This is a genomic window from Microbacterium sp. NPDC057741, from assembly GCF_042798735.1.
Lineage (GTDB): Bacteria > Actinomycetota > Actinomycetes > Actinomycetales > Microbacteriaceae > Microbacterium.
In genome coordinates, this window is the sequence record NZ_JBHVJW010000003.1 from 54176 (window position 1) to 166446 (window position 112271).

A 112271-nucleotide genomic window follows, 5' to 3' on the forward strand; every position below is an offset into this window, starting at 1 on the left:
GCGAGCACCGGCAGCAGCTTGCCGAAGTCGATGCCGCCGGCCGTCTTGGCCGAGGCGTTCAGCGCCTGCGCGACATCCGACTCCTTGTCGCCGAAGACGTGCTTGACGATCTTGCCGCCGTCGGCCTCGTCGATGTCGTCGACCGAGGATGCACCGGAGAAGCCCTCGTGCCGGCTCAGCGCGCTCTCGATCGCAGCGGAACCCTCATCGCTCTCGGCGTTCTTCGCGAGCCCGCCGAGCAGGGCGGCGCCGCCCTCCTTGACCGCCTGCGTCGCCACTTCCGGGCTGACGCCGAACTTCTTGGCGATGTCGTCGATCGGCACCTGCGTGAGGATGTCGTTGATGTCCATTTCCTGCTCCCCTTGCGGGACGGTCGCCCGCATCACCGCTCACAGTAGTGCGGATGACCGGCATCCGTCGCCTAAAATCGATCCATGCGCGCCGCTGAGATCCAGGACGACCTTTCAGAGATCCTCGTCACCGAGGAGCAGATCCGAGCGAAGCTCGACGAGCTGGCGGCACGCGTCGCCACCGACTACGCGGGCAAGGACCTGCTGCTCGTCGGCGTTCTCAAGGGCGCCTTCGTCGTGATGGCCGACTTCGCACGCGCCCTGCCGATGCATGCGCCGATCGACTTCATGGCGGTGTCGAGCTACGGCGCCAGCACCAAGTCCAGCGGCGTGGTGCAGATCCGCAAGGACCTCGACACCGACCTGCACGGCAAGCACGTGCTCATCGTCGAGGACATCATCGACTCCGGCCTGACGCTCAGCTGGCTGCTGGAGAACTTCGAGTCCCGCGGCGCGGAGTCGATCGAGGTGCTCGCGCTGCTGCGCAAGCCTGAGGCCGCGAAGGTGCAGATCGACTGCAAGTACGTCGGCTTCGACATCCCGACCGAGTTCGTGGTGGGCTACGGACTCGACTACGCCGAGCGCTACCGCAACCTGCGTGACGTCGCGGTGCTCGCGCCGCACGTGTACAGCTGACCCTTCGTCTCGCTCCGCTCGCTCAGGGGCCGGATACGCCCACGGCGAATCCCAGCGGAAGCCACAGCTTCGGGCGGTACGCTGATCGGATCATGGATGTCAAGAAGGTCTCCCGGAACCCGCTGATCTACGTGGCGCTGATCGGCCTGCTGCTGTTCGGCGGCTTCCTGCTCATCTCGAACCTCAGCGCACCGCAGACGATCACCACGGCAGAGGGTCTGAAGCTGCTCGACGGCACCACCGTCACCAAGGTCGTCACCACCGACGGCGACCAGCGTGTCGACATGGAGCTGTCCAAGCCCTTCAAGGACGCCACGTCCGTGCAGTTCTACTACACGCAGGCGCGCGCTGACGAGATCGTGACCGCGGTGAACGCGGCCGATCCGAAGGACGGCTTCAACGACGTCGTGCCGCAGCCCAGCTGGTTCAGCGGCTTCCTCTCGATCTTCCTGCCGATGATCATCCTCGGCCTGCTGTTCTGGTGGCTGCTGTCCTCCATGCAGGGCGGCGGCAGCAAGGTCATGCAGTTCGGCAAGTCCAAGGCCAAGCTGGTCAACAAGGAGAGCCCGACCGTCACCTTCGCCGACGTCGCCGGCGCGGACGAGGCCATCGAGGAGCTCCAGGAGATCAAGGAGTTCCTGCAGGACCCGGCCAAGTTCCAGGCGATCGGCGCCCGCATCCCGAAGGGCGTGCTGCTGTACGGCCCTCCCGGAACCGGTAAGACCCTGCTCGCCCGCGCCGTCGCCGGTGAGGCGGGCGCGCCGTTCTACTCGATCTCGGGTTCGGACTTCGTCGAGATGTTCGTCGGCGTCGGTGCCTCCCGCGTCCGTGACCTGTTCAACCAGGCCAAGGAGAACGCCCCCGCGATCATCTTCATCGACGAGATCGACGCCGTCGGCCGGCACCGCGGTGCGGGCCTCGGCGGCGGCAACGACGAGCGCGAGCAGACCCTGAACCAGATGCTCGTCGAGATGGACGGCTTCGACCCGAACGCGAACGTCATCGTGATCGCGGCGACCAACCGTCCCGACATCCTCGACCCCGCCCTGCTGCGCCCCGGGCGCTTCGACCGCCAGATCGGCGTCGACGCGCCCGACCTGAAGGGCCGTCAGCGCATCCTCGAGGTTCACGCGAAGGGCAAGCCGCTGTCGAAGAGCGTCGACCTCGAGGTCGTCGCCCGCAAGACCCCCGGTTTCACCGGTGCAGACCTGGCCAACGTGCTGAACGAGGCCGCGCTGCTCACCGCCCGCTCGAACGCGCAGCTGATCGACAACCGCGCCCTCGACGAGGCCATCGACCGCGTGATCGCCGGCCCGCAGCGCCGCACCCGCGTCATGAAGGACAAGGAGAAGCTCATCACCGCATACCACGAGGGCGGCCACGCCCTCGCCGCGGCGGCGATGAACCACACCGACCCGGTCACGAAGATCACGATCCTGCCCCGCGGCAAGGCCCTCGGCTACACGATGGTGCTTCCCCTCGAGGACAAGTACTCGGTCACCCGCAACGAGCTGCAGGACCAGCTGACCTACGCCATGGGCGGCCGCGTCGCGGAGGAGCTCGTCTTCCACGACCCCACCACCGGCGCCTCGAACGACATCGAGAAGGCGACCAGCATCGCCCGCAAGATGGTCATCGAGTACGGCATGACCACAGAGCTCGGCCCGGTCAAGCTCGGCACCGAGGGCGGCGAGCCCTTCGCCGGCCGTGACATGGGTCGCGGCCGCGAGTACTCCGAGTCGGTCGCCGAGCGCGTCGACGTCGAGGTGCGCGCGCTCATCGAGCAGGCCCACAACGAGGCCTACCAGGTGATCAGCGACAACCGCGACATCCTGGACCGACTCGCGCTGGCGCTGCTCGAGGAGGAGACCCTCGACCACAACCAGATCGCCGAGATCTTCACCGAGGTGCGCAAGCTGCCGGAGCGTCCGCTGTGGCTCTCCAGCGACGAGCGCCCGGTCTCGGCTCTGCCCCCGATCGACGTGCCGAAGCGCTCTGAGGTCGGCATTGCCGCGCAGACCGCCGCTCCCGCCGAGACGACGCGGCAGCAGCCGCAGGCGGGACACACCCGCCCCGCGACGGCCTGACGTGACCGTCGACAAGGCTCGCGTCGAACGGCTCACCCGCGAGCTGCTCGAGGCGATCGGTGAGGACCCTGATCGGCCGGGGCTGAAGCAGACCCCGGCGCGCATGGCCGAGCTCTACGCGGAGTACTTCTCCGGCGTCCACGAGGATCCGGCCGCGCCGCTCGCGCACACGATCAGCGTGACGAGGGGCCCGGCCCCGGAGACACTGCCGTCGGGGGCGGTGCTGCTGCGCGGCATCCGGTTCCGCTCGGTGTGCGAGCACCACCTGCTGCCGTTCGCCGGGCACGCGCACATCGCGTACCTGCCGGGGGAGCAGGTGGTCGGGCTCGGCGCCCTGGTGAAGGTCGTCGAGATCCTCTCCGCGCGCCCGCAGGTGCAGGAGCGGCTCGGTGAGCAGATCGCCGACACGATCGCCGAGCACCTCGACGCCCGAGGCGTGCTCGTCGTGATGGACGCCACGCACGGCTGCGTCACCATGCGAGGCGGGCGCCAGCCGGAGGCATCCACGCTGACCATCGCCGCCCGCGGTGCGTACACCGACCCGGTCGCGCGGACCGAGCTGATCACGTTGATCGGCGCAGGGCCCGGGCCCACGGAGTGGAGCGCGGGATGATCGGGATCTGGGGCATCCTCAACATCACGCCCGATTCGTTCAGCGACGGCGGGCGACACATGGACCCCGAGAAGGCGCTCGCGCACGCGCACCGGATGCGCGCCGAGGGCGCGAACGTCATCGACGTCGGCGGCGAGTCCACCCGGCCCGGCGCTGCGCGGGTACCCGTGGCCGAGGAGCAGGCCCGGGTGCTGCCGATCATCGCGGCGCTGGCGGATGTCGGCATCCCGGTCTCGATCGACACCCTGAACTCCGAGACGGCTGTGGCCGCCGTGCGGGCGGGCGCGCGGATCGTGAATGACGTCTCCGGCGGTCTCGCCGACGAGCGGATGCTGGCAGCCGTCGCGCCCACCGGCGCCGACATCGCCATCGGGCACTGGCGCGGACCGTCCTCGGACATGTACGCGCGCGCCCAGTACACGCGCGCCGCGCGCGAGGTGGCAGGGGAGCTGCGCGAGCGGATCGCCGCGGCGGCGGCCGCCGGGATCGCTCCGTCGCGGGTGATCGTCGACCCGGGCATCGGGTTCGCGAAGAGCGGGGAGCAGAACTGGGAGGTGCTGCGCGGACTCGACGAGATCGCCGCGCTCGGCTCCCGGGTGCTGATCGGCACGTCGCGGAAGCGGTTCCTCGCCGAGACGCTCGACGGCGAACCCGACCAGCAGCGTCGCGACCTTGCCACTGCGGTCACCAGCGCGCTCGCCGCGCGCGCCGGGGCCTGGGCGGTGCGCGTGCACGACGTCGCCGCGACGCGCGATGCTCTCGCGGTGGTCGGCGCCTGGGACGGCGAGCCCTCGGGGCGCTGAGTGTCCTTCGTCACTTCGTCTCGCTTCGCTCGCTCAGTAGGCGCTCGTCGCTGCGCTCCTCGCTCAGGAGCCGGAGGCAGGTGGCAGCCCCCCGGGTCCTGAGCGCCCTTCGTCACGTCGCTGCGCTCCTCGCTCAGGAGCCGCGGCCCTTCGTCACGAAGGGCGTCTGTCGCAGGACCGCCGTAGGCTGGGGGGCGTGGACTTCATGGATCAGATCACGCTGACCGGGCTGACGGTGTTCGGGCATCACGGTGTCTTCGAGCACGAGCGCAGGGACGGCCAGGAGTTCACGATCGACCTCACCCTGCACCTGTCGCTGCGGGATGCCGCGGCATCCGACGACGTGACCGACACGGTGCACTACGGCGAGCTCGCCGAGAAGGTCGCCGCGATCGTCGCCGGTGAGCCGGTGAACCTCATCGAGACCCTCGCGGATCGCATCGCCGGCGCCGCGCTCGACGATGAGCGGGTGCAGGTCGTGCAGGTCACCGTGCACAAGCCGCACGCACCGATCCCGCTGAACTTCGCCGACGTGTCGGTCTCGGTCACACGGGGGAGGGTACAGGCGTGAAGCATCCTCGTCCCGACCGCACCCTGACGCAGTTCTCGGGCTTCCCCGACCCGCGGCCCGGCCGTGAGGCCGAGGTCGCCGTGGTCGCACTCGGTTCGAACCTCGGCGACCGCGGCGAGACGCTGGAGCGGGCGGCCGAGCGGCTGCGTCGCCTGCCGCTGGTCGAAGAGGTGCGGATGTCGGCGCCGATCGAGACCGTCGCCGTGCACCTGGACGGTCCTGATCCGGATGCTCCGCGTTATCTGAACGCGGTCGCCCTGGTGACCACGCGCCTCGCCCCCGAGGTGCTGCTCGGCATGCTCCACGCCGTCGAGGAGGAGCAGGGCCGGGTGCGCCGGGAGCGCTGGGGCGACCGGACCCTCGACCTGGACCTGGTCGCCTACGGCTCGTTCGCGAGCGACGAACCGCACCTGCTGGTGCCGCACCCGCGTGCGGCGGAGCGGCTCTTCGTGCTGGAGCCGTGGCTGTCGCTCGATCCGGATGCCGTGCTCCCCGGTCATGGACGGGTCGCCGATCTGGTCGCGGCGCTGCGCGCGGGAGACGATGTCTCCGGAGACGCGGGGGCCGCGCGGTGAAGCGCACCTCGCCCGGTGTGCTGGCCGTGCTCGCGCTGCTCGGCGCGGCCGTCGGTTTCGCCGTCGACCACTTCCTCACCGTCTCCGGGCACGCGACCTTCACGCCGTCGATCTTCCTGCCCGTGCTGCTGGTCGTGCTCGCCGTCGTGGTGGTGCTGCTCGCGCTTCCCGTGCGGCGCAGCGTGCGCGGCGGCACGCGCATCGACCCGTTCCGAGCGCTGCGCGCCGCGACCCTCGCGCGGGCATCCAGCCTGCTCGGCGCGATCCTGCTCGGCTTCGGAGCCGGGCTCGGCGCCTACCTCTGGTCGCGTCCCGTCGCTCCGCCGGTAGGGTCGACTGTGGCGACGATCGCCGTGGTGGTCGGATCGATCGTGCTGATCGCCGCCGCACTGCTCGCTGAACAGTTCTGCACACTGCCGAAGGACCCCGATGACCGAGAGCCAGACGACCCCGCCGAGTGACCAGAACGGGCCGGGCGACCCCGTCACGCCGGTGACTCCGCCTGCACCGCCGGTGCAGCCGCCGGCCCCGGCAGCCGTCCCCGCAGGCTGGGATGCCGCGCAGTCACCGTCAGCGACCGGCTCGGCGGCGTCCGGCCCGCCGCATGACCCGGCCGTGCCGTCCGAGGTCGTGCCGCCGACGCCGATCGTCTCGGCGGCATCCGAGCCGGTGCCCCCGGCAGCCGACCCGGTGCTCCCGGCATCCGCTCCGCTGCCTCCGGCCTCCGTCGTCCCGCCGACTCCCGTCGCCGCACCGGATCCGGTCGTCGCACCGACCACGGCCGCGGCGAACCCGGTCTCGGCGCCCGCTGTGCTCGACGAGGGCAACTACGAGGCACTGCGCACACCGCGCTCCGAGGGCGCGCTCGCCCTGGACGGCACCTGGCATCAGATCTCTCAGCGCTACGTCGCCTCGCAGATGGTGCAGAACACGCTGTTCATCGTGCTGCTGGCAGCTGCGGCCGCAGTGCTCTCCTTCGGATTCGAGCAGACCTGGGCCTGGATCCCCGCCGGTGTCCTCATCGTGATCACCTTGGTGACGATGATCATCCTGCCCCGCCAGGCCAAGGCGATCGGCTACATGCTGCGCTCCGACGACATCGTGTTCCGCCGCGGCATCCTGTGGCAGCGCATGGTCGCCGTGCCCTACGGTCGTCTGCAGCTCGTCGACATCACGCACGGCCCGCTGGATCGCGCCTTCGGCGTGGCACAGCTGAAGATGGTCACCGCCGCGGCGACGACCGGTGTGCAGATCCCCGGCCTCAACCAGCCCGCAGCCGAAGCACTGCGCGACACCCTGATCCAGGTCGCCGAGACCCGCCGGACCGGACTGTGAGCGCACCCGTCCCGCCGCCCGCACAGGGCCCCGCACCGACGGTGCTCGCCCACGGCGGCGCATCGACCCTCGCCGACGGCGAGTGGCACCGCATGCATCCGCTCACCCCGCTGCTCAAGGGCGGGCTGGTGCTCATCATCGCCGCGGGTCTGATCATCTCGAACATGCGCGACCGGGTGATCAACTGGATGGTCGGAATCTTCGCCCCCGAAGAGGCGATCGGCGACATCCCGGACGGCGACCCTGTCGACTGGGTGCTCGCCCACGACCTCGCTTTGGTCGCGCTGCTGGGCGTGCTCGCGCTGCTGATCGTCGTCATCGTGATCTTCTGGGTGATCTGGCGCTTCCACCAGTTCCGCATCACCGGATCGCACGTCGAGGTGCGCAAGGGCATCGTGTTCCGCTCACAGCGCCGCGCGCCGCTGGACCGCGTGCAGGGTGTCAACCTCACCCGGCCGTTCGTCGCCCGCCTGATCGGGCTGGCCAAGGTCGAGGTCGTCGGTGCAGGGACGGACGCGAACGTCGAGCTCGAGTACCTCGCCACGGCGAAGGCCGAGTCGGTGCGTGCCGACATCCTGCGCCTGGCATCCGGGGCGCGCTCCGCGCGTCTCGCCGCCGTCGCGGGCACCGCTCCCGCCGCACCCGCCGCGCCGAGCACGATGCGTCAGCAGTTCGTCGGCTCTGTCAACTCCGGCGTGAACGACCTGATCGCGGGCGTCGACCTCGCGGATGTCGCGCCCGAGAGCGTCGTGAGGATCCCGACCGGACGCCTGATCGGCTCGCACGTGCTCAACGGCATCGTCTGGCTGATCGGCTTCGGCCTGATGTTCCTGGTCGCGATGGCGTCAGTCATCATCTCGTCGATCGCCGACGGTGAACCGATCCGCAGCGTCGTGGTGCTCGGTATCGGGCTGGGTATCGGCATCCCGATGATCATCGCCGTCGTGGGTATCGCCTGGACGCAGATCTCCCGGTCGCTGCGCTACTCGATCGCGCCGACCGAGAACGGCATCCGCCTCACCTTCGGTCTGCTCACCACCGTCACCGAGACGCTGCCGCCGGGGCGCATCTTCGCCGTGGAGGTCGTGCAGCCGCTGCTCTGGCGACCGTTCGGCTGGTGGTCGGTGCGCATCAACCGGATGTCGGGCAAGAGCGCCTCGGCGCAGCAGTCCAGCACCGCGCAGCAGTTCAACATCGTGCTGCCGGTCGGCAAGCGCGCGGACGTCGAGCGGGTGCTCGCGCTGGTGCTGCCGGATGCTCCGCCCTCGGTCATCCCGCTGATCTGGGAGCACGGCGTGCTCGGCCCCGTCGCCGGCGACCCGTACCGCACCACTGCCCGTCGCGCGCGCTGGACGCACCCGTTCAGCTGGAAGCGCCAGGGCTACGCGGTCAGCGACTTCGCGCTGATGATGCGTCGCGGAGTGATGTGGCGCAAGCTCGCCGTGTTCCCGCTGGCCAGGATGCAGGGGATCGCCGTGCACCAGGGGCCGCTCGCCCGCGCGCAGCGCGTCGGCGGCGCTCAGGTGCACACGGTCACCGGCCCGGTCTCCGGACGCCTGTCGGGACTGGAGCGCGACGACACGATGAGGCTCGTGGAGGACGTCGCTGTGGCCGCCGTGGCCGCGGCCTCCCGCGACACCTCGCACCGCTGGGCGGAGACCGCGGGCTGACCGTCTGACGCCCTTCGTTCCCCCCGCGGGTCCTGAGCGAGCGGAGCGAGACGAAGGGCGCGTGGGGCTGCGGGGTGGGGAGGCGTCCTTCGTCTCGCTCGTTCCTCGCTCGCTCAGGATCCGGCTGTTGGACTCGTCAGTCGGGTCCTGAGCGAGCGGAGCGAGACGAAGGACGCTCGCTCAGGATCCGGCTCTTGGACTGGTCAGTCGGGTCCTGAGCGAGCGGAGCGAGACGAAGGGCGCTCGTTCAGGATCCGGCTCTTGGACTGGTCAGTCGGCCCCTGAGCGAGCGGAGCGAGACGAAGGGCGCTCGTTCAGGATCCGGCTCTTGGACTCGTCAGTCGGGTCCTGAGCGAGCGGAGCGAGACGAAGGACGCTCGCTCAGGAGTCCAGCACGACCCGGTGGTGATCGGTGACGCGGGGCGACTCGTCGCGCGGCTTGAAGCCGGTCTCATCGGCGACCCGCACATCGATCGACTGCACGATCGGGTCGTGCAGGCCGACCAGTCGGACATCGCACACCAGTGCGCCGGTGCGGCAGGGCACGGTCCAGCGCAGCGCCGAGGCGTCGGTCGCCGCGACCACGCGCGACTCGAACGGCGCGGCATCCTCCAGCGGATCGCCGGTCTCTTCAAGAGCCGCGAGCAGTCGCCGCGTGCGCACCTCGGGCGGCACATCGCGGAGCACGTTGCGCGCGAGCGGGCCGGCCTGATCCCAGGCATCCGTGCGTCCCGCGCGCAGCAGATCGTCGATGCGGCGCGCGGCGGCGATCGTCTGCGGCCAGGGGCGCACCACAGCGGCGGGGGCGTCGACCAGGCCCAGCACGTCGTGCAGGACTCCACCGGCCACCCGTCCCGCGCCGAACTGGTCGGAGTTGCCGAACACCACCACGCCGATCCCGGTGGCCGGGTGCCAGCGCATGTGGGACGAGAATCCGGGCAGGCCGCCGGCGTGCTGCACGATCCGGCCGAACCGGCGCTCGTGCTCCACCACCAGGCCGTACCCGTATCCGGCGCCGTCGAGCTCGCCGCCCGCGAACTGACTGATCACGGGGGCGATCAACGTGTGCGCGACCTGCAGCTCGCGCCGCGACGCGGCGGAGAGCACGGCGTCCGACGCATCCGGATCGAACGCCGAGCCGAGGAACTCCATCCACACGGCGATGTCCGAGACCGTGCTGAACAGGCTGCCGATGCAGCCCAGCGCGCCGGTGCCGACGTAGGGCTCCGGCGCGAAGGTGTCGCCGTCGTCGAAGGTGCGGAAGCCTCGCGCGAGGTCGGCTCCGGCGGCATACAGCTCGGCGGATGCCCGGGTGTCGGCGAGCCCCAGCGGGGCGAGCATCCGCTCCCTGATGACGTCCTCGACGGGGCGTCCGGTGACCGCCTCGACCGCGCGGCCGACCAGCGACTGGCCGACGTTGGAGTACTGGTACTCGGTCCCAGGCAGAGCCGACAGCGTGAGGCCCTCGTCGACGAGCGCGCCGACGAACTCCCGCGATTCGCCGAGGTGCTCGTCACCCCAGGCGTTGTCCTCCGCCAGCCCCGAGCGGTTGCTGAGCAGCGTGTCGAGCGTGATCCGCACCGGACGGCCGTCGTACCGAGCCGCGGCGACCTCGGGCACGTACTGCTCGATCGGCGCGTGCAGGTCGAGCAGGCCCTCGTCGCGCAGCGACAGCGCAGTCGCGGCCAAGAAACTCTTCGACATCGACGCGATCCGGAACACCGTGCCCGGCCCGGTCGCCGCGCCGTCGCGGCGCGGCTCGCCGTGCGCGTGCACCGCCACGACCTCGCCGTGCAGGGTCACCGCGGCGACGGATGCCGGAGAGCGGCGCAGCGTCGCGGCATCCAGCCTCTCGGCCATGGCGGCGTGCGCCTGCGCGGCCAGCTGCTCTCGCGTGATGTCCGCCGACATCACGCGCTCGCGCCGGCGTCGGTGACGTCCGCGTCGGCTGCGGCGGCGCCCGGCTTCGCGTCGACTGCGGCATCCGCGCCGGAGTGTGCCGCGTCCTCACCCGGGCCGGCCGCCTCCGCGTCGACGCCCGCAGCGTCCGAACCGGAACCCACGACTTCGCGCGCGCTCGCCGCGCGCACCTCGGCGGCGAAGGCCGCGGCCATCGCCCGGCTCGCGCGGGTGTTGGTCTCGTCCACGGCACGTGCCTCGGCGAGCAGCTCCGCGACCGGTCGGTCGCCCTCCGCGCGAGTGGTCGGCTCCTGCCAGCGGTTGAGATCCTCCGCGCCCACCTCGGGGTGGAACTGCAGTCCGCGCACGTGCGCGCCGAGCCGGAAGGCCTGGTTCTCGATCGCCGCGCTCGACGCGAGTAGCACCGCGTCCGGCGGCAGCGCCGTGATCATGTCCTGGTGGTTCTCGATCATGTGCGCGGCATCCTCGAGCGCCGAGAGCAGCGCGTCCGACGACCCGTGCTCCGAGGGCGTGATCAGGGTCGCGCCGCGCTCCTTCGGTCCGAACGACGCGCGCACCTCGCCACCCGCGACGTGCGCGAGCAGCTGGCCGCCCAGGCAGATGCCGAGCGTGGGCAGGTCGGCGTCGATCGCCTCGCGGGCGAGCACGCGCTCCTGCGCCAGCCAGGGGGCACGGTCGTCGTCATCGGGCATCAGCCCTCCGCCGAGCATGACCAGCCCCGCGTACCCGCTGAGGTCGGCGGGCAGGCCGTCGGAGCCGAGTACGGCATCGACCGCGAGCCCCTCCTCCTCGAGCCAGTGGCCGAGTCGTCGCGGGCCGGAGGTCTCGGCGTTCACCACGACCAGCACCCGCGGCGCCGGCGTGGGCGACTGCGCCTCGGTGCGCTGCGCGAGATCGACCGACGGGGCGACCGATACCGGCTCTCCGGCCGTGCCGGCCAGGAACGCCGTGTGATCGGCATCCGATGCCTCCAGCACGCGCAGCACATTGCCGTGCGCGACGGCCTCGAGGTCGTCCTGCGACCAGCCGCGGGTGCGCAGCTCCTCGAGCAGATCCTGGTAGCGCGAGACATCGTCGAGGCCGGTCGGCATCGATCCGGTGCCGTCGTAGTCGGCGCCGAGCCCGACCGCCTGCACGCCCGCGACGTCGCGGATGTGCTCGATGTGATCCGCGACATCCGCGATCCCGACGAACGGCGGCTCGCCGTGCTCGCCGGCCAGCACCCACTCGCGCCGGGCCTGCGAGACGAACGAGGGCACGAAGGCGACCATCACGACGCCGCCCTGGGCCCCGATCGCGGCCAGCACGTCATCCGGCACGTTGCGCGGGTGATCGCACAGCGCAAGTGCGCAGGAGTGGGTCACCACGACCGGACGAGTGGTCACGGCGAGCGCGTCGCGCATCGTGGTCGGAGCCACGTGCGCGAGGTCCACCAGCATGCCGATCCGGTTCATCTCGCGCACCACGTCGCGGCCGAAGTCGGTGAGCCCGCCGTGCTGCGGTTCATCGGTCGCCGAGTCGGCCCAGGCGATCGTGTGCGACCAGGTGAGCGTCATGTACCGGGCACCGAGGCGCGCGTACTGCCGCAGCACAGCGAGCGAGCCGTCGATCTGGGCACCGCCCTCGACGCCGATCAGCGAGGCGATGCGGCCCTCGGCCATCGCCGTCCGCACATCAGCGGCGGTGCGCGCGGCCGTGAGGCGGTCGGGGTGGGCCGCGACCAGCCGCTGCACGAAGTCGATCTGCTCAAGGGTCGCGGTGACCTGCTCGGCGCCGACGAGCGCCGGATCCACCCACACCGACCAGAACTGCCCGGCGACCCCGCCGGCCGCCAGTCGCGGCAGGTCGGTGTGCAGCGAGGGCACCGGGGCGTCCAGCCCCGCGGTCGTCGACCCGAAGCGCTCGCGGCGCTCCCAGGCGAGATCGTTGTGGCCGTCGATGACGGGGATCATCCGTCGCTCCTGTCCGTGTCGAAGCTGCGCGAGGTGTTCTGCACGACCCACTCCAGGTCGACCTCATGGCCGATCCCCGGGGCGGTGGGCACGGTCACCCGCCCCTCGTGCGCTGAGATCGCGGGGGTCACCACGTCGCGGGCGAAGTACTTGTCCGAGCCTGACACATCGGAGGGCAGGGTGAAGTTCGGCAGCGACGAAATCGCGACGTTGGCCGCCCTGCCCACCCCGAACTCGTGCATGCCTCCGCACCACACCGGCACCCCGGCATCCGCCGCCAGGTCGTGCGCGGCGCGCGCCACCGACAGCCCGCCCATCCGCGAGACCTTGATGTTCAGGATGCGGCCGGCGTCCAGCGCGAGCATGGTGCGCAGATCGCCGAGGTCGACGACCGACTCGTCGAGGCAGATCGGCGTGGCGATGCTCCGCTGCAGCCGGGCGTGCGCGACGAAGTCGCGCGGCGCGTAGGGCTGCTCGATCATGGTCAGCTGCGCGTCGTCGAGGGCACGGAACACCGCCGTGGACTCGTCGTCGTCGGGATACGCCCCGTTCGCGTCGACGTGCAGGTCGAGCTGCGGATGCACGGCCCGCACGGCCCGCACGGGCTCCACGTCCCAGCCCGGAGCGATCTTCAGCTTGACCCTCCCGTACCCGGCATCCAGCTGTCGCTGCACCTGCGCGAGCAGATCGTCGATGCTCGGCTCGATGCCGAGCGACACCCCGGCGACCACCTCGGTGCGGGTGCCGCCGAGCGCGGCGGCGAGCGACAGGTGCTGCGCGCGGGCGTGCAGATCCCAGCCCGCGGCCGAGAACCCGGCCTTCGCGAACTCGTGCCCGCGCACCCGTCGCCAGCTCTTCTCGAGCTCCTCAGGCGTCTCCCACTCGGTGCCGAGCGCGGCAGGGACCAGGTGTCGCAGCGCGATCGTCCACGCCGTCTCGGTGGTCTCGGAGCCGTAGAACGGGTCGGCAGGGGAGGCGATCTCGCCCCAGCCGACACGACCCTCGGCATCCGTCGCCTCGATCAGGATGTGGTCGAGGCCGGTCTTCCGGTGCGAGCTGGTCTGGAACCCGTGCACGAGCGGGAGCGAGACCTCGAAGAGGCGCAGTCGATCGATCCTCATCCCTGCGGCTCCGCTCCTGTCGCCGGGCCCGCGAGCGGACCGGGGTGGTACAGGCTCAGGTCGCTGCCGAATCTGTCGCGCACGGTCAATCGCCGGCGCGCGCCCTTGGCGCTGGCCGTGGTCAGCGTGGACAGCAGGTGGCAGACCGCGGCGACCGACGTGGGGGAATCGGCGTAGGACGCCGACCCGGTGTGCACCCGGATCAGCGCAGAAGCGATGGATGCCAGTGGCGCGTCCTCGCTGTCGGTGATGACCACCAGCTGCCCGCCGGCCTCGCGGAACAGCTCGCCGAAGCGCACGGTGTCCTCCCGGTAGCGGCGCATCGAGAACACCACGAGCACATCGCTGGCGCGCACATCGGTGAGCACGGTCAGCGGGGTGAGCGCGCGTCCGTCGACGAGGAACACGTTCGAGAGCGTGGCCGAGAGATCGGCGCCGAGCAGTTCGGCGTACGCGGCCGCCTTGCCCTGCCCGCCGATGTACCGGCGCCGCGCACCGAGGATCAGCGTCGCCGCGCGGGGCACGTCGCCGGTGCGCGAGAGCTCGTCGAAGGTCTGCGCCAGCGAGCGGGTCTCCGCCTCGATCACGCGCGCCTGCAGCGCCTCGGCCGAGACGTTGGTGCGGATGCGCTCGCCGTAGCGCTCCTCGGGTGAGACGAGCGTCCGGTCGTGGGCGTCCTCGTCTTGCGGGTGCTGGGCGGGGCGATGCTGAACGCTCACTCTTCCTCCTCGTCGAGGCGGCGCACCGCGAGGTGCGCGGCGGTCCTGTCGTCGATTCTCGTGCACGCGACCAGCACGCGACCGTCTGTGACGATCTCGCGGAGGCCTGCGCGCACCGTGCCGCACACGGCGGCGTCTCCCGGCTCCGCCGGGACCGGCAGCCAGACCGCGCCGTCTCCGGCCGAGACCTGCCGACCCCAGTCGTCGGGCGTGAAGGTCGGCGGATGCAGCGCGCGTTCGGCGGCGTAGGGGTCGTGGTGCCGATCCAGCGCCCACTCGACGACGATGCGATCCGTGCCGGGGCGACCGTAGTAGTCGTCCTCGTAGCCGATGCCCTCGGCGCCGAGCGCGCTGAAGTTGAAGTGCGCGTTGCGGGCCAGCGAGGGGTCGAAGGTCCATCGCATCCGCCGCTGACCCCAGCCGAGGGCGACGTCGCGCTGTGCGTTCTTGAGCAGCCGCCCGACCCCGGAGCCCTGGTGCGCGGGGTCGACCACGGCGGCCTGCGAGTAGTGGAACTCGGAGCCTTCGCGGTCGCGGCCGGCGAAGCCGTAGGCGAATCCGATCAGCTCGCCCTCCTCGGTGCGGGCGCCGATCGCCGAGCCGCCGTTGCGCACGAGGGCGCTCAGCAGGTTGGTGTTCAGGTGCAGATCGGGGGTGTCGTAGTCGAAGACGCGCGCGTAGAGCTCTGCGGCGGCGTGCAGCTCAGGATGGCTGCGCAGCGTCGAGCAGTGATACCGTCGCCCCGGTGCGTCGTGCATGATACGTATCCTATATTCCGCTGGATGCTGGTCCGAAGGTCGAAGATATCGGAGGATCATGGGGGAATCAATCATCCGATATGTTTCATAACACCCAACGAAGGGGGCGATCGTGACGGAACCCGAAGCGGACCGCGTGCTGGCAAGGCTGCACCGGCTGGTCGAGATCGAGTCCCCTTCCTCCGACGTCGACGCGGCCCGCGAGATCACCGACCTGCTCGCGCAGTGGTGGACGGATGCCGGTGCCTCGGTGCGCCTGGTCGAGAGCGACAGCGGTCCCCATCTCGTTGCCGAGGTGCGCGGCGAGGGTGCGCCGCTGCTGCTGGTCGGGCACACCGACACCGTCTGGCCGCGAGGCACTCTTGCGGGTGAGGTGCCCTGGATCGCGGACGGCGACGTGGTCCGCGGCCCCGGCGTCTACGACATGAAGAGCGGTCTGGTCGCGATGATCGCCGCCGTGGAACGGCTGCGTGGTCGACGCCACCGGGCCGTGCGAGCGATCCTGGTCAGCGATGAGGAGATCGGCTCGCCGCACTCGCAGGACCTGCTGCGCGCGTGCGCGGCGGGCGTGGCGGGCGCGATCGGCTTCGAGTCGCCGCATCCCGACGGCGCGATGAAGGTCGGCCGGCGCGGCAGCACCCGGCTGCGCGTGCAGGTGCGCGGCCGCGCCGCGCACGCCGCGCTCGATCCGGATGCCGGGATCTCGGCGATCGACGAGCTCGTAGACCAACTCGTGGCGATCCGGTCCGTCGTGGCCGATCCCGCGCTGGAGTCGGAGGTGCTCTGCAACGTCGGGACGCTCAGCGGCGGCGGACGGGCGAACGTCGTGCCGGCCGAGGCCGCGGCCGAGATCGGGCTTCGGTTCCTGGACGGCGCCACCGAGGACCGGGTGCTCGGGGCGCTGCGCGCGCTCGCCCCGGAGCGTGCGGGTGCCGTCGTCGAGACCGTCGTGCTCAGCCATCGCCCGGCGTGGAGTCCCTCCGCGGCCGACGAGGGCCTGCTCGCGCTGGTCGCCGAGGCCGGTCGCCGGATCGGTCAGTCCGTCGACGGCCGGCCCGCCGACGGAGCGGGCGACGCGAACCTGCTGGGCAGCCTCGGCATCCCGACGATCGACGGCTTCGGACCGCGCGGCGGCGGAGCCCACGCCGTCGGCGAGCACGCCTCGCTGTCGTCGCTGGCCTCCCGCATCGACCTGCTCGAGGCCGTGCTCGCGGCCGTCTGACCGCCGGCTACCAGGCGCCGTCGCCCGCAGCATCCGGCAGCTCCTGCCCGCGCGGCACGACCAGGTACACCGTGCGGCGGCTGCGCGACCAGGTGGTGTCGAAGGCCGCACGCGGATAGGTGCGCAGACCCTCGGGCCCGCCGGGGCTGGCCGGGTCGGCGACCAGGACGTCACCCTCCGGAGTGAACCCGCGGATCACGACGAGATGGCCGGTGGGCGCCTCGTAGTCGGCGCCGGGCAGTTCGGCACGGTCGGCGAACCGGATCGAGGAGACCACCGGGATGCCGGCATCCGTCAGCGTCCTCGCATCGCGCAGCGACGGCAACCGGGTGACCACTGCATCGAAGCCGAGGCTGCCGGCGAGCGCGGTGTTGAACGACCAGTTGCCGGTGCCCGTGTAGACGGTGTCGTACACCGCGCGGGCCACCCACGGCACGTGCGGGTCGGCGCCGTCCGGGGCATCCGCCGGCGCCTCAGGCAGATCGGCGCCCCAGGCGGTGAGCACCATCGTGAGCGAGGTGGGGGAGCACCACACCGGGCCACCGCCGCCCAGGTCGTCACGCTTCGGATATGCGCGCTGCGAGAGCGGACGCAGTACGGCCGCCGCGCCGACCGCGCCCGCGGAGGAGTCGTCCTCGAGCGGGCCGGCGTCGGCCGGTGCGGTGAAGCTCACTGCGGCAAGGCGAAGACGCGATGGTCCCTCGGGTCGCCCGTCGAGGGTGATGCGCAGCTGAGCGGCGTCGAACAGATGCCCCGGTGCCGCCTTCAGTACGTCGGTGTCCACGAACGGCGCGGCATCCGCAGCATCCGACGTGCCGTCCACGGCCTGTTCGGGACTGCGGCGCGCGCCCGGCTCGCCCCACTCGGCGAGGTGGAGCCACTCCGACCAGGTAGCGTCGACATCACGTGCACGTATCTCGACGTGCGCCGTGACCCCGGCATCCGCGTTCCAGGACGCGATCGCCTGATCCGCGGCGAAGCCGGGCTCCAGCGCCGCGGACGTCCACGTGCGCCCCTCCCAGCCGACCTGAGGATCGGCGCGCAGGAGGCGCGTGCGCCACCTCGGCGTCGTGACTGGGACGGCGGACGTGGTCGGAGTCGGCACGGGGGCTCCCTAAAAGTTAGGACCGATGATCTGTAACGGATCATCGGTCGCTCGGCGGTGTGATGTCAAGGCTGTGCACCCTGTGCGGGTCGCGGGATCACAACCGTCCGGAAACCTGTTTCCCCAGGGCATGACACGTGTCGTAGGCTGTAGGCGCGTCAATGCAGCCGCCGAGAAACTGATCGCGATAAGTCGAGGATGACAGCGCGAAACTCCCTTCGATGGCAACGATCTGGTACGAATCTGTTGACCAGACGCGCGACGTGCGGTTCGATAACTGAATCCCCAGGGGGCCGCCTCCCCACGGCTCCGCACCGAAAGAAGGACCCTGATGCGAACTCGTCACAGCAAATATCTGATCCGCGCCTTGTGCGTGGCGGCGGCCGCCGCGATGGTCGTCGCCCCCGCAACGGTCGCGAACGCCGCCAGCCCCACCGGCATCCACGCCGCGGACTCCTCGGCGCCGCCCTCGAGCAAATCCGATGCGAAGACGCTCCGGATCGCCACCTCGGGCTTCGTGGACTCGTTCAACCCGTTCACGTCGATCTACCTGACGCCCACGAACATCCTGCGCTACACCTACGAGTTCCTCGTGCAGAACTCCCAGGAGGACGGGTCGCCCACCACGGGCCTCGCCGAGAAGTGGGAACCGACCGAGGGCGGAACCGTCTGGACCTTCACCCTGCAGGACGGCCTGAAGTGGTCCGACGGTGAGCCGATCACGTCGGCCGACGTCGCCTACACCTACCAGTCGATGATCGACGACCCGGCGATGGGCGTCGCCAACGGCGGCCTTCTCGCCAACGTCTCCTCCATCGAGACGCCGGACGACAAGACCGTCGTGCTGAACATGAAGGAGCCGCAGGCGTCGAACCCCGGCGTCGAGATCCCGGTCGTGCCCAAGCACGTGTGGGAGAAGATCGACAACCCCGCCGAGTACGCGAACGACAAGGACGTCGTCGGCTCCGGTCCGTTCCTGCTGGAGAGCTACAAGGCGAACCAGTCCATCGTGCTGAAGGCGAACAAGGAGTTCTGGAAGGGCGCTCCGAAGATCGACAAGATCCAGTACATCTACTACACCAACTCCGACGCCCAGGTGCAGGCGCTGCGCTCCGGCGACGTCGACATGGTCACGGGTCTCACCTCGACCCAGTTCGAGGCGCTCGACGGTGTGAAGGGCATCACCACGCACTCCGGCCAGGGTCGCCGCTACACGGCGCTCAGCTTCAACGTCGGCGCGAAGACCCAGGACGGCACCCCCTACGGCAACGGCAACCCCGCCCTGCAGGACGAGGCCGTCCGTCAGGCGATCCGACTCGGCACCGACACCAAGACGCTGCTCGACAAGGTGCTCGGCGGCTACGGCGTCGAGGCCACCAGCTTCATCCCGGCCTCGTACCCGAAGTGGGCGCTGCCGGCCGATGACAAGGCCATCATGAAGTTCGACCCCGACGCGGCGAAGCAGAAGCTCGAGGAGGCCGGCTGGAAGGCCGGCGCCGACGGCATCCGCGAGAAGGACGGGAAGAAGCTCCAGCTGCGGATGTTCGTGGACTCGAGCGCCCCGCTCGAGCAGTCCACGGCCGAGTACTTCGTCCCGTGGATGAAGGACATCGGGATCGCGATCAAGGTGGAGTCGTCGGACACCGACACGATCTCGGCCGAGACCACCAAGGGCAACTACGACATGTACGTCAGCGGCTGGAGCCAGGGCGCCGACCCCGACTACCAGCTGGGCATCAACACCTGCTCCGGCCTGGCGACCAAGACCGACGGCACCGGCGGCACGTCGCAGGACGGCTGGTGCGATCCGGAGTTCGACAAGCTCTACAACGAGCAGCACACCGAGCTCGACGAGAGCAAGCGCGAGGACATCGTGCGTCAGATGCTCGAGATGAATTACACCGCGACCCCGCAGATCGCGATCTGGTACGCCAACAGCCTCGAGGCGTACCGCTCCGACCGGTTCCAGGACTTCTCGTACATGCCGAAGAAGGACGGCATCATCGCCAACCAGTCCGGCTACTGGGGCTACCTCACCGTGCGTGCGGCCGGAGACGAGTCCGCGGCCACGGACAGCGGGTCGAACGTCGGGCTGATCGTCACGGGAGTGGTGATCGCCGTCATCGTGATCGGCGGCATCGTCTTCTTCATGATGCGACGCCGGAACAGCGCCGACGTCGAATGACACCCTGACCAGGATGGCGGGGGCCTGACCGGGCCCCCGCCATCTCGGCGACAGCAGAAGGAGACGCAGATGTCGAATGCGGTGCCGGCCACAGAGGCCGTCATCCTGGAGGAGCAGGGCGAGACGCCGCCGCGCGGCGTCCCCGCGCTGAAATACGCGCTCACCAAGATCGGCGGCGCGCTGATCAGCCTGGCGATGGTCATCCTGCTGGGATTCTTCGCCTTCAAGATCCTCCCCGGCGATCCCGTGGCATCGATCGCCAAGGATCGCATCATGACGCCGGAGCAGATGGCCGAGCTGCGCCGCCAGATGGGGCTGGACCAGCCGCTCTGGCAGCAGTTCGTCAGCTACCTCGGCAACGTGTTCACACTGAACTTCGGTGAGAGCTACGTGTACAAGCAGTCGGTCTCGTCGCTGATCGGCGAGTACTTCTGGAACACGATCCTGCTCACCGGCACCGCCGCGATCATCGCGATCACGCTCGGTCTCTGGCTCGGCCAGAAGGCCGGATGGCTGCACGGTTCCAGGTTCGACAAGATGACCACCGGCACCTCCCTGGTGCTGTGGTCGGTGCCGACCTTCTGGCTCGGCCTGCTGCTGCTGATGATCTTCGGCGGCACGCTGCACTGGTTCCCCACCGGCGGCATGACCTCGCCGAACCCGCCGGACGACGTGATCGGCCAGATCCTGGACGTGATCTCGCACATGGTGCTGCCCGTGATCACCATGGTCGCGGTCGTGTACGCCCAGTACGTGCTCGTGATGCGGGCATCCGTCATGGAGGAGAAGAGCGCCGACTACCTGGTCACCGCACGGGCGAAGGGCCTGCGCGACGACCTGGTGCGCAGCCGGCACGCGGTGCCGAACGCGCTGCTGCCCGCGGTCACGCTGGTGTTCATGCATCTCGGCGGACTGATCGCCGGTGCTGTCACCGTCGAGACGGTGTTCTCCTGGCCGGGGCTGGGCAAGCTCACCTTCGAGGCGATCCAGGGCCCTGACCTGCCTCTGCTGCAGGGCACCTTCGTCGTCTTCTCGGCGATCATCATCGTGATGAACCTCATCGCCGACTTCATCTACCGTGTGCTCGACCCGAGAGTGAGGCACGCATGAGCGCTCAGACCGCCACCATCGCGCGCTCGCCGCGCAGCATGGCATGGGCGCGCCGCCGCAAGGCGTTCGGCGCCTTCTGCCGCGAGTTCGCCCGCAGCCGCACCGGCATGGCCGGCCTGATCTTCCTCGTCGTCGTGATCGTGGTCGCCATCCTCGCGCCGCTGCTCGCCCCGGCATGGATGCTGGATGCCACGAAGCTGATCGACGCACCGCGCTTCGCGCCGCCGTCGTGGGAGCATCCGCTGGGCACCGACCACCTGGGTCGTGAGATCTGGGTGCGGATGGTGTGGGGCGCGCAGGTCTCGCTGATCGTCGGCTTCGCGGCCACCGCCGTGTCGATGCTCATCGGCACGATCGTCGGCATCGGCGCCGGCCACTTCACCGGCTGGACCGGCGGGCTGCTGATGCGCATCATCGACTTCTTCCTGGTGCTCCCGTCGCTGATCCTCGCGATCGTGCTCTCCTCGGTGCTGTCCCGGGGCGTCTGGACGATCGTCATCGCGATCGGTCTCACCTCCTGGGCGGGCACTGCCCGCGTGGTCCGCTCGCAGACCCTGTCGGTCGAGTCACGCGACTACATCGAGCGCTCCCGGGTGCTCGGCGCGGGCCACTGGCACATCATCGTCAAGCACCTGCTGCCCGGCGTGCTGCCGCTCGTGCTCGCCAACACCACGCTCACCGTCGGATCGGCGATCATCGCCGAGTCGACGCTGTCATTCCTCGGCCTCGGCGACACCACCATGCAGTCCTGGGGATCGGTGCTGAAGAACTCGATGGACTACTCCGCGGCGACGGCCGGCTACTGGTGGTACGTGCTGGTGCCCGGTGTCGCGATCGTGCTGGTGGTGCTGGCGTTCACGCTGGTCGGCCGTGCCGTGGAGAACATCATCAACCCGACCCTGAGGAGCCGTTGAGATGCCGGATCTGACCTTCGACGACGTCTCGATCACCTACCGCACGTCGGGCCGCGGCGGCCGTGGCGAGGTGCACGCGGTGAAGAACATCTCGCTGAAGCTGCCCGCGGGCGGCACCCTCGGGGTGGCGGGCGAGTCCGGCTCGGGCAAGTCCACGCTCGCGATGAGCGTGCTGCGGCTGCTGCCCGCCAACGCGAAGCTGACCGGCCGCGTGCTCGTCGGCGACACGGATGTGACCGAGCTGAGCTTCGGCGCGCTGCGCGCGCTGCGCTGGGCCGACGCCTCGATCATCTTCCAGGGCGCGATGCACTCCCTGAACCCGGTGCGCACCGTGGGCCAGCAGATCATGGAGGCCCTCGAGCTGCACGTCACGGATGCCTGGCGCACCGAGAAGGAGCGGAAGGCGCGCGTCGCCGAGCTGCTGCGCGTGGTCGACCTCGCTCCGCAGAAGATCGACGCCTACCCGCACGAGATGTCGGGCGGGCAGAAGCAGCGCGTGATGATCGCGATGGCGCTGGCCTGTGAGCCCGACATCATCATCGCCGACGAGCCGACCACGGCCCTCGACGTGATCGTGCAGAAGCAGATCCTCGAGATGATCAGCGCGCTGGTCACCGACCGCGGCATCTCGATGCTGATGATCAGTCACGACCTGTCGGTGCTCGCGACCGCCTGCGACCGGATCGCTGTCATGCGCGACGGCGAGCTGGTCGAGGTGGGGGAGTCGCTGCGGGTGTGCCTGCAACCGGAGCACCCGTACACGAAGCAGCTCGCCGACGCGTTCCCGACCATCGGAGATCCGGCATCCCGCCTGAACCCGGTGACACGGCGCGAGCGCCCGGCGGATGCGGGCGAGAAGCGGGGCCTGACCGACGAAGTGCTGCTGCAGGCGAAGGGGCTGAACGTCACCTTCCACGGTCGCGGCGAGGCGCTGCGCGCGGTGAAGAACGTCGATCTCGAGGTGCGCCGCGGTGAGATTCTCGCTCTGGTCGGCCAGTCCGGCTCGGGCAAGACCACCCTGGCGCGCACCCTCGTCGGGCTTCAGCACGCGGACGAGCCCTCGTCGGTGCGGTTCCGCGGGCAGGATCTGCCGCGCGGCGGCAAGGCGCTGCGGGCGTTCCGCAGCGAGGTGCAGATGGTGCTGCAGGACCCCACCGCGGCGCTGAACCCGAAGCTGAGCATCTACGAATCCGTCGCCGAGGGGCTGCGCGTGCAGCGCTACCCCGGTGACGAGGCCGAGCGGGTAGCGCAGAGCCTGACGGATGCCGAGCTGACGCCGCCGGAGCGGTTCATGACCGCGATCCCCCAGGAGCTGTCCGGTGGGCAGCGCCAGCGCGCAGTGATCGCCGGGGCGCTCGCGCTCGGCCCGCAGCTGCTGGTGGCCGACGAGCCCGTCGCCTCTCTGGACGCCTCGGTGCGCGGCGAGATCCTCGCCCTGCTGCTCTCCCTGCGCGATCGGCTGGGTCTGAGCGCCCTGGTGATCACACACGATCTCGGGCTGGCGTGGAACATCGCCGACACCGTGGCGGTGATGCTGGAGGGCGAGATCGTGGAGTACGGCACCACCGAGCAGGTGCTGCTGGATCCGCAGCACGACTACACCAAGCGCCTGCTCGCCGCGGCGCCGACGATCGAGCGGACCGGAGCGTGAGCGGGACCGCCGTGGCCGTGGACCGGCACGCCTACCTGACCGAGGCTCCGCTGCGGCCGGGAGACCGGATGCACTTCATCACACCCTCCGGTCTCGGCGACGCCGAGAGCCTGGAGCGCGCGGTCGGGTACTACCGCGACTGGGGGCTCGAGGTCACCGTCGGCGAGCACGTGCTGCATCCGCATCCGCGGGCGAAGTACCTCGCAGGACCGGATGCCGGACGCCGCGACGACCTCGTGGACGCCTGGCTCGATCCCGACACCGCCGCCGTCGTGTGCGTGCGCGGCGGCTACGGTGCGATGCGTCTGCTGGACGGGATCGACTGGGACCTGATGCGCGGAGCGGCGCTGCGCCGTGACGGCCGGCCGAAGCTGCTCACCGGATCATCCGACATCACCGCGTTGCACGAGGCGTTCCGCGTGCACCTCGATGTGCCGACGCTGTTCTGCCCGATGCCGGGCAATGACGTGTTCCGCGACTCCGAGATCGTTCGCGACGACGTGCACCGCTGGCTGTTCGAGCCGTGGGGAGGGCGTTCGATCGTGGGACCCGCGGCGGAGGTGCTCGTGGCGGGAAGCGCGGCGGGCCGGTTCACCGGTGGCAACCTGGCGCTGCTCGCCGGTGCACTCGGGGCGCCCGAAGCGGCCGTGACGCCGGACGGCATCCTCTTCCTCGAGGACATCGACGAGGATCTGTACCGGCTGGACGGCTTCCTGCTGGCTCTGCTGCGCGCAGGGCGCATCGACGCCGCATCCGGCATCGTGCTCGGCTCGTGGCACAACTGCGCGGTGCGTGACGGGGTGGCCGACCTCGACGGGGTTCGCGCCCTCATGACGGAGTACTTCGCCGAGCTCGGCAAGCCGGTGCTCTGGGAGCAGGGCTTCGGGCACGACCCGAACGCGCTGAGCCTGCCGCTGAACGTGGACGGTGCGCTTGAGGCCGGGGAATCCGGCATCCGGCTGGTCGTCGGAGAGGAACTGCGATGACGATCGAACTGCCGGAGCTGGATGAGCGGGTCACCTGGTCGATCCGCGTCGTGGATGCCGGAACCGGCGCCGTGCTCGCCGAGCACACGCCCGACCAGCAGTGCGAGACCGCGAGCATCGGCAAGATCTTCCTGTTGATCGAGGTGGCGCGGCGGCTCGCCGATGGCTCGCTGACGGCGGATCAGATCGTGCCGATCCCCGCGGAGCACGTGGTCGAGGACTCCGGACTGCTGTACCGGATGCGGGATCAGGCGCTGTCCGTGCACGATGCCGCTCTGTTCGTCGGCGCGTTCAGCGACAACCTCGCCACCAACGCACTGATCGCGCTGTGCGGGCTGGAGGAGGTGCGCGCGGTCGCGCCGTCGCTCGGGTACACCGACACGGCCCTGCACGACTACATCCGCTCGGAGCGCACGCCGGATCTGCCGTGGACGCCGTCGTTCGGCACCGGCGCCGAGCTCGCCGACGTGATGCGCAGGCTGGGCGCGGGCGAGGTGGTCTCGCCCGCGGTGAGCGCGCAGGTGCTGACCTGGCTCGCCGCGAACGCCGACACCTCGATGGTGGCGGACTCCCTGCTGCTCGATCCGCTGGCGCACGTCGAGCCCGAGTACCAGGACATGGTGCTGCGTCACAAGACCGGCAGCACGTCGTTCGCACGCATCGACACCGGGCACCTCTCCGGCCCCGCCGCAACCGTCGCGTATGCGGTGGCAGCGAACTGGAAGGGCAGCACGGAGGATCTGCGCGCCCCGGTGATCGACGCGATGCGCGCGATCGGCGAGCAGCTGCGGGCACACGTCACCGGCCTCGCGCGCGACGACGCCGCGCTCTGAGCCGTGACTCACGGCGTTAGCATCGACGGATGACTCGGAACGGACGACTCGGCGTCGGCATCATCGGCGCGGGGCGGGTGGGGCCGGTGATCGGTGCCGCGCTCGCCGGAGCAGGACACGCGATCACGGGGATCACCTCGGGTTCGGACGACGACCGCGCGGCGGCCGTGCTGCCCGGGGCGGAAGTGCTCGATGCAACCGAGGTCGTCAGGCGCAGCGAGCTGGTCGTGCTGGCTGTGCCGCACGACCAGTTGCCGGGCCTCGTCGCGGGGCTCGCCGGGACCGGGGGCTGGCAGATGGGTCAGCTCGTGCTGCACACCGATCCCGAGTACGGCATCGAGGTACTGCGGCCGGCCGCCGAGCGAGGCGCGATCCCGCTGGCCGTGCATCCGGCGATCTCGTTCACCGGCACCACCGTCGATCTGCGTCAGCTGCAGGCGTCGTACGCGGCGGTCACCGCACCCGCGGCGGTGCTGCCGATCGCGCAGGCACTGGCGGTGGAGCTCGGCTGCGAGCCGGTCGTCGTCGCCGAAGAGGATCGTGCGGCATACGCCGAGGCGATCGCCACGGCATCCGAGTTCTCCCGCTCGATCGTCGGACAGGCCACTGGTCTGCTGCGCGGCATCGGGGTGGAGAATCCCGGCGGCTACCTCTCGGCGCTGGTGCAGTCCACGGTGGAGCGCGCTCTTCGCGAGGCATCCGATCCCGCGCCGGACCTCAGGGACGTCTGATGGAGATCACCCACCTCGAACCCGTCTCGGGCCTCGCCTGGAGCGTGTTCCGCGGTGGGCGCGAGGACGTCCTGCGCGCTCTCGGCCGCGAGCACGCCGATGCGATCCGCGCGTTCCGCGATCTGCCGGGCGGGAGCTGGGAGGCGCAGATGCACCGAGCGGACGGCGTCGCCGCCGCGCGGCTCGACGCCGTCATCGCCTCGACGCGACGGCTGCTGCCTCTCGAATCGCAGGAGCTCGCGTGGATCGCCGAGGGAGCGGGGATGCCGGAGCGGGATGTGTGGGCACGGAACCTGCGCGGCGACCTGGGCAGTGACGGCACGGGATGCAGCGATGTCGCGCTGACCACGGATGCCGGTGTGCTGATGGGACACAACGAGGACGGCGACGGCGAGCTGCACGAGGAGATCCGGCTGGTCACGCTCGACATCGAGGGGGATCCCGCGGTCACCGCCGTCTGGTACCCGGGCATGCTGCCCTCGAACGCGTTCGTCACGACCTCGGCCGGCCTCGCGTTCGGCATGGACCATGTTCCCGTCGCAGTGGCGAACACGGACGGCGCCGGGCGGCACTTCGTCGCCCGGCACGCGCAGCGCCAGCACGACGGAGGCGCGGCGCGCGCCGCGCTGTCCGGTGTGCCGTGCGCCGGCGGGTTCGCGTTCGATGTCGCGGACGCCGGCGGGCGGGCCGACCTGATCGAGAATGCTGCGGGGCGCACCGCGAAGACGTCGGGCGCATATCGGCACACGAACCACCTGCGTCTCGTGGACGGCACCGAGGACGGCCTCGCCGTCCCCGCCGACGACGAATGGCTGCAGGAGAGCAGGAACCGGCTCGGCGTGCTGAACGGATGCGGGGCACCGGAGACGGCACATGACGTGTTCGCGGCGTTGCGGACCCCCGGCGTGCTGGGTCGGTCCGATGACATGTGGACCTTCGTCACGGCCGTGGTCGACACCGCCGCTGACGAGATCCTTCTCGCCGGGAGCGGAGCGCCCTGGCGCGGCCGATGGAGCGCATTCGCGCGAGGGGAGCGTGTGTCGCTGTGACGATCGGATTCGACGAGCTGGAGCAGGAGTTCCCGGGGCTGACAGTGTCGGCGCTCGCCGCGGACGTCGACACAGGAGCAGAGGTGTTCCGCCACCATCCCGATCGGGTGCTCGACACGGCGAGCGTGGGCAAGATCTTCCTGCTTCATCGCCTGCTGTCGGAGGTGGATCAGGGCACCCGCAGTCTCGAGGAACGGGTGACCCGGCGCCCGGTCGAGCAGTTCGACAACTCCGGCATCTGGTACCTGCTGCAGCAGGACACCCTGTCGCTGTACGACGTGGCGGCGCTGATCGGAGCCACCAGCGACAATGCCGCGACCAACACCCTGTGCCGGGTCATCGGACTGGATGTCGTGCAGCAGCACACCCGGGCGCTCGGCTATGCGCACTCCGGGCTCGACGACGTGGTGCGCTGGCCGCTGCCGCCCGGCGCCCCGCGCACGCTGTCGCACGCGAACGCGGAGGAGATGGTGCGCTTCGTGACGCGCACCGCCCGCGGTGATGACCTCAGCCCGGCCTCGGCGGACACCCTGCAGCGATGGCTCGGAGCCGGGATGGACCTGTCCATGGTCGGCTCGGCGTTCGGGCTCGACCCGCTCGCGCACTACCTCTTCGATCGCGACATCTGGCTGTGGAACAAGACCGGCACGATCAGCACTGTGCGCGCCGACGTCGGCCTTGTCATGTCGCCGGAGCGGCGCCTGGCCTATGCCGTGTTGATCAACTGGGAGCGCGACGCACCCGCCCGCGACCGCGTGCTCGAGGTGATGCGGCGAGCGGGGCTCGTGCTCCGCGGCGAACTGGGCGGCTGAGCCCTCTACGGCTTCGAGGACACGACCTTCACGCCGTCGGGCAGCGTCGTCCCCATGAGCGCGGCATACTGCGCAGCCTTGTCGCGGTCGAAGTCCTGCCCGGCGATCTGAACCGACCCGGGAAGCGTCTGCCCGCACTCCAGCTGGAGCGTGGGTGCGGAGAGGAGTGTGCCGTCCAGCAGGATCGCCATGCGCTTCAGCCCCGGGTCCGCCGCGCAGGCGACGGACCCGGAGAGCTCAGCCATCGCGTCCGCACCGCTCTTGGTGAAGTCGACCTGCACGCTCCACTGGTTCTGTACGACCACTGCCTTCGTCGTGCTGAGGTCCTTCTCCGTGACCTCGACCGGTCCCAGCTCGAGCACCTCGTCCTCATCGGTCGTCACGATGCAGGCGGACCGGTCGTCCGCGCAGTCCGCCGACGCGCCTGCTTCGTTGTCCTGCGCCTCGACGGGACGGATCGCGAAGTCGCCAGGAGCGGTGAAGAGATCCGCGCGGACCTGTTGGTCCTTGCCGTCCTTCCGCGGAGGGTTGTAGTGCACGGTCACCTTGTCGCCGTCGGTCTCGATGCTGCGCTCGGAGATTCCGGCGATCTCGAGCCGATGCCCGAGATGCTCGGCGACGGCCTCCGCTCTGCCCGAGGGAACGCTCAGCACCACCTCGTGGCTGAGGGGCGGCGTCGTGAAGGGCAACGCAGTGCAGCCGGTCAGCAGTAGAGCTGCGGCGGTGGCGGCCAGGGCGCCGCGGAGGATCGAGCGGCTCATGCGCAGGAGCATACCCGGCTGCCATGAGTTCGCCGGTCACGGCGGAGCCGGATCGGAATCCGACCCGGCTCCGCCTCTGCAGCCCTCGTCACCTGGCGACGGTCAGCACATCTCCGGTGCAGCCCTCGCAGTCGGTGAGAACCGCGCGCGCAGCCGTGCCGTCGACCGCGAGCTCGACCGTGTTGTTCCGTCCGGAACCGGGCTTCGCCACGGGACCGGTGATTCGGGCGGACACGGTGATTCGCACCGCGTCACCGGCTCGAAGGTCTCCCTTCCAGACCGCGGTCGCTCCCTTCAGCGTCACTCGTCCCGAACTCGCTGTCACGCGCACCGGGGACGTGTTGTCCACGACATCGGCGAGGTCGATCCGCACCGTCGCCTCCTTCACAGACGTATCCGATGCGGTCGCCCTGACGGTCCAGCTCACCGGGGTGCCCGGGCGCACTGACGATTCCGCAGCCGGGTCCGACGAAGACGTGAGCGTCCACTCCGGAGTGCGAGGCGCCTGGAACACAGGTTCGGCGCCGAAGTACGGAGCATGACCGAGGAACCGCAGGTAGGGATCGAAGGACGCGAACGAGTCGACCTGCTGCGGCGAGTTCCACACGGTCTGCGCGAACAGGCGCAGGCGCGGCATCAGCGTGTTCGTCAGCACCGACTCGGGCGCCCAGCCGTGCGCGTCGTCCCAGATGGGGAAGAACTGCCCTGCGACGTCGTCGCGAAGCTCAGGCTTCGCCTCGTACGGAGCACCCCAGCCGCCCGAGAAGGTGTACGGGTTGCTGTAGTTCTTCCATGCGTACTCCGGCAGAGGGCGGTTGATGACCGAGCCGTTGCGGGTGTCGCCCGAGGTGAGGTCGGCGGTGCCCATCGTCGGCCAGAGGTCGTGGTACAGATCGGACGAGGAGCCCACCACCTGACGGCCCTCCGCGAGCAGGTCGTTCGCATCGACGGAGCCGTAGATCTCGGCCCAGAAGATGACGGTGATGTCCTTGTCCAGAGGGACGATCTTGTTGCGTCCGTTGAGCTGGTCGTTCCACACCATGGTGTGCCGGCCGGCATCCTTCAGCGCCTTGTTGACGTAGTTCAGGAACCAGGCGTACGAGTCGCGCGTGGTCGCCGAGGAGTTCCCCGTCTCGGAGCGGATCCAGTCCTGCAGCACCGTCTGCGAGTCGAGGGCCATGAACTCGTCGGCCCCGATGTGCACGTACGGCGACTGGAACGTCTCGCCCATCTCGACGGCCACGTCGGCGAGCCGCTTGCGGACGTCCTCCCGGGAGTAGTTGTAGGCCTCGCCGGCGAGCATGTAGCCGGGCTCAGGGAACACCTTCGCGTCGAGAGTCGCGTGGGCGGGCATGTCGAACTCGGGGATGATCGTGACGTGGTACCGCTTGGCGAACGCCACGAGGTCGGTGATCTCGGCCTTGCTCCAGGAACCTCCGTCGGGCAGGTGATCGACCAGTTCGGGGAACACGTCGCTCTCGACGCGGAGCCCCTGGCCGTCCTTGACCCGCAGGACCATGGTGTTCATGTTCGTCCAGGCCAGGTCCTTGATCTGGTCCTTCAGCCAGGCGATCGAGTAGAACCGCCGTCCAGAGTCGACCTGCAGGGCACGGAACCGCATGTCGGTCCAGTTCACCGCGGTGCCGGCGGGAAGGGTCGTCGCCCCGGTCGCCGCCTTGGTGCTCTGCAGCGCCTGGCCCAGGGTGCTGAACGCGTACAGCACTCCGGCCTCGCCGCCGGCGGTGATCACGATGCCGTCGGGCGTGGACTCGATGGCGTAGGCCTCGTCGGCGAGCTTCCGGGCGTTGGCCGGTGCGTTCGCCGGGATCGGCACGTCGCCGAGCTTCACGAACACGCTGTCCCTTCCTGCTGGCGCGGTGCCGACGGTGAGGGTGGCGTCGTCGGTGACGCCGAGCTTCCGCAGGTTCGCCGTGCCGAGGTCGGCCTCGTCGGTGATCTTCGCGGCGGAGTCCGCATCCACGACGATCCGCTGCACGGCGCCCTTCCATGCGCCGTCGGCGGGCGCGAAGCTCTGCACAGCGGGGATCGTGACGGGGTATCCGTTCGCACCCAGGGGCGGGGCGTCCCAGCCGGTCGGCGCCTGCTGGGGCTTGGTCGCCGGGCCGACCTCGGTGACGGTGAAGTCGTCGCAGTACGCGGGGGAGACGTTGCCGCCCACGAAGCAGAAGGCGTTCAGCTCGGTGGTGCGCGGGCCGGTGGTGATGGTCGTCCGGTAGGTCGACCACTGGGTGCCGCCGTCGGGCGTGGTGATGCCGGCCGCGTACTCGCCGCCGCCGTCACCGCGGGCGAGGCCGCGATAGTAGGGGGCGCTCTCGGAGTCGAAGATGCCCCAGCGGATGCCCTGGCCCTTCAGCGCGACCGAGAACTCGTAGGTGGTGTTGGGGGTGATGCCGGTCACCGTCTTGTTGACCATGCCGCGGTCGACCCCTGTGCCGCGCACCGGCAGGTTGCCGCCGATCGGGGTCTTGGTGTTGGCGTCCGCATAGGGAAGCCCGATGCGGGCAGCGGTGCCGGTGCCGTCGGCACCGGGGGTGATCAGCGCGGCGTGGTTGTGCTGGGTCTGCGCACCCCACTGCCCCGACTCGAAGCCGCCGTCGATGACGACCGGCCCTTCGGCGGCGCTCGCAGCCGCCTGGACAGCGGCCGGTGCGACGAGCAGCGCTCCCGCCACGGCGAGGCATGACGCCATCGTCAGAATCCGTCTGTTGTGCACGTCCTCGTACTCCTTCCGGGTGCCGCGGGCGCGGCTCGCCGGTAGATTACCCGGTTAAGTAAACGGGAGTAAAGGACTCTTCCCGAACTGATCCTGCGCCGCTTTCGGGTTCGCAGGGTCGCGCGCTACATTCGCAGGGTGACGACGCCGGGGACACGCCAGCAGAGGCTCACCATGCGTGACCTCGCCGCGGAGCTCGGTGTCTCGCACGCCGCCATCTCGTACGCGCTGAACGGCAAGCCGGGCGTCGGCGAAGAGACCAGGGCGCGGATCATCGAGGCCGCGAGCAGGCGCGGCTGGCAGCCGAACATCGCGGCCAGGGCGCTCGCCGGGCAGGGCACGGGATCGATCGGCCTGGTGCTCGCACGCGGCGCCGACGAACTCGCCAGGGACACCTTCTACCTGCGCTTCATCGCGGGTATCCAATCCGAGCTCTCGCCGCGCGGCCTGACCCTCACGTTCCAGATCGCGGACTCGCTGGAATCCGAGATCGACGTGTACCGGCTCTGGGCGGCGCAGAGCCGCGTCGACGGACTCATCGTCGTGGACCCCCGGCTGGATGATCCGCGACCCGAGGTGCTGCAGGCGCTCGGCACCCCTGCCGCACTGGTGGGAGGGCGCGACCACGCCGAAGGCGACATCGCCGTGGTCGGCGCCGACGACGACTCGCCGATGGCGGCGCTCGTTCAGATGCTCGTCGCTCGCGGGCACCGGCGGATCGCGTACGTGGCAGGGCCGGCGGACTTCGCGCACGCGATCGTGCGCGCCGACTCCTACCGTTCGACGATGGCCGATGCCGGGATCAGCCCGCTGAGCGTCATCCACACCCACTACAGCCCGGACGAGGCGGCGGATGCCTGGCGGCGGCTGCGCGACGAGCATCCGACCGCGATCATCGCCGACAACGATCAGCTGGCCGTCGCCGTGCTCGGCAGCGCCCGCGCGGATGGGGTCGAGGTGCCTGAGGAGCTGAGCATCGTGTCGTGGGAGGACTCGCCGCTGTGTGAGGCGACGACCCCGCAGATCTCGGCGCTGTGGCGGGACTCGTTCGCGCTCGGTCGCCGCGCGGCCGCCGCTATCATCTCGGAGATCTCCGATCACGCGTCCGAGGTCGTCGCGATCGAGGCGGCGGTGCTGCGCGACCGCGGCACGATCGCTGACGTGGCACCCGCATCCTGACGCCCCGAGAGGACCGAGGAGGCTCCGCGGGACGCACAGGGGCACCCCGGTAGACTGGAGGGCGACTTTCGAGGAGCCCGCACATGACCGACGCGACCGCAGCCGCGCCCACAGACGACACCGCCGAGGCGGATGACACCTTCGAGCAGCGCGAGGTGCGCCTCGCCAAGCGCGACAAGCTGATCACCGAGCGCGCGGATGCCGCGGGCGGGGCGTTCCCGGTCTCCGTGCCGGTGACGCACACCATCCCGGCGCTCCGCGCGGAGTACGGCGAGCTCGAGGCCGGCGCCGAGACCGGCGTCGTCGTCGGGGTGGCCGGCCGCATCGTGTTCAGCCGCAACACCGGCAAGCTCTGCTTCGCCACGCTGCAGGCCGGAGACGGCAGCCGTATCCAGGCGATGATCTCGCTCGCGAACGTCGGCGAGGAGTCCCTCGCCGCGTGGAAGGAGCTCGTCGACCTCGGCGACCACGTGTTCGTGCACGGCGAGGTGATCTCCAGCCGTCGCGGCGAGCTGTCGATCATGGCCGACGACTGGACCATCGCGTCGAAGGCGATCCTGCCGCTGCCGAACGTGTACGGCGAGCTCAGCGAGGAGGGCCGCGTGCGCAGCCGCTTCCTCGACCTGATCGTGCGCGACCAGGCCCGCACCACGGTGCGCGCCCGCGCCGCGGTGAACGCCAGCCTGCGCGCCACGTTCACCAGCCATGATTTCCTCGAGGTGGAGACCCCGATGCTGCAGGTGCAGCACGGCGGGGCATCCGCTCGTCCGTTCATCACGCACTCGAACGCGTTCGACACCGAGCTGTACCTGCGCATCGCGCCGGAGCTGTACCTGAAGCGCGCCGTCGTCGGCGGCATCGAGCGCGTCTACGAGATCAACCGCAACTTCCGCAACGAGGGCGCCGACTCCACGCACAGCCCCGAGTTCGCGATGCTCGAGGCCTACCAGGCGTACAGCGATTACAACGGCATCGCCGACCTCACCCAGGAGCTCGTGCAGAACGCGGCGATCGCGGTCGCGGGCTCCACCACGGTGACCTGGGCAGACGGCACCGAGTACGACCTGGGCGGCCAGTGGGACCGCATCTCGATGTACGGCTCGCTCTCCGAGGCGGCCGGCCGCGAGTTCACCCCGCAGGACTCGCTCGAGGACCTGATCGCGTTCGCCGAGGCGAACGAGGTCGAGCTGCCCCCGCACGCCACGCACGGCAAGCTGATCGAAGAGCTCTGGGAGCACTTCGTCAAGCCGGGCCTTTCGCGCCCCACCTTCGTGATGGACTTCCCGGTCGACACGTCGCCGCTGGTGCGCGACCACCGCTCCACCCTGGGCGTCGTCGAGAAGTGGGACCTCTACGTGCGCGGCTTCGAGCTGGCCACCGGGTACTCCGAGCTGGTCGACCCGGTCATCCAGCGCGAGCGCTTCATCGAGCAGGCCAAGCTGGCCGCCGGCGGCGACCTCGAGGCGATGCGCGTCGACGAGGAGTTCCTGCGCGCGCTCGAGCACGGCATGCCGCCCACGGGCGGCATGGGCATGGGCATCGACCGCCTGCTGATGGCCGTCACCGGTCTCGGCATCCGCGAGACGATCCTCTTCCCGCTGGTCAAGTAACGCCCGCCGGTCAGCCGGCCTGCGCCGCGAGGCGCTCTCCGCGCGCCATCAGCCACATCGGCAGCAGCGCGCTCTCGAGCACGCGCAGCAGCAGACCGGTCAGGCCGTGGTCGGGATCGATCTGCCGTGACATCCGCAGGTAGGCGTCGGCGTGGGTCGATCTGCCCAGCGCCCACGACAGCCACGCGGCAGACGCCAGGGCGCCGGGCTTCAAGTCGCGCGGTGCGCAGGCCACGGCGTAGCGCACCACGTCCAGCGCCCGGCGCAGTCGGGCCGGATCGGGGTCGCCGGCTCGACCGAGGAAGATGTCCCCGATCTCGCTCGGCGTCTCCGCACCGTGGCGTGCGTGCCCCAGCTGCGCATCGAACGCGCGCATGCCGGTGGCGTGATCACTCGCCCACTGCACCAGCACGGCGTCCCGCAGCGCGGGACGGTGCAGGCACCAGAGCAGCGCGGCGCACGCGAACGGCGGCGGATCCTCTTCGCCCTCCAGCAGCATCTCGGCGAAGGCGGGTATGTCGTCGAGCATGACCGCCGCGCCGATGGCCTGCGGGTTCTCCTCCGAGCCGAGCTGTGCGCCGCCGCATCGCACCCGCTCCAGCACGGCGTCCAGGTCGTGCAGCGCCATGCCGACCCGCTGGCGGGCGGCGAGGTCGGCCGGCGGCAGTTCGGTGCCCGCATGCTGGTCGGCCGCGACGTCGACGCCCGGCAGATCGGGCACCGCGGGGATCTCGGAGAGCGGACGCAGCGCGGGCTCTGGGTCGAGATAGTCGCTCCACCCCGAAGGCAGCACGCACAGCCCCTCGACGATGTGGAACCCCTCTTCGTTCGCGCTGCCGAGCAGGTGCTCGACGAGCAGCGACTGCGGCAGTACCAGGCCGTCGCGCGTGGGAGTGGCATCCTCATCGGAGTAGACGACCAGCGCGATCGCATCGCAGCCGCGCACCTGCGTGAGCAGGTCGAGCACGGCATCGACGAAGTCGCAGGGCTCGTCGCCGCCGGGTGGGAGATCCATCCGCAGCACGCCGGGTGCGCGGGTGCCGTGGAACGGCAGCAGCACCAGGCTGCGCGCCGGGGTGTAGCCCGCGAGCGCGGGGACGAGACTGAGCAGTTCTGCGGCATCCGATGCCTTGATGATCGTGTCCATCGCTCGAGCGTGCTCGCGGCAGCGGAGCCCTTCTCCGCGGGAATTCCCGCCCTGCGCGGGATCGGTGCGGATCCCCCTGGTGGGGAGGGCGAGTGGAACACGCGTACGATGGAGGGGTGGACAGCTATTGGACTGCAGTGATCTGGTCGATCCTTCCGACCATCGCCGTCTGCCTCGTCTTCTACTTCGTGCTGCGCGGAATCCTCCGCTCCGACCGCACCGAGCGCAAGGTGCACGCCGAGATCGAAGCCGAAGAGCGCGCGCGGCGAGGCCTGCCCCCTCGCGCCTCCTGACGACGTCCCTGCCAGCCGCTACGCTGATCCGAGCGACTGACGGAGGCGGGGGATGATCAACACCAGCAACTGGCCGTGGTGGATCGTCGCCGTCATCGCCGTGATCGACCTCGCGATCCGCGTCGTCGCGATCATCGTCATCCCGCGCAACCGTCGCCCCACCTCGGCGATGGCATGGCTGCTGGCCATCTTCTTCCTGCCCGAGATCGGCATCATCCTCTTCCTGCTGATCGGCAATCCGCGGCTGCCGCGTGCACGTCGCCGCAAGCAGGCGCAGATCAACGAGTACATCGCTGACACCTCCAGCAACCTGCGCTTCGGCACGCTGCGCCCGAACGCGCCTGACTGGTTCCCGCCGCTGGTCCTCATGAACCAGCGACTCGGTGCCATGCCGCTCGCCGGCGACAACGGCGCGCACCTGATCGCCGACTACCAGGAGTCGCTCGACGCGATGGCCGACGCCATCCGCGAGGCCACCGAATACGTGCACGTCGAGTTCTACATCCTGCAGGCGGATGCCGCGACCGACAACTTCTTCCGCGCCCTCGAGGAGGTCGCGGCCCGTGGCATCCCCGTCCGCGTGCTGCTGGACTTCTGGGCCAACAGAGGCAAGCCGAAGTACAAGCAGACCCGCAGGCGCCTCGAGGCGATGGGTGCCGACTGGCACGAGATGCTGCCCGTGCAGCCGCTGCAGGGCCGCTGGCAGCGCCCAGACCTGCGCAACCACCGCAAGCTGCTCGTCGTCGACGGGAAGACCGCCTTCGTCGGGTCGCAGAACATCACCGACTCGTCGTACAACCTGCGCAAGAACATCAAGCGCGGTCTGCACTGGGTCGACCTCATGGTCAAGGTCGACGGACCGATCGTCGCGAGCGTGAACGCCGTCTTCCTCAGTGACTACTACGCCGAGACCGACCGGGTGCCGGAAGGCATCGACATCACTCGCGTCGAGACCGGCAGCGGCGACCTCGACTGTCAGATCGTGCCCTCCGGGCCGGGATTCGAGGCCGAGAACAACCTGCAGCTCTTCCTCGGGCTTCTCTACGGCGCGAAGCGGAAGATCATGATGGTCAGCCCCTACTTCGTGCCGGACGAGGCGCTGCTGCTGGCCGTCTCCACCGCCTGCGACCGCGGTGTGCAGGTCGAGCTGTTCGTCTCGGAAGAGGGCGATCAGGCGATGGTCTATCACGCCCAGCGCAGCTACTACGAGGCGCTGCTGAAAGCCGGCGTGCGCATCTGGATGTACCGTAAGCCGTTCATCCTGCACACGAAGTCGCTCACGATCGACGACGACGTCGCGGTGATCGGTTCGAGCAACATGGACATGCGCTCCTTCGGTCTGAACATGGAGATCTCGATGCTCGTGCGCGGCGAGGAGTTCGTCACCGAGATGCGCGCCGTCGAGGACGAGTACCGCAGCCTGAGCCGCGAGCTCACCCTCGAGGAGTGGGAGCAGCAGCCGCTGCGCTCCACCGTGCTGGACAATCTCGCGCGTCTCACCTCCGCACTCCAGTAGACAGGGCGGTGGATGCCGGATGCCGGTACCGTGAAGGCATGAAGAGCACGCGCATCCTCCACACGACCACCGCGCTCGCCGCAGGAGTCCTGCTGATGGCGGGAATGGCCGGGTGCGCGCAGTCGCCGGCCGGCACATCGACGTCGGCCCCCGCGCCGACCAGCACCTCGGGTTCCTCTCCGGATGCCGGTGGCGTGGAGGTCGCCTGGCTGGACGAGGGACGCTCGTTCGCCGTCGTGACCTACGGGTCGTCGACTTGCGTGCCGCAGATGCAGTCGGTCTCGTCCGACGGGCAGACCGTCGAGGTGACGCTCGCCGATGCGGACCAGGAGGCCGCCTGCACCGCGGACTTCGCCCCGCGGGCGTCGCTGTCGGTCATGCCGGTCGAGGTCGATGTCACGAAGGACGTCGAGGTGAAGGTCGTGTACGGCGATCTGACAGACGACGCCGAGCTCGACGCCCTGCCGGCCGAGCCCGTGGGAGCCACCTCGATGAAGCCGTCGGCCGGGTGGTTCGACGACTCCGGGATCGCGCTGCTGACCTGGGGCTCCTCGACCTGTCCGCCTGTCGTCTCCGGCGTCGAGCAGGCGGATGCCGGTGCCACCGTGACCTTCGGGGAGACCGATCGTGTCTGCACGATGGACATGGCACCGCGGGTGACCCTGATCGGGCTCGAGCAGCCTGTGGACGACGATCTCGCGTTCACGCTGACGCTGACCGGCGGCAACCTCAGCGGCACCGTCGACGTGTTGCGCTGACTCAGAAGCGGCTGATGTCGTGCTGCTCGGGCAGCACGAGCAGCAGTCCGCCCTGGTCGATGCGGCAGCGGATGCGCACCGCCTCGCCGAACTCGTCGCCGTCCAGCTCGATCGAGGTCGGCTCGGTCATGGCGGCTTCGGCCGCCGTGCCGCGCAGGTAGCGGATCGAGGTGTCCCGTCCGCGGCGCTCCAGCACCCGGCGTCCCGCGCGGAACCGGCGCAGCACGGAGTTGTCCCACCAGATGCGCCGCCACACGCCGAGCCAGCCGAACGCGCCTGTGGGCTGGATGACCGCGACATCCAGCGTGCCGTCGTCGATCGAGGCATCCGGCACCAGCGCGATGCCGGCGGGCAGCGCTCCGCAGTTCGCGAACAGCATGCTCTGCACCTTGACGGTGTGCAGTCGCCTGTCATCGATCTGGTAGACCGTGCGGAAGGGCTTCGCTCCCGGCAGTGAACGGGCGGCGCCGTCCACGTAGGCGACCCAGCCGACCTGCTTCTTCAGGTTCGAGTTCGTGTTCGCGATCATCGCGGCGTCCAGGCCCATACCGGCGAGCACGACGAACGCGTGCTCCGACGTGCCGCCGTCCTCGCGTGTGAGGTGCGCCCAGCCGATGTCGACCGGATGGGTCTTGCCGCTGAACACGGCGTCGATCATCTTCTCGGGGTCGCCGAGCGGCAGCTCGAGGTTGCGGGCGAACAGGTTGCCGGTGCCGCTTGGCACGATCGCGAGCGGCACGCCGGTCCCGGCGATCGCCTCGGAGACCGCGCGAACCGTGCCGTCGCCGCCCGCGACGAGCACGGTCGAGGCACCATCCTCGATCGCCTGCCCGGTGGCATTCTGACCGGCATCCTCGACGGTCGTCTCGTAGAACTTCGGCGGCGACCAGCCGTGCCGCCGCGAAGCGGCTTTCAGCGCGACGTGCAGTCGCTTCTCGTCGACCTTGATCGGGTTGAACACCAGCGCGGCGTGCGACTGCCGGTTGCCGTGGGTGCTCATGTCGCCACTCTATTCCGTCCCGGAAGGAGCACGCCGACCCGCCGGTAGACTTGCCGAATGATCGACCTCGCTCTGCTCCGTGACGAGCCGGACACCATCCGACGCTCTCAGATCGCGCGCGGGAACGCGCCCGAAACCGTCGATGCCGCGATCGAGGCCGACCGATCGCGCCGGGCAGCGATCACCTCGTTCGAGGAGCTGCGCGCCGAGCAGAACGCCTTCGGCAAGCAGGTCGCGAAGGCACCCAAGGACGAGAAGGCCGCGCTGGTCGCGCAGGCCAAGGAGCTGGCCGAGCGCGTCAAGCAGGCGCAGCAGGCGGCGACCGAGGCGGCGGATGCCGCATCCGCGGCGCTGGACCGCATCGAGAACGTCATCATCGACGGCGTGCCCGCCGGTGGCGAGGAGGACTTCGTCGAGCTGCGGCGAGTCGGCGACATCCCCACTTTCGACTTCACTCCCCGCGACCATCTCGAGATCGGCGAGCTGCTCGACGCGATCGACATGGAGCGCGGCGCGAAGGTGTCGGGCTCGCGGTTCTACTTCCTCAAGGGCCTCGGTGCGCGCCTCGAGATCGCGCTGATGAACATGGCGCTCGACAAGGCGCTGCAGAACGGCTTCACGCCGATGATCGTCCCCACCATGGTGCGGCCCGAGATCATGCAGGGCACCGGCTTCCTGGGTGAGCACGCCGACGAGGTCTACCGCCTCGAGGCGCAGGACATGTACCTGGTCGGCACCAGCGAGGTGCCGCTCGCGGGCTATCACAAGGACGAGATCGTCGACCTGTCGAAGGGGGCCCTGCGCTACGCCGGCTGGTCCACCTGCTACCGCAGCGAGGCCGGCTCGTACGGCAAGGACACCCGCGGCATCATCCGCGTGCACCAGTTCAACAAGCTCGAGATGTTCGTCTACACGACGGCCGAGGATGCCGAGGCCGAGCACCTGCGTCTGGTGGCGCTGCAGGAGGAGATGCTCACCGCTCTCGGCCTGTCGTACCGGGTGATCGACGTCGCCGCGGGCGACCTCGGCTCGAGCGCCGCGCGCAAGTACGACATCGAGGCGTGGGTGCCCACGCAGGACGCCTTCCGCGAGCTCACGTCGACCTCGAACTGCACGACGTACCAGGCGCGCCGGCTGGACGTGCGGCACCGTACCGAAGAGGGCGGGAAGACGCAGCCCGTCGCCACGCTGAACGGAACACTGGCCACCACCCGCTGGATCGTCGCGCTGCTCGAGACGCACCAGCAGGCGGACGGCTCGGTGCGGGTTCCCGAGGCGCTGCGCCCCTATCTGGGCGGCCTCGAGGTGCTGGAGCCGGTGCAGGCATGACGGCCGCCTCCCTTCCCGCATCCGACACCTGGCTCGTCGCGCTCGACGTCGATGGCACGATCATCCTCGAGGACGAGACGATGAGCCCGGGCGTGCCCGCGGCCATCGGCCGGCTGCGCGACGCGGGGCACATCGTGACCCTTGCGACCGGACGCAGCTGGGGCGGCACCCGCCCTCACCTGGAGTCGCTCGGGCTCGAGCCCGAGTTCGTGGTCTGCTCGAACGGGGCCGTGACCATGCGCCGCGTCGACGGCGAATGGGAGCGTTGGCACGTCGAGACCTTCGACCCTTCGGAGGTGCTCGGGGTGCTCGGCGAGCGGCTTCCGGATGCCCGGTACATGGTCGAGACGGGCACGGGCGAGCGCCTGTTCACCGAGCACATCGAGGACTGGATGCTCGCGAACGGTCGCCAGGTGCCGTTCGCCGAACTGTCCGCCCAGCCGGTCTCGCGCGTCGTCGTCGTGGCGCCGGGCCAGGACGAGCACTACTTCCACGACCTGGTGGCCGAGGTCGGTCTGAACGAGGTCTCGTACGCGATCGGCTGGACCGCGTGGCTCGACATCGCTCCGCAGGGCGTCGACAAGGGCACCGCGCTGGCGCGCGTGCGAGAGCGCCTCGGCCATGCATCCGAGCGGGTGCTGGTGGCAGGCGACGGGCGCAACGACCTGGGCATGTTCGACTGGTCACTGCGCGGCGGGGGCCGTGCGGTGGCGATGGGGCAGGCCCCGGATGTCGTGAAGGATGCCGCCGGCGAGGTCACCGGCGCGGTGGAGGAGGGCGGACTCGCCCTCGCTCTCGATTCGCTGCTGGTCGCCGCGCGCTGAGCAAGGAGTGGGGTGCTCCCCAGTATTTCTCCAGGTGAGCACGGGAGAATGATCGTCGGCTCATCCGGTGTTCCGTGGAAACCGGATAGACTCGACGCCTGATCGTCCGGCCCCGGCCGGGATCGGGAGGGTTGTCCGAGCGGCCGATGGAGCTGGTCTTGAAAACCAGTGAGCAGAGATGTTCCGCGGGTTCGAATCCCGCACCCTCCGCAGCAGATCGAAAGGCACCGATTGAGCGAGTCGAGCACGTCGCGGCGTCCCCTCGCCCGTCATGGTCAGCAGACGAGTCCGTCATTCGTCGGCCAGCTGCTGAAGATCGTCGGCATCTTCGCCGTCGTCGTGCTGGTCAGCGGCTTCGCGGTGGGCGGCTACGTGCTTCTGGGGCTCACCTCCACCGTGCAGGCGAACGCCGTCGAGCTCGAGGGCCAGAAGGCCGTGCCGCCGGACATCGGCGCCTACGAGGGCGGCTTCAACCTGCTGCTCACCGGTGTGGACACCTGTGAGGCCAAGTACGCGCACCTGTTCGGCAAGCGCTGCAAGGGCAGCGACAGCGAGGGCACCCTCAACGACGTGAACCTGCTCATCCACGTGTCCGCGGAGCCGCGGCGTGTGACCGCAGTCAGCTTTCCGCGAGACATGATGGTCCCCATTCCGTCCTGCGAGAACGAGAACGGGCAGGTCAGCTCGGCGATGAGCAAGCAGCCGCTCAACTCGGCCTGGGAGTACGGCGGCCTGAGCTGCGTCGCCAAGACGATCACCGAGCTCACCGGCGAGGACATCCAGTTCGCGGCATCCGTGACCTTCGGCGGCGTGATCGAGATCACGAACGCCATCGGCGGCGTCGAGGTCTGCCTGGCGAACCCGATCAAGGACAAGTACACCGGCCTGGACCTGGCGGCCGGCAAGCACACCGTCGTCGGGCTGGAGGCGCTGCAGTTCCTGCGCACCCGACACGGCGTCGGCGACGGCTCGGACCTCGGCCGCATCGGCAACCAGCAGCAGTACATGTCGAGCCTGGCGCGCAAGCTGATGAGCAGCGAGACGCTGGGCAACATCCCCGTGATGCTCAAGCTGGCCGACACGGCCGTGCACAATCTCACCACCAGCACGACACTCGCCGACCCGATGAAGCTCGTGCAGATCGGCCTCGCCCTGAAGGACGTGCCGCTGAACGACATCGTGTTCGTGCAGTACCCGACCGCCGAGGACCCGGACAACGTGAACAAGGTCGTTCCGGAGTACGACGCGGCTGAGCAGATGTGGGCGGCGATCTCGGCGAACAAGCAGCTCGAGATCACGCACAAGAACACCAAGAACGAGGGTGTCGTGGTCGAGGACACCCCGGCGGCGACCACGCCGCCGACGACCGCCGACCCGGGCGCCACCGCCGCCCCCGACGTGGCGCAGCTGCCGTCGTCGGTCAAGGGCAATTCGGCCGCGCAGCAGACCTGCTCGAACGGAAACGTCCGGCGCTGACCCGCGTCACTGTGCGTGGGGCTGCGTTTCTTCGGCGAGCCCGCGGGTAAGGTGAGGGCTACCCTCCGACCCCGCGAGGGCCGCGACAGGGGGTGCACCTGGTGGGTTCGAGGAGACGGAAGCCGATCCTGCGGCACGGGCCGCAGCGCACGCCCCGGGCCCTCGGACAGCTGATGTCGCTGGTCGGCATCGCCGTCGCGGTGCTGCTGGTCAGCAGTATGGGTGTCGCCGCCTTTGTCATCACGCACCTGGCGGGCACAGCCGCGGCGAACAGCGTGGCGCTCGACGACCCGGCCGAGCTCCCGCCCGACATCGGGGCCTGGGAGGGCGGCTTCAACGTGCTGCTCATCGGTCTGGACAAGTGCGAGAAGGACATCGCCCACCTGTTCGGGAAACGCTGCAACGACAAGGAGCAGACCGGTGATCGCAACGACGTGAACCTGCTCGTGCATGTCTCGAACGACCCGCGGCGGGTCACCGTGGTCAGCTTTCCCCGCGACATGATGGTCGCGCAGCCGGAGTGCACCGACGAGAACGGCACAGTGCACCGGCAGACCAGTCGGGCCGCGATGAACGAGGCGTACGGCCGAGGCGGGCTGAACTGCGTCGCCAAGACTGTCTTCGAGCTGAGCGGCCAGAAGGTCACCTTCGCGGCATCCCTCAGCTTCGGCGGGGTGATCGAGATCACCGACGCCATCGGCGGCGTCGAGGTGTGCCTGGCGAAGCCGATCGACGACCCGAACACCAATCTGCACCTGACGGCGGGGACCCACTCACTCAAGGGGCTGAACGCGCTGAACTTCCTGCGCACCAGGCACGGTCTGGTGGGCGGCAGCGATCTGAGCCGCATCGGCAACCAGCAGTTGTACATGTCGAGCCTGGTGCGCAAGGTGACCAGTGCCGAGGTGCTCGGCAACGTCGGCACGCTGTTGCGGCTGGCCGAGATCGGGGTGAAGCGCTCCGAGCTCAGCGACAACCTCAACCCGCTGCGGATAGCCCAGGTCGGCCTGGCGCTGAAGGACGTGCCGACATCGGACTACGTGTTCCTGCAGTACCCGGTGTTCGACGACCCCGGTGACAAGGCCAAGGTGATTCCCGACGAGGTCTCCGCCGAGACGATGTGGACGGCGATCGCGGAGAACCGGCCGCTGCAGGTCACCCATCAGCGCGGAGCGCGGGAGGGGGTGGTGGATGCCCCGGGGCAGACCACCGCGCCCACGACCCCGCCGACGCCCACCCCGGGTGCGACGGACGGCGCCGTCGAGCTGCCGTCGAACGTCAAGGGGCAGAACGCCGAGGCGCAGACCTGCTCGAACGGCAACGGGCGCTAGACCCGGTCCACGTACCCAGGGATCTCGGCGCGGTCCACGCCAAGGGCCTCCACTGCGGCGACGTATTCGCGGGTGAGCTCCAGCATCCGCCGGTGTCGCTGCGGGGCGTCCAGTTGCGGGGCGACCACTGTGCCGCCGCGTCCCCGCGTCTCGACGAAGCCGTCGGCCTCGAGTTCGCGGTAGCTGCGCGCGACCGTGTTGGCGGCGAGTCCCAGAGAGGCCGCCAGGGTGCGGACAGGAGGCAGCTTCGTGCCCGGCCGCAGCGCACCGCTCGCGATCCGATCGCGCAGACCGTCGCGGAGCTGCTCGAACGGCGGCGTCGCGGAATGGGGATCGATGGCGATGTCGAGTTCGGGCATGGGGGACCTCCTGAGCAGAACGTATCAGGCGTGCGGCGCGCAGATGCCGCTCAGCGGGGCTCGTAGCGCCGCGGACGGTGCGTACGGGACACGAGGGCACGGAGCTGCTCGAGCGGCGCGTCGGCGCCGAAGCAGCCGGCCACCCGCGCCTGCACGAGCACGTTGCCCAGTGCGGTCGCCTCGACGGGTCCCGTGAGCACCGGGAGCCCCGAGCGCTCGGCGGTCGCCTGGCAGAGCAGCTCGTTCAGCGACCCTCCGCCGACGAGTTGGATCGCGTCCACCTGGCGACCGGACAGTTCCGCGGCTGTCGTGACGGCATCGGCGAACGCCGCGGCGATCGACTCGACGATCGTGCGCACCAGAGCGGGCCTCTCCTTCGGCACCGGCTGCCCCGTTGCGCGGAGTACGGCGGCGATGCGCTCCGGCATCCCGCCCGGCGCCGCCAGCGACGGGTCGTTCGCAGCGAACAGCGGGACGGGGCCGTCGATGGATGCCGCGTGCGCGAGCAGCGCCGGCAGGTCGGTCGGCGCGCCGTCGTGCGTCTCCCACTCGCGCACGCACTCGCTGAGCAGCCAGAGCCCCGTGACGTTGTGCAGGAATCGGATGCGGCCGTCGACGCCGAGCTCGTTGGTGAAGTTCGCCGCACGTGCGGCGTCCGTCACCACGGGCGCATCGAGCTCCAGTCCGACCAGTCCCCACGTGCCGCACGAGATATAGGCAGAGTCCGGCGAGGGCAGGGGCGCCGCGACCACCGCGGAGGCGGTGTCGTGCGAGCCGACCGCGACGACGGGCAGGTCGGCGCCGATCCGCGCGGCGACCCGGGGGGAGAGGCGTCCGATCAGTGTCCCGGCGTCGACGAGGGGCGGCAGGATGCCGGAGTCCACGCCGATCCGCTCCGCGAGCTCTGCATCCCACTCGCCCGTGCGCACCGAGAGCAGCCCGGTCGTGGAGGCGTTCGTGCGCTCGGCGACCCGAGTGCCCGTGAGCAGGAAGGCGAGCAGGTCGGGGATCAGCAGCGCGCTGTCGGCATCCGGCATCCGCTCGTCGACGGCGAACTGGTACAGCGTGTTGAACGGGAGGAACTGCAGACCGCTACGGGTGTACAGATGCTCGAACGGGACAACCGCGTGCACGTTGTCGACGCCCCGCGCCGTGCGATCGTCGCGGTAATGGAACGGCTCGGCCAGCAGCATCCCCTCCCGCAGCAGACCGTAGTCGACCGCCCACGAGTCGATGCCGATGCTCTCGACGGCGGGCTCGCGGCGCACGGCCTCGGCGATGCCGTCGAGGATGTGCTCGAGCAGGGCCCCGAAGTCCCAGTGCAGGCCGTCCTCGCGCTGTACCGGCCCGTTCGGGAAGCGCGCGACCTGCTCGAGGTCGAGCGTTCCCGGGCCGACGCGGCCGATCATCACCCGGCCGCTGGTGGCGCCGAGGTCGACGGCCGCGAAGGCGCGGGAGGTCATGAGGGGCGTCCTTCGTCTCGTCGCTGCGCTCCTCGCTCAGGAGCCGGGAGGGGGGAGCTTCCGGGTCCTTCGTCTCGTCGCCGCGCTCCTCGCTCGGGAGCCGGGAGCTGGGAGCTTCGGGGTCCTTCGTCTCGTCGCTGCGCTCCTCGCTCAGGAGCCGGGAAGGCGCTGTTCATCGCAGGAACGCGGCGGCGACGCCGGAGTCGACGGGGATGTGCAGGCCCGTCGTGCGGGACAGCTCCGGGCCGGTGAGCACGTAGACCGCGTCGGCGACGTTCTCGGGCACGACCTCGCGCTTGAGGATGGTGCGGTTGGCGTAGAACTGACCCAGGTCCTCCTCGGCGACGCCGTAGGTGGCGGCGCGGTTGGCTCCCCAGCCGCTGGCGAAGATGCCGGAGCCGCGCACGACACCGTCCGGGTTGATGCCGTTCACGCGCACGCCGTGCTCGCCCAACTCGACGGCCAGCAGCCGCACCTGATGGGCCTGGTCGGCCTTGGTGGCGGAGTATGCGATGTTGTTCGGGCCGGCGAAGACGGAGTTCTTCGAGGAGATGTAGATGATGTCGCCGCCGAGCTTCTGGTCGATGAGCACCTTCGCGGCGGCCTTCGAGACCAGGAACGATCCCTTGGCCATCACGTCGTGCTGCAGGTCCCAGTCCTTCTCGGTGGTCTCCAGCAGCGGCTTGGACAGCGAGAGTCCGGCGTTGTTGACGACCAGGTCGACGCCGCCGAAGGCGAGCACGGCCTGATCGAGCGCGGCCTGCACGGCATCCGCGTCTGCGACGTTCGCGGCCACGCCGATCGCGACATCCGCGTTCCCGAGCTCGGATGCTGCGGCCTGCGCCTTCTCGAGGTCGAGGTCGGCGACGACGACGCAGGCGCCCTCGGCAGCGAGGCGGGTGGCGATGGCCTTGCCGATGCCGGATGCGGCGCCGGTGACGAAGGCGACCCGGCCCTGGTGGGTCTTCGGCTTCGGCATCCGCTGCAGCTTGGCCTCTTCGAGCGCCCAGTACTCGATGCGGAACTTCTCGGCATCCGAGATGGGGGCGTAGGTCGAGAGCGCCTCGGCGCCGCGCATGACGTGGATGGCGTTCAGGTAGAACTCGCCCGCGACACGGGCGGTCTGCTTGTTCGCACCGTAGGAGAACATGCCAACGCCCGGGATCAGCACGATCAGCGGGTCGGCGCCGCGGATCGCGGGGGAGCCCGACGTCGCGTGAGCGTCGTAGTAGGCCTGGTAGTCGGCGCGGTACTCGGCGTGCAGCTCGTGCAGGCGCGCGATCTGCTCCTCGGCGGTCGCGGTGGCCGGCAGGTCGAGGATGAGCGGCTTCACCTTGGTGCGCAGGAAGTGGTCGGGGCAGCTGGTGCCCAGCGCGGCCAGCACGGGGGCCTTCTCGGATGCCAGGAACTCGAGCACCGCTTCGGAATCGGTGAAGTGCCCGAGCATCGGCTTGTCTGTGGAGGCGATGCCGCGGATGGTCGGGGCCAGGGCGGCCGCGCGGGCCTGGCGGTCGGCTTCGGGCAGCGCCTCGAAGCCGGCGCGGACCGCGCCGAACGGCTGCTCCTCGCCGTGCTCGGCGATGTACGCGGCAGCGGTGTCGATGATCCACAGCGAGTTCGCCTCGGCCTCATCGGAGGTGTCGCCCCAGGCGGTGATGCCGTGGCCGCCGAGGATGCACCCGATGGCCTCCGGGTTCGCCCTCTTGATCGCCGCGATGTCCAGACCCAACTGGAAGCCGGGGCGCCGCCACGGCACCCACATGACCTTCTCGCCGAAGATCGTCGTCGTGAGCGCCTCGCCGTCGGCGGCGGTCGCGATCGCGATGCCGCTGTCGGGGTGCAGGTGGTCGACGTGCGCGGCATCCACCAGTCCGTGCATGGCGGTGTCGATCGAGGGAGCCGCTCCGCCCTTGCCGTGCAGGCAGTAGTCGAACGCGGCGACCATCTCGTCCTCACGGTCGACGCCCGGGTAGACGTCGACGAGCGCGCGCATGCGGTCCAGCCGGAGCACGGCGAGACCCTGCGCGGTCAGCGTGCCCAGATCACCGCCGGAGCCCTTCACCCAGAGCAGCTCGACCGGCTGCCCGGTCACCGGGTCGGTCTCGGTGCCCTTCGCCGACGTGTTGCCGCCGGCGTAGTTCGTGTTCTTCGGGTCGGTGCCGAGGCGGTTCGAGCGGGCGAGCAGGGCGGCGGCGGTGGGGTTGGTCATGACGGCTCCGTCGATCGGCGTATGAATCGTTTCAAGAATACGGCGAACGAATGCCGGATTGCAAGGCCCTCAGGCTCGTCGGGGCGGGACTCCAGGCGCCGCCGTCGACTCCCGCCACTGAATCGTGAGCAGGTCGGCGGGGCGGGGCGGCGCCTCCTCGCCGCGGACAGCCGCGATCAGGCGCTGCATGGAGTATGCGCCCAATCGTTCGCGGTCCTGTCGCACGCTGGTGAGCGACGGTGAGAGGAAGGCGCTCTGCAAGTGGTCGTCCCACCCGGTGATGCTCATGTCACCCGGGAGCGTCCAGCCTCGGCGGACGGCGGCACGGATCGCGCCGGTGGCGATCACGTCGTTCGCCGCGATCACGGCGAGCGGTCGTGCGTCGTCCGGGAGGGCGGACACGGCTGCCTCGCCGTCCTCGCCGCTCCAGTCGCCGTCCACGACGCCGAGCGACGACACGCCGAGCCGTTCGATGGTCTCGAGGTACGCCTCGCGGCGGGCTCGAGCCGACGGGAAGCGGTCGGGGCCGGCGATGTGCAGGAAGCGCCGATGGCCCAGGTCCGCCAGTCGCTCGATCATCGCGGCGACCGGCTGTGCGTCGGTGAACTCGCCGGTGGCGTGCATCTCCTCGTCGAACTCCCCGGCGGCGAGGGTCACCGGCCCGTCGGCGGGGGATGCCGATGCCGGAAGCGGAGTGAACGCGAGTACGCCCTCGTACTGTCCGGAGTCCTGCACCTCGGTGACGCGCTCGCTGCGGGCATCCGGATCCTGCGGCAGGCTGACCACCTCGACGACGTAGCCGGCCTGCGCGGCGGCCGCCACCGCGCCCGGGATCAGCGTGAGTGGGATCGCACTGGCGATCGGCACAACGATCGCAAGGCGGCCCGTGCGGCGGGTGCGCATGGCTCGGGCGGCGAGGTTCGGGCGGTAGCCGAGATCGGATGCTGCACGCAGAACCTTCTCGCGGGTGGCATCGGAGATGCCGGCGCGGCCGGTGAAGACGAACGAGACCGTCGACTGGGAGACGCCCGCCGCCCGCGCGACGTCGTGGCTGGTGGGGCGCGTCCCCATCGGCATCCTCCTCTTGACGAACCCGGAACCTGTCCGCAATGCTATCCATACGATTTAGTAATACGTAGTAGTGAGTTGAGGAGATCATGCTCAGGATCGGGATCATCGGCACCGGCGGGATCGCGGATGCCCACATCAGCGGCTATCTCGCATTCGGAGAGCAGTGCGAGATCGCCGCGCTCGCCGACGTGCTGCCCGGCAGGGCGGCGCAGAAGGCCGAGTCGTTCGGGCTCGACGCCGCGGCCTATGACGACCCGGCGGCGATGATCGCCGAGGCGGACCTGGACATGGTGAGCATCTGCACGCCGCCGTCGACGCACGCCGCGCTCGCTGTCGCGGCGCTGGATGCCGGCATCCACGTGCTGGTGGAGAAGCCGATGGCGCCCTCGCTGGAGGAATGCGACGCGATGCTCGCCGCGCAGGAGCGCTCCGGCCGTCTGCTGTCGGTCGTCGCGCAGAACCGGTTCCGCGAGGACCTCGCGACCCTCAAGCACGTGGTGGACTCCGGCGTGTTGGGGCCGATCTCACACGTGCGGGTGGATTCCGCCTGGTGGCGCGGCCTGCCGTACTACGACCTGTGGTGGCGCGGCACCTGGGAGAAGGAGGGTGGCGGCTGCACGTTGAACCACGCCATCCACCACATCGACCTGCTGCTCTGGCTGCTGGGGCGCCCCGTCGAGGTCACCGCGATGCTCGCCAACACCCAGCACGACAATGCCGAGGTCGAGGACCTGTCCGTGGCCGTGCTGCGCTACGACACCGGGCTCGCGCAGCTGACCAGTTCCGTGGTGCACCACGGCGAGCAGCAGGAGATCGTCATCCAGGGTGCGAACGCGCGCATCTCGCAGCCCTGGTCGATCGCCGCCGAGCGGTCCAGACCGGACGGCTTCCCGGAGTCCGGCGGCGACGCCGAACTCATCACGCGCATCGAGGCACTGGTGGCGCAGCGCGAGCCGCTCACGCACCTCGGTCACGCGGGGCAGATCGGCGACCTGCTCGCCGCGGTCCGCGAAGGCCGGGCCCCGATCGTCACGGGACAGGACGGCCGCAACGCCGTCGAGGTGGTCACCGCGATCTACAAGGCCGGCTTCGAGCACGAGTTCGTCGCGCTGCCCCTGCCTGCATCCGACCCGTACCACCGAGCAGGGCAGCTCGTCGCACGCGCGCCGCACTTCCACGAGAAGCAGCGCTCGCTGATCGAGGCGGCGTCATGAGCTTCCCGGGCGGGACGTCCGTCTCGCACCTCGATGTGTACGACGATGCTGCCGGCGACGGCATCTGCGGCGGCAGCCCGCACCTGCACCTGGTGTCGACCGAGGCGTATCTCGTGGTCGCCGGCGAGGGTGCGCTGCAGACGATCGACGGCTCCGGGTTCCGCGAGACGCCGCTGAGCGCCGGATCGGTGGTGTGGTTCACGCCGGGCACGATCCATCGTGCGGTGAACCGCGGCGGGCTGCGCGTGATCGTGCTGATGAGCAACGCCGGCCTGCCCGAGGCAGGAGATGCCGTGATGACCTTCCCGGTCTCCGTCGTCGCGGATGCTGCGGCCTACGCCGCGGCGGCTTCGCTGGGCGCCCCGGAGGAGCAGGCCGGTCGCGCCGCGCGGCGCCGCGACCTCGCGGTCGCCGGATTCGAGGCACTGCGGGATGCCGTGCTCGACGGCGATCGGGCGCCGCTGGAGGCATTCCACGCCGCCGCCGGGGCGCTCGTGCGTGAGCGCGCCGCAGCATGGGTCGACCTAGTGGTGACCGGCCCGCTCGCCCAGGCGCAGGAGTCGCTGACTCTGGCATCCGCGGTCGCTGCGGGCGATGTCGGTCACCTCGCGGCGGCGCGCGTTCACGAGGCCGAGGCCTCGCCGGAGGAACGGCGGTTCGGCATGTGCGGCCTGCTGCGCACCTATGACATCTCTGGACAGGAGCATTCGCGGTGACATTCACATTCGACCCTCTGCCCGAGGCGGTCGCCTCACCCGGCGAGTTCGTGTTCGCCGCGGTCGGCCTCGACCACCCGCACATCGATGGGATGGTGCAGGGGCTGCTGGATGCGGGTGGCACTCTGTCACAGGTGTTCGACACCGATCCCGGTCGGCTGGCGCGGTTCACGGCGCGATTCCCGCAGGCGCGGGTCGCGGCATCCGAGCAGGAGGTGCTCGACGACCCCGACGTGCGGCTGGTCGCGAGCGCGGCGATCGCCGGCGACCGCGCACCGCTCGGGGTGCGGGTGCTCGACGCGGGCAAGGACTTCTTCGCCGACAAGCCGGCGATCACGACCTCCGCGCAGCTGGCCGCGGCGAGGGCGGCCGTGGAGCGGACCGGCGGGATCTTCGCGGTCTACTACGGCGAGCGGCTGACCTCGGAGGCCGCACTGCTGGCCGGGCAGCTCATCGATCAGGGCGCGATCGGCCGGGTGCTGCAGGTCGCCTCGTTCGGGCCGCACCGGGTCGGCACCGGCCGGCCGGACTGGTTCTTCGAGCCGGAGCGGTACGGCGGCATCCTGTGCGACATCGGCAGCCACAACTTCGAGCAGATGCTGCACTTCACCGGAGCCCGGGGTGGCGAGATCGTCAGCGCGACGGTCGCCAACTACGCGCACCCGGAGAGCCCCGGCCTGCAGGACTTCGGCGACGCGCACGTCGTGCTCGACAACGGCACGACGGGATACGTGCGCGTGGACTGGTTCACCCCCGACGGGCTGGGCACATGGGGAGACGGGCGCACACTGATCCTCGGCACCGACGGGTACATCGAGCTGCGCAAGTACATCGACATCACTACCGACAACGGCGGCGACCAGGTGCTGCTCGTGAACCAGGACGGCCAGTACCGCTTCGACGCGGCCGGAATGACCGGGTTCCCGTACTTCGGGAGGCTGATCCGGGACTGCCAGGATCGCACCGGGACAGCGATGACGCAGGAGCACACGTTCATGGCCGCGGAGTTGAGCATCCGGGCGCAGGAGGATGCGCGGGTGCTGGCGGGGGAGGGTGCGGCGGCGCCCACCGTTCGCTGAGAACAGGAGATTTACCGAGAACAGGACGGATGCCGGGGGTGCGTCCTGTTCTCGGGTGTTGTCCTGTTCTCGTGTGGGGGCCGGTCAGCGCCCCGCAACCCCCACGCTGATCAGCGGCTCGGGGCGGTGCACGCCGCGCGGGTGGTAGCCGAGAGCATCCGACAGCCCGAGGAGGTCGGCCAAGAGCCAGATGATCGCCGACCACATCTCGGTGCCCTGCAGACCGGGCACACCATCCGGGCCATCGCTGAGCGGGGCGAAGGCGAAGCCCTGGTCGTCCTGCCAGCGGGCGAGCGCCTGTACGAGCTGCCGGCGCGCCCAGGTCTCGCCCTCGGCGCGGCGGTGGCCGGTCTGCTTCGCGGCGAGCCACAGCGGGTGGACGATGTCGAGGATGTTGCACGCGGTCACGCCCTGGGGCGTCTCCAGCATCGGATCGGCGGCGTGCGCGAGCACCGTGTCGATCGCGGCCTCGGGATGCGGCAGCGGCATGCCGAACTGGGCATATGCACCGCGGGTCAGTCGGTAGAAGCCGTTCACGGCCTGCAGCCGCAGCGCATCCGTCTCGGAAGACCCCCACATTCCGGTCTCCGGGTCTGCGTGCGCGGTGAGCCAGCCCAGCATCCCGACGTACGGACCGAAGCCGCCGTCGCCGAGACGGTCGCCGTGGTCGGCCACCGTGAGCGCGACGGCCGTCGCGAGGTGATCGACGGCCGCGCCGTCGCCCCAGGCGCTGTCGCTCCACCGGCGCTGCGCGAGCGTGGTCGCCGCGTCGTCGCCGCTGAGCGCGTGCACCGCGGAGATCGGATGCGGGAGCGCACCGCCGAGCAGTCGGATCGCGTAGCCCACGCTCAGCACGTGGTAGCCGGGGTCGACGCCGGTGTCGGCCGCGTCGAAGAGCCCTGTCTCCGAGTCCTGCAGAGCGGTCAGCCGGGTCAGCAGCTCCTCCGCCTGAAACCCCGGAGGCGGACCGCCGAGGAACAGATCCGCGATCTCGATCGCGTCGCACCACGGGCGCACCGCTGCGGCATCCGTCTGAACGAGCGACGACGGGCGGTCGACGAAGCCGTCGTCCTCGAAGCACCGGGCCAGCACGGCGGGCGCCTGCGCGCGGGCGGTGTCGCCGAAGGCGCGCAGAGCCGCGCGCAGCTCGTCGTCGCTCTCGCCCGCGGCGGCACCGCGACGATCACGGATGACGCGCGCAGGATTCCCTGCGGCGACGGCCCAGTCCGGAACGTCCTTGGTGACCACGGCCCCGGCGCCGATCACGACGTGGTCGCCGATCGCGACGCCATCGAGGATCGTCACGCCGGAGCCGATCCAGACGTCGTCGCCGATCGTGATGCCCCTGCTCCAGGTGCCCTGCGTGAACACCGGGGTGTCGGTCTCCATGCGATGGTTGAAGCCGAGGATCGAGGTGTGCGCGCCGACCCGGACGCCGTCGCCCATCGCGACCTCGCCTCGCACGACGGCGAACGGGTTCACCGAGCAGTCCGCGCCGATCCGCAGATCGCCGGTCAGATACGCGAGCGCGGCGACGTAGCTGCGATCGCCGATCGTGAGGCCGTCGCAGAAGATCGCGGCATTCGAGGCGATCATCACGCCCTCGCCGATGGTCGCGCCGAGTGCGGTCAGCTCGCGCCGGCGGGCATCCTGCGCCGCACCCTCTTCGGATGCCGGGTCGTACTCCCAGGGCAGGAAGTCCACCCGGCGCGGCGCGGTGTCGGTCACGCGCGTGCCGTCTCGGACAGCACCTGCGCGAACCAGTCCGTCACGCGCTCGACGGTGGGGATGAACGCGGGCTCGTGCGGCCGGTTCAGGTGCCCGTGCGCGGTGCCCGGCTCGGTCGAGACGTCGATCGGCACGTCGGCCTCCGCGAGCATCGCGGCGAACAGCTCGCCCGAGACGCGCAGCTCGTCGGCCTCGTCGTTCACCATGATCACCGGCGGGAAACCGGCCAGGTCCGCGGGCGTCGCGAGGCCCGGGACGGCGCTGATCGGAGCATCCGAGCCGACCGGGCCGCCGAGGTATGTCTCGTACATCTGCCGCACCGAGTGCGAGGGGAACCGGTCTGAGTCCGGGTCCGCATCGAGCAGCGCGCGCAGCTCGGCGGGCGCCGCCGGCTGCTCGGCGAGCAGGGTCGGGTAGGCGAGGAACAGGCCGTCCGGCAGGGCATCGGTCTCCACGGCGGGCGCGTGCCCGAGCATTCGCAGCACTGCGCCGGTGACGAGATTCGCGCCCGCGCTCGCCCCGCCGAGGAAGAAGTGCCGAGCGCCCAGCTCCTCGCCGTGGGTGAGCGCCCAGCGCCAGGCACTCACGATGTCGTCGGAGCCCGCCGGGTAGCATCCGCTCCCGTCCTCGTCGACCAGGCGATAGTCGATCGAGATCACGGTCGCCCCGCGCGCGGCGAAGATCCGCGCCACGGCATCCGCCTCAGGCATGTCGAGGTCGCCGTGCACGAAGCCGCCGCCGTGCGCCCACACCAGTGCGGCGCCGCGCAGCGGACCGTCGCCTGCGGGATAGACGCGCACCAGGCCGCCGGCCTCGGAGCGAAGGTCGGTCATGCGCCCCAGCCCGCCTGCGTGCCGCCGACCCTGTCGGCGGCGATGCGCTGCTGGTAGCCGGATGCCGCGTACGCGGCCATCGGGTCGGCGGGCAGCCCGCGCGACTCGCGCCATTCGGCGAGAGCCGGCCGCACGTCGGTGTAGAAGGCGTCCATGAAGACGGCGTTAGCGGCGAGCACGTCGTTCGCCGTCTGCGCGGCGGCGAGCGCCTCGCGGTCGACCAGCAGCGCGCGAGCGGTCATCTCCTGCACGTTCAGCACCGAACGGATCTGACCGGGGATCTTGTCCTCGATGTTGTGGCACTGATCCAGCATGAAGGCGACGTCGGGGTTGTTCAACCCGCCGCCCCGCACGACCTCGAACAGGATGCGGAACAGCTGGAACGGGTCGGCCGCGCCGACGATCAGGTCGTCGTCGGCGTAGAAGCGCGAGTTGAAGTCGAACGAGCCGAGCTTGCCGAGGCGCAGGAGCTGCATGACGATGAACTCGATGTTCGTGCCGGGGGCGTGGTGGCCGGTGTCCAGGCACACCATCGCCTTCTCGCCCAGGGCGGCCACCTGGGCGTAGCTCGTCCCCCAGTCGGGGACATCGGTGTGGTAGAACGCCGGTTCGAAGAACTTGTACTCCAAGACCAGGCGCTGCTCGTCGCCGAGCCGCGCATAGATCTGCTGCAGCGAGTCCTGCAGGCGGTCCTGGCGGGCGCGCATGTCGTTCTGGCCGGGGTAGTTCGAGCCCTCGGCCAGCCAGATCTTCAGGTCGCGCGAGCCGGTCGCGTGCATCACGTCGATGCACGCGAAGTGGTGGTCGATCGCCTTCAGGCGGATGGCGTCGTCCTCGTGCGTGAGGGCGCCGAACTTGTAGTCCTCATCCTGGAAGGTGTTCGAGTTGACGGTGCCCAGCGCCACGCCGTGGTCCTCGGCATGCCTGCGCAGGTTGTCGAAGTCGCACATGTCCCACGGGATGTGCAGCGCGACGGTCGGCGCCAGCGCCGTGTGCTTGTGCACCTGTGCGGCATCCGCGATCTTCTCGAAGGCGTCGCGTGGGGTGCCGGGCGTGCCGAACACGCGGAAGCGGGTGCCGGAGTTGCCGAACGCCCAGGACGGGAGTTCGATCGACTGGCGCTCCAGCGCGGCGCGGATGTCGGGGGACAGCTCTGTCATCATCGCTCAATCCATGAATCGTTTCATAAAGGCTGATTCGAGGATAGGATGCCCCTGATGATCTCGTCAAGCTCCGGGGGTGCGCAGTGGTGAGCGTGAAGGATGTCGCGGCCGCGGCGCAGGTGTCTGTGGGCACGGTGTCGAACGTGCTGAATCGGCCCGACCGTGTCGCACCGGCCACGGTCGAGCGCGTGCGGCGGGCCATCGACGACCTCGGCTTCGTGCGCAACGACGCTGCCCGTCAGCTGCGTGCAGGCCGCAGCCGCAGCCTGGGGCTGATCGTGCACGACCTCGCGAACCCGTTCTTCGCCGCGATCGCCCGCAGCGCCGAGGCGCGCGCCGCGCAGGAGGGGCTGTCGCTGCTCGTCGCGGGCAGTGACGGCGATGCCGAGCGCGAGGCGCGGTACCTCTCCCTGTTCGCCGAGCAGCGCGCCTCGGGGGTGCTGGTGGCACCGATCGGCGGTGAGGACGCGATCCTGGAGCACCTCGAGCACAGCGGCATCCCTGCCGTGCTCGTCGACCGCGACGCGGAGAACGCGACGCTGTCGTCGGTGTCTGTCGACGACGTCGAGGGCGGGCGGCTCGCTGTGGCGCATCTCATCGCGCAGGGGCGGAGCCGTATCGCGTTCGCCGGTGGACCCGAGGCCGTGCACCAGGTGCGGGATCGTCATGCAGGCGCCCAGGCTGCTGTCGCGGCATCCGATGCGTCACTGGAGCGTCTGCCCAGCCCAACGCTCACCGTCGAGGACGGCCGCCGGATCGGCGAAGAACTGCTCGCGCGTCCCGCCGCCGAGCGGCCCGACGGCGTGTTCGCCGCCAACGACCTGGTCGCGCTCGGGCTGATCCAGTCGCTGGTGATGTCGGGCAGCGTGCGGATGCCGCAGGACGTGGCCCTGGTCGGCTACGACGACATCGACTTCGCGCCGGCCGCGGTCGTGCCGCTCACCTCGGTCCGCCAGCCCGCGGCCGACATCGGCGCGAGCGCGGTCGAGCTGCTGCTCGGCGGCGAGCCCCGGCACGTGCGATTCGTGCCGGAGCTCGTGCTGCGCGAGTCGGCCTGAGCGGAGCGATCAGCTCGTCGCGGCGCGCTGGTCGGCGAGGTTGAACACCTCGGTGAGGCGCACGGCGGCCTGGTCCGGGCGGCCCTCCAGGCCGACGAAGAAGCGCGCCATCTCGGCCTCCCAGCGGGTCGCGACCTTGGACGCCGCAAGATACGCCTGCGCGGCATCGTCGTCGTCGGTCTCGTAGTAGCCCACAAGACGCCCGCCGGCGGCGAGGAACAGCGAATAGTTGCGCCTGCCGGATGCCTCGATCTCGGCGAGCATCTCCGGCCAGACGGGGGAGTGCCGCTCGAGGTACTCGTCGAGCAGCTCGGGGCGGACCTGCAGTTCGAAGCAGACGCGGGACATGGGGGCTCCTTCTCCGGGGGTGTTCTCATCATGCATCCGACCTGAACCGTACTCGTCGGCGCACGGTCGCCGGGACCGGCTCGTCTCCGGGACGCACAGTGACCAGGTGACTCAGGTCACCGGCATCCAGGCGCTGCGCGTGCGCATGGCGACGGCGTCGACCGCGCACAGCGCGCCGCCTGATGCCCGTCGCCGGGCGCGCGCGGAGGGCGGGAGCCAGACCGTGCTGCCCGCCGAGAGCGGCGCCACGTGCAGCGTGATCCTGCTGCGCGGAACGGCGCCGACATCGCGCAGCGCGACCGACCAGCGGGTGCCGTCCCAGAACCGGTCGTCGACGGTCGTGCCGTCCACGCGCAGCTGCCCGACGTCGCCGGCCCAGTCGATGTCGAGCACGGCGTCGCCCGACCAGTCGCCGGTGTCGATGGTGAACACCGCGGCGAGCTCGTCGAAGGTCTCGGGGCTCGGGGCACGGTGTCTCGCCCCGCCGAAGCCGTAGTCGGAGGGAGGGCGGCCGGCATCCCGCATCCGCTCGATCTCGACGCGCCGGGGCAGGACCCGTGCCGTCATCGGCACATGCTGCCAGCCGTCATTCGGGTCGAAGCGTCGCAGGCGCGCGGCATCGCGCACCCGCACCTGGCGTCCGTCCCACGTGAGCTGCCCGTCGCAGTCCCAGAGCTCGTCGCCCAGCAGCCAGACATCCGTCGCGTCGGCGAGCAGCAACACCGTCGCGGCACCGCACCGGTGGATGCCGGGCTCGATGATCCGTGGCGGCTCGTCGTCCATCGCGATCTCTGCCGGGATGCCGCGGTCGGCGACCAGCACGAGCACATCGCCGGGCAGCATCGCATATGCGGATGCTGTCGCCCAGCGCAGCCGCCTTCCGCCGAGTCGCAGCCCGATCGGCCACCGGGCGAGTGTGCCCGCCGGTATCTCGACCGGCCGGGACGGCAGCACGACGGTCCCGGCTGGAAGCTGCACCTGCAACTGCACATCGCGGACGGGCGCGACCTGCTCGTGCGGCCGGTGGTGCGAGATCACGACGAAACCCGACTCGCCGTCCGAGCGCAGAGCCCAGCGCAGCGACTCGAGATCGTCGGCATCATGTGGCCGGTCATCCGGCAGCGACGACGACATGCCGCCCAGCAGCGCCCCGAACGACGACAGGAACGCGTGCTGTGCTCGAAGCTCGGGCGCCGACGGATGCAGGTCGCCGGACTGGCCGATCGGTGCGTGGAAGTCGTAGCCCCACTCCGGCAGATCATTCGGATATCCGGTGTCCTGCGTCTCCTGCAGTCCCGGCGCCGGGTTCCGGCCGCCGGCGAACATGTAGTACCCCTGCCACGCCGAGCCGTTGCCGATTTTCACGTGCGCGAGCGCTGCGACATCGCGCGCGGACAGCACCGGGCGGCGGTGGTAGGCGGCGGCCATGCCGGAGCCGAGTTCGCAGGTCGCAGGCGGGAACCCGTGCAGAGCAGCGGATGCAGCGCCGGAGGATGCTGCGAACCCCTGCGCCGCGCGCACGTCGGCGCCCACGCCGGGGTCGTCCCACTCGTGCGACGGCAGGAAGTGCGCGCGGAATGACGGGTCCCAGTCGTCGCCGGGGTCGGCCCAGAACCCATCGGCGTAGCCGCCGAACAGAGGCACGACCTCGCCGCCAGGCAGCTGTGCTCCGCCCCAGGCCGTCGCTGTCCACAGCGGCGCCGACATGCCTGCTTCGCGCGCCAGCCGCTTGAGCGTCACGAGATGCTCCGGCCGGTCGTAGAGCTCGTTCTCGAGCTGGATCGCCACGATCGGACCGCCGGGGCGAGCTCGTGCGTCCAGCGCCGCCGCCAGTTGAACGAACCATTCGCGCACGAGTTCCAGGTACGCCGGGTCATCGCTGCGGTGATGCACCGGCATGCGCTGCACCCAATCCGGGAAGCCGCCGTTGCGGGACTCGCCGTGCGCCCACGGACCGATGCGCAGGACGAGTTCGAGTCCGGCATCCGCGACCTCGTCGACGAACGCGCCCACGTCGAGCGCGCCGTCGAAATGCGCCTCGCCGCGCGCCGTCGAATGGTGGTTCCAGAACACGTACGTCGAGGCGAGGGTCACGCCGGCGGCGCGCAGCTGCCGCAGGCGCTCGGCCCAGCGCTCGCGCGGCATCCGGCTGAAGTGCAGCTCGCCCGAGATCGGGACGATCGGGAGGCCGTCGCGCAGCACGGCTCGGTCGGACAGGGTCAGTCCGAGGGCGGCGTCTTCTGGGGCCGGCAGCGCGCTCGGCACGACAGGGCCGGGAAATGCCCGGTGCGTGACTCTCACAGCGCGGCCACGATCGCGTTGTCGAGCTGATCGATGTCGACGCCGGGGCGCTGCGCCTGCGCGGTCAGCAGCACCCAGCACACGCCCGCCGTCGGATGCACCCAGAACTCCGTGCCCGACCAGCCGCCGTGCCCGTAGACATCGCGATCGATCAGGCCGGGCGCACGCGTGCGCAGGTTGAGCGTGAAGCCCCAGTCCTGGCCGCGCTCGGCGAGGTACGGCTCGAGACGCGGGATGTCGCCGGTGAGCGGGCGCCGCATCATCGCCAGCGTCACCGGCGACAGGATGCCGGGCTCGCCGCGCCCGATGCGCAGCAGGTCGCTGCCCACGGCCAGCAGGTCGGCTGCAGTGCCGGCCAGACCGGCGCCGGGCGCCCGGGTGGCGAGGAACCGGTCGAGGTCGACGCCGGCCGCCGCGGCATCCCGGATCGGCACGTACCGCTCGGGATCCAGTGTGAGCCCGGACGCTCCCAGAGCGACCGCCCAGTCCTGCACACCGGCGTCCCAGCTCTGCCCTGTGGCGTGCGCGATCAGCGCGGCGATGCCCTCGAACGCCAGAGTCGAGTACCGCGACGTGGTGCCGGCGACGAAGTCGCGGCCGCGGCTGAGCAACTCGGTGCGCAGCGGCGTCGCGGTGTCGAGGTCGCACTCCGAGATGCCCGAGGTGTGCGACGCCAGGTGCCACAGCCGCACCACGTCGTCGCGGTTCACGCCGAACTCCGGCAGCGCGTCGCTCAGCGGCGTGTTCGGCGTCAGCAGGCCTCGTTCGATCGCCCGCGCGGCTGTGATGCCGGTGAGCACCTTCGTCACCGAGAACAGCAGGAACGTGTCATCCACCGTCGCATCGCCGACCGCGTCCAGCGCGACGACGCCATCTGCCGTGGCCACGCCGAGCACGGCGTGCGGCAGCCGGTCGGCATCGACATGCCGGCGCACCCAGTCGAAGGCGTTCGAGAGCACGGTCACTCCACCTCGTGTCCGAGGTCGGGACGCGCGACGAACCGCACGGTCGGGTCGGTCATGGCCTCGAGCTCGACGACGACCACCTCGTTCGTGCCGGCCCTGGTCGCGGGTCCCGGCACGAACAGCGTGCGCTGCGGCCCGCGGCGCCAGTACCGGCCCAGGAAGAACCCGTTCACCCAGGCGTACCCCTTGCCCCACCCTGCGGTGTCCAGGAACAGGTCGGCGGCGGCGTCCAGCTCGAATGACGCCCGCAGCCCGGCCGGTCCGGCGACGCGTGCTCCGGCAGGTGCGGCTGCCGCATCCGACACCACCTGCGCGAGCGCGGGCACATCGAACGTGCGCACACGCCACGGTCCGGGCATCGACTCGCCGTCCAGCAGCGGGGTGCCGATCAGGCCTTTGGCCTCGCCCAGCTTCGTGTCGTAGTTGACCCGGCCGGTCTCCTCGACCAGCATCCGCAGCTCGGCCCCGGCGGGGATCGCAAGCGACAGATCGCCGATCGTGCGCTGCAGGATGCCGGCCGCGCGGTCGTCGACCGCGATCCAGGAGTAGTCGCGCACCTCGGCCTCGAGCACGCCCGCCTCGCCGGGCAGCGCTGTCGCGTACTCCGCGAGCACGAGGTCGGAGCCGAGTTCGTCGAGCGTCGGCGGGGCGTCGAACACGCCGCGGTCGGTCGCGACGAACTCCAGCGGGTCGCCGGTCTGCAGCAGCGGAACAGCCAGCTCGGGAGCATCCGCGATCTCCGGCAGCGGCTCGTCGGGAACCGGCGCGTGCTTCGCGATCACCTCCCGGAACGCGTGGAACTTCTCCGTGAGGTCGCCTGACTCGGTGATCGGGGCGTCGTAGTCGTAGCTGGTGACCATCGGCAGGTAACGGCCGGAGTCGTTGGCCCCATTCGTCAGCCCGAAGTTCGTGCCGCCGTGCACCATGTAGATGTTCACGGATGCCCCGGCCGCGAGCAGCCGGTCGAGGTCGGCCGCGCTGTCGGCGAAGGTCGTTGTGTGGTGCTTCTCGCCCCAGTGGTCGAACCAGCCGCACCAGAACTCCATGCACATCAGCGGGCCGGTCGGCTGATGCTCGCGCAGGGTGGCGAGGCGCTCGTCTACGCGTGAGCCGAAGGACCCGGTCTTGTGCAGCTCGGGATGCGAGCCGTTCTCGAGCATGTGCGGGATCGGCTGGTCGACCTGCGTGAGCGGCACGGTGATGCCGTGCTCGCGAGTCAGGCGGATCAGCTCGGAGAGGTACTCCTTGTCGCTGCCGTAGGCGCCGTACTCGTTCTCGATCTGCACCAGGATGACGCTGCCGCCGCGGTCGATCTGACGCGGCGCGATGATCGCGTTGACCTTTTCGAGGTACGGGGTGACCTCGGCGAGGTACCGTGGGTCGCTGCTGCGCAGCCGCATGCGATCCCCGAGCGAGGGACGAGACGAAGGGGCTGCGGTGAGCCAGGTCGGCAGCCCGCCGTTGTGCCACTCCGCGCACACGTACGGACCCGGGCGCACGATGGCGTGCATGCCCTCCTCGGCGATGAGGTCGAGGAAGCGGCCGAGGTCGACGTCGCCGTCCTGACGCCACTGCCCCTTGACGGGTTCGTGGGCATTCCAGGCGACGTAGGTCTCGATCGTGTTCAGCCCCATCAGCCGGGCCTTGCGGATGCGGTCGCGCCACTGGTCGGGGTGGATGCGTGGGTAGTGCATCGCGCCCGAGATGATGCGGTGCGGCTGCCCGTCGAGCAGGAAGTCGGTCTCGCCGATGGCGAAGCGGGAGGTCATGGGGGAAGCCTATCGGGAAGCGCTTTCCCAAGCGAGGTCCGGGCACGGATGCAGGGAGAAACGACAGATGCAGGCGGGTTATGCGGTGTGTCCGCCGCCATCCGTCGCATCACCCTGCAAGTGGTCGGGTGGTCAGGGGAGGACGAGCACACCGTTGCGGCGGTGTGGAAGCCGGGCGAGGGAGTCATCGCGCAGCTCGGGCGGCAGCAGCCGCGTCGGTGCATCCTGGAACACGACCGGCCGCAGGAACCGCCGGATGGCGGTCGCGCCCACGGAGGTGTGCAGCGAGGTCGTCGCCGGCCACGGTCCGCCGTGCTGCTGAGACCAGGTCACCGCGACACCCGTGGGCCAGCCCGAGAACAGCACGCGCCCGGCGCGTGCCTGCAGCAGCTCGAGCGTCTCGCCCACCTCATCGGATGGCTCGGCATGCAGCGTCGCGGTCAGGCTGCCGGGCACCGCGCCCAGCGCCGTGTGCAGCTCGGCCTCGTCGGCATAGCGCACCAGCAGAGTGGCGGGCCCGAAGACCTCCTCGAGCAGCACCTCTGGTCGCGCTGCGACGGATGCGGCATCCGTCGTCAGCACGACCGGGCGGGCGCCGTCAGGGGTCTCGGCACCGTAGCCGACGACGGCCACGGACGGGTCTGCGGTCAGCGCCGCCACGCCCTGCGGGAAGGCGTCGGTGATCCGCTCCGTCAGCAGCCGGCCGCCGGCGGCGTCGGCGGCCGCGGCGGCGAGGGATGCCTCGAAACCGGCATCCGCGGGAACGAAGACCACGCCGGGCTTGGTGCAGAACTGCCCAGCGCCGAGCGTGAACGAGCCGGCCAGGCCGGCGGCGAGCGCCGCGCCGCGCGCGGCGACGGCGGCGCGGGTCAGCACGACCGGGTTGATCGAGCCGAGCTCGCCGTAGAACGGGATCGGGTCGGGCCTGCCCACCGCGAGGTCGAACAGCGCGCGGCCGCCGGAGAGCGATCCGGTGAAGCCCGCGGCCTGCACGACCGGATGCTGCACGAGTGCGTTCCCGGCCTCTCGGCCCTCCACCAGCGCGAGCGATCCGGCGGGAGCGCCGGCGGCACGCAGCGCCTCCGCGGCGATCGCCGCCGTGCGGCGGGACAGCTCCGGATGCCCGGAGTGGGCCTTCACGATCACCGGGTTGCCGGCGGCGAGGGCCGAGGCGGTGTCGCCGCCGCACACCGAGAAAGCGAACGGGAAGTTCGACGCCGAGAACACAGCCACCGGACCGACGCCGGTGAGCAGACGGCGCAGCTCGGGGCGGCCCGCCGCGGCATCCGCGTCATCGACGGTCAGCTCGAGATACGAGCCCTCTTCGACGACGGAGGCGAACAACCGCAGCTGTCCCGTGGTGCGGGCTGCCTCGCCGCGCAGGCGCGTCTCCCCGAGTCGTGTCTCGCGGTCGGCGATCGGGACCAGTTCGACCGCGGCGGCGTCGAGCGCGTCGGCGATCGATCTCAGCCAGGCTGCACGGGTCCCGGCCGCCGAGGTGCGCCAGATCGGCGCGGCGACGGATGCTGCGGCGACGAGTGCGTCGAGTTCGGTGGGGGTTGTGGTCATGGGGGAGACCTTTCAGGAGATGTGGGCGGCGTTGTGTCACTCGGTCGTTGAGCGGGTCGAAGTGACGAAGGGCGTGTTGGGGGTGGGCGTCCTTCGTCTCGTCGCTTCGCTCCTCGCTCAGGAGCCGGGGGAGGAGAGCCGCGTGTCGGGGGTGGGCGCCGGGCACGCACGGAACCGCAACCCCAGCCCGGCGTGCGGCATCTCGGTCAGCCGCCCGTCGGCGATGCGCACGGGGGAAGGGCAGTCCAGCGCGCCGAGGGTGCCGAACCCGGCATCCTCGACGTCCTCGACCAGCACGTCGGTCTCGAGGGTCATGGCGAGTTGCCCGGACAACTCGGGCAGCAGGTGCGGATGCAGGGCGGCGCCATGCGATGACGCGACCGACGCGATTCGCAGGAATGGCGTGATCCCGCCCACCCGCACGATGTTCGGCTGCACGATCTGCGCCGCACCGGCCCGCAGGAAATCCTCAAACCTGAACACGGTGTGAAGGTTCTCGCCGACGGCGATGGGAACCCTGCTGGATGCCTGAAGCCGGCGCGCGAGCTCGGCGTGGCCGGCCAGGTCGTCGGCGCGCAGCGGCTCCTCGACCCAGGCGGGCTGCACGGCGGCGAGCACCTCCATCGACGCGGTCGCACGCTCCAGCGACCAGCGCTGGTTGGCATCGATCATCAGCTCGCGGCCCGCGCCGAGCACGGAGCGCACCGCCATCAGCCGGTCGAGGTCCTCGGCGACGTCGGGCTTGCCGACCTTCACCTTCACGGCGTCGAAACCGGCATCCACCCAGCGTCGCGCCTGCGCGACGAGCTCGTCCTGCGTGTAGTGCAGGTTCACGCCGCTGCCGTACGAGCGCACCGACGAGCGGCGCGGGCCGAGCAGGCGCGACACGGAAACGCCCTCGGCGCGTGCCGCAGCATCCCACAGCGCGAGGTCGAGGCCGGCGAGCGCGATGGTCGTGATGCCGCCGCCGCCCGCCTCGTGCAGGTGCTCCCAGGCCGACCGCCACAGCTCGTCGGGGCTCGCGGTCCGTCCGATCGCGAAGTCCGCGACGTCGTGCTGCAGCAGGGCGAGCACGGCCTCGGCGCCGATCTGCGGGGTCCAGGAGAACCCCCAGCCCTCGGCGCCGTCGTCGCGCACGACGTGCGTGCTGATCACCCCGATCGAGGTCACGTCCACCGCCCACGGCCGCGTCAGCGGCACCCGGATCAGCCGGGCGTCGAACCGTTCGATCCAGCGACCTTCGACCGGAGCTTCGGGAGAGGCGCCGTCCCCCCTTGGTTCCGGTCTCGATCGTTGCGGGTGCTCTGCCGCATCACCCGCAACCGCCCCGACCGGAACCGTGGGGGTCTCAGGCGAACCCGCATCCATTGAGACCGGAACCTCGGGGGCGGGGGTCACAGCAGCGCCCTCCCCGCGGCGAGGATCTCGGCCAGCCGAGCCTCCTGCTCCGGGGTCGGATCGACCAGCGGGGCGCGGACGCCGCCGACCGGCATCCCGCCCAGGCGCAGCCCGGCCTTGATCAGCGAGACTCCGAAGCCGGGCGTCTCGTCGCGCAGGGCGACCAGCGGGGCGTAGAACCCGTCGAGCAGCTGCAGTCGGCGATCCTCGTCGCCGGCGACGTAGGCGTCGTAGTACGCCTTCGCGACCTCGGGGATCATCGCGAACGCGGCCGAGGAGTACAGCGGGATGCCCAGGCCGCGGTAGGCGGCCTGGGTCAGCTCGGCGGTGAGCAGACCGTTGAAGAACGCGAAGTCGTCGCGGCCCTCGGCGCGCACCGCGCGCACGATGCGCTGGGCAGCGTCGACGTCGCCGGTGCCGTCCTTGAAGCCGACGACCTTCGGGTTGCGCGCGAGGCGCTGCATCGACTCGGCGGTGAACTGCGCGTTGGCGCGGTGGTACACGATCACGGGCAGGTCGGATGCCGCGGCGATCGACTCCACGTAGGCGATCAGCCCGGCCTGCGGCGCGCCCACCAGGTATGGCGGCAGCACGAGCAGACCGTCGGCGCCGGCATCCGCCGCGTCACGGGCGACGCCTGTGGCGTGCCCCAGCGGACCGCCGGCGCCCGCGATGACGGGCACGCGCCCATCGACGGCGTCGACGGCGGTACGCACGACGAGGCCGGATTCCGCGGCGGAGAGCGCGTGGAACTCGCCGGTGCCGCAGGCCGGGAAGACGCCGCCCGCACCGTGGTCGACGCCGCCGGCGACGTGTTCGGCGAGCAGGTCGGGAACGATCCGGTCACCGTCGTCGAACGGGGTGACGGGAAAGAACAGGATGCCGGAGAAGTTCATTGTGAGGTTCCTTCGATCGGTGTTCCGGTCGCAGAATCCGTCGTCACGGACGCGCGGAAGCGACGGCTTCTGCGACCTGAGCGGACAGCTCGGTGCGCCAGGAGCGGGTGGGGGACCAGCCGAGCATGCGGCGGGCCCTCGCGTTCGAGAACGCCGGGGCTGTGCCGGTGAGCCTGGCCGCGGCCTCTTCGGTGCCGGGGAAGTACTGCGGCACGAGATCGGCGAGGGGCTCGCGGGCGAGGGCGTCGTCGGCGCCCACGAAGAACGTCTCGGCGTTCGGGATGTCGCCCATGGCCTCGAGCAGCGTGCCGCAGAAGTCCGCGACGTCGCGGGCGTCGACGTAGTTGAACACCGCAGGGGCGCTCAGCGCCGGATCATCCAGACGTTCCCGCACGGTGTGTCCCTGCTGGGTGGGCGCGCCCGCCCACTCCTCGGGCGCGATCACATAGCAGGGCCGGAACGACGCGAACCGCACCAGGTCGCTGGTCTGCCTGGCGTACATCTGCACGGCCTGCTCGATGACCAGCTTCGACAGCGCGTACGCGTTCCACGGCTGCGGCGGCGTGTCCTCGTCGAGCGGGAAGTGCGCCGGCGTCCAGCCGGTCGGCGCGCCGTAGCCGAGCACGGTCGGGCTGGATGCGGCGACGATGCGGTGGATGCCGGCATCCACCGCCCCGCCCAGCACAGATGCCGCGAGCCCGGCGTTCGTGCGCAGGATGACGTCCTCGGGCGCGCTGAACGGCACGGCGATCGCGGCGAGGTGGATCAGCGCGTCGGCGCGCGCGTCGCGCAGAGCGGATGCCGCGACCGCGGCATCCGACAGGTCGATGTCAACGGGGGTGACGCCGTCGCGGGCGAAGCCGGCCGGGTGCGCGCGGTCGAGCGAGACGATCTCGTGTCCGGCATCGGCGAGGCCGGACACGAGGCTGCGTCCGAGCCGCCCCGCCCCGCCGGTGATGACGATGCGGGTCATGCTCGGGTCTTCGCCAGCATCCGGATGCCGAGGTCGGCGACCAGAACCGGCATCCCGGTCTCGAGGGACCTGTTGCCGGCGATGCCGACGGCGATCGACCGCACACCGTCGGTCCAGTCCGCCGGCCGAGCCAGCGGGTCGTCGCCGGGGCCGACGAACACGTCGGACAGCAGCAGCGCATCGCCGCCGCCGTGGCTGCCCCCCTCGTTGACGATCGGCACCTCGTAGGCCTCCTGCCAGTGCCGCTGCACGAGCAGCCGTTCGCTGTGCGGGCGCAGCGAGGTGCTCCCCTCCGCCTCGAGGGCGCTGGGGTCGACGACCGGATGCAGGCCGTCGTCGAGCAGCACGGCTCCGCGCTCGACGACCTCGAGCTCGGCGCGGCCGAGCGTGCCGTTCACGGCGACGCGGTAACCCTCCCAGGGGGAGTGCGCGTTCAGCGAGTACGACATCGTCGCGCCCGAGGCGTAGTCCACGACCAGGGCGAGGTTGTCCTCGATGGTGATCCCCTCGCTGAACACGTCGAGGTCGCGGACGTAGCCGTCGTGCTGCTCGGCGTCGAGATACAGCGTCTTCAGCCGCTCATCGTCGCGCAGGTCGAGCTCGAACGCATCGTGCGCCCCCTCGTGCGTACCGCGGGCCGGGCGATCGGCGAGCCCACGGGCCGCGGCGTTCGCCGCGCCGTAGAACCGCAGGCCGCCCGAGGCGTACACCCGGCGCGGGGTGGAGTGGATCCACCAGTTGACCAGGTCGAAGTGGTGGCTGGCCTTGTGCACCAGCAGGCCGCCGGAGTTCGCCTTGTCGCGGTGCCAGCGGCGGAAGTAGTCGGCTCCGTGGTTGGTATCGAGCATCCAGGAGAAGTCGACCGACGTGATCTCGCCGATCGTGCCGTCCTGGATCACCTGCCGCAGCGCGCTGTTGCGGGGGGAATAGCGGTAGTTGAACGTGAGCACCACGCTGCGGCCGGTGCGCTCGACGGCGTCCTCGATCGCGGCGGCGCTGGGGGCGTCGATGGTGAGCGGCTTCTCGACGACGACGTCGGCGCCGGCATCGAGCGCGCGGACGATGAGAGCGGCGTGGGTGCTGTCCTTCGAACAGATCACGACCCGGTCGACGTGCTCGTCGCGGATCATCCGCTCGAGGCCGTCCGGTGTCCACAGTGAGGGGCGCGGCGCGCCGGATGCGGCCACGTTGTCGGCGTGGAAGGCGGCGCGTGCGGGGTTCGGCTCGCAGATCGCGACGAGCTCGGCACGGTCGGCAAACGTGCCGGTGATCGCGCCGACGTACATCTGCGCGCGGTGTCCGGCGCCGATCAGCGCGTAGCGGGTGCGGGTCATGACTGCTCCGTCCATGATCTGAGGAAACGTTTTCTGAGCGTAGCACGAACCATGCGCGAGCGCGCGGGGAGCGGATGTCGGGCCGGTAGACTCCCGTTAGGAAAACGTTGTAGACGGCGAGTGGATTTCTCCTTGCGAAACGTTTCAATTTTGGGTTAGTCTCACAGGCAAGCGCTTTCCTCGCACCAGGGGACGCGCACCGGCAGACACAGACATCGTCGTCAGGCATCCCGATCTGACGAAGGAGTCGCAGAGAGGACAAGGATGTTCAGCAAGAAGCGTTTGACGGCCGCCGTGGCCGTCGCCGCCGGCGCGGCACTCGTGCTGGCCGGATGCTCCGGCAGTGGCGGCTCGGATGCCAAGCCGAGCTTCAACCCCGACGAGAAGGTCACTCTGACCTTCGCCTTCTGGGGCAACGACGTGCGCGCCGACCTGTACAACCAGGCGTTCGAGGCGTTCAACAAGGAGTACCCGAACATCAAGGTCAACTCGACCTTCCTGGACTTCCCGAGCTTCTGGGAGAAGCGCCAGACCGAGGCGGCCGGCGGGAACCTGCCGGACGTCATGCAGTTCGACTACTCGTACCTGCGCCAGTACTCCGAGAACGGGCTGCTGCTCGACCTCGACCCGTACATCGGCAACATCATCGAGAAGGACCCGCTGCCCGAGAACATCCTCAAGATCGGTGTGGTCAACGACACCACCTACGCGATCCCGACCTCGACCAACGCCTGGGGCATGTTCACCAACCCCAAGCTGCTCGAGACGGCAGGCGTCGAGGACTTCGCCGGCGGCAGCTGGGACGACTACACCGACTGGATGAAGAGCGTCACCGACGCCAGCGGCGGCAAGTTCTGGGGCGGCACTGACTACACCGGCCGCATCCAGAACTTCGAAGTCCAGCAGCGCGCCAAGGGCAAGGACCTGTTCACCGAGGACGGCAAGGCCAACTTCACCGAGGACGACCTGAAGGCGTTCTGGGAGCAGGGGCAGCCGATCCGCGACGGGATCGGCATCCCGGCGAAGAAGGTCGAAGAGCTCAAGCCGCTCAGCGGGTTCGACAGCGCCAACACGGCAAGCGAGCTCACCTGGGACAACTTCGGCGCCGGCTACCTGGCCAACCTGGGCGAGGGATACACCGAGCTCAACCTGATCCAGCCCCCGGTCACCGAGGACGGGGCGAAGGACCTGTACCTGAAGCCATCGATGCTGCACACCGTCTCGGCGAAGACCAAGCACCCCGAGGCCGCCGCCACGCTGGTGAACTTCCTGATCAACTCGCCGGAGTCCGGCAAGATCTTCGGCACCAACCGCGGCCTGCCCGCATCCAAGACCGCTCTCGCCGCGGCCGACCTCGATCCGCTGAGCCAGCAGATCAAGGACTACGAGGAATCGATCGCCGATCGCCTCGGCGACGCCCCGCCCGTACCGATCAACGGCTACGGAACGCTCGAGCAGAAGTTCCTCGAGATCGGTCAGGAGCTGGGCTTCGGCACGATCACCGTCGACGAGGCTGTGAAGCAGTTCTTCTCCGAGATGGACGTCGTTCTGAACCAGTGAGAGACCCGCCGGGCCGGAGCGCGTCTCCGGCCCGGCGCACCACTCCAGGAAGGAGTCGTCGTGAGCACGACAGCGACGAGAGTCATCGTCACCGAGACCTCGGCGAAACGCGGGCTGCTGCGCAGCCGCCGTCCCGAGAAACCGTACGAGCGCCCCGGCCAGCGCGCACGCTCGCGTCGCGAGACCGCCGCCGGGTACGCATTCCTGACGCCTTGGCTGATCGGATTCTTCGGCCTGACCGCGCTGCCGATGGTGTACTCGCTGTACCTGTCGTTCACGCGGTACAACATCTTCCAGCCGCCGAAGTGGATCGGCTTCGACAACTACATCCGGCTGTTCACGAACGATCCGGTGTTCATCCAGTCGGCAGAGATCACGCTCGTCTACGTGTTCGTGGGCACGCCGATCACCCTCGCCGCGGCGCTGGGTGTGGCGATGCTGCTGAACTACCGCGACAAGGGCTCCGGATTCTTCCGGTCCGCGTTCTACGCGCCGTCGCTGATCGGTGGGTCGGTGTCGGTCGCGATCGTGTGGCGGGCGATGTTCTCCACCGACGGTCCGGTCGACAACGGGCTCTCGTTCTTCGGGATCGACATCGGCGGGTGGATCGGAAACCCGGCGATGATCCTGCCGATGATGATCCTGTTGCACGTGTGGCAGTTCGGGTCGACGATGGTCATCTTCCTGGCCGGACTCAAGCAGATCCCCAAGGAGCTCTACGAGGCCGCCGAGATGGACGGCGCCGGTCCCTGGCAGCGGTTCCGCGCTGTGACGATCCCGATGCTCTCGCCGGTGATGTTCTTCAACCTGCTCCTCGGCCTGATCGGGGCGTTCCAGGTGTTCGCATCGGCGTACATCATCTCCAACGGCACCGGCGGCCCCGCAGGTATGACGAACTTCATCACCGTCTACATGTACAAGCGCGGATTCTCCGACGGCCAGATGGGCTACGCCGCGGCGATCGCCTGGGTCCTGCTCGTGGTCGTGGCCATCATCGCCGCAATCCTTTTCCGCACCCAGAAGTCGTGGGTCCACTACGCAGGAGACGACCGATGACCGATTCCGCATCCCTCACCGGGACGAACATCCCCGGCGTCGGCCTCGTTCCCGGCAACCCGCCCAGGCGTCGCCGCACCAAGCGCGGCACCTGGCAGACCGTCGTCTGGTTCGCAGGGCTGCTGATCCTCACCGCCGTGGTGCTGTACCCGCTGCTGTGGCTGTTCTTCTCCACCTTCAAGCCGAACGCGGAGTTCGGCCAGAACACCGGCCTGCTCCCCGAGAACTGGTATTTCGGCAACTACTCGAAGGTGATGGACGGCATCGCGGGCGTGCCGATGTGGCGGTTCTTCCTGAACTCGCTGATCCTGTCGGTCGCAGCCGTGATCGGCACGGTGCTCTCGTCAGCGCTGGCCGCCTACGCGTTCGCACGGATCCGGTTCAAGGGCCTGGGCATCTTCTTCGCCGCGATGATCGGTACGCTGCTGCTGCCGTTCCACGTCGTGATCATCCCGCAGTACATCATCTTCAACAAGCTCGGCTGGATCGATACGTTCATCCCGCTGATCCTGCCGAAGTTCCTCGCCACCGGCGCGTTCTTCGTGTTCCTGATGGTGCAGTTCATGAGGCAGATGCCCCGCGACATGGACGAGGCCGCACGCATCGACGGTGCGGGCCACATGCGGATCTTCTGGGCGATCATCCTGCCGCTGATCAAGCCCGCGCTGATCACCTGCGCGATCTTCGCGTTCATCTGGGAGTGGAACGACTTCCTCGGCCCGCTGCTCTACCTGACCAGTCCTGAGAACTACCCTCTGCCGATCGCCCTGCGCCTGTACAACGACGCATCCTCGGGTGGCGCCGATTACGGCGCCACGGTCACCGCGTCGTTCGTCGCCCTCGTGCCGGTGCTGCTGTTCTTCATCGTGTTCCAGCGCTTCCTCGTCGACGGCGTCGCCACACAGGGACTGAAGGGCTGACCATGTCTCGTGCTTCGAGGGCCGCCGCCCGGGACTCGCGCTCCGGCGCGGGCCCCACGGTCGCGGGCGCCGAGCCCGGTCCGAACCCGGGCGCGACCGCGAAGTTCGGGCTGTTCGGCGAGGTGCTCGCGGTCGGGCTGCTGATCACCGCCGCAGGTATCGCCGTGATCACGCTGCCGATCGCCCTCGCGGCGGGAGTGCGACACCTGCGCCGGTTCGTCTCGGCCGAGGACTCCCGTGCGGGGCTGTTCTGGGCGGACGTGCGGCGCGGCATCCTGCCGAGCCTTCCCGTCGGCATCGGCGCTGTACTGCTCGCGGCCGTGCTGCTGATCGACATCGACCTGGCCGGCTCCGGCGCGCTTCCCGGCGGCCCGGTGGTCGCCGCCGTCGGCTGGGCCGGACTCGCGGCGCTCGTCACCGGCATCCTGCTGGTGGCGGGGGCGTGGGATCCGTCCCACGGATGGATGTCGGCGCTGCGCGCGGTGCCGTCGCGGGTGACGGCCGATCCCGCCGGGACGCTGTACCTGCTCGCGACCGGCGTCTTCGTCGGGATCGTGACGTGGATGCTGGTCCCGCTGTTCATCGCCGCCATCGGATGCGCCGCTCTGGCCGTCGTCGCGATCCCCGCGCGGCGCCGCCGCACCGTCTGAGGTCGCGCGCAGTTCGTCCCGGGTTGAGGACCCTCCCGGCGCCCGGGTCGCACTTCGTCACGCTCTGGCCGAGGGAAAGCGGGGCGGGCTGCGACCTGAGGGCGGCCGGGCGCGTCAGGAGGCCGGCGGGGGAGCGGTGCTCCCGCGCACGATGGTCCGGGGCGAGAGCGTCTCGAACGGCGTCGGCTCCTCGTCCTGAAGCAGCGCCCGCATCGCCTGCCAGGCGCGCTCGCCGAGTTCGGACGCCGGCACCGCCGCCGTCGTCAGCGGCGGCGAGGCGTACGCGGCGAACGGGATGTCGTCGAAGCCGACGATCGACAGTTGCTCCGGTACCCGGAGGCCGCGGGCGGTCAGCTCGGACAGCAGACCCATCGCGACCAGGTCGTTGAACGCGAGCACAGCGGTCGCGCCGGAGGCGAGCACGCCGTCGGCAGCGGCCGTGCCACTGGCGAAGCCGACGCCCGCGGGCAGCTCATCGATCCTCAGGCCGTCGTGCTCGGTGACGGCGCGGGAGATGGCCTCCTGCCGAGCGACGTGCGAGGCGCTGCGGGTCGACCCGGCGAGGTAGAGCAGGTGGCGGTGCCCCTGGGTGAAGAGGTGATCGATCAGCTCGCCCAGTGCCGCGCCGTAGTCCGCGGCGACGACCGGGGCCCCGTCCTGCGGGCCGCGGTTGATCACGACGACGGGGGAGAGCGTGGGCAGCAGGGCGGTCAGCTCCTCCTGCGGCATGCGCGGCGAGCACAGGATCACGCCGTCGGTGCGGCGCCGGGTGGTGCCGGCGAGGGCGCGCTCCTCGGCGAGGTCCTCGACCGAGTCGGCGATCAGCACGTGGTATCCGTCCACGGTCGCGGCTCTGCTGAGGCCGCGCAGGATCGCCTGGAACGTCGGGTTCTCGAGGTCGGGGACGACGACGGCGACGGTCTGTGTGCGGCCGAGCACCAGGCTGCGGGCGACGGGGTTCGCCGTGTAGCCGAGCTCTTCTGCGGCTGCCAGCACGCGGGCGGCGAGCGCCGCGTCGACGGTGGGATTGCCGTTCATCGCGCGCGAGACGGTCGACAGCGAGACGCCGGCCAGTTTCGCGACATCGGTGATGCCCGCTCGTTTGGATGCGCCAGTCATGCTCCCCCGTCCGTGTGTGCTCTCCGAGAGTACGCCATACTGGGTCAGAAAACGTTTTATCGGAGGTGCGGCATGGCGGGTTCCGGGGCAGACAGGAGACGAAAGCGGGAGCGTCTCGCGCGCGTGCGAGAGACGGCGGGCGGGCCGCTGGTGCTGACCTCGCACGAGGCGATCTCGTGGTACCTCGAGGGAGCGCGCACGCACGTGTCGCTCGCAGGCCCGCCGATCGCCGCGGTGCGCGCAGCGGAAGACGGCGACACGATCTTCGTCGCGGCGAACGAGGCCGACCGGATGATCGCCGAGGAACTGCTGCCGGAAGACGCCGCGCTGGTGGTGCGGGTGCCGTGGCAGGTGCCGCCCGCGGTGTCGGCAGCCGAGGCTGGCGGGGTCGCGGAGGCGGATGTCGCCGCGCCGCTGCGCGCGGCACGGGCATCGCTGCTGCCCGCTGAGCGTGAGCGCTATCGGATGCTGGGCCGCGAGACCGCCGAGGTGCTCACCGATGTGCTGCGGGGGGCGCGCTCCGCGCAGACCGAGCAGGCGCTCGCCGGTGCGGTCGCGGGGGCACTCGCCGCCCGGGGCATCGATCCCCTGGTCGTGCTCGTCGCGGGCGAGGGGCGACTCGGATACCGGCATCCGCTGCCCACCGCCGCCCCGCTCGGCGAGCGCGCGATGGTGGTCGTCTGCGGACGGCGGCACGGACTGATCGCGAATGCGACCCGTTGGGTGGGCGGGCCAGGAGCAGACGACGAGCGGGTGCTCGCCGTCGAGCGCGCGTTCCTGGAAGCCTCCGTCCCCGGCATCCGGTTGAACGCCGCGCTCGCCGCGGGGGTGCGTGGCTACGCTGCACACGGCTTCGACGCCGACGAGTGGCGGCGGCACCACCAGGGCGGGCCGACCGGATACGCGGGCCGCGATCCGCGCGCGACCGAGGCGACCGACGATCTGATAGTCGACGGTCAGGCGTTCGCGTGGAACCCGACCGTGCCCGGCGGCAAGGTCGAGGACACGATGGTGCGAGACGGCGCCGGCTGGGAGGTGCTCACGATGGACTCGCGCTGGCCGGCCGTCGATCACGCCGGCCTGCTGCGCCCGGTGGCGATGCCGTACGCCTGACCCGCGCTAGTCGCCGAGCAGGCGCGCGACCTCCGCGGCATCCCGCCTGCCGTCGGCGACCAGGCCGCGGAAGGAGCGGGTGAGGGATGCGCCGGCGGCGAGCCGCACCGCGCGGTCCCAGGCCAGCGCGGAGCCGATGCCGGGGTAGTCCTCGACGCGCACGAACCATGGGTCGGCCGCGGTCGCGGCATCAGCCGGGGCAAGCGCGACGGTCGCCTCGCCGTCGGGGAAGCGCGCGGCGAACGACACCCACGGGGTGATCGTGCCGTGCCCGGATTCCTCGCCCGAGGCATCCGGGGTGCGCACCTCGACATCCGTGGCCGGCGCGAGTCGCCAGGCGAGCCCGCCGTACCCGCCGCCGGTGCGGCCGTGCGAGCCGGGGCTGCCGAGGTCGATGTCCTGCGCACCCGCCGTCAAGGTCGTGGTGAGCAGGAACGTCCAGGCATCCGCGGTGGGGGAGGCGGCGAACGAGCTCTCCTCGACGAGTGCGACGGAACCGTCGGGGCGGCGCCATTCGGCCGTCTGGGTGAAGCCGTCGTCGGTGTGCTCGAGCGCCGTGGTGACGATCCGGCCATGGTCATCGAGCCAGCGGTATCCCCGGTCCGTGACGTAGGTCGGGCCGCCCCAGAAGTTCACATCGCCGGCGTGCTGGATGCCGAAGGACAGGCCGAGATGCCAGTCATGGTCGGCGGGGTGCGCGTCGGTCACTCGGATGCCGGACAGAGTGCGAATCGGGTGCAGGAACGGCCGCGGGCTGGACGTCGCGGTGAGCGTCGACCCGTCGTCGCGGACCGCGACGATCGACTCGCCGACCGTGATCCCGCTGCCGGGCGCCTCGGGCGCCGGCGGTGCGAACGGAGCGTGCAGCTCGCTGAAGAGCGCTCCGCTGCGGGCGGTCCGTTCCACCCAGAATGCGACGTCGCGCACGGCTGCCACGCGCTGCGGACCCTCACCGATCTCGTCGATCTGCGCCGCGGGGACGGCGACCGGCTCCGGCGCGGTGCGGACGGCCTCGAGCACCTCCATGTATGCGCCGCTGTCGATCAGCGCCGACGAGAGCGGGATGCCTGTCGCCCGGTGGTCGAGCAGCTCCTCGAACAGGTCGGTGCGTCCGGTCTGCCTGGTGGCGCCGTCGGCCTCGGTCAGGGTGTCCTCGGTGTAGGAGAAGACGACGTCGCGGGCGAGGGTGCGCACCTCGATGAGCGGTGCGTTCGAGACCGAGGATGCAAGGGTGAGCGCTGCAGAGACCACACGGCCGTCGCGCAGGGTGATGCGCGCGGCAGAGGTGTCATCCGCCTGGATGTCGGCGGCGTGCAGCAGTTCGAGCTCGACGCTCGCGACATCCTCACGCCGGCGCGCGCCGGCGATGCGCAGGGCAGTCGCGATCGCGTGCGACAGGGCGTTGGTGAGCGCACCGTCGGTGACGGGCGCGCCGTTCAGCAGGCGGTGCCCCGCCCAGGCCGAGCGGCTCCAGTAAGCGGAGTCTCGAGTCCAGGCTCCCCGGGTCGCGACGGATGCCGCGGGGCCGAGCTCCGCGAGCTCGGCCAGTGCGTGCGAGCCCATGCTCTGGAAGCCGACCTGCACGACGCGTCCGGTGCGCTTCTGCAGGTCGAGCAGCGCGAGGAACTGCTCCATGGTCGCGACCGGCGGCTTCTCGAGGTAGAGGTCGGCACCGTGCTCGAGCGCGGCGGATGCCAGCGGGAAGTGCGTTCCGGTCGGGGTGGCGACGATCACGATGTCTGGGCGGATGCCAGAGGCGAAGGCCTCGTCGAGGCTCGGCCAATGCGGAGCATCCGTGCCGAAACCGCTCTCGGGAGCGCCCGCCGGGTCGACCAGGCCGATCAGCCGGACGCGGTCCTGGAGCCGGTCGAGGTTGCGCAGGTGCACGGCGCCGAAGCCGCGGGCGCCCACGAGCAGCACGGTGGGAATCGTCATCTCCTCATCGTATTGGAAAGCGCTTCCCCAAAGGAAGTGGCCCGGGATTCGTTGTGCGGGTTCGGAGCAGTTATGATGGACGAACGTGCGCAGCTGAGGCTTCGCGCATGGAGACGTCGCATAGTCAGGCCTAGTGCACCACCCTGCTAAGGTGGAGTCCCCTCACGGGGACCGAGGGTTCAAATCCCTCCGTCTCCGCCAATCTGAAACGGCCCCAGGACGAAGTCCAGGGGCCGTTTCACATTGGCGCAGGCGGGTGGCACTTCGAACAACAGGGCCCCACGCGGCCGGAGGCTCCGCGCGCCGCCCGTCTCCGCGCAACGCAACCTGATCTCCTCAACCAGGCGGCACGTGGAGTGGCCGCGAGGGACTCAAGTCCCGTCGCGATGTGCGCGCCGGAATCGGCGCGCGAGGGACTCAAATCCCTCCGTCTCCGCTACAGCGGGCTCACGCTGCATAGGCGATTCGCTGCGTGTTCATGCGGTTTCGATCCATGGTCGCGGCACCTTGGACCTCGCCGCAGGGGTGGTGTCCTCTGCGGGTCGAGCCAAAGCAGGCCCGCTCTGGTGTCTGACCGCTCCGGCCGCCTCGGGTGACTGCTCCGCTGAACACGAGCGACCGATGGCGGTTGTCTGAGGGCGCCCTGCACGACATGGCCGATGACCCGGGTTCGTGGCGAACGGTCCCCGATCACCTCAAGATACGCTTCTAATCAAACTTGAATAATTCAATCCAATCCGTTCGCAACACGGAGAGAAGGAATCGAACCATGGGAAACCTCGCGATCGAGACGAGAGGGGTGAGTCGAGGTGGGCGCACGTCGGCGACGAAGCTCCTGGTACTCGGTGTCGTGCACCTCTCCGGCGGCGCGCATGGCTACCAGGTGCGGTCCGAACTGCAGGGCTGGGGTGCGGAGAGTTGGGCCAAGATCAAGCCCGGCTCGATTTATCACGCGCTGAAGAAGGCGGCGGCTGATGGCCTCCTCACCGAACATGCCGAGCCGGGCAACTCTGGGCCGGAGCGCGTTCTGTACCGCGCGACAGCTCGGGGACGTGAGGAGATGGTCGAACTGGTCCGCGAGGGTCTGCGGCGCACCCATGACCAGGACATGCTCAACGCGTCCATCGCCATGTTGCCCATGCTGACCAGGACAGATGCCATCGCGCACGTTGACGAGCGGGTCGCGCGCCTGGAAGCGGAGCTCGCAGTGCAGGCCAAGTGGCGGGACCACCCCAATGGGGACGCCCCCGAGCATGTCCGCGATCAGGCCGAACTGTGGGCAGGACAGGCGCGCACCGAGCTGGAGTGGGCGAAGGGCCTGCGCATGCGACTGGCTGAGGGCGCGTACACCATGGCTGATGATCCGGGTTCGTGGCGAACCATCCCCTAATCAACCTTGACTAGTCGCTTCTCCCTGTGTAGTTTGGCGAAGTAGCCAAACTTGACTAGTCTGCCGGGTCCGGACAACGGCAACGGAGAGCCGAAGTCGCGCACCGAGGCCGTCGTCGGCGCGCTGCTCAGGCGCTGAGACAAACCTCTCGAACGGAGATGTGAGATGAACGAGATGGACTTTCGCGTGACATCAAAAGATGGCACCACCATCGCTTACGACCGGATGGGAAGCGGCCCGGCCGTCGTCCTAGTCGGCGGCGCACAGGACTACGGAGCCGAGAATGCTCCCTTGGTACCTGTTCTCGCCGAGCACTTCACGGTCTACAACTATGCCCGTCGGGGACGCGGCGCGAGCGGCTTCACCGAGCCGTACGCCGTGCAAAGGGAGATCGAGGACCTGGATGCGTTGATCACGGAGGCGGGCGGCTCGGCACACCTGTTCGGGGCGTCCTCTGGTGGCGCGCTGGCGCTGGAAGCCGGCGCGGCCGGGTCAGCCATCGACACGATCGCCGTGTGGGAGGTGCCCTACGCGGTCGGGGACGACATACGCCCGCGATTCGAAGAGTACATCGCGGACACCCGACGCGCCTTCGACGCCGGGCGAGATGAGGAGGTTCTCGAACTGTTCATGCGCATGACCGGCGCCTCCGACGACAACATCGCGGCCAGGAAAGCGGCAGGCAAGCAGACGGCGCATTGGGCGGATTCGGTCGCCCTCGCGCCCACGCTGGTCCACGACAGCGTCTTCCTCAATCACTACCAATTGCCGGTCGATCGACTGGCAACGGTCACCCAACCGGTCCTGGTCACCACCGGAGGGCCGATCACGGTCCCTTACATGGCAGGCCTGCCCTCGGACTTCTTCGACCGCGCGGCCGACGAGCTTGCAGACGTCCTACCCCACGCTCAACGCGAGACCCTCGAGGGACCGGATCACGTCGTCGACCCACAGATCATCGGCCCGCTGTTGCTGCGGTTCTTCAGCACCGAACACTGAGGGGCCCGTGAGGTGTTGCTCGATCACCTCATCCGATGGTGACGGTGACCGGAACAAGCCCGGCTTGACGAGCACGAGCTCTTCGATTCCGGTTGTTGTCCAGTCATACACAAATAACGGTGAGTTGCGGTGAAGTGATTGCTCATGCTCGCGTCGAGAAGCACTCCGACCACGCAGGTCATCATCGCGTGGAAGAGCGCGTCTGCGATGGATCCCGAGCTGGTGCAGGTGGATGTCTCCGTTGAGGTCGCTGACGTCGATGCGGCGTTCGAGCGGGGACGCGACTCCCGCGATCACCTCCCGATCGTCGAGACGAGAACCCCGTTCTCGGTCGGCAGCACACGCCAGACGCTGCCGGTCCCCTCGACGCGGAGCGCGCCGTCACTGACGATCAGGGCTGTGCGCTCGTCGATGCCGAGTCCGCCGGTGACGAGCCCCGACTCCACAGCGGCGATCAGTCGCGAGAGCATGCCGCGCTGGGCCACGTGAACCTCGACGGTCACGTCGACGAGCCCGATGCCGGCCTCGACCTCCACCTCGTCGCCCGGGTCCTCGTCGTCCTCCGGTGAGACGACCACGCCGCCGATGCGGGTGCCGCTTCCGAACGATCCCTCGGCCGCGATCATCGCTCCGGCCGAGACGCCGAGGTACGGCACTCCGCCTGCGACCAGCCGGCGCATTTCGTCGAACAGCGGCTCGAGTCCCGCACGCACGGTCTCGACGTTGCCTCCGCCGACTGCGATCCCGTCGACGTCCGCGATCGCATCGAGGCCGATCGGCTCACCCGGCCGTCCCGCGGTCAGGTGCAGATCGACGGCCGCTCCCGCCGCGGCCTCGACCAGGATCTCGCCGAGCTCGGCAGCCTTCGCCTCGGACTCCGGATGCAGCGAGATCACGGCGATGCGCGGCCGCGTACGGCCCACGTCGCTCGCGCGCCGAACCACATCCGCGACGAAAGGCGCATGCAGCGGAGCATCGGCGATCGTTGTCGCGCCGCCCCCGATGAGATGCACGCTCATGCGGCACCATCCGCAGCATCGATGTAGGTCATGCCAAGAGGTTAGTCGCGTGTCGCCGGACGGATAAAGTGGCCAAGTGACCGCCCGCGCCCCGCAGACCCCCACCCCCGTCCCGCGCGCCGGTTCCGTCTACTTCATCGGCCGCGTCATCCTCCGGCCGCTGTTCTGGGTGATGTACCGCCCGCGCATCGTCGGCCGCGACAACGTGCCAGAGCGAGGGGCCGTGCTGCTCGTGAGCAACCACCTGTCGTCGCTGGACACCCTGATCATCCCGACATCCGCGACGCGCCCTGTGCAGTTCCTCATCAAGGCCTCGTACTTCGCGGGCTCTGGCCTGCTCGGCCGTTTCAAGCGCTGGTTCTTCAGCTCGATCGGCGGAGTCCCGGTGCACCGCGCAACCGGACGGGATGCCCGTGCGGCGCTCGACGCGGGCAGCAGCATCCTGCGGGCGGGCGGCGTGTTCGCGGTGTTCCCCGAGGGGACCCGCTCACGTGACGGGAAGCTGCACGACGGACACGGCGGCGCGGCCTGGATGGCACGCGACACCGGCTCCGTGGTCGTGCCGGTCGGGCTGATCGGAACCGGCACCGTCAAGCCGCTGAGCCACCTGCTGCCGGGGCGGCCACGCGTCGAGGTGCGTTTCGGCGAACCGCTGGACCTCACCGACCTCGAGAGCATTCCGGACGGCAGAGCCCGTCGCGAGATCACCGAGCGCATGATGGCCGCCATCGCGCGTCTGAGCGGCCAGGAGCGCTCCGGCAGCGTGAACAAGACCTCGCGCGACTGAGACCCTCCGCGCGAGTGGGCGCCGACGTCAGGCCCAGCCGAGCTCCTGCAATCGGGCGTCATCGAGGCCGAAGTAGTGGCCGATCTCATGCACCAGAGTGATTCGCACCCGCGCGCGCAGCGCGTCCAGGTCAGCACTGTGCTCCTGCAGATTGTTCTTGTACAGCGTGATCCGGTCGGGCAGCTCCCCGAAGCCGTAGACCCCGCGCTTGGTCAGCGGATGGCCCTGATAAAGCCCGAACAGCCGCGGACGTTGCCCCACGGGCTGGTTCGCGACGATGATGCCGACGTTCTCGAGCCCGCGGACCATGTCGTCGGGCAGGGCGTCGAACACATCGGACACCATGCGTTCGAAGTCCTCGTCCGAGATCTCGACCATGAGCCCATCCTGCTCCTCCTCGCTGGCACCGGGACCCCGCAGCCTGATCTGCTATGGTTGGGTGCCTGCCGGGAACACGAGTGTCACATCCTCTTCATCCCGGTTCTGCCCGCTCACGGGCCCATTCGCGCACAGAACGCGCCCACTCCGACTTCCTCCGCAACCGCCCAAAGGTGGCGCGGCACGCGATTCACTGAAAGACTGCTTCACATCTTCACCTCTGCAACACCCGCTCAGGCGCTCTCCTGGCGCCAGGCCGATCACGACGTTCACGTCGCCACGCGCGACGGTGAGTACGCCGGCCATGTCGTCGTCGACTCCGACGACCATGTGCTCGTCTTCGGTCCCATCGGCGAGGCCATCGATGCATCCGCTTCTCTGGATGCCGCGCGCAACGCGCTCGAGGCCCACACGACCCCTGCGGCGGACCACCTGTCCGCGCAGCTCCATACCCCGCGCCGGCGTCGCCGACGCGGTTTCACGGATCACTCCCGTGGTCCCAGACAACGAAGGAATGACGTCATGGCCACTGGCACCGTCAAATGGTTCAACGCAGACAAGGGCTTCGGCTTCATCGCTCCGGACGACGGCTCCGCCGACCTGTTCGCGCACTTCAGCGCGATCCAGGGCAACGGATACCGCAGCCTGGACGAGAACCAGAAGGTGGAGTTCGACGCAGAGCAGGGCCCCAAGGGCATGCAGGCGGCGAACATCCGTCCCCTCTGATCTCTGATCACTGACGCGAGCGGGCGGTCGGACCTCGGTCCGGCCGCCCGTTCCGTCTCCCCGGATGCATGCAGGTTGCGGCATGTGCACCCGCGTACTGTGAGGGGAAGCGATCGGCAGCCGCCTTTGGCTTCGTCCCGATCGTTCCCGACGGTCGGTCATACCTAAGGCGCCGATCATGTCCCTCGCACCCTCGGTCGCACCCGCGACACTCGGACCCGTCCGACAGACCTACGCCCGCGCCGAGGACTTCCCGCCGATCACCCGTGCGTACTCGCACGTGTCGCAGGTCGTGCGCGAGACCGGCCTGCTGCGACGGACGCCCTGGTTCTACGCACTCGTCGGCGCCGGCATCGCCGTCGCGTTCGGCGGCGCGATCACCGGATTCATCCTGTTCGGGGACAGCTGGTTCCAGTTGCTCATCGCCGGGGCGCTCGGCATCATCTTCACGCAGGTGGCGTTCCTCGCCCACGAGGCCGCACACCGGCAGATCCTCACCACCGGACCCGCGAACGACAGGCTCGCGCGGGTGCTGGCCGCCGCGGTCGGCATGAGTTACTCCTGGTGGGACTCCAAGCACAGCCGGCACCACGCCAACCCCAACCGCGTCGGCAAAGATCCCGACATCGAGGTCGACACGATCTCGTTCCTCGACGAGGATGCCGCGCAGGCACGCGGTCTTCGGCGCCTGATCACGCGCAGGCAGGGCTGGCTGTTCTTCCCGCTGCTCACCCTCGAGGGTCTCAACCTGCACTACCTGAGCCTCAAGCACCTCACCGGACGCGGCCAGGTCAAGGGGCGGTGGCCGGAGCTGGGCATGATCGCCGCTCGCTTCGCGCTGGTGCTCACACCGATCTTCCTGCTGCTTCCGCTCGGCATGGCGTTCGCCTTCGTCGGCGTCATGCTCGCCGTCTTCGGGGTCTACATGGGGGCGTCCTTCGCGCCGAACCACAAGGGCATGGCCGTGATCGCCCCTGACGCGAAGCTGGACTTCTTCTCGAAGCAGGTGCGCACCTCGCGCAACATCCGCGGTGGGTGGTGGGCGACCTGGCTCATGGGCGGGCTGAACTACCAGGTGGAGCATCACCTGTTCCCGAGCATGGCCAGACCGCACCTGGCCCGCGCCCGCGAGATCGTCCGCGACTACTGCGCGGCCAACGACGTGCCGTACACCGAGACCTCGCTCGGCCGCTCGTACGCGATCGTCATCGGCTACCTCAACCGCGTCGGTCTCGCCGCTCGCGACCCCTTCGACTGCCCGATGGTCTCGCAGTACCGACGGGTCTGAGCCCGGGTCGCCGGGTCAGGGCGCGTAGCGCGCCAGGAACGTCTCCACGGCATCGTCGGCGATCGCCGCGAGACCCGCGGCGGTGGGGCGGTCGGCGCCCCCTGTCAGCGTGATGCGGTCGAGCGGCGCGGCGAGCACCAGCCACGTGAACTGCTGTGCGGCTGAGGGCGCATCCGCGATGGCCAGGCGACCGTGCCTGCGGAGTTCGTCGAGCACCTCGGCGAGCAGCGCCAGGTTCCGGTCCCAACTGAGGCGCACGTAGTCGGCTGCGACCTCGGGCAACCGCTCCGCCTCGGCGATCACCAGGCCTCGCATGCGCACGACGGGGTCGCTAAGCACCCCGGCGTGCAGTACATCTGCGAGTTCCCGTAGCCCTGCGCGTACATCCGGTGTGGTGAGCAGACGCTCCAGGTGTGGGCGCATGGCATCGCGGCCGCGCTCGACCCAGTCCTCGACGACCGCGGCGAACAGCTCCTCCTTCGACCCGAAACGGCGGTAGAGCGTCTGCTTCGAGATGTGGGCGGACGCCGCGACGGCATCCATCGTCGCGGCCGCGAAGCCTTCGTCGAGGAAGACCTCGCGCGCGGCGGACAGCAGCTCAGCGCCGTCGAGGCCTCCGGGTCGGCCGCGACGGCGCGGCGGGCGGACATCCTCGGTCGTCGACATCATCCTCAAATAGTACTGGACAGTACGCAAATGGCGGTATAGCGTACTGTCCAGTACTAAAAGGAGATGATCCTCATGATCGGTATCGGCATCGCTGTTGCGACCATCGCCGCGTTCGCGCTCAGCACCGTCTATTACATGCTGGCCACGCCGCTCGAACAGCGGGCTGCGGGCGGCCGCGCGGTCGAGCGCGATCGCCCTGGACCGCTGAAGGTCGTCGCTGAGTTAGTTCGCACTGCCGTGCTGGCCTCCGGCTTCGCGTGGGTCGCCGCGCAGTCCGGCTTCCTAGAACTTCCCGGCTTGCTGCTGCTGGCGCTGGTGCTCTGGGGCGCGTTCCCCGTCGTGCTGCTCGCCGGTTCGGTGGGGTGGGATCGTGCACCGGTGCCGACGGCCGTCCTGCACGGCGGCGACTGGCTGCTGAAGCTGCTGCTCATTGCGGTGGTCGTCGGACTGCTGCACTGAATCGACGGAACCAAGAGGAGACATGAAGATGGACGCGAAGAACGCTGGACCGATCGACGTCACGTTCACGGCGCCGCTCGTGACGAGCGAGGCGAAGGGCGGGTGGACGTACGTGCAGATGGAAGGCTCGGCCGAGTTCTTCGGAACGCGCGGGCTGGTCAAGGTGGCGGGGACCGTCGACGGTGAGCCCTTCCAGAGCTCCTTCATGGCACTCGGCGACGGCACGCACAAGCTGCCGATCGCCGCAGCGCTGCGCCGGCGCATCGCCAAGGAGACGGGAAACGTCGTCACCGTCCACCTGACGGCGCGCCTGACACAGGATCCCGGATCTCCGTGAGAACACGGATACGCGTGAGATCGCCTCGGCGCTGTTCCTCTCCGTACACCGTCCAGGACCATCTGAAGGCGATCTTCGACAAGGCGGGCATCACCAGCAGGCGTCAGTTGGTGGCCCGGGTGTACTTCGACCACTGCGCGCCGGGCTGAGCCACCCGCACCGGGCGACATGATCTTGGCCAGCGCCCGAGTGCGTGCTTGAATCCATTCCATGGGGCTGGGGCCTGTAGAACTCGAATCGGAGCGCGTCACGCGCGTTCTGCGGGATGACATCGTGCTGGGAAGGCGCTTGCCGAATTCGCGCCTGGTGGAGCGGGATCTCGCCGCGGAGCTGAGCGTCTCGCGGCTTCCGGTGCGCGAGGCCATCAGGCGGCTGAGCGCCGAGGGCATCGTGACGTCCCGTCCGCGCACCTGGGCGGTCGTGCGGGACTTCACCGCGCAGGACGTGCGCGATCTGAGCATCCTGCGCATCGCACTCGAGAACGCCGCATTCGGCATCGCTGCAGAGCACCACGACGAGGAAGGCATGACCAGGGCGTCTGCTGCGCTCGCGGACGAGGAGGCCGCAGCGGTATCCGGTGACGTGGTGCTGACGAACCTGGCGGCAGGGCGTTTCCACCGCACGGTCATCTCGCTCGCAGGCAACCAGACGATCGACGAGACGATGGGCGTGTTCGAGACGAGATTCCGTCGCGCCTTCGGTCGCAACGCCGACCTGGGTGCCCACCTCGGCGCGCACCGCGCGATCGTCGAGGCTCTGGCCGAGCGGGATGCCGCGCGCGTGTGCGAGCTGAACCGCGCCCATCTGCAGGCCGCCTGTGACGAGGCCGTGCTGCTCTGGGGTGGGGCCGGTACGACAGCCGACTGACTCGGGACTGTCCCGACGTCGGACCCGCCGGGTACGCTCATGACAGGAGGTGTCGTGGGACGTACAGCGGATGCGGTCGCGGAAGGCGTCGCGATCGCCACATCGGCGGCGCGCCTTGCTGTGAAAAACCACATCCTCGTCGGCACGATCGCCCAGGGCGGCACGTTCGACCTCGACAAGTACTCCGGTGATGCGCGTGATGTGCTGCGCGCGATGGCCGACGAGGCCGACGAGGCCGCCGAGCACCTGGCCGCGCTGCGCAAGCGAGCCAAGGGCCGCCATTCCGACCCGGTCGGCACCCACGATTACCGCGACCGCGACGTGCGAAACCTCAAGCGGCGGGCGCGGCAGTCGACCGCTGTCGCGCAGCGATTGCGCGAGATGGCAGACGATCCGGAAGAGCTCCGCGAACTGGTGGAGTCGGCCCGCGCCGCGGCCTGGGCCGACGTCCGCGGCAACCTCGACCGCCGGTTGCGCGTCGAGGGCATGCGCCCCGATCAGGACCCGCAGTACGCATCGATGCGCGAGGCGCGGATGCAGGCGCTGAAGCTCGTCGACCTGCAGGCTCTGTCGTCGCAGCAGCGCAGCCGGCGCAAGCAGGCGGACAAGCTGGCGAAAGAGGCGGCGAAGGCCGAGGCCAAGGCTGAGAAGCCCTCGCGATGGGGTCGGAAGGCCGCCGCCAAGGGCTGAATCGGCCTCGATTCGTGTTCCCCGTGATCCTGTTGTAGGCTTGTCCACGGCCCGCTGAGGGCCGTGCGCCTGTAGCTCAATGGATAGAGCATCTGACTACGGATCAGAAGGTTGGGGGTTCGAGTCCCTCCAGGCGCGCACTGTGTTGAGACAGTATAGGAAGCCCCGGACGGTGTCCGGGGCTTTCGTCTTTCCTGGAGAGCCTCCCCATGACCGAAGTGTGCATCGCCGCTGAGCGTCTCGTGCGCCGGTTCGCCCGCGAGACCAATCTGCTGGTCTCGGGCCGCGAGTTCTCCGTGCGCGGTGACGACGCCGTCGCGGACGAGCTGCGCCGGCTGATCCCCGCGCTCGGTGGGCACCTCGCAGGCACGGGCGTCACGTTCGCGCCGGGAGAGACCGACGACATCCTGATCGACGGGGCCCCGCTTCCGGCCCGCGCGACCGCCGAGGCGCGCGTGGACAACGCCGGTGCGCACATGCCGGTCTCGACGCTGGTCGCGGCGCGGCTGCGCGACGAGGGTCTGGTGCGCGGCATCCGGATCGGCATCGCGATGGTGCTCGAGCCGAAGACCGCGCAACTGGCCCTGCTGCTGCGGGATGCCGGGGCCGACGTCGCCGTCTACGCGCACCCCGACGAGATCGACGTCGAGGTGGCCCGAGTGCTGCGCGATCGGGGCATCCCGGTCGATGGCGACCCGTCGCTCGACGGAGCCGCCGAGCGCGCCGCGGCGATCGCATTCCTGCGCCGCGACTTCGACCTGCTGCTCGACGACGGGTCGCACCTGATCCGCCTCGCGCACGAGGAAGGTCTCGCAGGCAGCCTGCGCGGTGCGGCGGAGGAGACCACCAGCGGCCTCACCCCGCTGCGTGTCATGGAGCGCGAGGGACTGCTGAGCATCCCCGTGATCGCCGTGAACGACGCCGCCATGAAGACCTCCTTCGACAATCGCTACGGCACTGGGCAGTCCTGCGTGTTCGCGATCGCCGACGTGCTCGACGCCGCCGGCATCGGCCTGCGCGACCAGCCCGCCGTCGTGATCGGCTACGGCCCGGTCGGCGAGGGCGTCGCCGCGCACCTGCGCGCCCTCGGCGCCGAGATCGCCGTCGCTGAGACCGACCCGGTACGCGCGCTGAGGGCCGCGCACGATGGCTTCCGCATCGGCCCGCTGCGCGACCTCGCGCCCGGTGCGCTGGTGGTCTCCGCGACCGGTGCTCCGCACACGGTGGATGCCACGACGCTGCGCGCCGCGAGGATCGTGGCCGTCGCCGGCGGCGTGCCCGGTGAAGTGGATGTCGATCCGTCCACGTTGAGCCCGAGCGGCGAGCACCTCGACCGCGCTGCCGGAGGCGCCCTGTTGATCGCCCGCGGCGGCTGCGTGAACCTGGCCGCGGCAGAGGGCAACCCGATCGAGATCATGGATCTCTCCTTCGCCGTGCAGCTCGGCGCGGTCGAACAGCTGCTCACCGCCGGTCTCGCGCCCGGCCTGCACCCGTTCCCGGTCGACGCGGACGCCGCGATCGCCCGTGCCGCACTCGCTGCCCGCGGCGACCGCATCGACGAGCGCAGCACCGCCCAGGTCGAGGCGCAGGCGGACTGGCGCTCGCCCCGGTACGCGGCAGCCGCCGTCCGCACCTCCGCTCAGGTCGCAGCTGGTCCCGCTGTCCAGCCGTCGTACCGGGGCGAACTGCGACCCGAACCGTTGGACGGGGCCTCGGAGCGACCGGTCGATGGAGAGGCTCGCGCATGATCACCGTCTACTCCGCAGGGCTCGTCGTCCCCGTCACCGCACCCCCGATCACAGACGGCGCCGTCGCCGTGCGCGACGGCCGGATCGTGCATGTGGGCGAGCGGGCCTGGGTGCTCCGATCGCTCGACGAACGCGGCGCCGCCTACGAGGAGGTGCACTGGCCGGGCATCCTGACCCCGGGACTCGTCAACGCGCACACGCACCTGCAGTACACCGGCATGGCCGTCGTCGGCCAGGGGCGGTACACCGGCTTCGACGACTGGGTCGCCGCGTTCGATCCGGTCTACGAGGGCGGCCGGGACTGGGCAGCAGATGCCGCGGCAGGAGCCGAGCTGGCTCTGCGCAGCGGCACGACGGCGGTCGCCGACGTCGTAACCGACCCGTCCGCGGCATCCGCTCTGCACGACGCGCGGCTGCACGGGATCACCTACTGGGAGGTGATGAGCTGGACCAACGCCGACTGGGCGCGCACCGGGCGCGCGCAGGTCGAGCAGGCACTGGACGCCCTGCCCACTCCGCCGGGCACCGGCCTGTCGCCGCACGCACCGTACTCGCTCGACATCGAGCCGCTGCTGGAGATCCCCGACATCGTGCGCGAGCGCGGCGGGCGCATCCACATCCATCTCGGCGAGGCCGCCTTCGAGAACGAGTTCGCGCACGAGCATCCGCAGGCCTGGCACACCGCGGGCCTGGCCAGCTTCCAGGAGCTGCGTCAGGCGGGCTTCGGTACCAGCGCGACCGAGTTCGTCGACCAGCTCGGCGTGCTCGGCCCGGACTGCCACATCGCGCACGGCGTGTACATGAGCGCCCGCGACCGGGCCATCCTGCGCGAGCGGCGCACCGCGGTGGCGCTGTGCCCGCGGTCGAACAGCGTGATCGGCCTCGAGGAGCCCCCGATCGCCGCCTACCTGCGCGAGGGCAGCCCGATCGCCGTCGGCACCGACTCGCTCTCGTCGAGCCCGTCGCTCGACCTGATGGCGGATGTCGCAGAGCTGGCGCGCATCGCGCGCTCGCAGGGCTACACCGATCGCGACCTGCACGCCCGTCTGCTGGGCGCCGCCACCATCGGCGGCGCGCACGCGATGGGCATCGACGTCGGACCGGATCGCACCGGATACCTCGCGGTCGGCGCGCTCGCCGACCTGACCTTCTTCGACGTGCCCGCAGGCCCCGACGCGATCGCGGAGCTGGTCGAGGCAGGCGCCGGGCACGCCGTGGCCACCATCGTGGCGGGAGAGGTGCGGTGGGCGGCATCGTCGTTCCCGCAGTCTGCGCGGATCCTGAGCGAGGAGCGCAGCGACGAGACGAAGGGCGCCCTTCGTCACTTCGTCTCGCTCCGCTCGCTCAGCACGGCGCTCGCTCCGCTCGCTCAGCACGGCGCTCGCTCAGGGACCGGAGAGGGATCACCATGAGACCAGCGACCGCCGAACGACTCGACCTCGCCCCGCACCCCGAGGGCGGCTGGTTCCGACGCACCTGGACCAGCCCGATCGCCGTCGAGACGCCGAACGGCCCGCGCCCGGCCGGCACCTGCATCCACTATCTGCTGCAGCCGGACGAGAGCAGCGCGTGGCACGTCGTCACCAGCGACGAACTGTGGCTCTGGCACGGGCCCGGCCGGCTCGAGCTGAGCCTGGGCGGTGACGGCGCGGAGCCGGGCGAGGCGACCTCGATCGTGCTCGGCCCCGGCGAGGCGGCGCAGGTGCTCGTGCCCGCCGGCGTCTGGCAGGCCGCTCGTCCGCTGGACGACGCGGAAGTGCTCGTCTCGTGCTTCGTGTCGCCAGGTTTCGACTTCGCAGACTGGCGACTCGCCGCCGACGTACCCTTGAACCCGAACCCGACCTCTCTTCAGGAGTGAACCGTGCCCGTTTCCCGCACCCTCCGCCGCGCCGCGCTCTCGCTCATCGCGGTCGCGGCCGCCGTCTCCCTCGCCGCCTGTTCCGGCACCTCCGCGCCCTCGGCTGACGCCGGCGACGGCTCGCTGCCCACCGTCACCGCGGGCAAGCTGACCATCGCGACCGGCGAGCCGAACTACGAGCCGTGGTTCGTCGACGACGACCCGGCCAACGGCAAGGGCTTCGAGGGCGCGGTCGCGAACGCGGTCGCCAAGGAGCTCGGCTTCGACTCCAAGGACATCGAGTGGGTGCGCACCGGCTTCGACGAGGCCATCGCGCCCGGGCCGAAGGACTGGGACGTCAACATCCAGCAGTTCTCGGTCACCGACCAGCGCAAGAAGGCCGTCGACTTCTCGTCGCCGTACTACACGACCACGCAGGCCGTCGTCGTGCTGAACGACTCGCCCGCCGCCAAGGCCACCACGGTCGATGAGCTGAAGAAGATCAAGGTCGGCGTCGCCGCCGGCACCACCAGCTACACGGTCGCCAAGGACCAGCTCGGCGAGAAGAGCCTCAGTGTCTTCAACACCGTCGACGACGTCGTGCTGGCGCTCAAGAGCGGCCAGATCGACGCGATGGTCACCGACCTGCCCGGCGCGTTCTACGTCACCGGTGCGCAGATCGACAACGCCACAGTCTCCGGCCAGTTCGCCAGCACCGATGGCGGCGACGACTTCGCCTTCGTGCTGCCGAAGGGCTCCGCGCTGACCGCCGACGTCTCGAAGGCCGTCGACACGCTGCGCGAGAACGGCACCCTCGACGAGCTGCAGCAGAAGTGGCTCAGCGACGCGGTCGACGTCCCCGTCCTGAAGTGAGCAGCACCACCGCCGAGGCGACGTGGCAGCCGAGCGATCTCGAGCTGTCGCGCCGCGCTCTGCGGCGCCGTGCCACTACGCGATCGGTCCTGATCGCGCTCATCAGCAGCGTCGTCCTGATCGGCGTGATCGTCGCGATCCTGGTGAACACCCCCGGGTGGACGGTCGTCCGCGAGACGTTCTTCGACCCCGAGATCGCGCTGGCGAGCATCGGTCCGGTGTTCCAAGGTCTGCTGGTGAACATCATGGTGCTGCTCATCGCCGCCGTGGGCGTCGCGATCCTCGGCACGCTGCTCGCGGTCATGCGCACCCTGCGCGGCCCGGTGTTCTTCCCGCTGCGCACTCTCGCCGCGGCGTACACCGACTTCTTCCGCGGCGTGCCGGTGCTGATCGTGCTGTACCTGGTGGGCTACGGCATCCCGGCGCTGATGATCTTCCCGCGGATGCCCGCGGTGTTCTGGGGAACCCTCGCCATCATCATCAGCTACTCGGCCTACGTCGCCGAGGTGCTCCGAGCGGGCATGGAGGCGGTGCATCCGTCGCAGCGCGTCGCCGCGCGCTCCCTCGGCCTCAGTCACGCGCAGACCCTGCGGATGGTCGTCATCCCGCAGGGCGTGCGCAAGGTGATCCCCGCTCTGATGAACGACTTCGTGTCGATGCAGAAGGACGTCGGGCTGATCTCGATCCTCGGCGTCGTCGATGCGGTGCGCGCCGCGCAGCTGCAGGTCGCCGAGACCTTCAACTACACCCCGTACATCGTCGCGGCTTTGTTCTTCATCGCCCTGAGCTGGCCGATGATCCGCCTGACCGACGGCGTCACCGCACGCCTCAACAAGCGCGAGCAGGCCGGAGGAGTCGTATGACCGTCGTACCCGTGATCGAGGCCAGGGGCGTGCGCAAGCGCTTCGACGACCACGACGTGCTGCGCGGCCTCGACCTCGCCGTCGCGCCGCACGAGGTGGTCGTGCTGATCGGAGCATCCGGTTCGGGCAAGTCGACGCTGCTGAAGACGATGAACCTCATCGAGCGGGTCGACGACGGCCAGATCTTCCTGCAGGGCGATGACATCACCGACCCGCGCGTGGACGCCGATTCCGTGCGCGCACGGATCGGCGTGGTGTTCCAGCACTTCAACCTGTTCCCGCACATGACCGTGCTCGACAACGTCACGCTCGCCGCCCGTAAGGTGCACGGAATGCCGAAGGGCAAGGCTCGCGCCCGCGGCCGCGAGCTGCTCGAGTCGCTGGGCCTCGGCTCCAAGGCAGACGAGTACCCCGACCGGCTCTCCGGCGGTCAGCAGCAGCGCGTCGCGATCGTGCGCGCCATCCTGACCGAACCCGAGGTGCTGCTGCTCGACGAGATCACGAGCGCGCTCGATCCGATGCTGGTCGGCGAGGTGCTCGATCTTGTGCGCGAGCTGAAGCGGCGCGGCTCGACGATCGTGATGGCCACGCACGAGATGTCCTTCGCGCGCGAGGTCGCCGATCGGGTGGTGTTCCTCAAGGAGGGCGTGCTGGTCGAGCAGGGGCCGCCGGAGCAGATCTTCGACGCTCCGCAGCATCCGTCGACCGCGGAGTTCCTCTCGCGGGTGCGCAGCCTGTAGCGGGCTTTATCCCGACCATAGGATCGCCACAGGGTTCCTGACGGCGGGCTGCCGAACATGGTCGCATGACCTCCTCGCAGCCGCTTCTCGACCTCGACGTCGTCGTGCCCGTGTACAACGAGCAGGACACGCTCGCGCAGAGCATCGCACTGCTGCACGAGCATCTGAGCGAAGACGAGTCAGCGTCCTGGCGGATCACCATCGCCGACAACGCGAGCACGGATGCCACCGCGCGGATCGCCGACGACCTGGCCGCGACCCTCGACGGGGTGATCGCCGTGCACCTGCCGCAGAAGGGCCGCGGCCGCACGCTGAAGGCGGTCTGGGCAGCATCCCCGGCTCGAGTGCTGGTCTACGTCGATGAGGATCTGTCCACGGATCTGCGCGCGCTGCGCCCGCTGGTCGCGCCGCTGCTGTCCGGGCATTCCGATCTCGCGATCGGCTCGCGTCTGGCGCGCACCTCGCGCATCGTGCGCGGCGGGAAGCGCGAGTTCGTCTCGCGGTCGTACAACGCCCTGCTCCGCGGCACCTTCGGGGTGCGGTTCAGCGACGCGCAGTGCGGCTTCAAGGCGATCAGAGCGGATGCCGCGCAGCGGTTGCTGCCGCACGTCGAGGATGACAACTGGTTCTTCGACACCGAGCTGCTGATTCTGGCCGAGCGGGCGGGGCTGCGCATCCACGAGGTGCCGGTGGATTGGATCGACGACCCGCAGAGCTCGGTCGACGTCATCGCCACGGCGACCGAGGATCTGAAGGGGATGGCTCGCGTCGGACTGAGCCTCGCGCGCGGTCGGGTTCCCGTGGATGAGATCTACCGCGACCTCGGCCGGCATCCCTTCGCGCAGCCGCCGGTGCCGCTGCTCGCGCAGGTGCTGCGCTTCGGCGTGATCGGGGCACTCTCCACCGTGGCCTATGCGCTCGTGTACCTGCTGTTCCAGACGTTCCTCACCGCGCAGGCGGCGAACTTCCTCGCCCTGCTGACCACGGCGATCGCGAACACGGCGGCGAACCGGCGGTTCACGTTCGGCATCCGCGGCAGATCGCGCGTCGCGACGCACCACCTGCAGGGGCTGGTCGTGTTCGGCATGGCGTGGGCGCTGACCTCCGGGTCGCTCGTGCTGCTGCACGCCGCGGACCCGAACCCGAGTCCGCTGCTCGAGGTGGGCGTGCTGACCGTCGCCAACCTGGTCGCCACCGTGCTGCGCTTCGCGATGCTGCGACTGTGGGTCTTCCGCGACCGTGACCGGGGCGATCCGCCGCCCGGGACGCGCGCCGAGATCCTGTCCACCAGACACCAGATGATCGCTCAGGAGGCGAACCGCTCATGACCACCGCATCACTTCCCGTGCCCGCCGGCTTCGCGTCCGCTCCGCCTGCGGCGGATGCGCTGCCCTCGGCACGCGTCCGTGCCCTCTGGGAGGCCCCGGCCTACGCCGGCGCGCTGCTGCTCACCGGCATCCTGTACGTCTGGAATCTCGCCGCGAGCGGCTGGGCGAACGCGTTCTACTCGGCGGCCGTGCAGGCCGGCACCCAGAACTGGGTCGCGTTCTTCTACGGATCCTCGGATGCCGGGAACTCGATCACCGTCGACAAGCCGCCGGCCAGCCTGTGGGTGATGGAGCTGTCGGCCCGGGTGTTCGGCCTGAGCTCGTGGAGCATCCTGCTGCCGCAGGCGCTGATGGGCGTCGCGACGGCGGCGATCATCCTCTTCACGGTGCGGCGGCGCTTCGGCGCGGGGGCCGCGCTGCTGTCGACGGGCATCTTCGCGCTCACGCCGGTGGCGGCCCTGATGTTCCGGTTCAACAATCCCGACGCGCTGCTGCTCCTGCTGCTCACCGCCTCCGTCGCCCTCACACTCCGCGCGATCGACGGTGGCCGGCTGCGGTGGCTGCTGCTGGCCGGCGTCGCGGTCGGCTTCGGGTTCCTCACGAAGCAGCTGCAGGCGTTCCTCGTACTTCCCGTGCTCGCCGGCGTGTACTTCGCGTTTGCCGGGGCACCGGTGCTGAAGCGGCTCTGGCACCTGCTCGCGGCACTCGGTGCCGTGATCGTGTCGGCCGGCTGGTGGGTCGCGGTGGTCGAGTTGGTGCCGGCATCCGCTCGCCCGTACATCGGCGGCTCGCAGAGCAATAGCTTCCTCGAGCTGACCTTCGGCTACAACGGGCTCGGGCGCATCACCGGCAACGAGGTCGGCAGCGTCGGTGGTGGGGGAGGGCGCGCCGGCGGCGGTATGTGGGGCGAGACCGGGCTGTTCCGACTGTTCCTGAACGAGATCGGCGGGCAGATCTCGTGGCTGATCCCGGCCGCGCTCATCCTGTTCGGCGGTGCCATGGTGCTGATCGGCCGTGCGCCGAGGCGCGACCCCCGGCGCATCCTGCTGGTCGCGTTCGCCGGCTGGCTGGTCGTGACGATGCTCGCGTTCAGCTTCATGGCAGGGATCTTCCACGCCTATTACACGGTGGCCCTGGCAGCTCCGCTGGCTGGTCTCCTCGGCACGAGCGCCGTGGTCGTGTTCGCACACCGGGAGCGGCTGTGGACCCGCATCCTGCTCGCCGCGACCGCACTGGTCACCGCCGACTGGGCATGGGTGCTGCTGGAACGCTCCAGCAGCTGGATGCCATGGCTGAAGGTGGTCGTGATCGTCGTGTCTGTCGCCGGCGCCGTGCTCGTGCTGCTGCCGCCGCGCTCGCGGGCGCTCCACGTGTCGGCAGCAGCAGCGCTGATCGTCGGCGGCCTGCTGGCTCCTGCCGCGTACACGCTGCAGACGGTCGGCACCGGGCACTCCGGGTCGATCGTGACGGCGGGTCCGTCAGTGCAGGGAGGCATGGGCGGGTTCGGCGGCGGGCCCGGGGGCATGGGCGGCACCGGCGGCACGGGTGGCATGCAGGGCGGGATGCCGGGCGGCGGCTTTCCCGGCGGGAACGGCACCGGGCAGAACGGCGGAACGCCACCGGCCATGCCGGGCGGATCCGAGGGCGGGATGCCCGGCGGTTTCGAGGGCGGGATGCCCGGGGGCGGGGCCGGTGGCCTCCTCGAGGCATCCACGGTCGACTCCGAGCTGCAGGCCCTGCTCGAGAAGGACGCCTCGCAGTACACCTGGGTCGCCGCGACCATCGGGTCGCAGTCCGCGGCCGGGTACCAGCTCGCGACCGGAGACGCCGTGATGCCGATCGGAGGCTTCAACGGCAGCGACCCGTCGCCGACGCTGGCCCAGTTCCAGCAGTACGTCGAAGACGGCCGCATCCACTACTTCATCGCCGGTGGCGGCATGGGGATGGGCGGCGGGAACTCCGAGATCCAGTCCTGGGTCGAGGCGAACTTCACCGCGCAGACCGTCGGCGGCGTCACGGTCTACGACCTCACTGCGGGATCCACGGGTCGGTGAGCCTCCAGTGGCTGTCCCCGCGCCCGGCACCACCGCCGCAGCGAAGCGATGCCTCAGGTCGCTTTTCGTCCCGCAACCGGACTGGCGATCTTGCTCAGGTCGCGATTTGGACCTCATTCCGGGGCGGAGCGCGGGATGAATTGCGCCCGGAGTGCGCCGGGGCACTCCGGGCGCGATTGGTCCCCGAACCGGACTGGCCTGTTCGCTCAGGTCGCGCTTCGTCCCGGATTCCGGCGCGCAGAGCGCGACGAACTAGGACCTGAGCGGTGGCCGCGTCGCCGAAGCGTGACGAACTGCGATGTGGGCGGTGCTCGCGAAGGGAGAAGGACGTGCGCAAGGATCGGGTCATGACCATGGCAGGCGACTCGCTCGGGCTTCCGCCGGTGCTCCGCGCCGATGGAAGCCCGGCGCGGGTGCTCGTCGTCGACGACGAGGTGCCGCTGGCCGGGGCCGTCGCGCACTCGCTGAGCGTCGACGGCTGGGCGGTGCAGGTCGAGAACCGTGGCCGCGACGCGCTGCTCGCGGTGCGCGAGTTCCAGCCCGACATCGTGGTGCTCGACATCATGATGCCTGGCATTGACGGGCTCGAGACGCTGGACCGCATCCGGGCCATCCGTCCCGAGGTGCGGGTGCTCTTCCTCACCGCGTTGGACGGCCACGATGACCGGATCGCCGGGCTCAGGGCCGGGGGAGACGACTACCTGACCAAACCGTTCGCGGTGCCGGAGCTGCAGGCCCGAGTCCGGGTGCTGGCCCGCACTGCGACGGCGATCGCCCAGCCCGCGGCATCCGTGTTGCACGTCGGCGACCTCGCCCTCGATAAGGCGGCCGTCGCGGCCTCTCTCGATGGTGAGCCGCTCGACCTGACTGCGACCGAGTTCGAGCTGCTGCTCCTGCTGGCGAACAACGCCGGCCGGGTGCTGCGTCGCCCGCAGATCCTCGAGGCGGTGTGGGGTTACGACTTCGGTGCCGATTCGAATCTCGTCGAGGTGTACGTGTCGAGTCTGCGCCGCAAGCTCGCGGTGAGAGAGTCGGTGCGGCTCGAGACTGTGCGCGCGGTCGGCTACGTGCTGAAGGTGGTCGCACCGTGACGCGTGCCCGCAGCCTGCGTCTGCAGATCGTGCTGATCGCCTCGGCACTGGTCGCCGCGGCGAGCGTGATCGTGGGTGTGGTGTCGGTCGTCTCTCTGAACGACTATCTGCTGGGTCAGCTCGACGACCGGCTCGTGAACACGGCGCAGCGCGGCGCGAACATCGTCGGCGGTCTGCGCCCGCCGGGAGCGCCTCAGCCGCCCGACGGATCTCAGCCGAGCAGGGACGATCTGGTGGGCGCCCCCGGGCAGCCGCCCGGCACGGTGTCGGCCGTGTTCCGCGACGACGAGTTCGTGATCGGCGGCTGGATCGACGCCGAGGGCCAGCGGCACGACCTCTCCGACGTGCAGCAGAAGCAGCTGGCGGCCGTGCAGCACGACGGCGACCCGATCACCGTCGATCTGGGCGGTGACCTCGGCGCGTACCGAGTGGCGTCCCGCACCGCGGGCAGCGACGATGTCGTCGTGAGCGGCCTCTCGATGGAGCCGGTCACCTCGGTCACCGCGCGGCTCACGACGGTGGTGATCGTGGTCGGTCTCGCCTGCATCCTGCTCGCGATCCTCGCCGCCGCTCTCGCCATGGGCCGCGCGCTCCGGCCGCTGCGTCGGGTGGCGGGCACGGCCGCCGAGGTGACCTCCGTGCCGCTCGGCCGCGGCGAGGTGACGCTCGCGCCGCGGGTAGACCAGGACGACATCGCCTCCACAGCCGAGGTCGGGCAGGTGGGCGCCGCGCTCAACGACCTGCTCGATCACGTCGAGCGGGCGCTCGCCGAGCGTGAGGCCGGCGAGCAGGCGACGCGCCGGTTCGTGGCGGATGCCAGTCATGAGCTGCGCACGCCGCTGACCAGCATCCGCGCCTATGCGCAGCTGTCCGAGCGCGCCGGAGTCGAACCGGAGGAGATGCGCGGCAACGCCGCGCTGATCGACGCGGAGGGCACCAGGATGAGTTCGCTCATCGATCAGATGCTGGTGCTCGCACGACTGGACGCGCTGCCCGCGATGACGCGCACCGATGTGGATCTGCGGATGCTGGTCGCCGAGGCCGTCGCCGCCGCGCGGACGGCCGGACCCGATCACTCCTGGACGATGGAGCTCGGCGAGGATGCGGCGATCGTCAGCGGCGATGCCGCCGACCTGCGCCGTGTCGTCGACAACCTGCTCGGCAATGCGCGGCTGCACACGCCGCCCGGCACGACGGTTCAGGTGCGCGTCTCGGCGGATGACGGCACCGTGACGCTCACGGTCGCCGACGACGGGCCCGGCCTGCCCGGTGATCTGGCTGCGTTCGACCGCTTCGCGAGAGGGGACGCCTCCCGCTCGCGCGAGGAAGGCGGCGGTACGGGGCTGGGCCTCGCGATCGCGCGTGCCGTGGTCGAGGCCCATGGCGGCACGATCGACGCGGTCCCGGGAGACGGCGCGACGTTCGCGGTCAGCCTGCCGGGAGCCTGAGCCGCGTGCGGAGGGCTACCGCCCGCCAGGACGAAGGAAGTTCAGCTCGAGGATCCGTCGCGCGGCGCGGTTGACGTGGCTGATGGTCCGCGCCGATCAGTCGCCTCCTGCGGGAGGATCCCGTGGCCCGCGGGGCGATCCCGCCTTCGGCTGAGACCGACGTGGGGAGTCGCCGCGGGTCTGCTGCGGCGACTCCCCACTGGAGAGGACCGGTGCAGGTCAGCGGCGGCCCTGCCCGTTCGACGACGGATGCGGCAGCCGGACCTCGGTCACCACGGGCAGGTGATCGGAAGCGAGCGAGGGGACGACCTTCGCGGCGATCGGCGTCACATCGTCTGAAGTGAGCACGTAGTCGATGCGCCCGATGGGGTTGTCGCTGTCGAAGGTGTAACCGGGGCCGTCGCCCACAGCCGCCCAGGCATCCGACAGCACCCGGGTGTACACGTCGTACTCCGGGCTGTCGGGCTCGGCGTTGAGGTCACCGGTGAGCACGACGGGCATTCCGGCGGCCTCGGCGTCCTGCGCCTTCTCGGTGAACACGGCGGCCTGGTCGAGGCGCCCCTGCTCGCTCTGGTGGGTCAGGTGCGTGTTGAAGTAGCGCAGCTCGACGCCTCGGATGAGCACGTCGGCCTGAGCCAGACCGCGCTGCTCCTCGCCGGGCAGCAGCGGCAGCGGCGTGTTCTGGCAGTCCTTCAGGGGGTACGACGAAAGAATCGCCGTGCCGTACTGGCTGCGCTCGGTCTGACCGGGGGCCGGATCGAAGTCGAGGTTCACGGAGTAGCAGTACGACATCCCGAGGCGCTGCGCCAGCCAGGCGGCCTGGTCGACATAGCCGGAGCGGGCGCCGAAGTGACGGTCGACCTCCTGAAGGCCGATCACCTTCGCGTCGGTGCTCTCCAGAGTCTGCGCGACCCGCTCGAGGTCGACGACGCCGTCGGGGCCCTCGCCGTGGTGGATGTTGTACGAGGCGACGGTGATCGTGCGCTGAGCTGCATCGGACGCCGGTGGCGTCGCGGCGATCGCGGGGGCGGAGCCGAGCGCGGCGATGCCCGCCGCGGCGATGCCGAAGGTGAGCAGGGAGGGGAGGCGTTTCATCTCTGGGATCCTTTCCGGCCGCGCGGGTGCGCGGATGCGCCACCAGTAAAGCGCTTTCCAGTGTCCGGACGGTGAATTGCGCATGGCGGGTGTCCGGATCCGCTCGGCCTCCATGCGCCCGCTCAGCGCGTAGCCTTGAGGGGTGACTGCGTACGTCTCGGCCTTCGACCTGTTCTCCATCGGTGTGGGACCTTCGAGCTCCCATACCGTCGGTCCGATGCGCGCTGGAGTCGACTTCGCCGCGCGCCTGCGCGCCGAAGGGCTGCTCGAGAGGGTGGAGCGCGTCACCTGTGAGCTGTTCGGCTCGCTCGGGGCGACCGGACTCGGCCACGGAACGCCGGACGCCGTGCTCGCCGGCCTGCAGGATCTGCACCCCGAGACGTGCGATCCCGACGACGTGCGCGCGCTCTGGAGCACCTGGCCGGAGGGTCGTGACCTGCTGCTCGCAGGTGAGCGCAGCATCCCGTTCGCGAAGGACGACGTCTCGTTCGTGCCGCGCACCCGCCTGCCCGGCCACCCGAACGCGATGACGCTGCACGCGCTCGACGCCGACGGCACCCCGGTGCTCGAGCAGACCTACTACTCGATCGGCGGCGGCTTCATCCGCCGCGACGGTGAGGAGGCGCGGGTCTCCGCCGCGGTGCAGCCCTACCCCTACGACACGGCGGAGGAGCTCCTCGCGCTGTGCGACGAGAATCGGCTGTCTATCGCCGAGATCGCCCGTGCCAACGAGATGGCCAGTCGCAGCGAGGAGGACGTCGCCGCGGGACTCGACGCGATCTGGGACGCCATGTACTCCTGCGTCGACTCGGGCCTGCACACCGGCGGCACGCTGCCCGGAATGCTCAAGGTCAAGCGCCGGGCATCCGACATCCGGGAGCAGCTGGAGTCGGCCGAGTCCGACGGGCACGCCCAGATCCCGGGCGAGTGGCTCGGTGCGTTCGCGCTGGCCGTGAACGAGGAGAACGCCGCGGGCGGTCGCGTCGTCACCGCGCCGACCAACGGTGCCGCAGGCATCCTGCCTGCCGTCGCGATGTACTGGTGGCGCTTCCTCGCCGACTCCGGTCTCGGCGCCGGCAACGCGGTCACGCCCTACGGCGAGCTCGTCGGCAGCGCACTGCTCGGGTTCGGCGCGGAGGCCTCACTGGTCGCGGTCGGCGCGCTCGACGACCCGGACGCCGTCGCAGAGGCCAACCGCCGCCGCGGCATCCGTCGCTTCCTGCTCACCGCCACCGCGTTGGGTTCGCTGTTCAAGGCGAACGCGTCGATCTCGGGTGCCGAGGGCGGCTGCCAGGCCGAGGTCGGCTCGGCGTGCGCGATGGCCGCCGGCGGCCTGACCGCCGTGATGGGCGGCACGGTCCGCCAGATCGAGAACGCCGCCGAGATCGCGATGGAGCACCACCTGGGCCTCACCTGCGACCCGATCGGCGGGCTCGTGCAGATCCCCTGCATCGAGCGCAATGCGATCGCGGCATCCACTGCCGTCACCGCTGCGCGGCTCGCGCTGCGCGGCGACGGGCACCACTACGTGTCGCTCGACGCGGTCGTCGAGACCATGCGCCAGACCGGGCTCGACATGTCGACGAAGTACAAGGAGACCAGCGAGGGCGGCCTCGCGGTGAACGTCATCGAGTGCTGAGCGGCTCCGCGGTCAGCAGCACAGGAAGTCATCGTCGCCGTCGTCGGCGCCGGGCGCGCACTCGTCGCACAAGTCGGACAGGTCCTCCTCGACATCGTCCGCCCTCGGCGGATCGCCCTTGACGACGCGGTACTGGATGTCCTTCGTGCGCGTGGACCGGTCCTTGCACTGCACCGTCAGCCGCAGCTGCACCTGGAACGAGTCCTGCATCTCCATGGAACCGAGATCGTTCGCCACGAACTGGCAGGGATCGCCGTTGCTGTCCTGCACGGTGTTGCAGTTGCAGTTGTCATGGGGCTTGAAACCCGGCTCGACCTTCTCACCGTGCAATCCCTCGCAGAGCGGGCACGCATCGCCGGCCGCGATGAAGACGAATGCGGTGGTCATCGCCGCGCCTCCAGAGAACGGGCGATCGCCTTCGCCATCGCGTCCTGGCCCGCCGCCGTCGACGGGATGCTGGGGAACCTGCGCTGCACGGCGAACTGAGCGACCCTTCGCCCGAGCTGACCGCGGTTGAGCCGGGTCACGCGCCAGCGCGTTCCGTCGGCGACCAGGTCGTCTCCGCGCCGCGGCACGAGGGTCACGACGGACGCCGGAAGCCGGTAGGTGCGGCGCACGAACCGGCCGCCGGAGAAGTCCAGGAACCTCGAGGCGACCTGGTAGTCGCCGTTCGCGTAGGTGCGCACGAACACGAGCACGTCACGGGCATCCGGAGCATCGGTCACCTGTCTCGTCGTCATCGGTGCCGAGGTCAGCGGCGGGAGCGTGTCGCCCCGCAACTCGCTGAGATCCTTCGCCATCTGCGGCCGTCCCGCCAGGACCACATCGGTGGCGACCAGCGCCCCGGAGCGATGCGGCACGACATTGCGCACCCGCGTGAAGCCGAGTTCGGGGTGATGCACCTCGACGGTCAGTTTCGTGCCGAGCGCGAGGCGGACGGCGCGGAAGCGGCCGCGTTGGTCTGTGAGGAGGGTCTGCCCCGCGATCGAGACGGCCGCGCCCTCGACCGGGGTGCTGTCACGGAGGCGCACGTTGCCGTTCACGACCCCGGTCTGCGAGAGCCGCATGGCGTCGATCGACCAGCCGGCCGCGGTGTCGGAGTCGATCCGCGGAACCGCGGCGAGCACGCGGCTGGGCAGCCAGGTGCGCAGCTCGTCGACGCCGTTCACGCCGGCGTCCGCCAGCATCCCGGCGTCAGATGCGGACAGCCCGTCGATCTGCACCAGCTCGGCGATCGCCTGCCACCGCAGGATCCCTTCGCGGGTGAGTCCGGGCATCCGCCGCATCAGGGCGTTCCGCTCGGTGCGCAGCAGGTCGTCCGTGGTGTGCAGGCCCAGGGCGGCGAGCCCGTCCCTGTCGCCCGCAGAGATCCCCGGAATGTCGTCGATCGCGGCCATGGCGTGCCTTCCGATGCGTGCCTGCGCGCTCACTGTATGCCCGTGCGAGGACGACGGTCAATGACGAGGATCGGTGACTTCGCCGAGTTCACGGCGCGCGGTCATCACAGGACGGATGCTCCGGCGGTGACGGTCGACGGCCTCGCGGTGAACGTCATCGAGTGCTGAGCGGGATGCCCCAGCGCGTCACTTCTTCGCGCGGCTGCGGTTCCAGGCGAGCCAGATCGCGGTGACGATCAGCGCGCCCACCAGCGAGCCGATGATGCCGCTCGGCCGGAGCTCCAGGCCGTCGCCGCTGAGCAGGCTGATCAGCAGACCGCCGACGAAGGAGCCGATCAGTCCGGCGGCGCAGGCCAGCGCCCAGTCGACCTTCTTGCCCTTGCTGCTGCCGAGCAGCCACTGGGCGGCGGCGCCGATGATCATGCCGAAGAGGATGAGGCCGATGATGAGCATGAGCGCCATCATATTGCGTGCGCGGCAGTCTGCCCGACGCAGCCGTGCGACGCGCAGCGGGCTCGGCGCGGTTCATTGACCGCGGCGTCCGCAGGGCGCACTATTCAGACATGACGGATGCACCGGCGGTGACGGTCGACGCCCTCACGGTGAGGCGCGGGCGCCGCACCGTGTTCGACGGGCTGGACGTGGCGATCCCGCATGGTGAGATCACCGGACTGCTCGGCCCCAGCGGATGCGGCAAGACGACGCTGCTGCGCGCGATCGTGGGCGTGCAGAAGGTCAAGGGCGGCACGGTCACCGTGCTCGGCGAGCCCGCCGGATCGCGCGGGCTGCGCGACAGGGTCGCCTACGGCACGCAGGGCGCCGCTGTGTACGGCGACCTGACCGTGCGGCAGAACCTGCAGTACTTCGCATCCGTACTCGGTGCACCGCGCGGCGACGTCGACCGGGTGCTCGACGAAGTAGGGCTGCGCGACCACGCGAAACAGCAGGTCGTGGATCTCAGCGGAGGGCAGGCCGGGCGGGTGTCGCTCGGTGCCGCCCTGCTCGGCAGCCCCGAACTGGTCGTGCTGGACGAGCCCACCGTCGGCCTCGATCCCGTGCTGCGCAGCGAGCTGTGGGGCATGTTCCGGCGGATAGCGGATGCCGGGACCACGCTCATCGTCTCCAGCCACGTCATGGACGAGGCGCGGCGCTGCGACCGGCTGCTGCTCATGCGCGACGGCCGGTTGATCGCCGACACCACGCCGGCGGCGCTGCTGGAGGACACCGGAGAGCCGGATGCCGAGGACGCGTTCCTCGCCCTCATCGCGCGCGACGAGAAGCAGCATCCCCCGACGCGGCGCTCACAGCGGGGAGCGGCGTCGTGAACCCGCGCCGGATGCTCGCGACCGCCGGGCGTGTGCTCGGGCAGCTGAGGCACGATCCGCGATCGATCGCGCTGATGGTGGTCGCGCCCAGCCTGCTGGTGGGCCTGTTCGCCTGGCTGTTCACCGATCAGGACGGCGTGTTCGACCAGTTCGGCGGGGCGATCCTGGCGCTGTTCCCGTTCATCGTGATGTTCCTGATCACTTCGATCACCACGCTGCGTGAGCGCCGGTCCGGGACGCTCGAGCGGCTGATGACGACGCCGCTCGGCAAGGCGGACTTCATCCTGGGATACGCGCTGGCGTTCGGACTGATGGCGGTGCTGCAGGCCGTCATCACCGTCGCGTTCGCGGTGTACGTGTGCGGACTGAACGTGGACGGCCCGCTCTGGCAGCTGGGCCTGGTCGCAGTGGTGGACGCCGTGCTCGGTACGGCCCTGGGGCTGCTGGCGAGCGCGTTCGCGCAGACCGAGTTCCAGGCCGTGCAGTTCATGCCGGTGCTCGTGTTCCCGCAGATCATCCTGGGTGGGCTGTTCATGCCGCGCGACCAGATGCCCGACGTGCTCTACGCCATCTCGGACTGGCTGCCGCTCAGCCATGCGATCGACGCGATCAATGCGGTGACGGCGGGGGACGAGGGCTGGGACGTCTGGGCGCCGGTGCTGATCGTTGTCGCGTTCGCCGTCGCGTTCCTGGTGCTCGCTCCACTCACGCTGCGCCGCCGGACACCGTAGGCGTCGGAGCGACGGGTCCGATTCCCGCCAGCAGCGGCCGACTCCGCCTGCTGGAATCGATCCATGACCACCCGCACGCCCCTCCCCGCCCCTTTCCGGCGGTTGTCAGCGGCGAGCGTGCTCACGCTCTCCGCCGAGCAGCTCGCCCTGGCGGCCGCCCCGCTGGCGGCCGTGATCATCCTGGGCGCGGGCGCGACGGAGACTGCGCTGCTGCAGGTGGCGCAGACGCTGCCGTTCCTGCTGCTGGCGATCCCCTTCGGGCTGCTGGTCGATCGCCACTCGCCGCGCGGATTCCTCCTCGGCGCCGAGACGCTGCGCGCGGTCACGCTTGTGAGCATCGTCGCGCTGCTGCTGCTCGACGCACTCACGTTCCCCGCGCTCCTCGTCCTGGGCCTGATCGGTGCGATCGGCACGGTCGCCTTCAGCGTCGCCGTGCCTGCGACCGTGCCCACGCTCGTGGCTCGAGAGCGCCTTGTCGACGCGAACCGCTGGATCGAGCTCGGGCGGAGCACCGCCTACATCGCCGGCCCGGCGCTCGGCGGCGCGCTCGTGTCGTTCGCCGGTGCGAGCACCGCCTTCGTCGTGGCCACGGTCGTGTGCGCCGCCGCCGTCGCCCTGCTCTCCCGGGTCGCCCTCCCCGATCGACCCGCAGCGGCGTCGCGCGGGCACGCGATGCGCAGCCTCGGTGAGGGACTCCGCTTCGCGTTCGGGAACGACCTGCTGCGACCCATGGTCCTCACCTCGATGATCTTCAACATCGGCTGGTTTCTCGTGCAGGCGGTCTTCGTGGTGCACGCGATCGACAGAGTCGGCATGACTCCGGCGACGGTCGGCATCGCACTCGGCATCTCCGGGGTCGGCGGCGTGCTCAGTGCCTTCACCGCGCGCTGGCTCTCGGCCCGGATCCCCCTCGGAGGCCTGATGCTGCTGGGCCCGATCGGCGGATTCCTCGCGGCGGTCATTCTGATGTCGACGCTGTGGATCCCGTCATCCGCGATCATCTTCGTATCGTTCTTCCTGTTCGGGTTCGGTCCCGTGCTGTGGTCGATCTCGACGACCGCGCTCCGCCAGGCCGTCACCCCGCTGCCGCTGCTCGGGCGGGTGTCGTCGCTGATGATCGTGTCGACCTATGGCGCCCGTCCGCTCGGGGCCGGGCTGGCGGCGATGATCTCGGCGCTCGTCGGACTGGACTGGTGTCTGGTGGCGGCGGTGGCGGTCTTCGCCGCTCAGCTCATCGTCGCGCTCGCCTCACGGCTTCCGAGTGTCCGCCGCCTGCCCGAGCAGGATCCGGAATCCGAGAGCACCGCGGCGGTTTCGCGCGCGCACTGAGTGCTCACGGCATCGGGCTCGTGCGCTCCACCACGACGTCGCGCTGCGGGCCGTAGTGGAACGGCGAGACGACGAACGCCGTGACGGCCACGAGCGCGAGAGCCGACATCGTGATGCAGACACGCGACATGATGACGGGCGTCCGCGGGCCCGCCGCTCTGCGCACGAGGAGGTACACGACCCAGCCGAGGAGTGCGCCGGCGGTGTTGACGATCAGGTCGGTGGTGTCGAAGCTGCCCGTCGAGATGAGGTGCTGCACGGCCTCGAGCACGAGACTCGCGCCGAGCGCGGCAAGACCGGCCCGCCACCATGACCATCTCGGCGCGATGGCGCCGAGGAACAGCCCGAAGGGCACGAAGAGCACGAGGTTGATCGTCATCTCGGCAGGTGAGTTCGCGCCGGCATCTCCGCTGGCGACGAACGGGATGAGCTTGACGGGCCTGCCCAGCCCCGCGGCCTCGCCGATCCACGGCACTTCGAGCTTCCACAGCACGACCCACACGAGCAGCACGAGATAGACCGCGAACGCGCCGAGCAGGATGCCGCGACTGCGGCGTGAACGGTTCGGCGGCGAGGAGATCACAGTGCATCCTCTCGCGACATCCTCGGAGCCGCCAGGGACTCAATCACGAGCGGCGCGGTTCTTCGTGTGCCGCGTCGGCGCAGCGGCCCACGGATCCTCGGGCCATGGATGCTTCGGATACCGGCCGCGCATCTCCGCGCGCACCTGCGCGTAGGGGCCGGACCAGAACGATGCGAGGTCGTCGGTGACGGCGAGCGGCCGTCCGGCGGGGGAGAGCAGATGGAACAGCACGGGCACGCGTCCGCCCGCCAGGCGCGGCGTCTCGGCCCAGCCGAAGCACTCCTGCAGCTTCACGGCGACGACCGGCTTCGCCGTCGCGTCGTCGATCGGCGGGTAGGAGATGCGGATGCGGGAGCCGCTGGGCACCTCGATCAGTGAAGGCGCCAGTGTGTCGAACTCCGCCGCGGTGGGCCAGGGCAGCAGGCGGCGCAGAGCGGATGCCAGGTCGATGCGGCCCGCCGGGGTGCCGGTGGCGAGGGCGTCGATCTCGGGACCGAGCCAGGTGTCGAGGGCGTCGGTGAGCGCAGCATCCGACATGTCCGGCCACGGGGAGCCGATCGCGCGGTGCAGCAGGGCGAGCCGGCGGCGCAGCTCGTCTGCGGCATCCGACCAGGTGAAGACGCCGAGGCCATCACGGCGCAGGGCGCGCTGCACGGCTGCACGGCCCTCCTCGGCCGTCGCGCGCACCGGCACCGAGGCGCGCACGATCGCGCCGACCCGGCGCTCGCGGCGTGCGGCGACGCGGCCCTTCACGAACCCGGCTTCGACGCGGTCCGTGATGAGGTGGTCGGCGGCCCGCTCAACCTGGGCCTCGGTGATGGCGGCAGCGGCGCGGATGATCGCCCCGGAACCGGCGGCGGCCCTGCCGGACGCGCGCGCGACATCGGCGACGGCCAGCCAGTCTGCTCCGGCGAGGGCGCCACGCACGCCGGCTCTCGTGCCGGACGCCAGCAGGAACGTCGCGCCCTCCGCCGTGCGATCGACCCGCCGCGCGATGCGAGCCGGAAACGCGAGCCCGATCACGAGGCCCGCGTCGTCCACGCTTCCGCCAGGCCGCCATCCTTCTGATGCCCCGGTCTCATCAGTTGCGGGTGTGCCGGGCCGGGACCCGCGTCCGTCGGGACCGGAACCGGGAGGGGATGCCGGCGCGAAGCGCCGCAGGCGCCGGGCCTCCTGCGCCCAGCGCCGGGCATCCGGCCCGCGGCCGTTCCGCAGCGCGACGATCGCGGCGGCGACGTCGATGTCGGGCACGCGGATGTCGCCACCGAGCAGCGCGACGACCTCGGAGGCGAGCTCCACACCGACCAGTTCGGTGCCCTCGAGCAGTGCGCGGGCGAGTCGCGGGTCGACGGGGATGCCGGCCAGGCGGCGCCCCTCGGGGGTCGCCCTGCCGTCGTCGTCGGTCGCGCCGAGGTCGTGCAGCACGCTCTGTGCCTCGGCCAGCGCATCGGCGGGCAGCGGGTCGATGAGCCTCAGCCCCGCGCCGCCCGGTGCACCCCAGCAGGCCAGCAGCAGCGCGGCATCCGCGAGATCCGCCGTCGCGATCTCGGGCGCCGGCCGCGCGGGAGCCGCCGCGTAGGTGCGCTCGTCGACGCAGCGGATGACGACTCCGGGTCCCTGCCTTGTGGCGCGGCCCGCGCGCTGCACGCACGACGACCGTGCGGCACCGGCGGTGACGAGCCCGCTCATGCCGCGGGCGGCGTCGCGCTGCGGGAACCGGGAGAGGCAGCTGTCGACGACCAGGCGCACGCCGGGCACGGTGAGTGATGACTCGGCGAGCGAGGTCGTTACGATGATGCGCGGTGGCTCGCCGGCCGCGCGGCCGCGGATCACGGCATCCTGCTCGGCGGCCGGGATCTGCCCGTGCAGCTCGCGCACGTCGAATCCGCGGGCCTCCTCACGCAGGCGGCGGGCGATCTCGGCGACCTCCCATGCGCCGGGGGCGAAGACCAGGGTGTCGCCGGAGTCGAGGTCGCGGGCGCCGGATGCCGCGGTGCGGGCGACATGGTCCAGGAAGCCGCGCGTGACTCCTCGCTCGTCCAGCCGCGGCACCTGGCTCGGCGCCCAGCGCTCGGCGAGCGGGTGCGCCGGAACGCGGTGCTCGACCACCGGGGCGGGGTCGCCGATCACCTCCGCGATGCGCGCGGCGTCGAGCGTCGCCGACATCGCGATCAGCACGAGATCATCGCGCAGCTCCCGCACCTCGCTGAGCAGTCCGATCAGCAGATCGGTCTCCAGTGCGCGCTCATGCACTTCGTCGAGGATGACCGCGTGCACGCCGTCGAGGCCCGGGTCATCAAGCATCCGCCGCAGCAGCACGCCGGCCGTGACGAACTCGACCCGGGTGTCGCTGCTGACGGAGCGCTCGCCGCGGACCGTGAACCCGACCCTGGTGCCGAGCGGCGAGCCGTCGAGCTGTGCCAGACGCCGGGCGGCCGCGCGCGCGGCGACACGGCGCGGCTGGGTGACGACGATGCGCCCCGTCGCGCGGGAGGCGAGCAGGGGAGGGACGAGTGTGGTCTTGCCCGTGCCGGGCGGCGCGCTGACCACGACGGCCGAGCTCGAGTCGAGCGCGGCGCGCAGGTCGTCGAGGGCGCCCGCGAACGCGAGCCCGTCGCCGATCCTCGCCAGGTCGAAAGTCACCCGTCCAGTCTCTCGCGTCCCCGGCATCGGTCAGGAATCGAGAAGCCCCGCCTGAGCCGCGTTTCTACGCTCGAAGCATGAACATTCACAGCATCACCATCGAGGTTCCGGAGGACGAGATCCCGGCCTCGGAGTCCTTCTACCGTGACGCTCTTCGCCTGGGCGACCGCGTCACCGTGCGGGCGGGCGACGAGCCGAGCTCCGGCTTCCGCGGCTTCGCGCCCTCTCTCATCCTCGTGCAGCCGGGTGACGTCGACACGGTGATCGCCCGCGCGCTCGCCGCAGGCGCCCAGGTACTCAAGCCGGTCGCGAAGAGCCTGTGGGGCTACGGCGGATCCTTCCGGGCGCCGGACGGCACGACGTGGCAGGTCGCCAGCGCCAACAAGACCGCGACCGGGCCGGCGACCGGCGAGATCGAACGGGTCGTGCTGCTGCTCGGTGTCGAAAAGGTCAAGGCGAGCAAGAACTTCTACCAGGAGCAGGGCCTGACGGTCGCGAAGAGCTTCCCCTCCTACGTCGAGTTCGACACCGGCGCGGTCAAACTGGCGCTCTACAAGCGGGCGGCACTCGCCAAGCAGGTCGGGTGCGACGCCGCCGGTACCGGGGCGCACCGCCTGGCCGTCGACGCCGACGGGGCGTTCACCGACCCCGACGGCTATGACTGGATCCAGGCACGCGTCTCCGAACGAAAGGCAGAGAGCTGATCATGACGACCGTGAGCTGGACCGACACCTCCCTCGACGGACTCGAATCGTCGCCGGTCGCGCCGGCTCTGGCAGGGCTGCGCGCCAACGAGGCCAGGTACTTCGCCAACAAGTACGAGTCCGACTACGTCACGTCGACCCCCGCCGAGAGCCCTGAGGTCGTCGCCTGGACCCTGGAGATCCTGCGCAGCGAGCGCGGCATCGAATTCACCTCGCCCGTGCTCGAGGTGTTCGTCTACAACGACGACGAGCTGTTCTGGCCCTCGCTGTACTTCACCGACGGACTGGCGGTGAACGTCCTGTGGACCAAGGCCGAGGGCGGCAAGCGGGCCGTCGGCTTCAAGCTGAGCGAGGGGATGGCCCCGCCCGTCGAGCTCGATGCCTTCAAGTGGGTGCGCCAGCGGTCCAAGCTCGCCGGCGAGATCCGTGGCAGCTACTTCGTCATCAAGGGCGAGCACCCGCTGCCTCCGGCCGCCGCGTAGAAGGTCCGGACACACGGAGCACGGCCCACGTCACCCAGGACAGGAGATTCGCCCAGGACAGGACGGATCGCGCGCAAGCATCCTGTTTTCGCCGATTCTCCTGTTGCGGGTGGCGCGAACAGTACTTCCGGACGCACGAAGGGCGCGGATGCCGCAGCATCCGCGCCCTTCGTGTCTGCGGTCAGTCCTCGGGGGCGACCTCGACGGTCTTCGCCGGGCGTGCGGGGGCCGCAGGAGCGGCTTCCTCAGTCGCCTGTGCGACGCCGGCGCCGAAGCCGCGGCCGACGGCCTGGCCCTGGATGATCGCGGCCAGGTCGAGGCCGGTTGCCGCATTCACGCTGTCGAACACCGCGCGCATGGCCTTGGCGTTGTCGCCGCCGACGACACTGGACGCACCGTCCTCGCCGGAGCCGCCGATGATCGACACGTTGCCGATCGTCGCGTAGCCCTTGGCGAACTCGCCCATGATCGCGGGCAGCACCTCGAGCACGCGCTGCGACAGGAAGGCCTCCTGGTTCGAGGCGATGGCCTTCGCCTCGGCCTCGACGGCGGCCGCGCGGGCCTCACCCTCGGCGCGGATCGCGGCGGCCTCGGCCTCAGCGCGCACACGACGGGCGGATGCCTCGGCGTCGGACTGCGCGCGCAGCGCGTTGGCCTCACCGGCGGCCTTGGCCTCGGCGGCCGCGGCCTCACCGGCGGCGCGGGCCTTGTCGGCCTGTGCCTGCTGCTCGGCGATGCGTGTGCGGGCCTCTGCCTGCTTGACCTGTTCGATCGCGGCGGCCTCGGCGGCCTTCTCGCGGGTGAACAGGTCGGCCTGGGCCTTGGTCTCGGCGTCGTAGCGCTGCGCGTCGGCGACGCGCTTGACGTCAGCATCCAGCTGGGCCTGCTTGTTCTCGGCCTGCTGCTGCAGAACGGCCTGCTCGGCCTGTGCGCGAGCGAGGTGCTCCGCCTGCTCGGCCTCGGCGCGGGCGCGCCCGATGCCGGCGTTGGCGTTGGCGGTGTTGGTGTCGAGCGCGGTCTGCTCGATCAGGTTCGCCTCGTTGTTGGCGATGTTCTTCTGGTTGATAGCACGGTCGGCGTTGGTCTGCGAGATCTCGGCGGCCTGGCGCTTGGCCTGGATCTCGGGTGCGCCGAGCGACTGGATGTAGCCGACCTTGTCGGTGATGCCCTTGATCTGGAAGGAGTCCAGGATGAGGCCCTGCTCGGCGAGCTCCTGCGAGACGTCGGCTGCGATCTGGTCGGAGAACTTCTTGCGCTCTCGCATGAGCTCCACGACCGAGAGGGTCGCGACGATGCCGCGCAGGGCACCCTCGAGCTGCTCGGTGGTGAACTGCTCGATGGCCTTGTCCTGCGAGGCGAAGCGCTCCGCGGCGCGGCGCACGTACAGCGGGTCGGAGCCGATCTTCACGATCGCGACGCCGTCGACGTTCAGGGTGACGCTGTCGAGTGACTGCGCCTCGGCGTTCAGCGACACCTGGCGCGAGCGCAGCGAGATGATCTCGTGGCGCTGCGTGATCGGATTGACGACGGCCTTGCCGTTCACGATGACCGTGACCGGCGACTCGGCCATCTCCGAGCTGGTGCTGCCGTCGCTGTTGACGACGGCGCGCTGCACCTTCTGCTTGCGACCGGAGATCACGAGCGCCTCGTCGGCGCGTGCGACCTTGATCCAGCTGCGTGCGAACAGTGCGACGATGCCGACCAGCACGACGACGAACGCGAGTGCGATTCCGACAGTGATGAGGATTCCGACGAGCGCGGCGATCTCCAAGGGGCCCTCCAGCCTGAACTCCCCAGCGGAGTCCCTTGCCGACCACCTTGCCAGAAAGCGAGGGATGCTGCAGATGGGGAGAACTGCCCTGTGGATTACAGCCCGCGGAGCTTCTCCGTCAGGGCGAGCAGAGTGCGCTGCTCGTCGGCATCCAGCCGAGACATCTTCTCGGCGATCGAGCGGCCGTGCGAGGCGGCCAGCACGCGGAATGTGCGCGCGCCGTCCTCGGTGGCGGTGAGCAGCGAACCGCGGCCGTCCTCCGGGTCGGTGGCCTTCGTGATCAGGCCTCGGCTGACCATCCGGTCGACGAGGCGCGAGACGCTGGGCTGGCTGATGAGCATGTTCGCAGTGACGTCGCGCAGCCGGGCGGTCATCTCGCAGGAGCGCACGACGGTGAGCAGTACGTCGTACTCGGCCTGGGTGACGTCGGCACCGTCGAAGTCGGTGATCATCTCGGCGAACAGCTCGTGCTGGGCGCGGAAGAGGCTCTCCCACGCCTGCAGGGCGAGCTGGCGG

General features: G+C 70.2%; 103 protein-coding genes and 3 tRNA genes (2 of these 106 running past the window's edge). 66 read left to right on the forward strand and 40 right to left on the reverse strand.

Features of this window, described 5'->3' with window-relative positions; translation table 11 throughout:
* Window positions 1-350, reverse strand: the 5' portion of a protein-coding gene (locus ACFVDO_RS11245; RefSeq protein WP_378858344.1) for a DUF937 domain-containing protein. 238 nt of this gene lie to the left of the window's left edge; 350 of the gene's 588 nt are visible here — the first part of the coding sequence; its start codon is at window positions 348-350; its stop codon lies off the left edge, out of view.
* An 84-nt stretch (window positions 351-434) separates the two neighbouring features.
* Between ACFVDO_RS11245 and hpt the strand changes: the two genes are divergently transcribed.
* From hpt to ACFVDO_RS11290, 9 genes are all read left to right on the forward strand, one after another.
* The gene (gene hpt / locus ACFVDO_RS11250) at window positions 435-986 is read left to right on the forward strand and encodes a hypoxanthine phosphoribosyltransferase (protein ID WP_378858343.1); all 552 of its coding nucleotides are present in this window, start codon (window positions 435-437) and stop codon (window positions 984-986) included.
* A 92-nt stretch (window positions 987-1078) separates the two neighbouring features.
* The gene (gene ftsH / locus ACFVDO_RS11255) at window positions 1079-3073 is read left to right on the forward strand and encodes an ATP-dependent zinc metalloprotease FtsH (RefSeq protein WP_378858342.1); all 1995 of its coding nucleotides are present in this window, start codon (window positions 1079-1081) and stop codon (window positions 3071-3073) included.
* 1 nt (window position 3074) lies between these two features.
* The gene (gene folE / locus ACFVDO_RS11260) at window positions 3075-3686 is read left to right on the forward strand and encodes a GTP cyclohydrolase I (protein ID WP_378858341.1); all 612 of its coding nucleotides are present in this window, start codon (window positions 3075-3077) and stop codon (window positions 3684-3686) included.
* Window positions 3683-4489, forward strand: coding sequence for a dihydropteroate synthase (gene folP / locus ACFVDO_RS11265; RefSeq protein WP_378858340.1), 807 nt, complete (start codon window positions 3683-3685; stop codon window positions 4487-4489). Before folE ends, folP begins: the two co-directional genes overlap by 4 nt.
* A gap of 205 nt (window positions 4490-4694) precedes the next feature.
* Window positions 4695-5060 (forward strand): dihydroneopterin aldolase, encoded by a 366-nt coding sequence (gene folB, locus ACFVDO_RS11270; RefSeq protein WP_378858391.1) that lies wholly within the window; start codon window positions 4695-4697, stop codon window positions 5058-5060.
* The gene (gene folK / locus ACFVDO_RS11275; protein WP_378858339.1) at window positions 5057-5635 is read left to right on the forward strand and encodes a 2-amino-4-hydroxy-6-hydroxymethyldihydropteridine diphosphokinase; all 579 of its coding nucleotides are present in this window, start codon (window positions 5057-5059) and stop codon (window positions 5633-5635) included. The genes folB and folK overlap by 4 nt, the downstream gene beginning before the upstream one ends.
* Window positions 5632-6096 carry a DUF3180 family protein gene (locus tag ACFVDO_RS11280; RefSeq protein WP_378858338.1) on the forward strand — a complete coding sequence of 155 codons (465 nt, stop codon included), beginning with the start codon at window positions 5632-5634 and terminating at the stop codon, window positions 6094-6096. The genes folK and ACFVDO_RS11280 overlap by 4 nt, the downstream gene beginning before the upstream one ends.
* Entirely contained in the window at window positions 6065-6970 is a 906-nt protein-coding gene (locus ACFVDO_RS11285) for a PH domain-containing protein (protein WP_378858337.1), read from the forward strand. The genes ACFVDO_RS11280 and ACFVDO_RS11285 overlap by 32 nt, the downstream gene beginning before the upstream one ends.
* Window positions 6967-8640 (forward strand): PH domain-containing protein, encoded by a 1674-nt coding sequence (locus ACFVDO_RS11290; protein WP_378858336.1) that lies wholly within the window; start codon window positions 6967-6969, stop codon window positions 8638-8640. Before ACFVDO_RS11285 ends, ACFVDO_RS11290 begins: the two co-directional genes overlap by 4 nt.
* A 381-nt stretch (window positions 8641-9021) precedes the next feature.
* Here ACFVDO_RS11290 and ACFVDO_RS11295 read toward each other — a convergent pair whose 3' ends face one another.
* Genes ACFVDO_RS11295 through ACFVDO_RS11315 form a run of 5 tightly spaced genes read right to left on the reverse strand, consistent with a single transcriptional unit; the run spans window position 9022 to window position 15110 of the window.
* Entirely contained in the window at window positions 9022-10551 is a 1530-nt protein-coding gene (locus ACFVDO_RS11295) for a serine hydrolase domain-containing protein (RefSeq protein WP_378858335.1), read from the reverse strand.
* Window positions 10551-12512, reverse strand: coding sequence for a membrane dipeptidase (locus ACFVDO_RS11300; RefSeq protein WP_378858334.1), 1962 nt, complete (start codon window positions 12510-12512; stop codon window positions 10551-10553). Before ACFVDO_RS11300 ends, ACFVDO_RS11295 begins: the two co-directional genes overlap by 1 nt.
* Entirely contained in the window at window positions 12509-13633 is a 1125-nt protein-coding gene (gene menC / locus ACFVDO_RS11305) for an o-succinylbenzoate synthase (RefSeq protein ID WP_378858333.1), read from the reverse strand. The genes ACFVDO_RS11300 and menC overlap by 4 nt, the downstream gene beginning before the upstream one ends.
* Complete coding sequence (locus tag ACFVDO_RS11310; RefSeq protein ID WP_378858332.1) at window positions 13630-14352, reverse strand: MurR/RpiR family transcriptional regulator; 723 nt, start codon at window positions 14350-14352, stop codon at window positions 13630-13632. The genes menC and ACFVDO_RS11310 overlap by 4 nt, the downstream gene beginning before the upstream one ends.
* Window positions 14349-15110 (reverse strand): GNAT family N-acetyltransferase, encoded by a 762-nt coding sequence (locus ACFVDO_RS11315; protein WP_378858331.1) that lies wholly within the window; start codon window positions 15108-15110, stop codon window positions 14349-14351. The genes ACFVDO_RS11310 and ACFVDO_RS11315 overlap by 4 nt, the downstream gene beginning before the upstream one ends.
* Before the next feature lie 112 nt (window positions 15111-15222).
* Between ACFVDO_RS11315 and ACFVDO_RS11320 the strand changes: the two genes are divergently transcribed.
* The gene (locus tag ACFVDO_RS11320; protein WP_378858330.1) at window positions 15223-16332 is read left to right on the forward strand and encodes a M20/M25/M40 family metallo-hydrolase; all 1110 of its coding nucleotides are present in this window, start codon (window positions 15223-15225) and stop codon (window positions 16330-16332) included.
* A gap of 7 nt (window positions 16333-16339) precedes the next feature.
* Here the strand turns inward: ACFVDO_RS11320 and ACFVDO_RS11325 are convergent, their stop codons facing one another.
* Window positions 16340-17437: a C39 family peptidase gene (locus ACFVDO_RS11325; RefSeq protein WP_378858329.1), complete on the reverse strand. Its 1098-nt coding sequence runs from the start codon at window positions 17435-17437 to the stop codon at window positions 16340-16342.
* Between the two features lie 331 nt (window positions 17438-17768).
* On the opposite strand from ACFVDO_RS11325, the gene ACFVDO_RS11330 reads away from it, so the two are divergent.
* The 9 genes from ACFVDO_RS11330 to ACFVDO_RS11370 all read left to right on the forward strand — a co-directional run bounded on the left by ACFVDO_RS11330 (window position 17769) and on the right by ACFVDO_RS11370 (window position 27708).
* Window positions 17769-19622 (forward strand): ABC transporter substrate-binding protein, encoded by a 1854-nt coding sequence (locus tag ACFVDO_RS11330; RefSeq protein ID WP_378858328.1) that lies wholly within the window; start codon window positions 17769-17771, stop codon window positions 19620-19622.
* Between the two features lie 69 nt (window positions 19623-19691).
* Entirely contained in the window at window positions 19692-20732 is a 1041-nt protein-coding gene (locus ACFVDO_RS11335; RefSeq protein ID WP_378855420.1) for an ABC transporter permease, read from the forward strand.
* Window positions 20729-21646: an ABC transporter permease gene (locus tag ACFVDO_RS11340; RefSeq protein WP_378855422.1), complete on the forward strand. Its 918-nt coding sequence runs from the start codon at window positions 20729-20731 to the stop codon at window positions 21644-21646. Before ACFVDO_RS11335 ends, ACFVDO_RS11340 begins: the two co-directional genes overlap by 4 nt.
* Before the next feature lies 1 nt (window position 21647).
* On the forward strand, window positions 21648-23297 hold the full coding sequence (locus tag ACFVDO_RS11345; RefSeq protein WP_378855424.1) for an ATP-binding cassette domain-containing protein: 1650 nt from the start codon (window positions 21648-21650) through the stop codon (window positions 23295-23297).
* Window positions 23294-24283: an LD-carboxypeptidase gene (locus tag ACFVDO_RS11350; RefSeq protein WP_378855426.1), complete on the forward strand. Its 990-nt coding sequence runs from the start codon at window positions 23294-23296 to the stop codon at window positions 24281-24283. The genes ACFVDO_RS11345 and ACFVDO_RS11350 overlap by 4 nt, the downstream gene beginning before the upstream one ends.
* Window positions 24280-25116: a serine hydrolase gene (locus tag ACFVDO_RS11355; RefSeq protein WP_378855428.1), complete on the forward strand. Its 837-nt coding sequence runs from the start codon at window positions 24280-24282 to the stop codon at window positions 25114-25116. The genes ACFVDO_RS11350 and ACFVDO_RS11355 overlap by 4 nt, the downstream gene beginning before the upstream one ends.
* Before the next feature lie 29 nt (window positions 25117-25145).
* On the forward strand, window positions 25146-25847 hold the full coding sequence (locus ACFVDO_RS11360; RefSeq protein ID WP_378855430.1) for a DUF2520 domain-containing protein: 702 nt from the start codon (window positions 25146-25148) through the stop codon (window positions 25845-25847).
* Window positions 25847-26896, forward strand: a complete 1050-nt coding sequence (locus tag ACFVDO_RS11365; RefSeq protein ID WP_378855432.1) for a C45 family autoproteolytic acyltransferase/hydolase — start codon at window positions 25847-25849, stop codon at window positions 26894-26896. Before ACFVDO_RS11360 ends, ACFVDO_RS11365 begins: the two co-directional genes overlap by 1 nt.
* Window positions 26893-27708, forward strand: a complete 816-nt coding sequence (locus tag ACFVDO_RS11370; RefSeq protein WP_378855434.1) for a serine hydrolase — start codon at window positions 26893-26895, stop codon at window positions 27706-27708. The genes ACFVDO_RS11365 and ACFVDO_RS11370 overlap by 4 nt, the downstream gene beginning before the upstream one ends.
* 5 nt (window positions 27709-27713) lie before the next feature.
* Here ACFVDO_RS11370 and ACFVDO_RS11375 read toward each other — a convergent pair whose 3' ends face one another.
* Together ACFVDO_RS11375 and ACFVDO_RS11380 are read right to left on the reverse strand one after the other, a co-directional pair.
* Entirely contained in the window at window positions 27714-28469 is a 756-nt protein-coding gene (locus ACFVDO_RS11375) for a hypothetical protein (protein WP_378855436.1), read from the reverse strand.
* Between the two features lie 88 nt (window positions 28470-28557).
* Entirely contained in the window at window positions 28558-31203 is a 2646-nt protein-coding gene (locus tag ACFVDO_RS11380) for a family 20 glycosylhydrolase (RefSeq protein WP_378855438.1), read from the reverse strand.
* Window positions 31204-31341: 138 nt separating this feature from the next.
* Here ACFVDO_RS11380 and ACFVDO_RS11385 point away from each other — a divergent pair, with 138 nt between their 5' ends.
* Complete coding sequence (locus ACFVDO_RS11385) at window positions 31342-32382, forward strand: LacI family DNA-binding transcriptional regulator (protein ID WP_378855440.1); 1041 nt, start codon at window positions 31342-31344, stop codon at window positions 32380-32382.
* An 83-nt stretch (window positions 32383-32465) separates the two neighbouring features.
* Window positions 32466-33992 (forward strand): lysine--tRNA ligase, encoded by a 1527-nt coding sequence (gene lysS, locus ACFVDO_RS11390; protein WP_378855442.1) that lies wholly within the window; start codon window positions 32466-32468, stop codon window positions 33990-33992.
* Between the two features lie 10 nt (window positions 33993-34002).
* Here lysS and ACFVDO_RS11395 read toward each other — a convergent pair whose 3' ends face one another.
* A complete protein-coding gene (locus tag ACFVDO_RS11395) occupies window positions 34003-35139 on the reverse strand; it encodes a DUF4192 family protein (protein ID WP_378855444.1) in 1137 nt (378 codons plus the stop codon).
* 116 nt (window positions 35140-35255) lie between these two features.
* On the opposite strand from ACFVDO_RS11395, the gene ACFVDO_RS11400 reads away from it, so the two are divergent.
* The 3 genes from ACFVDO_RS11400 to ACFVDO_RS11410 are packed head-to-tail and all read left to right on the forward strand — an operon-like array spanning window position 35256 to window position 37706.
* Window positions 35256-35432 (forward strand): hypothetical protein, encoded by a 177-nt coding sequence (locus ACFVDO_RS11400; RefSeq protein ID WP_378855446.1) that lies wholly within the window; start codon window positions 35256-35258, stop codon window positions 35430-35432.
* 52 nt (window positions 35433-35484) lie between these two features.
* Complete coding sequence (gene cls, locus ACFVDO_RS11405) at window positions 35485-36948, forward strand: cardiolipin synthase (protein ID WP_378855448.1); 1464 nt, start codon at window positions 35485-35487, stop codon at window positions 36946-36948.
* Between the two features lie 38 nt (window positions 36949-36986).
* The gene (locus ACFVDO_RS11410; protein WP_378855450.1) at window positions 36987-37706 is read left to right on the forward strand and encodes a hypothetical protein; all 720 of its coding nucleotides are present in this window, start codon (window positions 36987-36989) and stop codon (window positions 37704-37706) included.
* A gap of 1 nt (window position 37707) precedes the next feature.
* Here the strand turns inward: ACFVDO_RS11410 and ACFVDO_RS11415 are convergent, their stop codons facing one another.
* A complete protein-coding gene (locus tag ACFVDO_RS11415) occupies window positions 37708-38706 on the reverse strand; it encodes a diacylglycerol/lipid kinase family protein (protein ID WP_378855452.1) in 999 nt (332 codons plus the stop codon).
* A 57-nt stretch (window positions 38707-38763) separates the two neighbouring features.
* On the opposite strand from ACFVDO_RS11415, the gene serS reads away from it, so the two are divergent.
* The 5 genes from serS (at window position 38764) to ACFVDO_RS11440 (ending at window position 43666) form a co-directional block, all read left to right on the forward strand.
* On the forward strand, window positions 38764-40035 hold the full coding sequence (gene serS / locus ACFVDO_RS11420; protein ID WP_378855454.1) for a serine--tRNA ligase: 1272 nt from the start codon (window positions 38764-38766) through the stop codon (window positions 40033-40035).
* The gene (locus tag ACFVDO_RS11425) at window positions 40032-40859 is read left to right on the forward strand and encodes an HAD family hydrolase (protein ID WP_378855456.1); all 828 of its coding nucleotides are present in this window, start codon (window positions 40032-40034) and stop codon (window positions 40857-40859) included. The genes serS and ACFVDO_RS11425 overlap by 4 nt, the downstream gene beginning before the upstream one ends.
* 125 nt (window positions 40860-40984) lie before the next feature.
* Window positions 40985-41069 (forward strand) — tRNA-Ser (locus ACFVDO_RS11430).
* A gap of 21 nt (window positions 41070-41090) precedes the next feature.
* Window positions 41091-42335, forward strand: coding sequence for an LCP family protein (locus ACFVDO_RS11435; RefSeq protein ID WP_378855458.1), 1245 nt, complete (start codon window positions 41091-41093; stop codon window positions 42333-42335).
* Between the two features lie 101 nt (window positions 42336-42436).
* Window positions 42437-43666: an LCP family protein gene (locus tag ACFVDO_RS11440; RefSeq protein ID WP_378855460.1), complete on the forward strand. Its 1230-nt coding sequence runs from the start codon at window positions 42437-42439 to the stop codon at window positions 43664-43666.
* Here the strand turns inward: ACFVDO_RS11440 and ACFVDO_RS11445 are convergent.
* From ACFVDO_RS11445 to ACFVDO_RS11460, 4 genes are all read right to left on the reverse strand, one after another.
* The gene (locus ACFVDO_RS11445) at window positions 43663-44025 is read right to left on the reverse strand and encodes a GntR family transcriptional regulator (protein ID WP_378855462.1); all 363 of its coding nucleotides are present in this window, start codon (window positions 44023-44025) and stop codon (window positions 43663-43665) included. The two genes, ACFVDO_RS11440 and ACFVDO_RS11445, sit on opposite strands and share 4 nt — an antisense overlap.
* Before the next feature lie 50 nt (window positions 44026-44075).
* Complete coding sequence (locus ACFVDO_RS11450) at window positions 44076-45488, reverse strand: rhamnulokinase family protein (RefSeq protein WP_378855464.1); 1413 nt, start codon at window positions 45486-45488, stop codon at window positions 44076-44078.
* 172 nt (window positions 45489-45660) lie between these two features.
* On the reverse strand, window positions 45661-47697 hold the full coding sequence (locus ACFVDO_RS11455) for a bifunctional aldolase/short-chain dehydrogenase (protein WP_378855466.1): 2037 nt from the start codon (window positions 47695-47697) through the stop codon (window positions 45661-45663).
* A gap of 69 nt (window positions 47698-47766) precedes the next feature.
* A complete protein-coding gene (locus ACFVDO_RS11460) occupies window positions 47767-48768 on the reverse strand; it encodes a LacI family DNA-binding transcriptional regulator (RefSeq protein ID WP_378855468.1) in 1002 nt (333 codons plus the stop codon).
* A gap of 86 nt (window positions 48769-48854) precedes the next feature.
* Between ACFVDO_RS11460 and ACFVDO_RS11465 the strand changes: the two genes are divergently transcribed.
* Genes ACFVDO_RS11465 through ACFVDO_RS11475 form a run of 3 tightly spaced genes read left to right on the forward strand, consistent with a single transcriptional unit; the run spans window position 48855 to window position 51777 of the window.
* On the forward strand, window positions 48855-49982 hold the full coding sequence (locus tag ACFVDO_RS11465) for a Gfo/Idh/MocA family protein (RefSeq protein WP_378855470.1): 1128 nt from the start codon (window positions 48855-48857) through the stop codon (window positions 49980-49982).
* Window positions 49979-50698 carry a cupin domain-containing protein gene (locus ACFVDO_RS11470; RefSeq protein ID WP_378855472.1) on the forward strand — a complete coding sequence of 240 codons (720 nt, stop codon included), beginning with the start codon at window positions 49979-49981 and terminating at the stop codon, window positions 50696-50698. Before ACFVDO_RS11465 ends, ACFVDO_RS11470 begins: the two co-directional genes overlap by 4 nt.
* Window positions 50695-51777, forward strand: coding sequence for a Gfo/Idh/MocA family protein (locus ACFVDO_RS11475; protein ID WP_378855474.1), 1083 nt, complete (start codon window positions 50695-50697; stop codon window positions 51775-51777). The genes ACFVDO_RS11470 and ACFVDO_RS11475 overlap by 4 nt, the downstream gene beginning before the upstream one ends.
* 84 nt (window positions 51778-51861) lie before the next feature.
* Here ACFVDO_RS11475 and ACFVDO_RS11480 read toward each other — a convergent pair whose 3' ends face one another.
* The 3 genes from ACFVDO_RS11480 to rhaI are packed head-to-tail and all read right to left on the reverse strand — an operon-like array spanning window position 51862 to window position 55498.
* Window positions 51862-53505, reverse strand: coding sequence for an acyltransferase (locus ACFVDO_RS11480; protein WP_378855476.1), 1644 nt, complete (start codon window positions 53503-53505; stop codon window positions 51862-51864).
* Window positions 53502-54338, reverse strand: coding sequence for an alpha/beta hydrolase (locus ACFVDO_RS11485; RefSeq protein WP_378855478.1), 837 nt, complete (start codon window positions 54336-54338; stop codon window positions 53502-53504). The genes ACFVDO_RS11480 and ACFVDO_RS11485 overlap by 4 nt, the downstream gene beginning before the upstream one ends.
* Window positions 54335-55498, reverse strand: a complete 1164-nt coding sequence (gene rhaI, locus ACFVDO_RS11490) for an L-rhamnose isomerase (RefSeq protein WP_378855786.1) — start codon at window positions 55496-55498, stop codon at window positions 54335-54337. The genes ACFVDO_RS11485 and rhaI overlap by 4 nt, the downstream gene beginning before the upstream one ends.
* Before the next feature lie 89 nt (window positions 55499-55587).
* Here rhaI and ACFVDO_RS11495 point away from each other — a divergent pair, with 89 nt between their 5' ends.
* A complete protein-coding gene (locus tag ACFVDO_RS11495; RefSeq protein ID WP_378855480.1) occupies window positions 55588-56559 on the forward strand; it encodes a LacI family DNA-binding transcriptional regulator in 972 nt (323 codons plus the stop codon).
* Between the two features lie 9 nt (window positions 56560-56568).
* On the opposite strand, the gene ACFVDO_RS11500 is transcribed toward ACFVDO_RS11495, so the two are convergent.
* The 9 genes from ACFVDO_RS11500 to ACFVDO_RS11540 form a co-directional block, all read right to left on the reverse strand.
* Window positions 56569-56907 carry an L-rhamnose mutarotase gene (locus tag ACFVDO_RS11500; protein ID WP_378855482.1) on the reverse strand — a complete coding sequence of 113 codons (339 nt, stop codon included), beginning with the start codon at window positions 56905-56907 and terminating at the stop codon, window positions 56569-56571.
* 111 nt (window positions 56908-57018) lie between these two features.
* Window positions 57019-59172 carry a beta-galactosidase gene (locus ACFVDO_RS11505; RefSeq protein ID WP_378855484.1) on the reverse strand — a complete coding sequence of 718 codons (2154 nt, stop codon included), beginning with the start codon at window positions 59170-59172 and terminating at the stop codon, window positions 57019-57021.
* Between the two features lie 32 nt (window positions 59173-59204).
* On the reverse strand, window positions 59205-60173 hold the full coding sequence (locus ACFVDO_RS11510; protein ID WP_378855486.1) for a serine hydrolase domain-containing protein: 969 nt from the start codon (window positions 60171-60173) through the stop codon (window positions 59205-59207).
* On the reverse strand, window positions 60170-61942 hold the full coding sequence (locus tag ACFVDO_RS11515) for a beta-galactosidase family protein (RefSeq protein WP_378855488.1): 1773 nt from the start codon (window positions 61940-61942) through the stop codon (window positions 60170-60172). Before ACFVDO_RS11515 ends, ACFVDO_RS11510 begins: the two co-directional genes overlap by 4 nt.
* Window positions 61943-62074: 132 nt before the next feature.
* Complete coding sequence (locus ACFVDO_RS11520) at window positions 62075-63511, reverse strand: aldehyde dehydrogenase (NADP(+)) (RefSeq protein ID WP_378855490.1); 1437 nt, start codon at window positions 63509-63511, stop codon at window positions 62075-62077.
* A 117-nt stretch (window positions 63512-63628) separates the two neighbouring features.
* Entirely contained in the window at window positions 63629-64681 is a 1053-nt protein-coding gene (locus ACFVDO_RS11525; RefSeq protein ID WP_378855492.1) for a mandelate racemase/muconate lactonizing enzyme family protein, read from the reverse strand.
* 224 nt (window positions 64682-64905) lie between these two features.
* Entirely contained in the window at window positions 64906-65805 is a 900-nt protein-coding gene (locus ACFVDO_RS11530; protein WP_378855494.1) for a 5-dehydro-4-deoxyglucarate dehydratase, read from the reverse strand.
* Window positions 65806-65848: 43 nt separating this feature from the next.
* Window positions 65849-66778 (reverse strand): NAD-dependent epimerase/dehydratase family protein, encoded by a 930-nt coding sequence (locus ACFVDO_RS11535; RefSeq protein WP_378855496.1) that lies wholly within the window; start codon window positions 66776-66778, stop codon window positions 65849-65851.
* Window positions 66775-68112 carry a Gfo/Idh/MocA family protein gene (locus ACFVDO_RS11540; protein WP_378855498.1) on the reverse strand — a complete coding sequence of 446 codons (1338 nt, stop codon included), beginning with the start codon at window positions 68110-68112 and terminating at the stop codon, window positions 66775-66777. The genes ACFVDO_RS11535 and ACFVDO_RS11540 overlap by 4 nt, the downstream gene beginning before the upstream one ends.
* A 264-nt stretch (window positions 68113-68376) precedes the next feature.
* Here ACFVDO_RS11540 and ACFVDO_RS11545 point away from each other — a divergent pair, with 264 nt between their 5' ends.
* The 4 genes from ACFVDO_RS11545 to ACFVDO_RS11560 are packed head-to-tail and all read left to right on the forward strand — an operon-like array spanning window position 68377 to window position 72298.
* Window positions 68377-69672 (forward strand): ABC transporter substrate-binding protein, encoded by a 1296-nt coding sequence (locus tag ACFVDO_RS11545; protein WP_378855500.1) that lies wholly within the window; start codon window positions 68377-68379, stop codon window positions 69670-69672.
* 60 nt (window positions 69673-69732) lie between these two features.
* Window positions 69733-70728 (forward strand): carbohydrate ABC transporter permease, encoded by a 996-nt coding sequence (locus ACFVDO_RS11550; protein WP_378855502.1) that lies wholly within the window; start codon window positions 69733-69735, stop codon window positions 70726-70728.
* A complete protein-coding gene (locus tag ACFVDO_RS11555) occupies window positions 70725-71648 on the forward strand; it encodes a carbohydrate ABC transporter permease (RefSeq protein ID WP_378855503.1) in 924 nt (307 codons plus the stop codon). Before ACFVDO_RS11550 ends, ACFVDO_RS11555 begins: the two co-directional genes overlap by 4 nt.
* Before the next feature lie 2 nt (window positions 71649-71650).
* Window positions 71651-72298: a hypothetical protein gene (locus tag ACFVDO_RS11560; protein ID WP_378855504.1), complete on the forward strand. Its 648-nt coding sequence runs from the start codon at window positions 71651-71653 to the stop codon at window positions 72296-72298.
* 114 nt (window positions 72299-72412) lie between these two features.
* Here ACFVDO_RS11560 and ACFVDO_RS11565 read toward each other — a convergent pair whose 3' ends face one another.
* On the reverse strand, window positions 72413-73417 hold the full coding sequence (locus ACFVDO_RS11565) for a LacI family DNA-binding transcriptional regulator (protein ID WP_378855506.1): 1005 nt from the start codon (window positions 73415-73417) through the stop codon (window positions 72413-72415).
* Window positions 73418-73540: 123 nt separating this feature from the next.
* Between ACFVDO_RS11565 and ACFVDO_RS11570 the strand changes: the two genes are divergently transcribed.
* Complete coding sequence (locus tag ACFVDO_RS11570) at window positions 73541-74530, forward strand: M24 family metallopeptidase (protein WP_378855508.1); 990 nt, start codon at window positions 73541-73543, stop codon at window positions 74528-74530.
* A 6-nt stretch (window positions 74531-74536) separates the two neighbouring features.
* Here ACFVDO_RS11570 and ACFVDO_RS11575 read toward each other — a convergent pair whose 3' ends face one another.
* A complete protein-coding gene (locus tag ACFVDO_RS11575) occupies window positions 74537-76465 on the reverse strand; it encodes a DUF6807 family protein (protein ID WP_378855510.1) in 1929 nt (642 codons plus the stop codon).
* Between the two features lie 109 nt (window positions 76466-76574).
* Between ACFVDO_RS11575 and ACFVDO_RS11580 the strand changes: the two genes are divergently transcribed.
* The 3 genes from ACFVDO_RS11580 (at window position 76575) to ACFVDO_RS11590 (ending at window position 78854) form a co-directional block, all read left to right on the forward strand.
* Window positions 76575-76666 (forward strand) — tRNA-Ser (locus tag ACFVDO_RS11580).
* A gap of 568 nt (window positions 76667-77234) precedes the next feature.
* Entirely contained in the window at window positions 77235-77855 is a 621-nt protein-coding gene (locus tag ACFVDO_RS11585; protein WP_378855512.1) for a PadR family transcriptional regulator, read from the forward strand.
* A gap of 165 nt (window positions 77856-78020) precedes the next feature.
* Window positions 78021-78854 (forward strand): alpha/beta fold hydrolase, encoded by an 834-nt coding sequence (locus ACFVDO_RS11590; protein WP_378855514.1) that lies wholly within the window; start codon window positions 78021-78023, stop codon window positions 78852-78854.
* 293 nt (window positions 78855-79147) lie between these two features.
* Here the strand turns inward: ACFVDO_RS11590 and ACFVDO_RS11595 are convergent, their stop codons facing one another.
* Complete coding sequence (locus ACFVDO_RS11595) at window positions 79148-79873, reverse strand: Type 1 glutamine amidotransferase-like domain-containing protein (RefSeq protein WP_378855516.1); 726 nt, start codon at window positions 79871-79873, stop codon at window positions 79148-79150.
* Window positions 79874-79949: 76 nt separating this feature from the next.
* Here ACFVDO_RS11595 and ACFVDO_RS11600 point away from each other — a divergent pair, with 76 nt between their 5' ends.
* Window positions 79950-80660 carry a lysophospholipid acyltransferase family protein gene (locus ACFVDO_RS11600; protein ID WP_378855519.1) on the forward strand — a complete coding sequence of 237 codons (711 nt, stop codon included), beginning with the start codon at window positions 79950-79952 and terminating at the stop codon, window positions 80658-80660.
* A gap of 27 nt (window positions 80661-80687) precedes the next feature.
* Here the strand turns inward: ACFVDO_RS11600 and ACFVDO_RS11605 are convergent, their stop codons facing one another.
* Window positions 80688-81038: a metallopeptidase family protein gene (locus ACFVDO_RS11605; RefSeq protein WP_378855521.1), complete on the reverse strand. Its 351-nt coding sequence runs from the start codon at window positions 81036-81038 to the stop codon at window positions 80688-80690.
* Window positions 81039-81560: 522 nt separating this feature from the next.
* On the opposite strand from ACFVDO_RS11605, the gene ACFVDO_RS11610 reads away from it, so the two are divergent.
* Window positions 81561-81764 carry a cold-shock protein gene (locus ACFVDO_RS11610; protein ID WP_116242632.1) on the forward strand — a complete coding sequence of 68 codons (204 nt, stop codon included), beginning with the start codon at window positions 81561-81563 and terminating at the stop codon, window positions 81762-81764.
* A 178-nt stretch (window positions 81765-81942) separates the two neighbouring features.
* Window positions 81943-83052, forward strand: a complete 1110-nt coding sequence (locus tag ACFVDO_RS11615; RefSeq protein ID WP_378855523.1) for a fatty acid desaturase family protein — start codon at window positions 81943-81945, stop codon at window positions 83050-83052.
* A 15-nt stretch (window positions 83053-83067) separates the two neighbouring features.
* On the opposite strand, the gene ACFVDO_RS11620 is transcribed toward ACFVDO_RS11615, so the two are convergent.
* Window positions 83068-83721: a TetR/AcrR family transcriptional regulator gene (locus ACFVDO_RS11620; protein ID WP_378855525.1), complete on the reverse strand. Its 654-nt coding sequence runs from the start codon at window positions 83719-83721 to the stop codon at window positions 83068-83070.
* 63 nt (window positions 83722-83784) lie between these two features.
* Here ACFVDO_RS11620 and ACFVDO_RS11625 point away from each other — a divergent pair, with 63 nt between their 5' ends.
* The 16 genes from ACFVDO_RS11625 (at window position 83785) to ACFVDO_RS11700 (ending at window position 98056) form a co-directional block, all read left to right on the forward strand.
* The gene (locus tag ACFVDO_RS11625) at window positions 83785-84180 is read left to right on the forward strand and encodes a DUF1761 domain-containing protein (RefSeq protein ID WP_378855527.1); all 396 of its coding nucleotides are present in this window, start codon (window positions 83785-83787) and stop codon (window positions 84178-84180) included.
* Between the two features lie 28 nt (window positions 84181-84208).
* Window positions 84209-84517 (forward strand): DUF1905 domain-containing protein, encoded by a 309-nt coding sequence (locus ACFVDO_RS11630; RefSeq protein ID WP_378855529.1) that lies wholly within the window; start codon window positions 84209-84211, stop codon window positions 84515-84517.
* A 14-nt stretch (window positions 84518-84531) separates the two neighbouring features.
* On the forward strand, window positions 84532-84666 hold the full coding sequence (locus ACFVDO_RS11635; RefSeq protein WP_378855531.1) for a helix-turn-helix transcriptional regulator: 135 nt from the start codon (window positions 84532-84534) through the stop codon (window positions 84664-84666).
* Between the two features lie 61 nt (window positions 84667-84727).
* Window positions 84728-85384 carry a GntR family transcriptional regulator gene (locus tag ACFVDO_RS11640; RefSeq protein ID WP_378855533.1) on the forward strand — a complete coding sequence of 219 codons (657 nt, stop codon included), beginning with the start codon at window positions 84728-84730 and terminating at the stop codon, window positions 85382-85384.
* A gap of 54 nt (window positions 85385-85438) precedes the next feature.
* On the forward strand, window positions 85439-86074 hold the full coding sequence (locus tag ACFVDO_RS11645) for an asparagine synthase (RefSeq protein WP_378855535.1): 636 nt from the start codon (window positions 85439-85441) through the stop codon (window positions 86072-86074).
* A gap of 65 nt (window positions 86075-86139) precedes the next feature.
* Window positions 86140-86212, forward strand: a tRNA-Arg gene (locus ACFVDO_RS11650).
* A 71-nt stretch (window positions 86213-86283) separates the two neighbouring features.
* The gene (locus ACFVDO_RS11655; RefSeq protein ID WP_378855537.1) at window positions 86284-87822 is read left to right on the forward strand and encodes an adenosylhomocysteinase; all 1539 of its coding nucleotides are present in this window, start codon (window positions 86284-86286) and stop codon (window positions 87820-87822) included.
* The gene (locus ACFVDO_RS11660) at window positions 87819-89234 is read left to right on the forward strand and encodes an amidohydrolase family protein (RefSeq protein WP_378855539.1); all 1416 of its coding nucleotides are present in this window, start codon (window positions 87819-87821) and stop codon (window positions 89232-89234) included. The genes ACFVDO_RS11655 and ACFVDO_RS11660 overlap by 4 nt, the downstream gene beginning before the upstream one ends.
* The gene (locus ACFVDO_RS11665; RefSeq protein ID WP_378855541.1) at window positions 89231-89680 is read left to right on the forward strand and encodes a cupin domain-containing protein; all 450 of its coding nucleotides are present in this window, start codon (window positions 89231-89233) and stop codon (window positions 89678-89680) included. Before ACFVDO_RS11660 ends, ACFVDO_RS11665 begins: the two co-directional genes overlap by 4 nt.
* Before the next feature lie 3 nt (window positions 89681-89683).
* On the forward strand, window positions 89684-90532 hold the full coding sequence (locus ACFVDO_RS11670) for an ABC transporter substrate-binding protein (protein ID WP_378855543.1): 849 nt from the start codon (window positions 89684-89686) through the stop codon (window positions 90530-90532).
* The gene (locus ACFVDO_RS11675; RefSeq protein WP_378855545.1) at window positions 90529-91395 is read left to right on the forward strand and encodes an amino acid ABC transporter permease; all 867 of its coding nucleotides are present in this window, start codon (window positions 90529-90531) and stop codon (window positions 91393-91395) included. The genes ACFVDO_RS11670 and ACFVDO_RS11675 overlap by 4 nt, the downstream gene beginning before the upstream one ends.
* Complete coding sequence (locus ACFVDO_RS11680) at window positions 91392-92135, forward strand: amino acid ABC transporter ATP-binding protein (protein WP_378855547.1); 744 nt, start codon at window positions 91392-91394, stop codon at window positions 92133-92135. The genes ACFVDO_RS11675 and ACFVDO_RS11680 overlap by 4 nt, the downstream gene beginning before the upstream one ends.
* Window positions 92136-92200: 65 nt before the next feature.
* Window positions 92201-93463, forward strand: coding sequence for a glycosyltransferase (locus ACFVDO_RS11685; RefSeq protein ID WP_378855549.1), 1263 nt, complete (start codon window positions 92201-92203; stop codon window positions 93461-93463).
* Entirely contained in the window at window positions 93460-95517 is a 2058-nt protein-coding gene (locus ACFVDO_RS11690) for a glycosyltransferase family 39 protein (protein WP_378855551.1), read from the forward strand. Before ACFVDO_RS11685 ends, ACFVDO_RS11690 begins: the two co-directional genes overlap by 4 nt.
* A 347-nt stretch (window positions 95518-95864) precedes the next feature.
* Window positions 95865-96608: a response regulator transcription factor gene (locus ACFVDO_RS11695; protein WP_378855553.1), complete on the forward strand. Its 744-nt coding sequence runs from the start codon at window positions 95865-95867 to the stop codon at window positions 96606-96608.
* The gene (locus ACFVDO_RS11700; RefSeq protein WP_378855555.1) at window positions 96605-98056 is read left to right on the forward strand and encodes a sensor histidine kinase; all 1452 of its coding nucleotides are present in this window, start codon (window positions 96605-96607) and stop codon (window positions 98054-98056) included. Before ACFVDO_RS11695 ends, ACFVDO_RS11700 begins: the two co-directional genes overlap by 4 nt.
* A gap of 219 nt (window positions 98057-98275) precedes the next feature.
* Here ACFVDO_RS11700 and ACFVDO_RS11705 read toward each other — a convergent pair whose 3' ends face one another.
* A complete protein-coding gene (locus tag ACFVDO_RS11705; RefSeq protein WP_378855557.1) occupies window positions 98276-99151 on the reverse strand; it encodes an endonuclease/exonuclease/phosphatase family protein in 876 nt (291 codons plus the stop codon).
* 142 nt (window positions 99152-99293) lie between these two features.
* Between ACFVDO_RS11705 and ACFVDO_RS11710 the strand changes: the two genes are divergently transcribed.
* Entirely contained in the window at window positions 99294-100790 is a 1497-nt protein-coding gene (locus ACFVDO_RS11710; RefSeq protein ID WP_378855559.1) for an L-serine ammonia-lyase, iron-sulfur-dependent, subunit alpha, read from the forward strand.
* 12 nt (window positions 100791-100802) lie between these two features.
* Here ACFVDO_RS11710 and ACFVDO_RS11715 read toward each other — a convergent pair whose 3' ends face one another.
* The 3 genes from ACFVDO_RS11715 to ACFVDO_RS11725 all read right to left on the reverse strand — a co-directional run bounded on the left by ACFVDO_RS11715 (window position 100803) and on the right by ACFVDO_RS11725 (window position 102640).
* Window positions 100803-101177, reverse strand: coding sequence for a hypothetical protein (locus ACFVDO_RS11715; protein ID WP_378855561.1), 375 nt, complete (start codon window positions 101175-101177; stop codon window positions 100803-100805).
* Window positions 101174-102220, reverse strand: a complete 1047-nt coding sequence (locus tag ACFVDO_RS11720; protein WP_378855563.1) for a DUF4332 domain-containing protein — start codon at window positions 102218-102220, stop codon at window positions 101174-101176. The genes ACFVDO_RS11715 and ACFVDO_RS11720 overlap by 4 nt, the downstream gene beginning before the upstream one ends.
* 153 nt (window positions 102221-102373) lie before the next feature.
* Window positions 102374-102640, reverse strand: a complete 267-nt coding sequence (locus ACFVDO_RS11725; protein ID WP_378855565.1) for a GlsB/YeaQ/YmgE family stress response membrane protein — start codon at window positions 102638-102640, stop codon at window positions 102374-102376.
* 110 nt (window positions 102641-102750) lie between these two features.
* On the opposite strand from ACFVDO_RS11725, the gene ACFVDO_RS11730 reads away from it, so the two are divergent.
* The 3 genes from ACFVDO_RS11730 (at window position 102751) to ACFVDO_RS11740 (ending at window position 105572) form a co-directional block, all read left to right on the forward strand.
* Window positions 102751-103512, forward strand: a complete 762-nt coding sequence (locus ACFVDO_RS11730) for an ABC transporter ATP-binding protein (RefSeq protein ID WP_378855567.1) — start codon at window positions 102751-102753, stop codon at window positions 103510-103512.
* Complete coding sequence (locus ACFVDO_RS11735) at window positions 103509-104243, forward strand: ABC transporter permease (RefSeq protein ID WP_378855569.1); 735 nt, start codon at window positions 103509-103511, stop codon at window positions 104241-104243. Before ACFVDO_RS11730 ends, ACFVDO_RS11735 begins: the two co-directional genes overlap by 4 nt.
* A 63-nt stretch (window positions 104244-104306) precedes the next feature.
* Entirely contained in the window at window positions 104307-105572 is a 1266-nt protein-coding gene (locus ACFVDO_RS11740; RefSeq protein ID WP_378855571.1) for an MFS transporter, read from the forward strand.
* 4 nt (window positions 105573-105576) lie between these two features.
* On the opposite strand, the gene ACFVDO_RS11745 is transcribed toward ACFVDO_RS11740, so the two are convergent.
* Both ACFVDO_RS11745 and hrpB read right to left on the reverse strand, forming a co-directional pair.
* A complete protein-coding gene (locus tag ACFVDO_RS11745; protein ID WP_378855573.1) occupies window positions 105577-106155 on the reverse strand; it encodes a VanZ family protein in 579 nt (192 codons plus the stop codon).
* 39 nt (window positions 106156-106194) lie between these two features.
* Window positions 106195-108825 carry an ATP-dependent helicase HrpB gene (hrpB, locus tag ACFVDO_RS11750; protein ID WP_378855575.1) on the reverse strand — a complete coding sequence of 877 codons (2631 nt, stop codon included), beginning with the start codon at window positions 108823-108825 and terminating at the stop codon, window positions 106195-106197.
* Between the two features lie 50 nt (window positions 108826-108875).
* Here hrpB and ACFVDO_RS11755 point away from each other — a divergent pair, with 50 nt between their 5' ends.
* Together ACFVDO_RS11755 and ACFVDO_RS11760 are read left to right on the forward strand one after the other, a co-directional pair.
* Window positions 108876-109502: a glyoxalase gene (locus ACFVDO_RS11755; protein WP_378855577.1), complete on the forward strand. Its 627-nt coding sequence runs from the start codon at window positions 108876-108878 to the stop codon at window positions 109500-109502.
* On the forward strand, window positions 109502-109984 hold the full coding sequence (locus ACFVDO_RS11760) for a phage tail protein (RefSeq protein WP_378855788.1): 483 nt from the start codon (window positions 109502-109504) through the stop codon (window positions 109982-109984). Before ACFVDO_RS11755 ends, ACFVDO_RS11760 begins: the two co-directional genes overlap by 1 nt.
* A 181-nt stretch (window positions 109985-110165) precedes the next feature.
* On the opposite strand, the gene ACFVDO_RS11765 is transcribed toward ACFVDO_RS11760, so the two are convergent.
* Window positions 110166-111755, reverse strand: a complete 1590-nt coding sequence (locus tag ACFVDO_RS11765; RefSeq protein ID WP_378855579.1) for an SPFH domain-containing protein — start codon at window positions 111753-111755, stop codon at window positions 110166-110168.
* Window positions 111756-111850: 95 nt separating this feature from the next.
* A protein-coding gene (locus ACFVDO_RS11770) for a MarR family winged helix-turn-helix transcriptional regulator (RefSeq protein WP_378855581.1) crosses the window boundary here: on the reverse strand, window positions 111851-112271 show its 3' portion. It continues 8 nt past the right edge of the window; 421 of the gene's 429 nt are visible here — the last part of the coding sequence; its start codon lies beyond the right edge, outside the window; its stop codon occupies window positions 111851-111853.

What these genes read in the sequence shown, in the direction of transcription:
- hpt (WP_378858343.1), top strand. Translation starts at nt 435, where the DNA reads ATGCGCGCCGCTGAGATCCAGGACGACCTTTCAGAGATCCTCGTCACC.
- ftsH (WP_378858342.1), top strand. Translation starts at nt 1,079, where the DNA reads ATGGATGTCAAGAAGGTCTCCCGGAACCCGCTGATCTACGTGGCGCTG.
- folP (WP_378858340.1), top strand. Translation starts at nt 3,683, where the DNA reads ATGATCGGGATCTGGGGCATCCTCAACATCACGCCCGATTCGTTCAGC.
- folB (WP_378858391.1), top strand. Translation starts at nt 4,695, where the DNA reads ATGGATCAGATCACGCTGACCGGGCTGACGGTGTTCGGGCATCACGGT.
- ACFVDO_RS11285 (WP_378858337.1), top strand. Translation starts at nt 6,065, where the DNA reads ATGACCGAGAGCCAGACGACCCCGCCGAGTGACCAGAACGGGCCGGGC.
- ACFVDO_RS11295 (WP_378858335.1), bottom strand. Translation starts at nt 10,551, where the DNA reads ATGTCGGCGGACATCACGCGAGAGCAGCTGGCCGCGCAGGCGCACGCC.
- ACFVDO_RS11300 (WP_378858334.1), bottom strand. Translation starts at nt 12,512, where the DNA reads ATGATCCCCGTCATCGACGGCCACAACGATCTCGCCTGGGAGCGCCGC.
- menC (WP_378858333.1), bottom strand. Translation starts at nt 13,633, where the DNA reads ATGAGGATCGATCGACTGCGCCTCTTCGAGGTCTCGCTCCCGCTCGTG.
- ACFVDO_RS11315 (WP_378858331.1), bottom strand. Translation starts at nt 15,110, where the DNA reads ATGCACGACGCACCGGGGCGACGGTATCACTGCTCGACGCTGCGCAGC.
- ACFVDO_RS11330 (WP_378858328.1), top strand. Translation starts at nt 17,769, where the DNA reads ATGCGAACTCGTCACAGCAAATATCTGATCCGCGCCTTGTGCGTGGCG.
- ACFVDO_RS11335 (WP_378855420.1), top strand. Translation starts at nt 19,692, where the DNA reads ATGTCGAATGCGGTGCCGGCCACAGAGGCCGTCATCCTGGAGGAGCAG.
- ACFVDO_RS11340 (WP_378855422.1), top strand. Translation starts at nt 20,729, where the DNA reads ATGAGCGCTCAGACCGCCACCATCGCGCGCTCGCCGCGCAGCATGGCA.
- ACFVDO_RS11345 (WP_378855424.1), top strand. Translation starts at nt 21,648, where the DNA reads ATGCCGGATCTGACCTTCGACGACGTCTCGATCACCTACCGCACGTCG.
- ACFVDO_RS11355 (WP_378855428.1), top strand. Translation starts at nt 24,280, where the DNA reads ATGACGATCGAACTGCCGGAGCTGGATGAGCGGGTCACCTGGTCGATC.
- ACFVDO_RS11360 (WP_378855430.1), top strand. Translation starts at nt 25,146, where the DNA reads ATGACTCGGAACGGACGACTCGGCGTCGGCATCATCGGCGCGGGGCGG.
- ACFVDO_RS11365 (WP_378855432.1), top strand. Translation starts at nt 25,847, where the DNA reads ATGGAGATCACCCACCTCGAACCCGTCTCGGGCCTCGCCTGGAGCGTG.
- ACFVDO_RS11375 (WP_378855436.1), bottom strand. Translation starts at nt 28,469, where the DNA reads ATGAGCCGCTCGATCCTCCGCGGCGCCCTGGCCGCCACCGCCGCAGCT.
- lysS (WP_378855442.1), top strand. Translation starts at nt 32,466, where the DNA reads ATGACCGACGCGACCGCAGCCGCGCCCACAGACGACACCGCCGAGGCG.
- ACFVDO_RS11395 (WP_378855444.1), bottom strand. Translation starts at nt 35,139, where the DNA reads ATGGACACGATCATCAAGGCATCGGATGCCGCAGAACTGCTCAGTCTC.
- cls (WP_378855448.1), top strand. Translation starts at nt 35,485, where the DNA reads ATGATCAACACCAGCAACTGGCCGTGGTGGATCGTCGCCGTCATCGCC.
- ACFVDO_RS11410 (WP_378855450.1), top strand. Translation starts at nt 36,987, where the DNA reads ATGAAGAGCACGCGCATCCTCCACACGACCACCGCGCTCGCCGCAGGA.
- ACFVDO_RS11415 (WP_378855452.1), bottom strand. Translation starts at nt 38,706, where the DNA reads ATGAGCACCCACGGCAACCGGCAGTCGCACGCCGCGCTGGTGTTCAAC.
- serS (WP_378855454.1), top strand. Translation starts at nt 38,764, where the DNA reads ATGATCGACCTCGCTCTGCTCCGTGACGAGCCGGACACCATCCGACGC.
- ACFVDO_RS11425 (WP_378855456.1), top strand. Translation starts at nt 40,032, where the DNA reads ATGACGGCCGCCTCCCTTCCCGCATCCGACACCTGGCTCGTCGCGCTC.
- ACFVDO_RS11445 (WP_378855462.1), bottom strand. Translation starts at nt 44,025, where the DNA reads ATGCCCGAACTCGACATCGCCATCGATCCCCATTCCGCGACGCCGCCG.
- ACFVDO_RS11450 (WP_378855464.1), bottom strand. Translation starts at nt 45,488, where the DNA reads ATGACCTCCCGCGCCTTCGCGGCCGTCGACCTCGGCGCCACCAGCGGC.
- ACFVDO_RS11455 (WP_378855466.1), bottom strand. Translation starts at nt 47,697, where the DNA reads ATGACCAACCCCACCGCCGCCGCCCTGCTCGCCCGCTCGAACCGCCTC.
- ACFVDO_RS11460 (WP_378855468.1), bottom strand. Translation starts at nt 48,768, where the DNA reads ATGGGGACGCGCCCCACCAGCCACGACGTCGCGCGGGCGGCGGGCGTC.
- ACFVDO_RS11465 (WP_378855470.1), top strand. Translation starts at nt 48,855, where the DNA reads ATGCTCAGGATCGGGATCATCGGCACCGGCGGGATCGCGGATGCCCAC.
- ACFVDO_RS11470 (WP_378855472.1), top strand. Translation starts at nt 49,979, where the DNA reads ATGAGCTTCCCGGGCGGGACGTCCGTCTCGCACCTCGATGTGTACGAC.
- ACFVDO_RS11485 (WP_378855478.1), bottom strand. Translation starts at nt 54,338, where the DNA reads ATGACCGACCTTCGCTCCGAGGCCGGCGGCCTGGTGCGCGTCTATCCC.
- rhaI (WP_378855786.1), bottom strand. Translation starts at nt 55,498, where the DNA reads ATGACAGAGCTGTCCCCCGACATCCGCGCCGCGCTGGAGCGCCAGTCG.
- ACFVDO_RS11500 (WP_378855482.1), bottom strand. Translation starts at nt 56,907, where the DNA reads ATGTCCCGCGTCTGCTTCGAACTGCAGGTCCGCCCCGAGCTGCTCGAC.
- ACFVDO_RS11515 (WP_378855488.1), bottom strand. Translation starts at nt 61,942, where the DNA reads ATGACCTCCCGCTTCGCCATCGGCGAGACCGACTTCCTGCTCGACGGG.
- ACFVDO_RS11520 (WP_378855490.1), bottom strand. Translation starts at nt 63,511, where the DNA reads ATGACCACAACCCCCACCGAACTCGACGCACTCGTCGCCGCAGCATCC.
- ACFVDO_RS11530 (WP_378855494.1), bottom strand. Translation starts at nt 65,805, where the DNA reads ATGAACTTCTCCGGCATCCTGTTCTTTCCCGTCACCCCGTTCGACGAC.
- ACFVDO_RS11535 (WP_378855496.1), bottom strand. Translation starts at nt 66,778, where the DNA reads ATGACCCGCATCGTCATCACCGGCGGGGCGGGGCGGCTCGGACGCAGC.
- ACFVDO_RS11540 (WP_378855498.1), bottom strand. Translation starts at nt 68,112, where the DNA reads ATGACCCGCACCCGCTACGCGCTGATCGGCGCCGGACACCGCGCGCAG.
- ACFVDO_RS11545 (WP_378855500.1), top strand. Translation starts at nt 68,377, where the DNA reads ATGTTCAGCAAGAAGCGTTTGACGGCCGCCGTGGCCGTCGCCGCCGGC.
- ACFVDO_RS11555 (WP_378855503.1), top strand. Translation starts at nt 70,725, where the DNA reads ATGACCGATTCCGCATCCCTCACCGGGACGAACATCCCCGGCGTCGGC.
- ACFVDO_RS11560 (WP_378855504.1), top strand. Translation starts at nt 71,651, where the DNA reads ATGTCTCGTGCTTCGAGGGCCGCCGCCCGGGACTCGCGCTCCGGCGCG.
- ACFVDO_RS11565 (WP_378855506.1), bottom strand. Translation starts at nt 73,417, where the DNA reads ATGACTGGCGCATCCAAACGAGCGGGCATCACCGATGTCGCGAAACTG.
- ACFVDO_RS11575 (WP_378855510.1), bottom strand. Translation starts at nt 76,465, where the DNA reads ATGACGATTCCCACCGTGCTGCTCGTGGGCGCCCGCGGCTTCGGCGCC.
- ACFVDO_RS11585 (WP_378855512.1), top strand. Translation starts at nt 77,235, where the DNA reads ATGGGAAACCTCGCGATCGAGACGAGAGGGGTGAGTCGAGGTGGGCGC.
- ACFVDO_RS11590 (WP_378855514.1), top strand. Translation starts at nt 78,021, where the DNA reads ATGAACGAGATGGACTTTCGCGTGACATCAAAAGATGGCACCACCATC.
- ACFVDO_RS11595 (WP_378855516.1), bottom strand. Translation starts at nt 79,873, where the DNA reads ATGAGCGTGCATCTCATCGGGGGCGGCGCGACAACGATCGCCGATGCT.
- ACFVDO_RS11605 (WP_378855521.1), bottom strand. Translation starts at nt 81,038, where the DNA reads ATGGTCGAGATCTCGGACGAGGACTTCGAACGCATGGTGTCCGATGTG.
- ACFVDO_RS11610 (WP_116242632.1), top strand. Translation starts at nt 81,561, where the DNA reads ATGGCCACTGGCACCGTCAAATGGTTCAACGCAGACAAGGGCTTCGGC.
- ACFVDO_RS11615 (WP_378855523.1), top strand. Translation starts at nt 81,943, where the DNA reads ATGTCCCTCGCACCCTCGGTCGCACCCGCGACACTCGGACCCGTCCGA.
- ACFVDO_RS11620 (WP_378855525.1), bottom strand. Translation starts at nt 83,721, where the DNA reads ATGATGTCGACGACCGAGGATGTCCGCCCGCCGCGCCGTCGCGGCCGA.
- ACFVDO_RS11625 (WP_378855527.1), top strand. Translation starts at nt 83,785, where the DNA reads ATGATCCTCATGATCGGTATCGGCATCGCTGTTGCGACCATCGCCGCG.
- ACFVDO_RS11630 (WP_378855529.1), top strand. Translation starts at nt 84,209, where the DNA reads ATGGACGCGAAGAACGCTGGACCGATCGACGTCACGTTCACGGCGCCG.
- ACFVDO_RS11640 (WP_378855533.1), top strand. Translation starts at nt 84,728, where the DNA reads ATGGGGCTGGGGCCTGTAGAACTCGAATCGGAGCGCGTCACGCGCGTT.
- ACFVDO_RS11655 (WP_378855537.1), top strand. Translation starts at nt 86,284, where the DNA reads ATGACCGAAGTGTGCATCGCCGCTGAGCGTCTCGTGCGCCGGTTCGCC.
- ACFVDO_RS11660 (WP_378855539.1), top strand. Translation starts at nt 87,819, where the DNA reads ATGATCACCGTCTACTCCGCAGGGCTCGTCGTCCCCGTCACCGCACCC.
- ACFVDO_RS11665 (WP_378855541.1), top strand. Translation starts at nt 89,231, where the DNA reads ATGAGACCAGCGACCGCCGAACGACTCGACCTCGCCCCGCACCCCGAG.
- ACFVDO_RS11680 (WP_378855547.1), top strand. Translation starts at nt 91,392, where the DNA reads ATGACCGTCGTACCCGTGATCGAGGCCAGGGGCGTGCGCAAGCGCTTC.
- ACFVDO_RS11685 (WP_378855549.1), top strand. Translation starts at nt 92,201, where the DNA reads ATGACCTCCTCGCAGCCGCTTCTCGACCTCGACGTCGTCGTGCCCGTG.
- ACFVDO_RS11690 (WP_378855551.1), top strand. Translation starts at nt 93,460, where the DNA reads ATGACCACCGCATCACTTCCCGTGCCCGCCGGCTTCGCGTCCGCTCCG.
- ACFVDO_RS11695 (WP_378855553.1), top strand. Translation starts at nt 95,865, where the DNA reads ATGACCATGGCAGGCGACTCGCTCGGGCTTCCGCCGGTGCTCCGCGCC.
- ACFVDO_RS11705 (WP_378855557.1), bottom strand. Translation starts at nt 99,151, where the DNA reads ATGAAACGCCTCCCCTCCCTGCTCACCTTCGGCATCGCCGCGGCGGGC.
- ACFVDO_RS11715 (WP_378855561.1), bottom strand. Translation starts at nt 101,177, where the DNA reads ATGACCACCGCATTCGTCTTCATCGCGGCCGGCGATGCGTGCCCGCTC.
- ACFVDO_RS11725 (WP_378855565.1), bottom strand. Translation starts at nt 102,640, where the DNA reads ATGCTCATCATCGGCCTCATCCTCTTCGGCATGATCATCGGCGCCGCC.
- ACFVDO_RS11730 (WP_378855567.1), top strand. Translation starts at nt 102,751, where the DNA reads ATGACGGATGCACCGGCGGTGACGGTCGACGCCCTCACGGTGAGGCGC.
- ACFVDO_RS11740 (WP_378855571.1), top strand. Translation starts at nt 104,307, where the DNA reads ATGACCACCCGCACGCCCCTCCCCGCCCCTTTCCGGCGGTTGTCAGCG.
- hrpB (WP_378855575.1), bottom strand. Translation starts at nt 108,825, where the DNA reads ATGCCGGGGACGCGAGAGACTGGACGGGTGACTTTCGACCTGGCGAGG.
- ACFVDO_RS11755 (WP_378855577.1), top strand. Translation starts at nt 108,876, where the DNA reads ATGAACATTCACAGCATCACCATCGAGGTTCCGGAGGACGAGATCCCG.